This is a genomic window from Pandoraea iniqua (assembly GCF_902459685.1).
Lineage (GTDB): Bacteria > Pseudomonadota > Gammaproteobacteria > Burkholderiales > Burkholderiaceae > Pandoraea > Pandoraea iniqua.
This window is the reverse complement of the sequence record NZ_CABPSF010000002.1, coordinates 970,216-1,085,558: the sequence shown is the minus strand read 5'-3', so window position 1 is coordinate 1,085,558 and position 115,343 is coordinate 970,216. Positions and strand designations below refer to the sequence as shown.

Genomic DNA, 115,343 nt, shown 5'->3' with positions numbered 1-115,343 from the left:
GGAGCGAACGGGCGTTCGATCACGAGACGTTCTTCGCGCTCGATGCGGCAATGCTGGCGCTGGTGGGCCGCGTTTGTGCGTTTGCCTCGGCACAGGCCGATGACAGCCATGCGCTGAGCGCCGACGACCCCGGCGTGCGCGAGATGCTGGCGATGCTCACCGCGAAGCTGGCCCCGGCACGGCCGGCCCTGCGCACTGCGAAGCTCGATCTGGCAACGGTCGACGCAAGGCTTCAGGCGGATCTGGCGGCGCCGCTCGACACCGCGACACTCGCGTTCGAGGCGGGCATGAGCGTACGCCATTTCCACGATTGCTTCGTTGCGATGACGGGGGAAACGCCCCACCGGCACTTGATGCGTTTGCGGCTGGCGCGCGCCGCCGCGCTGCTGACGGCGCACGACGCCCCGCTTGCCGAGATCGCCCTCGATGTGGGTTTCAACGATCAGAGCGCCCTCACCCACGCCTTCCGCCAGCACTACGGCCAGACACCCGCCGTGTGGCGACGGGAACGCGCCGGTACACGCTGAACGTCTGCGCCGACGTTGCACCGGCGACACGCCGACGAGGTGCCGACAAAATACCGACGAAGCGCCAACGTTATCCCCAAGCAAAGTCAAAGCCGCCGCCTGCCGTTTTTCACAATCCCCCCGCACCCTTCGCGCGCTAGGCTTCTCTTTTTCTATTCGTTTCGTGCGGCCCCGGCCGCACGTCAGCACAGGAAGCAAGACATGGCCGAGACCATCGAGTGGCAGGATTTCGAAAAGATCGAATTGCGCGTAGGCACCGTCGTCGCCGCGCGCGTGAACGAGAAGGCAAAGAAGCCGGCGTACGTGCTTGAGGTCGATCTGGGTGAACTAGGTGTGAAGACGTCGAGCGCACAAATCACCGTGCACTACACGCCCGAGTCGCTTATCGGCAGGCAGGTACTGTGTGTATGCAACTTCGCGCCGAAGCGCATCGCAGGCGTGGCGTCGGAAGTGCTGGTCACCGGCTTTGCCGACGAAAGCGGTGCCATCGTGCTCGCCGGTGTGGAACGCGGTGTGCCTAACGGCGCGCGCCTTCACTAGTCCCGATGCGTCCCGATGAGTTCTGGGCAGTCCCGGATCAGGGCTGCGGGCAATAATCGACTTGCCGCGCAAACGCCGCGCGATCGGCGTCGAACACATCGCGTTGCACGATGGCGTGCTCACCCACGGCCCGGTCAAACGACAGCTTCCCGTCGAGATGGTCGATCTCGTGCTGCAACAGTTCGGCCTCGGCCAGCGGCAGTTGCGCCTTCAGGCGCACCTCGCCCGACAGGTCGACGCAACGCACAGAGATCGACGCGTAGCGTGACACCCGCACCAGCGTGTCCGGGAAACACATACAGTCGTCCCAGAGCGTGACGCGTTCGTCGCTCGTCCATACGATTTCAGGATTGACGATCACGTCGGGCCACCCCGGCACGGCGAGCGCAATCATGCGCCGGTCGATAGCGATTTGCGGCGCGGCGATGGCGCGCCCGAAACCATGCGCCGCGCGAAAAGCCGCCAACGCCTCTCGCAGATCGGCGGCATCGCGGCGCACCGCCGGATCGGTGACGTCCACCACCTCCGCCGCCACCCGGCTCAGCGACGGCGCACCCACACGAAGAATTTCGCGCGTCATGACGCCTCCCCAGTTGCAGGCATCGGTTCCGCCACGGCGGCAGGCAACGAGCGCCCGCCGAGTCGTTGCACGGGGCATCTGAACGAGTTACACGTCATGTCTGGCAACATCGGAATCCACGCCTGTTGGTTGAGCGATTGCCACGATTGTAGAGGGCAGCCGCGAAATGCAATTTCGTTGAAGTGCGCTTTACGTCAATAAACTTCCATACGCCAACGGATGTCAGGGCGCCTGCCGATGGTCGGACGAGAGACGTCGAAAACGCCTTTTCCCACGTAATTGCATGGGAATTCACTTCAACAGGCCAATACCGATCCTCATTCGCCTAAAAAAGTCGCACAACGCCGACACTTTCCCGAGTCTTGGCAGTCGAAACGCCCGATTCGGCAGCCTGCCCGGCGCCGGGCGGGAACTCTGATCCCGCAACGACACGCGCCCACAGCACGCAGTGTTCCAAAAAAATAGGTCGGCGGAGACAGCGATTGAAACCCTTATTACATCGGCTATACCTCGGACTCGGCGGACTGGCCGCGTTCTGGGCGCTCGGCATGATCAGCGCCAACGAATACGGCAAGAGCGCCGCCCTCATGGCGACCGCCCTGCCCGGCCTTGCCGGCCTTTGCCTGCTATTGCGCGCGCGGCCGGTGTGGTTGAGCGTCACCACCCTCAGCGTCTTCGCCGTGTTCCTTCTCGATGCGGCGACCAAGGGCTTCCTGCGCGACTACTTCGGCATGCGCCCCAATCACTTGCTGGTGCTGCACGCGGTGTTCAACACCAATCCGTCGGAAACCAGCGAGTTCTTCCGCCATAACTGGCGCGACGTCTTCGAAGCCAGTGCCGCCTTCGTGGTGCTGATGGGCGCGGTCGTTTTCGGTGAGCGCCGCTTCACACGCAACGAGGCCCGGCAAACGCCCGCACCGATGCGGCGCACCGGCAAATCTGCCGTCGTGGCGCTGCTGGCCGTCTTCCTTGCGCTGCACTTCAACCCGACCATGGCCAAGGAGAATCCGCTACTCTACTGGCCGATGCGCTATCTCGATTACAAAGGGCAAGCCGATCATGCCGCCCAGTTGCAACGCGACCTCGACCGCAACATGGCGCAGCGTGCCGATTGGCGCGTGCAGTACCGCGGGCCGGACAAGAACACCGTCGTCTGGGTGATCGGCGAGAGTTTGAATCGCAACAACATGTCGCTCTACGGCTACGCGCGCAACACGACGCCGATGCTCGATTCCCTGCGCGGCGATCTCACGGTGTTCCGCGACGTGGTGTCGTCGGAACCGGCGACGATGTCGTCGCTCATGAAGATGCTCACGCCCGCCAGCCTCGACGACCCGGAGGCGTGGACGCGCCAGCCCGATGTCGTGATGCTCGCGCGGGAAGCCGGTTATCGCACGTACTGGATCTCGAATCAGGTGCCCAACGACGGTTGGCTCGGTTTAGTGGCCAAGCGCGCCGACGAGCAGGTGTTCATCAACAAGGGTTACGGGCGCGGCGAGAACAACGTCGACGGCAACCTGCTGCCGGCATTCGATGCGGCGCTGGCCAGCGATGCCCCGAAGAAGCTGATCATCGTGCATCTGCTGGGGGCGCACCCGACCTACGACATGCGCTATCCCGAGGAATTCGCGCGCTTCGACAATACCGACGATGCCGTGATGGCCTCGCTCGCGGCACAAGGCCGGTCGACGTGGGTGCGGCACCTGCGCAACGAGTACGACAATGCCATCGCGTACAACGATTTCGTCGTCTCCAATCTGATTCGCAAAACGATGGCGACGGGTGCGCAGACCGACGCCAGCCTGTTGTTCAGTTCCGACCATGCGCAGGAAGTGGGGCATACGCGCAATCATGCCGGGCAGTCGGTGACCGATGCGTCCGGTTATGAAATTCCGATGGTCGTGTGGTCACGCGACGGCGCGCAGCAACCCGGCGCGCCCAACCAATTGACACAGGCCGTGCTGGAAGCGCGCCCGTACCAGACCGACCGCCTCGAACACACGCTGCTGGGCATGCTCGACATCGACACGCGTTACTACAGTGCCTCGGACGATCTACTCAGCCCGGCTTTCACGCCGCGCGAGCGTCGCATCAACGGGCAGGCGTACACGTGGCAGCAGCCAAATAGCTAGGCAACGCACCGCCCGAATTCATTCGCAATTCCATCAAACTTCGACCGGAATTCAATCGCAAGAAACGGAGCGTCTCTCCGCCCCGCTCGGCCTAGACTCCCCCTCGTCTGACCAATTTCGAGGGGATCGGTATGGCAGAGGAGTGGGCGCAAAGCCCGAAGGCACCGCCCGTCACGTCGCGCGTGACATCGCTCGTGACATCGCTTTCGCATGCGAATCTCGCCGCGCAGTTCAGTGAACAGATGACGCTCGCCGTCATTCCCATCGTCGCCGTCATCGCGCTCGGGGCCTCGGCTGAACAATCCGCCTCGTTGCAGGCGGCCACCACCCTCCCCTTTCTGCTGCTCTCGCTGCCCGCCGGCGTGCTGGCCGATCGCTACCGGCGCAAGCCGCTCATGATCGCGACGGAGTTGCTGCGCGCGGTCGCCCTGCTCGGCTTGTTCGCGCTGTTTCGTGCGCATCTGCTGACACTTCCCGCCCTCGGAATACTCGGTTTCGCGATGGCCACCGGCACGGTCGTGTTCGGTGCGGCGGCGCCGTCGCTGGTGGCAGCGCTCATCGATCCGGCAGACCTGCTCACGGCCAACCGGCGGCTTGAGATTGCGCGCAGTATTGCGTTCACGGCGGGCCCGGCGCTGGGCGGCCTATTGGCGGGATGGGCGTCGGGCACGCTCGCCTTTGCCGCTGCGTTCGTGCTCTCGCTCGCCAGCGTCTATTGCCTGACGCGCTTGCCGGCCGAAGCCCCGCGTGTGGCATCTCACCGCCATTTCGTGCATGAACTGGCCGAGGGGGTGCGCTTCATTGCGCACAGCCCTTACCTGCGGCCTATCGTGGCGACGGCGTTCGTCTTCAATACCTCGTGGTATCTGTTGCTCGCCATCTTCGCGTACTACGCCATTCACTCGCTGGCCTTCTCGGCGCAGGCGGTCGGCATCGCGCTGGGCGTTTATGGCTTCGGGATGGTGTGTGGTGCGTTCGGCTACCGGCGCGTAGCAAAGCGGCTGTCGTTCGGCCGACAGATCGTGCTGGGCCCCGCCTGTGCCGCCATCGCGTCGTTGCTGATGGTGGCGACGTGGCAGATGTCGGGCGGCGTGGCGGCCTATGCCGTGGTATTCGCCGCGTTCTTCCTGTTCGGCTTCGGCCCGATCGTGTGGACCATCTCCACGACATCGCTGCGTCAGGTCGTGACGCCGGGCGGGCTGATCGCCCGCGTGTCGGCGGTGACGATGACGGCCACGGCCGGGGCGCGTCCGTTCGGGGCGTTTCTCGGCGCATGGCTGGCCGCGACCCTCGGCACGCGGTATTGTCTGGCCACCATGGCGGCCGGCTTCGCGGTGCAACTCGGCATCATCGTGTTTTCGCCGGCCTCGCGACTGTCCGCCATCGAAGCGGCGTCGCTGGATGCCGCTGCACCGGCCTGAAGCATCCCGCGCGTTGACGCTGCATTGACGCCGAAATGAAAAAAGCCGACGCAGTCGCCTGCGTCGGCTTTTTTTGCTACCGGGTATTCGATATCACACCATCAGAGGATCTGATGCTCAGACGTCGAGACGCGTGACGAACTTCGGTTGCAGGTAAGCTTCGAGGGCTTCCGGTCCGCCTTCCGAACCGTAGCCGCTGTCCTTCACGCCGCCGAACGGCACTTCCGGCAGGGCGAGGCCCGAATGGTTGATCGTCAGCATGCCGCTTTCCACGCGCGTGGACAGACGCTGCGCCGTGCCCGCCGACGTGGTGTAGGCATACGCGGCCAGACCATACGGCAGACGGTTGGCTTCGGCGATGGCTTCTTCTTCCGTATCGAACGGGTTGATGATCGCCACCGGACCGAACGGCTCTTCGTGCATGATCTTCGCCGTGAGCGGCACGTTGCACAGCACCGTCGGTGCGTAGAAATGACCACCGTCGGCGGCACGCTTGCCACCGGTTTTCAGTTCGGCACCGTGAGCCACGGCGTCATCGACGATGGCGCTGATGGCTTCGAAGCGCTTGCCGTTCACGAGCGGGCCCATCGTCGTTTCCGGGTCCAGACCGTTACCCACGCGCACGGCTTCGGCCGCCTTCACGAAGGCCGCGACGAACTGGTCGTACACGCCGCGTTGCACGATGAAACGCGTCGGTGCGATACAGACTTGACCCGCGTTGCGGAACTTGCCGCCGGCGAGGTTGCGCACGGCAGCAGCGATGTCGGCATCGTTGAAGATCAGCGCCGGCGCATGGCCGCCGAGTTCCATCGTCACGCGTTTCATGTGCAGACCGGCCATGGCGGCCAGTTGCTTGCCCACCGGCGTGGAGCCCGTGAACGAGACCTTGCGGATGGTCGGGTGCGGAATCAGGTACGACGAGATTTCGGCCGGTACGCCATACACGAGGTTCAGCACACCATCGGGCAGACCGGCGTCGGCGAAAGCGCGAATCAGCGCTGCGGGCGATGCCGGGGTTTCTTCCGGTGCCTTGACGATTACCGAGCAACCGGCGGCCAGCGCAGCGGAGACTTTGCGCACGACCTGATTGACCGGGAAGTTCCACGGCGTGAAGGCAGCGACGGCGCCGACCGGCGTCGGGATCACCAACTGGGTGACGTTCGGCACGCGCGACGGGACGAGGCGGCCATAGGCGCGTTTGCCTTCTTCTGCGAAGAATTCAATGATGTCGGCGGCGGAGAGCACTTCGCCCTTGGCTTCACCGACGGGCTTGCCCTGCTCCAGCGTCATCTGGCGGGCGATATCGCCCACGCGCTCGCGCAGCAGGCCAGCGGCCTTGCGCATGAGCTTGGCGCGCTCGAAGGGGGCGACTTCGCGCCACTTGGCGAAACCGGCTTCGGCGGCGGCAAGGGCGGCGTCCAGATCCGGCTGCGTGGCGCGGGCCACGGTGCCGATGGTCTCACCGGTGGCCGGGTTTTCGATCGGCAGCGTCAGGCCTTCTGCGCCTGCTTTCCACTGCCCATTGATAAAGAGTTCTACGTTGTGCGACATGCTCAAGTCTCCGGTTGGCAATACGTGCGACAGCATAACGCAGCCTATCGATTCTCGCCGGGACCGCATTCGGGCGGTGCTCGCGCCCGGTTTTTTATTTTTCCGGTGTTATTTGACGGAGCGGCGCGTCGCGGGCGCTGCCGAGTCATCACGGAACCCGACTTCCCGGACGCTCAGCAAGCAATCCACCGCCCATAGCGTCAGAAACATGCCGAACTGCGCGCCAAGCGCACTTCGTGCGAGCAGGCCTGCGACCGTACCAATCAGCCCCAGCACGATCGCACCGCGCCAAAAGTGCAGGGTTTTGATCCCGAACGTCGTACGCGGCTGTCGGCGCGAGCCGTAGAACCAACTCGGGAACACCACCATGAAGATCGAACAGGCGAAATAACTGAATAGCGCCGGGAAATAGCTTCCCATCACCCTCGACCAGTCAACCAGCCAGAACATCCCGGCAAGGAGCAGTAACGCAACGTACCAAACGGCGCGTGGTAGGTATGTCGTCTTCATGGGCATCTCTCTGATCGAATTCCCGCCATCGTAACGGCGTACATGTCGCCCTGCCAGACCCCAAAGCAAAAAGGGCCGGTACCCAGTGCAACGCGTGATGCGCCACCGAATACCGGCCCTGCGAGCGCGGACGTTTCCGTCCACACTCTCTGGCGAATCAGCCCGCCAGAATTTCCTTCAATGCGTCCGTGAAGGTCTCGCACTCGGCGTCGGTGCCCACCGTAATGCGCAGGAACTGCGCCACGCGCGCGTTCTTGAAGTGACGCACGATGATCGCGCGCTCACGCAGCGCAGCCGCCAGTTGCGCGGCATCGTGCGCCGGATGACGCGCGAACACGAAGTTCGCCTTCGACGGCAGCACTTCAAAACCCAGCGCCGTCATGCGTTCAACCAGCGCCTCACGGCTCGCGATCACCGCCTGACGCGTCTGTTCGAAATACACCTCATCTTCGATCGCCGCCACACCGGCCGCTTGTGCCAGCCGGTCGAGCGGATACGAGTTGAAGCTGTTCTTCACGCGCTCCAGCGCTTCGATCAGATCCGGGTGACCGATGGCGAAACCCAGCCGCAATCCCGCCAATGAGCGCGACTTCGACAGCGTCTGCACCACTAGCAGATTCGGATACTTCGCAATCAACCCCGCTGCCGTCTCGCCGCCAAAGTCGATATACGCCTCATCGATCACGACCACCGAGCCCGCGTTATCCGTCAGCACTCGCTCGATCTCGCCCAAGGCGATCGCACGCCCCGTCGGTGCGTTCGGATTCGGGAAGATGATGCCGCCGTTCGGCTTGCGGTAATCCTCTGCGCGAATCTCGAACGTGTCGGACAGCGGCACGGTCTCGAACGCCACGCCATACAGTCCGCAATACACCGGATAGAAGCTGTACGTGATGTCCGGGTAGAGAATTGGCTTGTCGTGCTTGAGCAGCCCCTGAAACACGTTGGCCAGCACTTCGTCCGAACCGTTGCCCACGTGAACGTTGGCAACCTCCAGACCGAAACGCGTCGCGATGGCCTGCTTGAAGCGGCGCGCATCCGGGTCCGGATACAGCTTCAGCGCTTCGGCATCGCTGCCGAGGGCGTCGCGAATCGCGGCGAGCACGCGCGGCGACGGGCCGTACGGGTTCTCGTTGGTGTTGAGCTTGATGAGCCGCTGCATTTGCGGCTGCTCACCGGGCACATAGGGCGTCAGATCGGCAACGCCCGCGCTCCAGAATCGACTCATGTCCGCTGCGCTCCGCTTATTGCGCGTTCGGCGCAAAGCCGCGCGACAGATCGGCCTGAATGTCGGCGGGCGACTCAAGCCCCACCGCCAGACGAATCAACCCTTCCGTAATCCCCGCAGCAGCGCGCGCTTCCGGCGTGATACGGCCGTGCGTGGTGCTGGCCGGGTGCGTGATGGTCGTACGCGTATCGCCCAAGTTGCCGGTAATCGACAGCACGCGCGTGTTGTCGATCACGCGCCACGCGTTTTCGCGTTGCTCGGCCGGCGTGGCGCCCTTCAGTTCGAACGCGACGATGGCACCGCCCGCCTTCTGCTGACGCTGCGCGAGTTCGTATTGCGGGTGCGACGGCAGGCCCGGGTAGAACACGCGTGCCACTTGCGGTTGCTGCTCCAGCCATTGCGCCACGGTCAGTGCGCTGGCCGATTGCCGCTCCATGCGCAGCGACAGCGTTTCCATGCCCTTCAGAATCACCCACGCGTTAAACGCCGAGAGCGTCGGGCCGGCACTGCGCACGAACGGGAAGACCTTGCCCATGATGAAATCTTTCGTGCCCACGATAGCGCCGCCCAACACGCGGCCCTGACCGTCGAGATACTTGGTGGCCGAGTGCACGACCACATCTGCACCGTATTCGATCGGACGCTGCAACGCCGGCGTACAGAAACAGTTGTCGACGACGAACAAGGCGTTCGCTTCCTTCGCAATCTTGCCGATGGCGGCGATGTCCGCGATGTCGGTGAGCGGGTTCGACGGGGTTTCGAGGAAGAACATCTTCGTGTTCGGCTTGATCGCGGCGCGCCACGCGTCGAGATCGGTCGGATCGACGAAGGTCGTCTCCACGCCGAAACGACTGAAGATCGTCGAGAACACGTTCAGCGTGGAGCCGAAGATGCTTTGCGAGCTGACGAGGTGATCGCCGGCCGACAGGGCCGTCATCACGACCGAGACAATCGCGGCCATGCCCGAGGCGGTGGCCATGCAGGCCTCGCCGCCTTCCAGTGCTGCCAGACGGTCCTGGAACATCGACACCGTCGGGTTGGTGAAGCGCGAATAGGTGAAGCCCTCTTCCGAGTGCGCGAAGCGCTCGGCAGCCTCGGCCGCGCTCTTGAAGACGAAGCTCGAGGTCAGGTACAGCGCCTCGGAATGCTCACCGAACTCGGAGCGCTGCGTGCCCGCGCGCACCGCCAGGGTATCGAAATCGAAGGAGTCCATCGTGTATCTCGTTTCAAAAAGAAAAAGCCCGTTTCGCTTGTCAGCAAAACGGGCTCGAAATCCATCTGTCTAGGCCTCGCTTTAGCTGTTTCGGGGATGTTCCCCCACGTCCGCAAGCTGAAATCAAATCGACGTGAAAAGCAGTGTAGCACGTTGCAGGCATGGAAGGAAAATCCCTCCTTGCGCTGCTGGACGGCCTCTGGCGCCATAGCGCGCCCGCCGTCCGGTCTGAGCGGCGCGCTCAGCCATTGGCCTTACAGGCCGAGCTGAGCCCCGCGGGGCTCGTTTTCGTCACCCTCGCCACCATCACCATTGTCGCCGGCATCGCGCTCGACCGACGCCTTCGGCGCCTTGCGTTGCTGCTCCAGACGGTTCAGGTATTCGACGGTGATGTCGCCCGTGATGTAGTTGCCATCGAAGCACGAGGCATCAAAGTCGGTCAGCGCCGGGTTGATGTCGCGCACGGCGGCCTTCATGTCCTCGACGTCCTGATAAATCAGTTCGTCGGCACCGATGATGCGCGCCACTTCTTCGTCGCTGCGATCGTGGGCCACCAGTTCGCTGCGCGTCGGCATGTCGATGCCGTACACGTTCGGGAATTTCACGGGCGGTGCCGCCGACGCGAAGATCACCTTACGGGCACCGGCGTCGCGCGCCATCTGCACGATTTCCTGACTGGTCGTACCGCGCACGATCGAGTCGTCGACGATCAGCACGTTCTTGTCTTTGAACTCGACGCGCATGGCGTTGAGCTTCTGGCGCACCGACTTCTTGCGCATCGCCTGACCGGGCATGATGAAGGTACGGCCAACGTAGCGGTTCTTGAAAAAGCCTTCGCGATAATTCAGGCCCAGACGCTTGGCAACCTGCATGGCTGCCGGGCGGCTCGAGTCCGGAATCGGCATCACGACGTCGATGTCCTTGTAATCGATCTCGCGGCGAATCTTCTCGGCGAGATAGTCGCCCATGCGCAGACGCGCGTCGTAGACCGCCACGCCATCGAGCACCGAGTCAGGACGGGCCAGATACACGAGTTCGAAAATGCAGGGATGCAGCGACGTGGCTTCCGCGCATTGCTGCGAGGTCAGTTCGCCGTCGTTGCTGATGAAGATCGCCTCGCCCGGCTTGACGTCGCGCTCGAACGCGAAGCCCATGCCTTCGAGTGCCACCGACTCCGACGCCACCATCCACTCCGTGCCGTTCGGGCCTTCGAAGCGGCCGATGCACAGCGGACGGATACCGTTCGGATCGCGGAACGCGAGCAGACCGAAACCGGAGATGATCGAGACAATCGCGTACGAGCCACGCAGGCGGCGATGCACACCGCGCACGGCTTCGAACAGCGACGGCACGCTCAGGCCTTCGAGCGAGCTTTGCTGCAACTCGTGCGCGAGCACGTTGAGCAGCACTTCAGAGTCGGAGGTCGTGTTGATGTGACGGCGGTCGATGCGGAACATCTCGTCTTTGAGCTGTTCCCAGTTCGTCAGATTGCCGTTGTGCGCGAGCACGATGCCGTACGGGGCATTCACGTAGAACGGCTGAGCCTGCGCGGCGCTCGACGAACCGGCCGTCGGGTAGCGCACCTGACCGATACCCACCTGGCCCGGCAGGTCGCGCATGTTGCGCGTGCGGAACACGTCGCGCACCATGCCGTTGCCCTTGTGCATGTAGAACGACTGGCCATCCGTCGTCGCAATGCCGGCGGCGTCTTGGCCGCGGTGCTGCAACAGCAGCAGGCTATCGTAAATGAACTGATTGACAGGGGACTTGGAAACTACACCGACGATGCCACACATGGCATGAATCCTTCAAAAAACTTCGAAATCTGCGTCAAACGAACGGACCGTATTATCCGTCATTCGGAAACCTTGTGCAGGCCGGCGGACGGCGCGGCCGATCCGCCGCTGCGCATGCCCCACCCCTGCTGTATGCCATCGCTCGCACCGGGGCTCGCCAAACCGGCGCCCGGCGCTTGGCCGGATTCACTACCGGCGCTCCCAGCGCTACCACCGCCGCCGAGGCCCGCGTTCGTTCCGGCGCCATTCGCAACTCCACCGGCACCGTTCGTCTGCCCCGCCGCTGCGGCACCGCCGCTGAGGTTGTCGCGAATCCCGACCATCTCGCCACGGCTCTTCAAGCCGCCCTGCCCGCCGAGCATTTCCTGCATCCGGCGACTCGGTTCCCCATTAGGTTCCAATCGTGGCAAGGGGATCGGCGTGCCCAGCGAATTCACGCTCGGCACGGCCTCTTCGGGCTTGTGAAGGTAATGCTGCACCGGCTCGGGCAGATAGGGCATCAGGCGTTCCAGCCCGGCTTCGACCCACGGGCGCACCATCGATTGCTGCCACGCCGGTTGCTGCGGCAATGCTGTCAATCTGGCGGCGACCAGCAACAACATCAAGAGCAACATGCCGCGCACGATACCGAACAACATGCCTAAACCGCGATCGGCCGGACGCAGCCCGATCATGTCGGTCATGCGCCCCACCAGCGCGCTCACGATACCGGCACCGAACACGACGGCCACCAGCACCAGCAGGAAACCGAGCGCACCCTGCGTCATCTCGCCGCCCGGCAGGTCGGCCGGCAGCCAGTGCGCCACCGTCGGGCCAAAGGCGCGCGCCACGAAGAACGCCACCACCCAGCCCACCAGATTGAACAGCTCGCGTACCAGACCGCGCAACATGCCCAGCACCATCGAGCCGAGCAAAATGGCGATCGCCGCGTAATCCACTACGGTCATCAGACCGCCCTGCGCAAAATTACCCAACTCAGCCCGCCTCGGCGACCATCGCCGTCAGACCGGCATCACGAATCTTCTTGCTGGCGGCTTCGGCGCTGTTGCGGTCCGGGAACGGACCGGCACGCAGCAAGTACAGTTCGCGGCCGTCGACGTTGCCCTTCACCATGTAGCTCGGCACGTTCACGAGCTTGAGCTTGACGAGCCACGCCTGCGCACGGTCCTGCGTCGAGAAGGCGCCGATGCGCACCAGATACTTGCCATTGCCGGCGGGTGCCGCCGCTTTGGCTTGTGCATTGTCGTGATTGGCCGCCGGCTTGGCGTTGTTGTTCTGCGCGAACTGAGCGATCGGGTCGGCAGCGTTCAGGTCGGGCTTGTTGGCCGCCTTGGGCGTGTCGTGCGAATCGCTGGGCTTGGCCGCAGGCTTCGCCTCGGCGTGCTGCTCGGGCTTCTTCACCTCGGGCTTGCTGTCCGGCTTCGATTCCGGCTTGGCCTGCGCGACAGGCGGCGTGACCGGTGTAAGGGGCACCACGGGGGCGACCGCCGCGGACGGCGGCACACCCGTCGGCGCAGGCGGCACGGCCGCCGCTTGTGACTGGGACGAACCCGGCTTGTTGGTGCTACCACCGCTGCTATTGCCGCTATTCGCGAGCGAGTTGCCGTCGACGGCTTCTTCGCCCTTATCGAGCGACGCATCGGTCGACGGCGCCGCCGCTTGCGGTTTCACGCGCACGGGCGGCGAATTGGCATCTTTACCGGGAATCTGAATCGCGATGTCGTCGGCCGCCGGCTTGGGTTCGGGGGCCAGCACCATCGGCAGGATGATGACGGCCGCGAGCACCAACGCCAGCGCGCCTACCAGACGGCGGCGCGCGCGTTGCTTCTCGGGCAGCAGCGGGTCGAGTTGCTCGTGCTCGCTGTATTCGCCCCCTCCCGCCGTACGGCTGCCGGTGCGGCCGCTCTTGCGGCTACCGCGCTTCGGGGAAACGGCTTCGGCGTCTTTCTTGCGGAAGGAAAACAATCCCATAGGCCCTTGGCTCAGGTCGTAACTTGCGTCGTTGGACTGATCATCGCGCATCTGGTGCATCCTGCGCATGACATTTCTCGTAAGAAAATGTCACCACGATGACACCGTCAGGCGTTAGTGGCGCTGCAATTTGCGGTGCGACATCACACCCGCCACCGTAAAGAACGATCCAAAAACCACAATTCTATCATTCTCCCCGCACTGCTCGAGCGCGGCGGCATAGGCTTTCTCAGGGGATTCGAAGGTTTCGACCGAATGATCGGCGTCATCGACAAAGCCGACTGCGCGAAGCTTCTCTTCCAGCACTTCCGGACTCGCTGCGCGCGGGGTCGGCAAACCGCACACGCGCCAGTGATCGACCTTGTCGACCATGTGCCGCAGTACGCCTTCGATGTCCTTGTCGGCCATCGCCCCGAACACCGCGTAGGTGTAAGGGAAGAACCCCATGCCGTCGAGGTTGTGGCCCAGCGCGGCGGCCGCGTGCGGGTTGTGCGCCACGTCGAGCACCACGGCCGGACGCCCCGGCAGCACCTGAAAACGTCCCGGCAATTCGACGGACGCCAGCCCCAGACGGATGTCCTGCGCCGACACCGGCAGCTCGGAGCGCATCGATTCCAGCGCCGCCAGTGCGGCAGAGGCATTCAGCAACTGGTTGGCACCGCGCAGCGCCGGATACGCCAGCGCCGGGCGTCGCATGTTGCGCCCTGCGTAGCTCCACTGCTGCTTGTCGCCCTGATAGTTGAAGTCACGCCCGAATTGCCAGAAGTCGGCACCGATGCGTTCGGCTTCGGCAGCCAGCGTGGCGGGCGGCATCGGGTCACCGCAGACCGCCGGCTTGCCCGCGCGGAAGATGCCCGCCTTCTCGATGGCGATCGCTTCGCGCGTGTTGCCCAGATACTCGGCGTGATCGATGTCGATGCTGGTGATGACCGCGCAGTCGGCGTCGATGATGTTGACCGCGTCGAGACGCCCGCCCAGCCCGACTTCGAGAATCACGGCGTCGAGGCCCGCAGTGGCGAACATCTGCATGATCGCCAGCGTGGTGAATTCGAAATAGGTGAGCGAGACGGGTTCATCAAAGCTCGTGCGGGCACGCTCGACGGCCTCGAAATGCGGCAGCAGCGTCGCATCGTCGACGATCTCGCCATTGATGCGGGCGCGCTCGTTGAACGTGAGCAGGTGCGGCGAGGTGTGGCAGCCGACGCGATAGCCGGCCGAGAGCAGAATCGCCTCGATAATCGCGCAGGTCGAGCCTTTGCCGTTGGTACCGCCGACGGTGAAGACAGGACAAGGGAAATGCAGGCCGAGGGCCTCTTTCACGCGCCCGATGCGCGTAAGCCCCATGTCGATGCCCACAGGGTGAGCGGTTTCAAGATGGGCGAGCCAGGCGTCGAGAGTGGAGTATGTCGGCATGAATGTGCGGGCAGAAAAACAAAGCGCGGACGAACGTCCGCGCTTGAGATGCTGCTAAGTAATGCAATGACTTGGGTGACACGTACGTGGCACTGCGTGGCGTGGCGCCATTTTACGCCGATGCACGCGCCTTGGGGGCGGCATACCGAACGTTGCAACGCCATGCCGCAGTGTTTCGCCGTGGTGCTTCACCGCAACGCTTCACCGGAGTGCAGCGGTGCGGCGCGCCCCCCATCAGGCCACCGCGTCAGCCGGCTGGCACTGCATCAGTGCGATCAGACGTGCGATTTCTTCGCGCATCTTGCGGCGGTCGACGATCATGTCGATCGCGCCCTTTTGCAGCAGGAACTCCGAACGCTGGAAACCTTCCGGCAGCTTTTCACGCACGGTCTGTTCGATCACGCGCGGACCGGCAAACCCGATCAGCGCCTTCGGCTCGGCCATCACCACGTCGCCCAAGAAGGCGAAGCTTGCCGACACGCCACCCATCGTCGGGTCGGTCAGCACCGAGATGAACGGCAGCTTGGCATCGGCCAGCTTGGTCAGCATGGCCGTGGTCTTGGCCATCTGCATCAGCGAAAGCAGGCTTTCCTGCATACGCGCACCGCCCGAAGCGGTCACGCAGATGAACGGCACGCCCTGCTCCAGCGCATTCTGCGCACCGCGCACGAAGCGCTCGCCGACCACCGAACCCATCGAACCGGCCATGAACGCGAACTCGAAGCACGCCACCACCACCGGCAGCGTGTGGATCGCCCCGCCCATCACGACCATGGCGTCGGTTTCACCCGTGTCGTCCATGGCTTCTTTGATGCGGTCCGGGTACTTGCGGCTGTCCTTGAACTTGAGCGCGTCGACCGGCACGATTTCCTGACCCAGCTCGTAGCGGCCTTCCGGATCGAGCAACGCGTCCAGACGGGCGCGCGCACCGATGCGCATGTGATGGTCGCACTTCGGGCAGACATGCAGATTGGCTTCCACGTCGTTGCGATACAGCACGGCTTCGCACGACGGGCACTTGATCCACAGCCCTTCCGGGATGCTCTTGTTGCGCTGCGTCGGATCGGTTTGCTTGATCTTCGGGGGCAGCAGCTTATCGAGCCAGCTCATAGTTTCTCCTTGGCAAACGCCCGCCCCCGGGCGGGGACGGGCGTCTTAGCGGCCTGACGGCCGTTTCAATTCAGCGTTTCATCGGCGGGATGATACCCCACCCGGCCGCGCGTGTTACCGCGCTGGCAGGCCCTCGTCGAGCGCCTGACGGATTTCGCCGATGAATTCAGCCAGCGATTTTACCGCGTTCTGGCCTTCCAGATCACGCGGCGTGTTTTCAAGCCGTTGCACGATGGCACTGCCGATCACCACGGCATCGGCCACGCCCGAGATGGCACGGGCCGTTTCGGCATCGCGAATACCGAAGCCCACACCCACCGGCAACGGTGCCACCGCCTTGATCTGGGGGATTTTCGCGGCCACGCTGTCCAGATCGAGGCTCGCCGCACCGGTCACACCCTTGAGCGAGACGTAGTACAGATAGCCGCTCGCCTGCTTAGCCACGGCGGCAATGCGCGCGTCGGTCGAGGTCGGCGCCAGCAGGAAGATCGGATCGATACCGCGGGCGCGCATGGCACCGGCGTATTCCTCGGCTTCCTCAGGCGGGTAGTCGACCACCAGCACGCCGTCCACCCCGGCCGCCGCTGCCCGTTCGGCAAAGGCGTCGAGCCCCATCGCCTCGATGGGATTGGCGTAGCCCATCAGCACGATCGGGGTGCGGTCGTTGGTCTGGCGGAATGCAGCCACGTAGCCGAGCACCTCGGCGAGGCTCACGCCACGTGCCAACGCGCGCTCGGACGCGCGCTGAATCACCGGACCGTCGGCCATCGGGTCGGAAAACGGCACGCCGAGTTCGATGACGTCGGCGCCGTTATCGGCCAGTGCATGCATCAGTTTGACCGTCCAGCCCGGCTCGGGGTCACCGGCGGTAATGAACGGAATGAGGCCCTTCTTACCCTGCGCTTGCAAGGCTTGGAACGTCGCTTGAATGCGGGACATGATCGGAAAGTCTCTGAAGTCGTTGGTTGGCGAGCGCGTGGTAGTGCGCGTTCAGCTCGAAGCCGACGAAACGCCGGCCGTGCAGCGCGCAGGCCACGGCAGTCGTGCCACTGCCCATAAACGGGTCAAGCACGAGGCCGCCGGGCGGGCAGCTCGACAGCACCATGCGCTCGATGATATGCAGCGGTTTCTGCGTCGGATGATCGACGCGTTCGGGGTCTTGCCGGTGCAATCGCGAGATGGACCACAGATCCTTGGGGTTGTAACCGAGTTCCAGCCACTTGCTGCCCTCGAAGATGCGACGCGAGCGCGCCTTCTTCGTCGCGGCGTCGTAAGGCACGCGCACGGCGTCGAGATCGAAGTAATAGTCTTTCGAAATCGCGAAGAAGCCGATGTTGTCGTGCACCGACGAAAAGCGTCGCGTGCTGCCGCCCATGCTCGGTACGCGGCGATCCCAGATGATCTCGTTGATCATCAGCATGCGCTGCTTGAGGAACACGAACAGCTCGGGGGCGTATTGCCACGTGCAGAACAGATACAGCGAGCCGCGCGGCGCGAGTTTCGGAATCGCCGCCTCGAGCCAGCCGTACGTCCAGCCGAGAAAGTCCTCGCCCGAACGCTTGTCGGAGTCGTTGCCGTAATCCTTGCCCAGCCCATACGGCGGGTCGGCAAGAATCAGGTCGACGGACCCGTCCGGCAGTTCATGCACGTGTTGCAGGAAGTCGGCATGACGTAGGGCAATGTCGCCCGGCGCCCAGCGCGCGCGAAGCTCGCCGGCCGCCTCCATGGCTTCGAGACGCGCAGCCGCGGCTTCGGTGGCATCAACAGGACGAGCGGGACGCGCAGTCCCGAGGACGTCATTTTGTGCCTCGCCCTGAGCGATGGTCTCTTGCGGCGGCGCGTTGCGGTCGGTCATGCTGGTTCTGGTTACCTGTCGAATCGGTGGAGTCTCGCGGCGCCGCTCAGGCGTCGCTGGCCGGCTTGGCCAACGCCATCACGGTATGCATGTCCTTGTCGCCCCGTCCCGAGAGGTTGACCAGAACGATCTGGTCACGGCTCAGTGTGGGCGCAAGCTTGCACGCATAAGCGAGCGCGTGGCTCGACTCCAGTGCGGGAATGATGCCCTCGATCCGGCAGCAGTCATGGAATGCCCTGAGGGCTTCGGTATCGGTGATACCCACGTATTCAGCGCGATGGATGTCGTGCAACCACGCATGCTCGGGGCCGACACCCGGATAGTCGAGACCGGCCGAGATCGAATGCGTCTCGGTGATCTGACCATTGGCGTCTTGCAGCAGATACGTGCGGTTGCCGTGCAGCACGCCGGGCGTACCACCGATGATCGACGCCGCGTGACGGCCGGTTTCGATGCCGTCGCCCGCCGCTTCCACGCCCACGAGCTTCACTTCGGGCAGATCGATATACGGATAGAAGATGCCCATGGCATTGGAGCCACCGCCCACGCAGGCGAGCACGTAATCCGGCTGACGGCCGGCGAGCTCAGGCATCTGCACCTTGCATTCGTCGCCGATCACGCGCTGGAAGTCGCGCACGAGCATCGGGTACGGGTGCGGACCGGCCACGGTGCCGATGATGTAGAACGTGCTTTCGACGTTCGTCACCCAGTCGCGCATGGCTTCGTTGAGCGCATCTTTGAGCGTCTTCGAACCCGATTCGACGGGCACGACGGTCGCACCGAGCAACTGCATGCGATAGACGTTGGCGGCCTGACGCTTAACGTCTTCCGCGCCCATGTAGACGACGCATTCCATACCGAAACGCGCCGCGATGGTTGCGGTGGCCACGCCGTGCTGACCAGCACCGGTCTCGGCAATGACGCGGCGCTTGCCCATACGGCGGGCGAGCAGCGCCTGCCCGATCACGTTGTTCACCTTGTGCGCGCCGGTGTGGTTCAGGTCTTCGCGCTTCAGATAGACCTGTGCACCGCCCAGTTCGCTGCTCCAGCGCTTGGCGTGATAAATCGGCGACGGACGGCCGACGTAGTGCTTCAGTTCGTAATTGAATTCTTCGAGAAAGGCGGGATCGTGCTGGTATTTGGCGTAAGCCTCACGCAGCTCGTCGAGCGCGTGAATCAGCGTCTCGGCAACAAAAACACCGCCATATTGGCCAAAGTGGCCACGGGCATCGGGCAAATCGTACATGGTCGTCACTCTTCGCAGTAACCGGGTGTGCAGCCCCTTGCGGGCGCCCCGGCAGGTTGCTATTCGGCGTCGGCAGCGCGCACTGCGCGCACGAACGCCGTCATTCGGGCGGGATCTTTCACGCCCCGTGACGCCTCAACACCGCTCGACACGTCGACGGCGTACGGCGTCACTTGGCGGATTGCCTCAGCAACGTTGTGTGCGTTCAAGCCACCACTCAAAACGGCCCGACGCGCGATGTCTTTTGGAATAAGTGACCAATCGAAAACCTTTCCCCCGCCCCCGTAGCCCTCAACGAGGGCATCCAGCAAAATACCTTGCGCGGCGGCGTATGCGTTTGCGAATTGTAGCAAATCGCTACTGTCTTTCGTCTCCGGGCCAATACGCATGGCACGCGTGTACGGACGGTGCCCTGCGGCAGCCGCCAACGCGGCGCAGACTTCGGGCGTTTCGTCGCCGTGGAACTGCAACGTGGTCAGCGGCACGGCCTCGACGGTACGCGCGATGTCATCGGCCGTAGCGTTGACGAACAACCCCACCACGCTGACATACGGCGGTACCCGGCGGGCCAGTTCGGCAGCGCGCGCGAGATCGACGTAGCGCGGGCTGGGCGGGTAAAACACGAGGCCAATGGCATCGACGCCGAGCGCGACCGCGTGGTCGACGTCCGTCGGCTGCGAGAGGCCGCAAATCTTGATTCGGGTGCGAGTCGTCATGAAGGGGTTCCGTCTTGTGCCCACGGCATCGGGAACGGCCACGCCGCCCAGTTGGGCTCGGGCACTGCGAAGCGCTCAGGATACCCCACGCGTGCGAGATACAAGCCATCGGGCATGAAGGTCGGCGCGGCCTGACGGCGGTCGCGGCTCTCCAGCACGGCAGCCATCCAGTCCGCCGACTGCCGCCCCCGGCCGATCGCGACCAGACAGCCCATGATGTTGCGCACCATGTGATGCAGGAACGCGCTCGCGCGGAAGCGGAACACGAAGAAGTTGCCCTGCTGTTCGATATCGATCGCGTACAGATGCTTCACTGGCGTCTTGGCCTGACATTCGGACGAGCGAAACGCCGAGAAATCGTGTTCGCCGACCAGCGCCTGACCGGCGGTGCGCATGGCATCGAGATCGAGCGGCGTGTGCAGCCACCCGCAACGGCCTTCGAGCAACGGCGAGCGCACCGGATGCACGTAGAGCACGTAAAAATACGTGCGCTCGAACGCGATGAAGCGCGCGTGAAAGTCGTCGGGCATCGCCTGGGCCCATTGCACGGCCACGGTCTTCGGCAGAAACGCGTTCACGCCGCGCACCCACGAGAACATCGCCCGGTCGAGTTCGGTGTCGAAATGCACCACCTGTCCGATGCCGTGCACGCCCGTATCGGTGCGTCCGGCCACGGTGGTCGGCAGCGCGACGCCGCCGAATTCGCGCAACGCGGATTCAAGCGCCTGCTGCACGGTGTTGCCGTGCGGCTGCGATTGCCAGCCGGAAAACGCCGTGCCGTCGTAGTGGATGCCCAGTGCGATTCGCATATCTGATGCGCGCCCAACGGCACGCCTGCGGTAAAAGAAAAACGGGCGCCCAACCTACGAGCGCCCGAAACTACGGTCAACCTGTGGTGTGTTCGCCGCTCGCTGTCGGCGTCACTGTGTTGCTATGTCTTTGCGGACGATCAGGAGATTCGGCGGTGTTCAGCCTCGCGCCTGACGTCGATTTTCACGCCGTTTTCGTCACTTTCCGAGTTCTGCCAGACGGCTGCGTGCCACCGACTGTTGTGCCTCGTCGCCACCCGCGATGACTTCTTCGAGCAACTCGCGTGCGCCGTCGTCGTCGCCAATCGTCTGATACGCCGCCGCCAGTTCGAGCTTGGTGTGGAACTCGTCAGGCACCGCCAGATCGGCCAGTTGCGGCGCGATGGGGCTGGACGCTGCGGGTGCAGGCTCGGCCGGGGCCGGCGCAGGTGCCGCTGGCTCCGGAGGCGGCGCAACGGCAGGCACGGCCGGCGACTGCGACGGGGCCGCCGCTTCTGCCACGTCTTCCGCGACCGCGTGTGCCCAAGTCTGAGCGGACGGCGTCGCGTGCGGCGCATAGCCCGTCGACGGGGCCGGTTGGGCGAAAGCGTCGTGCTCGACCAGCGCCTCGTCGCCCGTGGCTGCCGGCAACGTCGGCGCGCTCACGAAGGCAGGTGCGATGGTCGTGGCGGAGGCGTCGTCACCCTTCAAGTCCAGACTGAAGTCCGACAGATCGAACGACATCGGCTTGAGCGACGGCGCTTCGTGCGCACTGTCGGTATAGCTGCGCGGCGATTCGGCGGCGGCCTTGAGGGCTGCGTCGAAATCGGCGTCGCTCAGTTCCCCGTCATCGGAATCGAAATCGCCCTGATCGCCGGACGGCGCGTGGATATGGGCTTCACCCGCCTGCGGCGCCATCGTGAACTGCACGGAACTGCCGTTGGAGAGCGACGGCAATGCTCCGCTGGCAATCGTGCCAACGTGTGCCGGCTGCCCCGGCAAGCCGAGATCGAGATCGCCCAGCATGCCTGCCACGCCGTTTTGCGGCTCGACGACCGGCTCGGCGGTATGGGCCGAGGCTGCGGCAACGCCACCGACAGCGGCGGCAGCACCGAGGGCTTCCAGCGCCGACAGACTCGCTGCGGCCGGATCGTCGTGCGGCGTCTGCGCCACCGGCACCTCGCCTGCTTGCTCGGCGAAAGCGTCGTCCCAGTTGATTTCCGGCTCGCTGGCGGCGTCCGCGACGGGTTCCTCGGCAACGTCATGTGCCGGGGCTGCCAGCGGCGTAGCGAAGGCCTCAGGGGTGTCGGCGAGTGTCTCGTGCGCCTGATCGGCCAGTTCGTCCGTCAGGTGTTCCTGTTCGGCGTCCCATTCGCCCGGCAGCGCTGCGCCGGCGGCCGTCGCATCTGGATGTTCCGCTTCCAGCGCGGCAATACCTTCGCCTTCCGTCGGCTCGGCCGGTTCAGTCGGCTCGGCGGGTTCCGCCCAAGTGTCGTCGGCGCTCGGATGCAGATGCTCGTCGGCTTCGGCCTGATGGGCGGCGTACATGGCGGCGGCGCCAGCAGCACCTGTGGCCACCGCTGCGCCCGTCACCACGCCTGCCACCGTCGAACCGCCTTGCGACAGTTGCGGCTCGACGCCCTGCGGGCCGTCATGAGGCGCGCGGCCATCGCTACCGTCACGGCCGTCGCGGCCATCGTCGTACGGACCGTCCTGTCCCACCGGCGGCTCGGCGCGACGGCGGCGCATCAGCCACCAAAGGCCCATCAGCACCACCAAAACGCCTGCGCCCGGCAGTACGTATGGATTGTCGCGCACGGCGCGCCAGTTCATCGAAGCGTTCGGCGCCGGCTTGGTTTCCGCAGTCGCCGCGCTGGCCGCCTGCGTCGCGGAGGCGGCCGCCTCGCTCGCCACCACGGCTTGCGCCGCAGCATCCGAAGCACTGGCTGCCGCAGTCGCGGCCGAGGCACCCTCCGCCGCAGCGCCCGACGCGTTGGCGTCATTGGCCGCCGTCGCCGTGGCATTGCCAGCATTGGCCGCACTGGCCGCATTAGCGGCATTAGCGGCATTAGCGGCGTTAGCGGCGTTCGCAGCATTCGCTGCGGGCTTTGCGTCCTTGGCGGTCGCGTTGGCGGCGTCCTTACCCTTGACGGTATTCGCTGACTTGTCTTGTGCAGTCGCCCCGGAAGCGGCGGCGGCCTGCTCCTCCAGATTGGCGACAGCCTGATTCTTCATCGCCAACAGCTTCTGGAGATCTGCTACGTTCTTCTGCAACTCATTCACCCTGCCCTGAGCCTCGGTCTGCGCCTTGCCCTGAGCGATTTGTTCTTCCTCGCCGTTGCCGGTCTTGCCGGCTCCGCGCCCCTTACCGGGTCGCGACAGCTTCAATTCATCACGCGCGGCGGGGGCGGCGGCTTCCGGCGCCTTGCCCGCTTCAATCGCACCCTGCGCACTGCGGCCATTGGCCGGTGCTGCCTGCTGTGCCGTCGATTCGGCCAGCCGCGCGCGATACGCATCAAACTGTTCCCGCGCCGCCGACACGAACTTGCGTGCCTGCGTGGGCGGGACTTCCTGCACTTGTGCATCGGACGGGCGCGCAAGCGTCGCCCCCTGACGCAAACGGTTCGGGTCGTTGCCGATGAACGCCGAACGATTCGATTCGAACAGCGCCGTCATCATCTGCGCGAGCGTGGTACCGCCCTCACCGCCCGTGAATTCGCGGGCAATCGACGACAGCGAGTCGCCCCGCTCCACCGTGCGCGCGCCATCAGCCGACGGGTTCGAGGCAGCCGCCGCCGGTCGGGCGTTGGTTGCATTGCCCGGGCGAGTGGCTTGGTTCGGTGGGGTCGATGCGTTCGATGCGTTCGATTCGTTCGATTGACCTGACGCGCTCCCCTGCGCCGGCAAACTCGCGGCGGCATTCGGCGCTGCACTGGCAGCCGCAGCCGCCGGCACAACGGCCTGCGGTTGCGCAGCACTGGCTTCGGGAATGGCCGAGAGCGTCACGGCATTGGACTGTCGTCCGGTGCGCCACTCGAGCACGAGCAACAAATCGAGGAACGACGTGCTGATCGGCTCGGCCGAATCGACATGGACGAGATACGTGCCGCTATAGCCCGCCTCGCGACCGCCCGTCGGAGAGACGGAGACGGAGATCTTCTCGAGCGTCGGGTCGTAGCGCAGTCCGGCTTGCCGGAACGCGTCGCGCCCGGCGAGCTTGACGGACAGCCCGTCGGCCTCGGCCTGCGAAACATTGCCCAGCACGATCACCGCACGCAGCGGTTGCCCGGCAGCGGAGCGCACTTGTTGCGGGCCGAACTCGGCCGCACCGGCATTGAGAAGCCCGAGGCTCCACAAGACGGCCGCCGCCGCAGTCAGTCGAAACGAGTTGCGGGACGAGTTCCGGGACGAGTTTGCGCGCTTGCCGATCGAGTATTTCCGCACTGTGTCTTGTCAAGCCTGTCAGTCGATTGTTCTCACTGGCCGCCCCGCGAGTTGCAGGGGGCGCCTCCCAAAGCGCGGACGGCGGCCACGCGGGCCGCCGTTCTTCACGCCTTACCGATGCACTGTAACGCTCAAGCGTCCAGCAGGATCCGCAGCATACGACGCAGCGGTTCTGCCGCACCCCACAGGAGCTGATCGCCCACCGTGAACGCCGACAGATACTCCGGACCCATCGACATCTTGCGCAGGCGGCCCACCGGAATCGACATCGTGCCGGTCACAGCAGCAGGCGTCAAATCCTTCATCGACGCCTCGCGCGTGTTCGGCACAACCTTCACCCAGTCGTTCGCCTGACCGATGATGTCGGTCAGTTCATCTAACGGCACATCCTTCGTAAGCTTGATGGTCAGTGCCTGACTATGGCAACGCATCGCACCGATACGCACGCACAGCCCGTCCACCGGAATGGCACGCGTGCCCGGGAAACCGTCACCCAGACCCAGAATCTTGTTGGTCTCGGCACCGCCCTTCCATTCTTCCTTCGACTGGCCGTTGCCCAGATCCTTGTCGATCCACGGAATCAGGTTGCCGCCCAGCGGCACGCCGAATTGCTTGGTCTCGTCAGCCGTCAGTGCGTGCTGCTTGGCCAGCACCTTGCGGTCGATTTCGAGAATCGCCGAGTGCGGGTCGTCGAGCAGCGCCTTGACTTCGGCGTTGATCGTGCCGAACTGCGTCAGCAGCTCGCGCATGTGTTGCGCACCGCCGCCCGAGGCTGCCTGATACGTCATCGACGTCAGCCAGTCGACCAGACCGTGCTGGAACAGACCACCCAAGCCCATCAGCATGCAGCTGACCGTACAGTTGCCGCCGACGAAGTTCTTGGTGCCCTTGGTCAGCGCATTCTTGATCACGTCGAGATTGACCGGATCGAGCACGATGATGGCATCGTCCTTCATACGCAGCGTCGAAGCCGCGTCGATCCAGTAGCCGTTCCAGCCCGCTGCGCGCAGCTTCGGGAAAATCTCTGTTGTGTAGTCACCGCCCTGGCAGGTAATGATGATGTCGCATTTTTTCAGCTCGTTGACATCATTGGCGTCTTTCAGCGAAGTCTCATTCTTCGCCATCGACGGGGCTTTGCCGCCCGCGTTGCTGGTGCTGAAAAACACCGGCTCGATCAAGGCGAAGTCGTTCTCCTGCTGCATGCGCTGCATCAGCACCGAACCGACCATGCCCCGCCAACCTACCAGACCTACGGTTTTCATTTATCCACTCTCTTATCGTTGCAATTGCGCTGAGGGGCGTCTCCCGACGCCCCGTCAACGTTACAGCGCGGCAACCACCGCCGCACCCATTTCGCGCGTACCGACCTTGGTCGCGCCTTCCTGCCAGATATCGGGCGTGCGCAACCCCTGCGCCAGCACCTTCTTCACTGCGCTCTCCACGCGATCGGCCTGTTCGGCGCGACCCAGCGTGTAACGCAGCATCATGGCCGCCGACAGAATCGTTGCCAACGGATTGGCCACGCCCTTGCCGGCGATGTCGGGTGCCGAACCGTGCGACGGCTCGTACAACCCCTTGTTATTGGCATCCAGCGACGCCGACGGCAGCATGCCGATCGAACCCGTGAGCATCGCGGCCTCGTCCGACAGGATATCGCCGAACATGTTACCCGTCACCACCACGTCGAAGTTCTTCGGCGCTTTCACGAGTTGCATCGCGGCGTTGTCGACGTACATGTGCGACAACTCGACGTCCGGATACTGCTTGGCCACCTCGATCATCGTGTCGCGCCACAGCTGCGACGTCTCGAGCACATTGGCCTTGTCGACCGAGCACAGACGCTTGTCGCGCTTGGCCGCTGCCTGAAACGCCACGTGGGCGATGCGCTCCACTTCGGGCACGCTATAGCGCATGGTATCAAAACCTTCGCGCGCGCCTTCGAAAGCGCCATCCGGCGACTGGCGGAAGCCCTTCGGCTGACCGAAGTAGATGTCGCCGTTCAGCTCGCGGATGATCAGGATATCGAGGCCTGCCACGATTTCCGGCTTCAGGCTCGATGCGTCGGCCAGTTCCTTATACAGAATGGCCGGACGGAAGTTGGCGAACAGCTGCAAATGCTTGCGCAGGCCCAGAATCGCCTGCTCGGGGCGCAGCGCGCGCTCCAACGAATCATACTTCCAGTCGCCCACGGCGCCAAACAGGATGGCATCCGCTTCCTTGGCCAGCTTGAGCGTGGCGTCGGGCAGCGGGTGTCCCGATGCCTCGTAACCGGCGCCGCCGACGGGTGCCTCTTCGAGTTCGAACGTCTCGCCAAGCGCATTGAGCACCTTGACGGCTTCTTTCACGATTTCCGGACCAATGCCGTCACCCGGCAACACTGCGATTTTCATGCGTTTCTCCTATGGGGTACGCGGGGCTCAGCCCGGCAGACGCGTCGAGAGCCACGGCTGCTTGGCAAGCCGCTCCGCTTCATACGCGCGAATCTTGTCGGCGTGACGCAGCGTCAGACCGATATCGTCGAAACCGTTCAGCAGGCAGTACTTGCGGAACGGCGCGATGTCGAACTCGTACGCGCGGCCGTCGGCCGTGATCACCGCCTGCTTTTCGAGGTCGATCGTCAACTGATAGCCCGGGAACGCAGCGGTCTCGTTGAACAGATGGTCGACCTGCAACTCGGACAACGCGATCGGCAGCAGCCCGTTCTTGTAGCAGTTATTGAAGAAGATGTCGGCGAAGCTCGGGGCAATCACGGCGCGAAAACCGTATTGCTGCAACGCCCACGGCGCGTGCTCGCGCGAGCTGCCGCAACCGAAATTCTTACGGGAAAGCAGCACCGTCGAATTTTGGAAGCGCGGCTGGTTCAGCACGAAATTCGGGTTGAGCGGACGCGTGCTGCAATCCTGCCCGGGCTGACCCACGTCGAGATAGCGCCATTCGTCGAACAGGTTCGGGCCGAAACCCGTGCGCTTGATCGACTTCAGGAATTGCTTGGGGATGATCGCGTCGGTGTCGACGTTCTCACGATCGAGCGGTGCCACCAACCCCGTATGGACGGTAAATTTTTCCATCACAAACCACCTGATCAAAACAGTTCGGCTGTGGTGTGATCCTTCGCCCTCTGGCGCAGGCCACCCCAACCGGGAATCTCAAAGGCGCATGTCGTGAGACCGGTGAGACCGGCTTCGTCACGACACCCGCCGTCGCATCACTTCTTCGCCGCGTTTTCGAGCGCCGAGCCGGCAGCCTGCGTATCTTTGCCGAGGCCGGCCATCGTATTGCAGCCCGTCACGCCCAGTAGCAGCACCGCACCGATCAGCATCCACAGTTTCTTCATGGTTTTGTCTCTTTAAAAGAAATTGTCAAACGACGGATAAATCGATGCTTGGCGCTCAAACCAAGCGGCGCACGTCGACGAAATGACCTTCGATGGCAGCGGCTGCCGCCATGGCCGGGCTCACGAGGTGCGTACGGCCACCTGCGCCCTGACGGCCTTCGAAGTTGCGGTTCGAGGTCGAGGCACAGCGCTCACCCGGCTCCAGACGGTCGGCATTCATCGCCAGACACATCGAGCAACCCGGCTCGCGCCATTCGAAGCCGGCGGCCTTGAAGACCTGATCCAGCCCTTCCTGCTCGGCTTGATGCTTCACCAGACCCGAGCCCGGCACGACCATCGCCAGACGCACGTTCGAGGCCACACGGCGGCCCAGCTTCTTGACCACATAGGCGGCAGCGCGAATATCTTCGATGCGCGAGTTGGTGCACGAACCGATGAACACCTTGTCGACGTTGATGCTCGACATCGGCGTATCCGGCGTGAGCGCCATGTACTCGAGCGCGCGCTCCATGGCGCTGCGCTTGACCGGGTCTTTTTCCTTCTCGGGATCCGGCACGCGATCGTCGATGCTGACCACCATTTCCGGCGACGTGCCCCAGCTCACTTGCGGGCGCAGGTCGGCGGCGTTGATCTCGACGACGTGGTCGAACTTCGCGCCCGCGTCGGTGTGGAACGTGCGCCAGTAGGCTTCGGCCTGCTGGAATTCCACGCCGCTCGGCGAGAACGGACGGCCCTTCACGTAGTTGATCGTGGTGTCGTCCACGGCGACCAGACCGGCGCGCGCGCCCGCTTCGATCGCCATGTTGCACACGGTCATGCGGCCTTCCATCGTCAGCGAGCGAATGGCCGAACCGGCGAATTCGATCGTGTAGCCGGTGCCGCCTGCGGTACCGATCTTGCCGATGACGGCCAGCACGATGTCCTTGGCCGAGCAGCCGCGCGGCAGCGCGCCTTCGACCTTCACGAGCATGTTCTTGCTCTTCTTCATGAGCAGCGTCTGCGTGGCGAGCGTGTGCTCGACTTCCGACGTGCCGATGCCGAAGGCCAGCGCGCCGAACGCGCCGTGCGTCGACGTGTGCGAGTCGCCGCACACGACCGTCATGCCGGGCAGCGTGGCGCCCTGCTCAGGGCCGATCACGTGCACGATTCCCTGACGGAGATCGTTCATCTTGAATTGGGTGATGCCGAAGCTGTCGCAGTTGGTGTCGAGCGTATCGACTTGCAGACGCGAAATCGGGTCGGCAATGCCTTGCGTGCGGTCCGTGGTCGGCACGTTGTGGTCCGACACCGCGAGGTTCGCGGACAGACGCCAGACCGGACGCTGCGCGAGTTTTAGCCCCTCGAACGCCTGCGGACTGGTCACCTCGTGCAGCAGGTGACGGTCGATGTAGAGCACCGTAGTGCCATCGTCCTCGGTATGCACGACATGTGCATCCCACAATTTGTCATACAGCGTCTGGGCCATGATAAAAACGCGGGGCTAAATATTGTTCTGGGAACAGATTTCGTTCTGGGAACTTTTGATTATGCCATAGCGCTTTCGCGCCGGCGGAATACAAAATCCCCGGGAAACCGGGCGGTAAACGCACGATCAACCGGGGATTTGTGCGAATCACGGCAGCGTGTGCCGTGGATTCGAATATAGCGCAACGAGGGCTCGTTGCGGGCCGCACCGCCTTGCCGTTTCGGCAAGGTTGCGGTGCCGGCACGGCAAGCGGGGGCCGTGCCGGAGGCCTCGACGCGCTTAGCGCTTGTCGATGGCCACGACTTCGCGCGGCGTGTGGCCGATGAACAGCTGACGCGGACGGCCGATCTTCTGATCCGGCTCGCCGATCATCTCGTTCCACTGCGCGATCCAGCCCACGGTACGGGCCAGCGCGAAGATGCAGGTGAACATCGACGTCGGGATACCCAGTGCGCGTTGAACGATGCCCGAGTAGAAGTCGACGTTCGGGTACAGCTTGCGCGACACGAAGTATTCGTCTTCCAGAGCAATCTTCTCGAGCTGCATGGCCAGCTTGAACAGCGGATCGTCGTGCAGGCCCAGTTCGTTGAGCACTTCGTAGCACGTTTCGCGCATCAGCTTGGCACGCGGATCGTAGTTCTTGTACACGCGGTGACCGAAGCCCATCAGCTTCACGCCCGAGTTCTTGTCCTTCACTTGCTTGATGAACTCAGGAATCTTTTCCGGCGAACCGATCTGCTCGAGCATGTTCAGCGCGGCTTCGTTCGCACCACCGTGCGCCGGGCCCCACAGACAGGCGATACCCGCAGCGATACAGGCGAACGGGTTGGCGCCCGACGAACCGGCCAGACGCACGGTCGAGGTCGAAGCGTTCTGTTCGTGATCGGCGTGCAGAATCAGGATACGGTCGAGGGCGCGCACCAGCACGTCGTTGACCTTGTACTCTTCGCACGGGTTGGCGAACATCATGCGCATGAAGTTCGCGCTGTACGACAGGTCGTTGCTCGGGTACACGAACGGCTGACCGATGCTGTACTTGTACGCCATGGCGACGAGCGTCGGCAGCTTGGCGATCAGACGAATCGCCGAGACTTCACGGTGATTCGGATTATTGATGTCCAGCGAGTCGTGGTAGAACGCCGACAGGGCGCCGACCGAGCCGGTCAGCACAGCCATCGGGTGTGCGTCGCGACGGAAGCCACGGAAGAAGAAATTCATCTGCTCGTGAACCATCGTGTGACGGGTCACGGTGTCGACGAACTCGGCCTTTTGCTGCGCGTTCGGCAGTTCGCCCTTGAGCAGCAGGTACGAGGTCTCGAGGAAGTCGCAGTTGGTGGCCAACTGTTCGATCGGGTAGCCGCGGTACAGCAGCTCGCCCTTGTCGCCATCGATGTAAGTGATGGCGGAATTGCACGACGCCGTCGACATGAAGCCCGGGTCATACGTGAATTTGCCGGTCTGGCCGTACAGCTTGCGGATGTCGATCACATCCGGACCCATCGTACCCTTGTAAATCGGCAGCTCTACGCTGGGCGATTCATCAGAGAAAGATAGGGTGGCTTTAACATCAGACGGAGTCATATCGCTTCCTCAAAAAAATACTTAAACCCCTACACGGCACGCAAAAGCGCCAGCAGGCGCTGCACGTCCGGCCCGTCCAGATCCGCCTCGGGCTCTTTACGCGCTAGCAGCAGATCCATCAAATCGTTGTCGCTCAAATCGAGCAGCCTGGTCAGGGCGCCGACGTCCTCATCGGTCATCGAGGCTTCGTACTTGGCGAAGAACCGCTCGAGGATGAGGTCGTTTTCCAGCAAGCCGCGACGTGCCCGCCAACGCAGGCGGGCACGCTTGACCGGATCAGACTGGTGAGTAGTGTCCGGCATGATCTGTGATTAGACGGCGCGACGCACCATCAACTCCTTGATCTTGCCAATGGCCTTCGTCGGGTTCAGACCCTTCGGGCACACGTCCACGCAGTTCATGATGGTGTGGCAGCGGAACAGTCGGTACGGATCTTCCAGGTTGTCCAGACGCTCGCTCGTCGCCGTATCGCGGCTGTCCGCGATGAAGCGATAGGCTTGCAGCAGGCCAGCCGGGCCGACGAACTTATCCGGGTTCCACCAGAAGCTCGGGCACGAGGTCGAGCACGATGCGCAAAGAATACACTCGTACAGACCATCCAGCTCATCACGCTGTTCGGGCGACTGAAGGCGCTCCTTCTCCGGTGCCGGCTCGGGATTGATCAGGTACGGCTTGATCGAGTGGTACTGGTTGAAGAAGTGCGTCATGTCGACGATCAGGTCGCGAATGACGGGCAGGCCCGGCAGCGGCTTCAGCACGATCTTGTTCGGCAGATCCTTCATGTTGGTCAGGCAGGCCAGACCATTCTTGCCGTTGATGTTCATCGCGTCCGAACCGCACACGCCTTCACGGCACGAGCGGCGGAAGGCGATGCCTTCATCGATCTTCTTGAGCTTGACCAGCGCGTCCAGCAGCATGCGTTCATGACCGTCGAGTTCGACCTCGTAGGTCTGCATGTACGGTGCGGCGTCCTTGTCCGGATCGTAACGGTAGACTTCAAAAATACGTTTCATGATCTTGCGAATCCCTTAGAACGTCCGCGCCTTGGGCGGAACCGAGTCGACGGTCAGCGGCTTGAGTTGCACCGGCTTGTAATCCAGACGATTACCTTCGCTGAAGAACAGCGAGTGGCGCATCCAGTTGGCGTCGTCGCGCTCCGGATAATCGCTGTGCGCGTGTGCGCCACGGCTTTCCTTGCGGGCTTCGGCTGCGATCATGGTGGCCTTGGCCACTTCGATCAGGTTGTCGACTTCCAGCGCTTCCATACGCGCCGTGTTGAACACCTTCGACTTGTCCTTCAGGTGGACGTGCGACACGCGCTCGGCCACTTGCAGAATCTCGCCCACACCTTCCTTGAGCAGGTCGGCGGTACGGAACACGCCAGCGTGCTTTTGCATGGTGGCGCGGATGTCGTTGGCGACGTCCTGGGCATACTCGCCCGAGCTCGACCCTTCGAGGCGGCCCAGACGTGCCAGCGCGTTCTCGCCGGCGTCGGCGGGCAGCGGCTTGTGGTCGCCGTGGTTCTTCACGAAGTCGACGATGTGGTTACCGGCCGCACGGCCGAACACCACGAGGTCGAGCAGCGAGTTCGTGCCCAGACGGTTCGCACCGTGGACCGACACGCACGAGCACTCGCCCACGGCGTAGAAGCCGTTGACCGGCACCGAGGCGCCTTCTTGCTGCACCACGACCTGACCGTGATAGTTCGTCGGGATACCACCCATCTGATAGTGGATGGTCGGCACGACCGGAATCGGTTCCTTGATCGCGTCGACGTTGGCGAACTTCAATGCGATTTCGCGAATCGACGGCAGGCGCTTCATGATCGTCTCGGCACCGATGTGCGAGAGATCGAGCAGCACGTAGTCGCCGTTCGGGCCGCAACCGCGACCTTCCTTGATTTCCTGGTCCATCGAACGCGACACGAAGTCACGCGGCGCCAGATCCTTCAGCGTCGGCGCGTAACGTTCCATGAAACGCTCGCCGTTCGAATTGCGCAGAATACCGCCTTCGCCACGCACACCTTCGGTAATCAGCACACCCGCGCCGGCCACGCCGGTCGGGTGGAATTGCCAGAATTCCATGTCTTCGAGCGGAATGCCGGCACGTGCCGCCATACCCAGACCGTCACCGGTGTTGATGAACGCGTTCGTCGAGGCAGCGTACACACGGCCGGCACCGCCGGTCGCGAACAACGTGCACTTGGCTTCGAGCAGGTAGACTTCGCCGGTTTCGAGTTCCAGCGCCGACACACCGAGGACATCGCCTTCGGAGTTACGGATCAGGTCGAGCGCCATCCACTCCACGAAGAAGTGGGTCTTGGCGGCGACGTTTTGCTGATACAGCGTGTGCAGCAGGGCGTGACCGGTACGGTCGGCGGCCGCGCAAGCGCGCTGGACCGGCTTCTCACCGTAGTTGGCCGTGTGACCGCCGAACGGGCGCTGATAAATCGTGCCATCGGCGTTACGGTCGAACGGCATGCCGAAGTGTTCGAGCTCGTACACGGCGTTCGGTGCCTGACGGCACATGAACTCGATCGCATCTTGGTCGCCGAGCCAGTCGGAGCCCTTGATGGTGTCGTAGAAGTGGTAATGCCAGTTGTCTTCGCTCATGTTGCCGAGCGAAGCGCCAATGCCGCCTTGGGCAGCAACGGTATGCGAACGGGTGGGGAACACCTTGGACAGCACGGCCACCGACAGACCGGCCTTGGCCAGTTGCAGCGACGCACGCATGCCCGAACCACCTGCGCCCACGATGACAACGTCAAAGCGGCGGCGCGGCAGCGAATTTTTAATTGCAGCCATTCTTTACACTCTCCACAGAATCTGCGCGGCGTAACCGGCACAAGCCAGCAGCCAGACGATCGTCAGCGCGTACAGCGCCAGTCGCAAACCGACCGGCTTGACGTAGTCCATCCAGACGTCGCGCACACCGACCCACGCGTGATAGAACAGCGCGAGCAGCGTGACCAGCGTGGCCAGCTTCATCCACTGATGCGCGAAAATGCCGGCCCAGCCTTCGTAGGAGAAATCCTTGGCGGTGAAGAACCACACCAGCAGGATCACGGTGTACACGGCCATGATGACCGCGGTCATGCGCTGCGCAATCCAGTCGCGCAGCCCGTAGTGGGCGCCGACGACCAGGCGCTTGGAACCAATATTGTTCTGTGCCATCTTAGAACGCTCCGAACAGCTTGAGGGCCACGGCCAGCGTCAGCACGAGCGACACGACCACGACGACCACTGCCGAGTTCTTACCGCCTTCCTTGCTCACGGCGTCGTGATTGAAGTCCATGCGCAGGTGGCGCAGGCCAGCACAGAAGTGCTGCAGGAAACCCCACGACAGCGCAAGGATGACGAGCTTGGCAAACCAGTTGGAGGCGATGCTTCGCAGAACGTCGAAGCTGAGTTCCGACGTGAGGCTCTGTTCGAACAAATACAGCGCGAACGGCAACAGAAGGAACAAGATCACACCGCTAATACGGTGCAGGATAGACACGATACCAGCCAGCGGGAGACGGTACGTGACAATCTGTCCGATACCGATATTCCTGTAGACTGGCCGCTCTTTTTTTACCACTTCAGCCATGCTAGACCCCATGTAGTTACATCAGCCCCGGATTTTAGCGCCGTTTCTAGTGCGATGCACCATCACGGTTCCCAATGACCCGGAAATTCCTGCCAACGGCGCACGACACGCCGCCCCTCATGCCTCCAGCCATCAGGTATCTGCCGGCCACGACGCCAACCGATACCCTCGACCGCCCTACCCTCTCAACTTAATTCGTTCTGGTAATGATGTTCCGTGGTGACATACCAGCCCCGGCGCACTTCTACCGGTTTATCCCCGTAAGTGTAGGAGACACGCTCCACACTCAACAGCGGGAAGCCCTTCGGCACCTTCAGCAGATCCGCCGTCGCGTCGTCCGCGGCCACCGCGCGAACTTTTTCCACGGCGCGAATCATGCGCGTGCCGAATTCGGCTTCGAAGAGACCGTACATCGGCCCCTTGTATTCATTGAGTTTTTCTGCCGTGAGGCCACGAAACAGCGTGCCCGGCAGCCAGATTTCGTCGAGCACCGTCGGACGGTCCGAGAAATCCATCATGCGGCGGATCAGAATCACCCCGTCGCCGGCGCGCAGGTCGAGTTGACGCGCAATTTCGGCCGGTGCGCGCATACGGCGGCACTCGATCAGACGGCTGGGCGGATGGTGTTGTTCGCCCGAATCGGGCGCGAGACGCAAAAACCGGAACTGGACACGGTCTTCGTGGTGAGTCGCGACAAACGTGCCCCGCCCCTGACGGCGCACGAGCAGGTTTTCGGCCGCAAGCTCATCGATGGCTTTGCGCACCGTCCCCTGACTGACCTTGTAGCGGCCAGCCAGATCGACTTCACTTGGAATGATTTCGCCGGGCTTCCATTCGCCGGCCTGAAGGCTCTGTGTAATGAGCCCCTTGATCTGCTGGTACAGCGGGCTGAACGTCGGCGACGCACCTGCCGCAGCCACGCCCGACGGGGCTTGGGGTGCCGGTGCGGCGTCACGCGCGCTGTCCGGCCGCTGCTGGGCATCGACAGGCGGCGTGGTGTTGGATGTGTCGCGAACGTTCGCATTCATGGCGGGGATTTGACCACAAATCAAGACCTTCGTCCATCGAATAACAGCAATAATCCTATGTCTTATATAAGACATAAGATAGAGTTGACATTCAGTGTGGCCACTCCTACACTGACGCGGGCTAACAGGGGCCTGCGCAGCCGCAACATGGCTATCTTATAAGAGAGTCCGGCGCTTCGCACGCGTCGATGGCAGCACACCCCGCAGCCCGCAAGCTTCCGTAGGTCAAGGAATTTTAGAAGCTTCATGTGACGCGGCGCTGTCAGCCTGGCAAAAAGCCACCCGGACGGCGAGCTTATCTTGAGCTTCGCAGGAATTTGTACACGTCTGGAGAGATTCTCATGGCAAAACCCGCAATGCGTGTCGCCGTCACCGGCGCCGCTGGTCAAATCGGCTACTCCCTGCTGTTCCGCATCGCCAATGGCGACATGCTCGGCAAGGATCAGCCCGTCATCCTGCAACTGCTCGACCTCCCGCAAGCTCAAGCCGCCGTCAAGGGCGTCGTGATGGAGCTCGAAGACTGCGCGTTCCCGCTGCTCGCCGGCGTGGTGGTGACCGACGACCCGAAGGTCGCGTTCAAGGATGCTGACGTCGCGCTGCTGGTCGGTGCCCGTCCGCGCTCGAAGGGCATGGAACGCAAGGACCTGCTCGAAGCCAACGGCGCCATCTTCACGGTGCAGGGCAAGGCCCTGGACGAAGTCGCCAAGCGCGACGTGAAGGTGCTCGTGGTCGGTAACCCGGCCAACACGAACGCCTACATCGCCATGAAGTCGGCCCCGAACCTGCCGAAGGAAAACTTCACCGCGATGCTGCGTCTGGACCACAACCGTGCCCTGTCGCAAATCGCCGCCAAGACCGGCAAGCCGGTCGCCAGCATCGAAAAGCTGGCCGTGTGGGGCAACCACTCGCCGACGATGTACGCCGACTACCGCTTCGCCACGATCGACGGCCAGAACGTGAAGGCCCTGATCAACGACGACGTGTGGAACAACGACGTGTTCCTGCCGACCGTCGGCAAACGCGGTGCAGCCATCATCGAAGCCCGTGGTCTGTCGTCGGCGGCTTCGGCTGCCAACGCTGCCATCGACCACATCCATGACTGGGTGCTCGGCACGAACGGCAAGTGGGTCACGATGGGTATCCCGTCGGACGGCTCGTACGGTATTCCGGAAGACGTCATCTACGGCGTGCCGGTCACCTGCGAAAACGGCAAGTACAAGCGTGTGGAAGGCCTCGAGATCGATGCCTACTCGCGCGAAAAGATGAACTTCACGCTCAAGGAACTCGAAGAAGAGCGTGCAGGCGTCGCACATCTGCTGGGCTAATCCCCTCGGAGACCTCGGCCCCCGGCGATGCCACAAGCATCGCGAGGGGCCGAAACAGCGCCGGCGGCTTACCCCCATGCCGGTGCTGCCCCCTCTGGTCAAGGGATTGTCTTGAACCGACAAGAAAAACCGCAGTCACAAAGTTTCGCGCGTCTGCACGCACCCTCGATTGGCGCATAAGATAGCGACTCTGAGAGCGAATTTTTGGCCAAGCGAATGCAAATCCTCAATGCCGCCGCAAGCCTGCCGCACCCAACCCCGGGCGCCGGCATGCCGATGACAGCAACGGATTCACCGGCTTTACCGGACGATTTATCGCCTTCCACGTCCGCCCTGCCTGCCCCGCGTTCGTTTCGCCAAACATCCTCTTCCCCACCTCTGTCCGCCGCGACCGGGCACCACGCAACAGCGATCCCCGCACTGCAACATAGTCATCAGCGACGCCGGTCCGTACCGCCGCCGCCCGCTGCGCTTGCCCGTCCGGAAATGAAAAAATTTGTATGGTGACGACGAACTACGCGAACTTCGTACGATAATCTGCGCTTTCGTTTTCTTACCGACTGGAGACTCACCATGAAGAAGCTTTGCCTGACCGCGCTGGTCGCCCTGTGTTCCGCTGCCATGGTGCCGGCTGCGTTTGCCGCCGATGCCTCCACCACGACGACCAAGAAGGCTGCGCCCAAGAAGAAGGCGCCGGCGAAGAAGAAAGCCGCCGTGGCGGCGGCCCCGGCACAACCGGACGAAGGCTCGGAGCTCTGGAGCTGCAAAGAGAACAACAAGCTGTACATCAAGGGCGACATGAAGCGCGACCAGATTCTGACGATGTTCTGGGAAGGCCGGAATTACCGGCTGCCGCGTCAGGCCACGACGACGGGCGCTGACCGCTTCTTCGACGCCGCCAGCGGTCTCGATCTGATCGTGATCCCGACCAAGGCAATGCTCTTCACGCACCGCGAAGGCGGCAGCCGTCTGGCCGACGAGTGCGTGACGCAAGCGATGTCCGAGCAGAACAAGCTGGCCCCGACGCAGTCGGTGGAACTGCTGAAGTAAGACGTCTCCCGCCATCAGAGACGCATGCAGCACCAGCCACTTTCCTGTCACACCGTAATCACGCTGTACCGGCGTGTCTGCGGGCACACTCCCCTGTGCCCGCACTACGCCGGCCCCCACTAAAAAGCATCAACACCGCTTCGTTTTTCTGTATCACTCAAGGAAAGATCATGGCCCACAACCTCCACAAAACGCTTAAAGAGTTCAAACTCGGCGGCGACAAGAAAGGCAAGTTCTACTCGCTGCCCCAACTGGGCAAAGCCCTGGGAGTGAATGTCGAACGCCTGCCGGTGTCGATCCGTATCGTGCTCGAGTCCGTGCTGCGCAATTGCGACGGCAAGAAAGTGACGGAAGAGCACGTCAAGCAGCTCGCCAACTGGAAGCCGAATGCCGATCGCACCGACGAAATCCCGTTCGTCGTGGCGCGCGTCGTGCTGCAAGACTTTACCGGCGTGCCGCTGCTGGCCGATCTGGCCGCCATGCGTAACGTCGCCGAGCGTCAGGGCAAGAACCCGAAGCGCATCGAGCCGCTGGTGCCGGTGGATCTGGTGGTCGATCACTCGGTGCAGATCGATCACTTCCGCGAGAAGAAAGCGCTCGACCTGAACATGAAACTGGAATTCCAGCGCAACAACGAGCGCTACCAGTTCATGAAGTGGGGCATGCAGGCGTTCGACACGTTCGGCGTCGTGCAACCGGGCTACGGCATCGTGCACCAGGTGAACCTGGAGTATCTGGCACGTGGCGTGCACAAGAAAGACAACGTGTTCTATCCGGATACCCTGGTCGGTACCGATAGCCACACGACCATGATCAACGGCATTGGCGTGGTGGGCTGGGGCGTGGGCGGTATCGAAGCCGAAGCCGGCATGCTCGGCCAGCCGGTGTACTTCCTGACGCCGGACGTCGTCGGTGTGGAACTGACGGGCCGCCTGCGCGAAGGCGTGACGGCGACCGACCTGGTGCTCACGATCACTGAAATGCTGCGTCGCGAGAAGGTCGTCGGCAAGTTCGTCGAATTCTTCGGCGAAGGCACGGCCAGTCTGGCGCTGCCGGACCGCGCAACGATCGCCAACATGGCCCCGGAATACGGCGCCACGATGGGCTTCTTCCCGGTCGACGAAAAGACCATCGACTACTTCGAAGGCACGGGCCGCACGAAGGCCGAGATCGATGCGTTCGCGTCGTACTTCAAGGCCCAGAAGCTGTTCGGTATTCCGAAGTCGAACGAGATCGACTACACGAAGACGGTCAAGCTGGATCTGGGCTCGGTGGCCCCGTCGCTGGCTGGCCCGAAGCGTCCGCAAGACCGTATCGAAATCGGTCACGTGAAGTCGACGTTCGCCGATCTGTTCACGAAGCCGACCGCAGAAAACGGCTTCAACAAGACGACGGAACAACTCGAAACGACGTACCAGACGGCCAGCGGCATCGACGTGAAGAACGGCGATGTGCTGATCGCGGCCATCACGTCATGCACGAACACGTCGAACCCGAGCGTGCTGCTCGCCGCCGGCCTGCTGGCCAAGAAGGCGGTGGAAGCCGGCCTGAAGGTCGCCCCGCACATCAAGACGTCGCTCGCCCCGGGAAGCCGTGTGGTGACCGAGTACCTCGAAGCCGCCGGCCTGCTGCCGTACCTCGAGAAGCTGGGCTTCGGCGTGACGGCTTACGGCTGCACGACCTGTATCGGTAACGCCGGCGATCTGACGGCGGAACTGAACGAAACGATCACGAAGAACGACATGGTCGCCTCGGCCGTGCTGTCGGGCAACCGTAACTTCGAAGCGCGTATTCACCCGAACATCCGTGCCAACTTCCTGGCCTCGCCGCCGCTGGTCGTCGCTTACGCGATCGCCGGCAACGTGACGCGCGACCTGATGACCGAGCCGGTCGGCAAGGGCAAGGGCGGCAAGGAGATCTTCCTGGGCGACATCTGGCCGACCAGCGACGAAATCCACAAGCTGATGAAGTTCGCGATGAACGCGAAGGTGTTCAAGACGAACTACGACTCGGTGAAGACGCCGAGCCCGCTGTGGGCCAAGATCAAGGGTTCGAAGGGCGAGGTCTACAACTGGCCGACCTCGACGTACATCGCCGAACCGCCGTTCTTCGACGGTTTCGCCATGGACCCGAACACCGACATCAAGCCGGTGAGCGGTGCCCGCGCGCTGGGCGTGTTCGGTGACTCGGTCACGACGGACCACATCAGCCCGGCTGGGTCGATCAAGGAAACGTCGCCGGCCGGCAAGTGGCTGCTGGAGAACGGCGTGCTGAAGGCCGACTTCAACAGCTACGGTTCGCGCCGCGGTAACCACGAAGTGATGATGCGCGGCACGTTCGCCAACGTGCGTATCAAGAACCTGATGATTCCGGCCAAGGAAGACGGTTCGCGCGTTGAAGGCGGCCTGACGATTCACCAGCCGAGCGGCGAACAACTGTCGATTTACGACGCCGCGATGAAGTATGTCGGCGAAGGCACCCCGACGGTCGTGTTCGGCGGCGAAGAGTACGGCACGGGCTCGTCGCGTGACTGGGCAGCCAAGGGCACGCAACTGCTCGGCGTGAAGGCTGTGATCACGCGCTCGTTCGAACGTATCCACCGCTCGAATCTGGTCGGCATGGGCGTTCTGCCCCTGCAATTCAAGGGCTCGGACAGCGTGCAATCGCTCGGCATCACGGGCGAAGAGACGTACGATATCGAAGGTCTGACGGCCGATATCAAGCCGCAACAGGACGTCACGCTGGTGATCCATCGCAAGAACGGCGAAACGCAAAAGGTGCAAGTTCTGCTGCGTATCGACACGCCGATCGAAGTGGATTACTACAAGCACGGCGGTATCCTGCCGTTCGTGCTGCGTCAGTTGCTCGCAGCGGCTTAAGTGGCTGCATAAGCGACTACGGCAACCTGCAACACGTGGGCTGACGGGTGACGCTTCGGCGTTTCCCGTCTTCCGATGAAACCCGGCTTCGGCCGGGTTTTGTCGTTTACGGGCTCGGTGCACGCGCCCCTTGTCATGTCCGAAAATGACTAGCACCGCCCCCGCCTCGCGCGTAGAGTGACACCCATACTCTCGTACCCCGCTGGGGCACCTTCACCATGACGCTTGATCCCGAAGTCTGCTACAAAGCCGTCTCCGCCCGCGATCGCCGCTTCGACGGCTGGTTTTTTGTCGGCGTGTCCTCAACCGGCATTTACTGCCGTCCGGTGTGCAACGTGCGCACGCCGCGCTTCGAGAACTGTTCGTTCTACGGCAGCGCCGCCGGTGCGGAAAAAGCCGGCTTCCGGCCGTGCCTGAAGTGCCGCCCGGAACTCGCGCCCGGTGTCGCCCGCTTCGATGCCACCCGTGAACTGGCCGATGCGGCCGCCGCCATGATCGACGAAGGTTTCCTCAATCGTGCCGACCTGCCGGCCCTCGCCGCCCGCATCGGCATCACGGAACGCCACTTACGCCGCATCTTTGCCGACGAGTTCGGGGTCTCGCCGGTCGAATACGCGCAGACGCAGCGCCTGCTGCTCGCCAAGCGGCTGCTGACCGATACCGCACTCCCGGTGACGGAAGTGGCCCTCGCGTCCGGCTTCGGCAGCGTGAGGCGCTTTAACGGCCTGTTCAAGACGCGTTACGGCTTCGCGCCCGGGCGCCTGCGCCAGACCGCCCGTCACGCGGCGATACCCGAGGGCGACCTCGTCTTTCAGCTCGCCTACCGCCCGCCCTTCGCGTGGGACGCCCTGCTCGACTTTCTCGGCAACCGTGCCATCGAAGGCGTGGAACAAACCGATGGCAATACCTACACGCGCACGCTGCGCATCGAACGCGAAGACGGTCAGACACTCGTCGGCTGGTGTCAGATCACCCCGCTGCCCGATCGCCACGCCCTTCAGGTGACGTTGCCCCCGTCCCTCGCCGGGTGCGTGCCGCAAGTGCTCGGCAAGCTCCGCCATCTCTTCGATCTCGGCGCCCGCCCCGACATCATCGACGCGCATCTCGGCGCCCTCGCGCTTGCGACGCCCGGGCTTCGGGTGCCCGGTGCGGTCGATGGCTTCGAGATCGCAGTACGCGCCATCGTCGGCCAGCAGATCACCGTCAAAGGGGCACGGCGCCTGCTGGGACGGCTGGCGCCGCGCTTCGGCACGCCGCTGACCACGCCCGTCGACGGTTTGACGCACACGTTTCCGAGCGCCGCGCAAATGCTAGCGGTCCCCGTCGACTCGCTCGGCGAAGCCGGTATCATTCGGAGTCGTATCGCCGCAATTCACGGGGTCGCGCAGGCCATCGTCGATGGCGGGCTTCGTCTGGATCCGCTGGCGCCGCTCGAGGCCACGGTGAAGGCGCTGCTGGCCATCAAGGGCATCGGGCCTTGGACAGCGCAGTACATCGCGATGCGTGCCCTCGGCTCGCCCGACGCCATCCCGGTCGACGATCTGGTGCTGCGTCAGGCACTGGGTGTCCCCGACGGGCGAGCGGTCGCCGAACGCACGGCGCAGTGGGCGCCGTGGCGGGCTTACGCGGCGCTGCATGTCTGGCGTGCAGCGGCGCAAGGACCGGCAGGGCTGCCGGTCATCACATTGCAGGAGATTTGTGTATGACGCGCATGAACACCGTTAAAAGCCTCTACGAAGCCCTTTACGACAGCCCGCTCGGCGAGATGCTGCTGGTCTCGAACGGCGACGCCCTCACCGGGGTCTATTTCTCCCGCCAGAAGTACTGCCCGGACGACGACGCGCAGCGCCGCGACGGTGCCGACGTTGCCGTGCTGAACGACACCAAGCGCCAGCTCGACGAGTACTTTCACGAAGGACGTCACACGTTCACACTGCCGCTGGCGCCCGAAGGCACGCCGTTTCAGCAACAGGTCTGGGCGGAGTTATGCCGCATTCCCTTCGGTGAGACCCGCAGCTATGGCGATCTCGCCCACGCCCTCGGCGACGTGAACAAATCGCGCGCGGTGGGCGCTGCCAATGGCCGGAATCCGATAACGATCATCGTGCCGTGCCATCGGGTGATCGGCGCGGACGGCACGCTCACGGGCTACGCCAGTGGCGTGGAGCGCAAGCTCGCGCTGCTCTCGCTGGAAGGTGCCGCGCTGGCCGCGGTCGACACCGCCGCCGATGCGAAACGCAGCGCCGCCACGGCCCGCACGCGACTTTCCGCCCCGGCCAATCTCGCTTTCGACTTCTGACGACGGACGTCGGCGGGTGCGTCAGGCGCGCCCTCACCCGCCGAAGTTGTCACCGGCGGGTACCACCGGGTGCCCCGTATTCACGCGAATACCTTGCCTTGCGGGCAACCGTCCCCTCAATCGCGTTGCCGCATGCCGTACAATCGTGAGTTCATGTGTTTCTGCCTTGCACGACTATGCGCCCACGCACCGCCAAAAGACTGACCCCCGACGCTGAAAAGCTGGTCGGCCACGCGCTTGCGCTGGCTGCCTCAGGCAGCCGTATCGAAGACCGTTTTTGGGAAGCCCAGCTCGACACGCTGCTCACGCGCGTGCTGCGCACCGGCAACCAACCCGCCATCGACGCCGCACTCGACCACCTGCAAGCCAATCACAGCGAGGCCTATGGTGCCCTCGCCGACCTGATCGAATCGCAAAGCGAATCGGCCGAACCGGAAGCCGATGGCAAGGATTGGGACGGCCTGCTGATCGCCATCCCGATTCTCGCGTGGACGCGTTACGCGATTCCGTCGGGCCCGGTCAAGGACGACGCCCTGATGCCGATTCGCGCGCATCTGCACGCCCACGTGCTGGCCGACGCGGCGCGCGTGTCGATCTCGCCCTATCTCTACAGCATCGACCAACTGCCGCGCACGCACTGCGAGTCGTGGAAGGTCACGCAGCAACTCGTGCGTGCCGCCGTCGACAACGCGGAAGTGAAGCATCCGGGCAACGACCTGCCGGAGACCGCCCCGATTCTCGCCGACCCGCGTTTCCTGCTCGCCGCCGTCGTGGTGGCCAAGGGCGCGCCGATGTTCCGCTGGCAGGAAGAGGACGCCCGCCATGCCGAACGCGGTCAATGTCAGGAAGCGTGGACCGCACAAGGCGGCCCGAATCTGAACGCGCTGCTGCCGGGCTGCGAGATCGAATGCCTGCTGCCGGACGCGTACTACGCCAGTTGCCGCGAAGCCGACGAACGCATTCGTCCGCACACCATTCGCACGGCCCTGCGCTATCTCGAAGACGTGCTCACGCTCACGCCGACCGAGTTGCGTGCCGTGGTTGCGGGCTTCGGTGAACAGAACATCGACGAGTACCGCATTGGCTTCACGCAACGCGGCAGCAACGACGTGATTTATGGCGTCGTGTGGCCGTTGTACGGCCGCGAAAACGGCGAGGTCGAAGGCGGCACGCTCGACGAAGTGACCGACCTGCTGAAAGCCTGCGGCGTGACGGAGATTCGCAAGCATCCGGGACGCTTCGACCCCGAGTATTGCGACGATTGCGGCGTGCCGCTGTATCCGGACCCGGTCGGCGAAGTCGTTCACGCCGAAATGCCGGAAGACGCCGAACCGAGCCGCCCGCACTTCCACTAAAGCCGACGTGCACCGCGCGCGCACCACGCCAGTGGCAAAACAAAGGCCATGCGCTCATCGCGCATGGCCTTTGTCATTGCGGCGGCCCACTCATGCGGCCGCTGTGTTCGTAACGTCTCACTGCCCTGTCGGTGACGCACCCGGCAACGTCGCCACGCAGCGATGCAACGCATGCCCGGATGCCAGATATTTGCGTTCGAACGGGGTGACGGGTGTCTCGGGATTCCACACTTCCACCGCAGGCTTCACGCCCGAGAGCCACTCGACGGCCAGCGCAAACTCTTCGACGTACACATCCCAGTTGCTGCGGCACTCCAGCACACCGCCGAGTGCGACGATCGCCGGAAACACCGCATGGCCCTGCCAGCGACGCGCGAGCTGTCCGATCTTCGGCCACGGGTTGGGATACAGGATGTAATGACGCGCCGGCCGAATATCGGCGGCCAGCAACTGACGCCAGAAGTCGACGAGATCGGCGCGCACCCACACGAAATTCTCGGGCCAGACATCGCCCCACCAATCTTTGCCGCGCACGATGCGGCTCTCCGACTGATCGATACCGATGACGAAGTGATCGGGAAATTGTGTCGCGAGGTGCAGCGTACTCTCTCCCACCCCACAGCCCGCATCGATGATGAGCGGCGGCGAACCTGCCGAGCGCCAGACGGCAATCGCCTTGTCGAAGGCGGCTGCGCTATAGGCCGCGAGCGGCTTGCGAAAGGTGGCGTCACGGTGTCGCGCGACCAACTCGGCGAGCTTGTCATGCGGGCCGGGCTGCGCGCTGGCGACGGTGCGGGAATTAGCAAACATGCGGCGAAGAGCAGAAAGAAAACGGGCGGAAAGCAGGGGCGTGGAACGAAACGAGCCCAGAAGCGAGCCCAAAAACGAGCCCAGAAACGAGCCCAGAAACGATCATGGGACAACGATGTCCCTTCACAGCGTCAAATGCGAAATACACGCGGAAAAACCGCCGGTATTCAAGCGATTGCGCGGCGTACATCGATGCCACAATCGCGGTCCTTTGCGAAAAACCATCGCCGGCATTTGTCGGCATGACCGCAGCACTCACGCAGCATTGGCAGCGCGTGCAATCGCGCGAAACACGCACAAGATGGCGAGCATTGTAGCGCGCCGTAACTTTCAAACGTCGGCAAAACACGCGGGCGCGCCCCGGCTGAAGGGCGTCGGCGACTTTTTTTCGGTTAAGATTGAACTCGCTTTCGCCGTTGTCTTTCAAATAGCGGCTAAGCCCTTTCACGAGCGTCGCGCGTGCAGAACTCACTGAATGAGTCATCGCGCAGTCGCATTGCTCCGCAGCGTTGTGCGTCCATGTGCCGGTGAGTGGCATGTCGTCAGGTTCCGCCCAAACGCCCCCGAGAATACATCTAGCAATGTCGAATCGATTTCTTCAACGCGCCGCAGGCGTGGTCATGCGAGCCGTGCGCCAAGTCGCCGGTCTCGCAGCCATCGCTGCGCCGCTGTGTCTGTCGGCCCTGCCGGCACCGGCACAAGCCTTTACGCTCGAACAGCATCGCGCGCTGGTCGAGCAATTCGTCAACACCCGTCATGCCGACCCGCTGGTGGCCGATTGCGCCGCCCATGCGAGTTTTGTCGTCGCGACGTTGCCCGGTTACGAGAGTGTCGACTATGGCGACACGGCACTCGATCCCGAGCATGCGAAAGTCGAGCCGTGGAACGGCCCGTTCGACGATCGCAAGCAACGCGTGGATGTGACGCAGATGGTGCAGCTCGATGGCGTGGGCAAGCGCACGAACGGGCAGACGGACAACATCCACATCCGTTGCGGTTACGCCGATGGCCGCATGATGGGCTTCGACTACACGTCGCCGCTGCCGCAGGTCGAACAACCGGTCAAACGCGCCGCCCGCAATACGCGCGGCACGCGAGGCAATGCGGCACACGCCACCGGCAAGTCGAGCGGCAAGAAGAGTACCGCGACGAAGTCGTCGGGCACCAAATCGACGGCGAAGTCGACGGCAAAGCCGAGCACCGCCAAGAAGAGCACGACGACGGCCAAGAAGAAGACGAACTGATGGCAACCGGTGCCGTCACGCCATACGGTGTGACGGCACCGTCGTCAGATCAGACCGTCCGGGCCTTGTCGGCCTGCATCTGCGACTCGATAGCCGCAAGCATCGACGCGCCCAGTGCCGCGCTGCGCGCGCCGCTCCAGCCCACGTTGGCATCGGGGCGGTTGGCGTTGTCCTTGAACGGCATCTCCAGCGTCAGCGACAGGCAGTCGAAACGGCGTGCGATCCACTTCGAAGCCAGCTTGAGCGACTCCGCCGCGTGCTTGCCCGGCGGATAGCCGAACTTGTCCTGAAAATCGAGACTCGCGGCCTTGAAGCGTTCGATGTACGCCCGCTCGCGGGCCAGCATCGCGTCGCTCGCGCCTTCCACGCCCTCGTTGCCGGCGACGAACACGTACGGCAGCGCTTCGTCGCCGTGAATGTCGAAGAACATGTCGCAGCCCGTCGCCTCGATCGCGGCGCGCACGTGATACACCTCCGGGCTGCGCGTCAGATCGGGTTCGAGCCATTCGCGATTCAGGTTCGCCCCGGCGGCATTGGTGCGCAGATTGCCGCGCGCCGACCCATCGGGATTCATGTTCGGCACGATATGGAAGACGGCCTCCGCCAGCAGCGCCTTAGCGAGCGGATCGCCCGCCCAGTCGCCTGCGCCCAGCAAACGGCGCATCAGCCCTTCCACGAACCACTCGGCCATCGTCTCGCCCGGATGCTGACGCGCGATGATCCAGATATGGCGCTTGCCGTCGCCGGGTTCGCCCACCGTCAGCAACGTCATGTCGCGGCCGTCGATGGTGGCCCCCAGCGAGCGCGAACGCACGAGCGGCGAGTTCTGCGCCGTGCCCAGCAACGCCAGATGGCGCTCCTCGGCGTACGGCTCGAAGTACGCCAGATAGACGCTGTCGTGTGCCGGCGTGAACGACACGGTCATCGCCCGGCCGTCATACGTGGTCGGCACGCGAAACCACGTCACGCGGTCATACGACGCCACCGCGCGATAGTCCTGCCAGCCGCGCGGATACGACGTTTCGCTCGCGTTGTCGAAGACGATCCGGCACGGCGTACCCGCCACCCCTTGCACGCGAAAATGAAACCACTGCGAGAACTCGGCCGCGTTGTCCTGCGGAATGCGCACGTGAATGTCGTCGGCGCGTTCGGCGCTCACCACGTGGATGGCACCGCTATCGAACGTGCTGCTGATGAATACGGTCATGACTCGCCTCGCTGGCTGCAATGAAAAACCCCGGGACGCGGCCCGGGGCTAAAGGTAAGTGCGGGTCAGGCCACGCGACGGCGGAACACCCACAGCGCGTCGTTCGACACGCTGTCGTCGAAGGCATAACCCTCGCTGTCGAAGGCCTTGAGTTGCTGCACATCGGTCACGCCTTGCTCGATGGCATAACGCGCCATCAAACCGCGAGCCCGCTTGGCGTAGAAACTGATGATCTTGTACTTGCCGCCCTTCCAGTCTTCGAACACCGGCGTGATGACCGGCGCGGCGACCAGCCGGCGCTTGATCACGCGGAAGTACTCTTCCGAAGCCAGATTGACCAGCACGCGGCGCGTTTCAGGGTGCTCGACGAGCGAGGTGTTGATCGTGTCCGTCACGCGCTCGCCCCAGAAGGCATACAGATCGCGGCCGCGCTTGTTGGCAAAGCGCGTGCCCATCTCGAGCCGGTACGGTTGCAGCAGATCGAGCGGGCGCAGCACACCGTACAGCCCCGAGAGAATGCGCAGATGGCGTTGTGCAAATTCGAGTTGCGGTGCGCTCAACGTGCGGGCGGACAGCCCTTCGTAGACGTCGCCGTTAAAGGCGAGCACGGCCTGCTTGGCATTCGAGGTATCGAAACGGGGCGTCCAGTCGGCGTAGCGCGTGGCGTTCAGCGCGGCGAGCTGGTCGGAGATGCTCATCAACGAGCCGACCTGTGCCGGGCTCAGGGCGCGCAGGCCTTCGATCAGTTCGGCGGCCTCGTCGACGAATTGCGGCACGGTGTGCGTGCTCACGTGCGGGGGTGTTTCGTAGTCGAGCGATTTGGCCGGCGAGAGAACAATTATCATAGAGGGTGCAGCGTTCCTGCGAAAACGAAAACCGTCATTCTATCCAATGCTTCAAAACGCTGTTGCCTCGCCCGCCGAACGGGCCTTCGCCGAACATCTCGATACGCTCGCTACGCCGCCACGCGTGGTGTTCGACACCAATGTCTGGATCGACCTGCTCGTTTTCGACGATCCGGTGGCGCGCCCCGTGCGCGACGCCCTCCTCGATCACAAGCTGACCGCCCTCATGGCACAACGCTGCCGCGATGAGCTGGCCGTCGTGCTCACTTATCCGCAATTCGTCTCGCGCGCCGTGGATAACGACGCCGCGCTGGCGTGGGTCGACAGCCACACGCAACGCATCGTCGTGCCCGAGGACGCGCCGGTGCCCGCCCAATTGCCGCTGTGCCGCGACCGCGACGACCAGAAGTTTCTCGAAGCCGCCCGCGACGGTCAGGCGCACTGGCTGGTGAGCAAGGACAAAGCCGTGCTGAAACTGCGCAGCCGCGTGGCCCGCCAGTTCGGCTTCCGGATCGTGACGGCCAGCGCGTTCGTCTCGCTGCTCATGGCCGGGCGTTGATTCCGCCTGAACCTCCCACCACCGGCACGCGGCGCGTGTCGGCGGTAAAATGAGCGCCATCGTCCAACCCGACCCGCATTTCGCCCTGCCTCAATGAACGCGCCCCACACCGCTTCTGCTGCCCCGGCCCCGCTGGCCGCACCGGCCCTCGTCTCCCGTCTGCCGAACGTCGGCACCACCATCTTCACCGTGATGTCGGCACTGGCTGCCGAGAAGCAGGCGGTGAACCTCGGTCAGGGCTTCCCCGATTTCGAGTGCGATCCGAAGATCGTCGACGCGGTCTCGCGCGCCATGCGCGACGGTCACAACCAGTACCCGCCGATGGCCGGTGTGCCCGCGCTGCGTCAGGCCATCGCCGTGAAGATTGGCCAGTTGTACGGCCAGCATTACGACTGGAATACCGAGATCACCGTGACGGCGGGCGCCACGCAGGCACTGCTCACGACGATTCTGGCGACGGTGCATCCCGGCGATGAAGTCATTGTGTTCGAGCCGACGTACGACAGCTATGTGCCGTCCATCGAACTGGCGGGCGGCAAGCCGGTGTTCATTACGCTCGAAGCGCCCGAATTCCGCATCCCGTTCGACAAGCTCGCCGCCGCCATCACGCCGCGCACGCGCCTGATCCTGTTCAACACGCCGCACAACCCGAGCGGCACGGTGTGGCATGAACAAGATCTGGTGAAGCTCGCCGAGATCGTGGCCGGCACCGACGTGCTGCTGCTCTCGGACGAGGTCTATGAACACATGGTGTACGACGGCAAGCGCCACGAGAGCGTGGCACGGCATCCGGAACTGGCCCGCCGCAGCTTCATCGTGTCGAGCTTCGGCAAGACGTACCACGTCACGGGCTGGAAGGTCGGCTTCGTCGCCGCGCCCGCGCCGCTCATGGCCGAATTCCGCAAGGTGCACCAGTTCAACGTGTTCACGGTGAACACGCCCATGCAGGTCGGCCTTGCCGACTACATGCGCGATCCGTCGCCGTACCTCGAACTCGCGGGCTTCTATCAGAAGAAGCGCGATCTGTTCCGCGACGGCCTCGCCAACACGCGCTTCAAGCTGCTGCCGTGCGAAGGGACGTACTTCCAGTGCGTGGACTACAGCGCGATCAGCGACATGAGCGAAGCCGACTTCGCGCTGTGGCTTACGGGCGAAATCGGCGTCGCTGCCATTCCTGTCTCGGCGTTCTATCACGCGCCGCATGAGTCGGGCGTGGTGCGCTTCTGCTTCGCCAAACGCGACGACACGCTACGTGAAGCGCTCGCACGTCTGGCGAAGATCTGAGCCCGCTGAGCCCGGGCGGTCTTGCACCGCCCCACCGACTTACGCTTCCGACTTCTTGGCTTGCTGCGCCTGCTGATAGGCCTTCATCTCAGCGCGCGTGCGCTGGAACGATTCACGCTCGGCGAGCACTTTGCCGTAGGCCTTCCAGTCCACACCCGCAGCTTGCAGGAAGTCTTCACCGAACACCGCCTGCGTCGCCATGCCGATGATCGGCAGGTGAATACCGGCGGCGACGTCGGCCATCGTGAACTGCTCGCCGGCGACGTACGGCGCAAACTTCGCAAGCCGCTTGAACGCGACGATATTGCGGCGGAGCAGCTTCTCGGTGCGTGTGCGCGTGCCTTCCGACGCGGTACCTCCAAAGAACGCCTGCCCGTAGACCTCACGCGCCACCAACTCGAGATGCAGCTCAAGCATCGTGATCAGCTCGCGCTCCTTGGCTTGCTGCCAAACATCCTTGGAAAACAGCGCGGGCGTGGGGTGCGTGACTTCGAGGTAATCGCAGATCACCTGCGACTCGGCGAGATAGCCGCGCTCGGTTTGCAGATACGGCACCTTGCCCAGCGGTGAGCATTGCAGCAACGGCTCGTCCTGACTCGGGATGGATTCTGACTCCTCGAAGGCCACTCCCTTCTCGTACAGCACGACCTTGACCTTGTTGTAGTAATTGCTGATCGGAAATCCGTACAACTTCAACATGATGTCTCCCATGGTGTTTTCTCCGTAGGGCAGTGTAAGGCCTGCCCCGGGCGTTGACGACGAATTCGCGGCCGCGATCACTGGAAGAACGTCTCGAAAATCGCGGCGATGGCGTCAGGGTGCCTGTTCCGGAAAGACCCGCTCGCGCATGAAGTCGATGAACACACGCAGCTTCGCGGGCACCTGCCCGCCCGACGGCCACATGATGTGAAACGGGATGCCGGTCTCCGTGCAGTGCGGCAGCACCTGTACCAACTGGCCGGTGCGCAGATAGCCGCGAATCGAGAAATCCGGCAAATACGCGATCCCCACGCCTTGCAACGCAAAAGCGATGCGCGCTTCGAGGTTGTTGCACACGACGGACGTCGATAACGGGAAGCCTGCTGCCTCGCCACGCTCACCATCCGCCTCCGCCTTGCGGTCCTCGCCGAGCGGCCAGACCTGAAGCTTGCCCGTATTCGGGTAGCGAAACTGAATGCACGCGTGCTGCGCGAGATCGCCGGCCGTGCGCGGTGTGCCGCGTCGTGCGAGATAGTCCGGCGCACCCACCAGCAGCATATTCAGGGCACCGAAGCGTCGCGCCGTCAGCCGTGAATCCGGGGCGTCGCCACTGCGAATCACCGCGTCGAAGCCTTCTTCGATGATGTCGACGCGGCGATCGGTGAATTCGAGTTCGAGATCGACGTCGGGATACGCCAGCTTGAACTGCCCCATTACGCTCAGAAACGGCTCGCCCACTAGCGGCACACTCAGCCGCAGCCGGCCACGCGGATTCAGATTGACCTGCGACAACTCGGCCTGCGCGGCTTCGAGTTCGGCCAGAATGCGCCGCCCCCGCGCGAGAAACATCCCGCCTTCTGCCGTCAGCGTCAGGCTGCGCGTGCTGCGATGGAACAACCGCACGCCAAGCTGATCCTCCAGCGCACTGACCCGCTTGCCGACCGCCGACGCCGAAATGCCCAGCAGCCGCCCGGCCGCCACAAAGCTGCCCGTCTCGGCCACCTGCACGAACACATTCACCGCAGTGCTTTCCATCCAATCCCTCGTGCCACCGGTATCTACTTTTTCTCGAATTACGGAGCATTTACTCCGTATAGACACGCACTCTACCCCACTTACTCTTTAATTCGGCCGTCCCTACGATCGAGGCTCTTCTCTTTCACGAATGCCAGACATTCGCAGGTGCCTCATGAATCGCACGTTCCAACGCTGGGAAATCCCGTCACTGGGCCTCGACAAGCTCGCTTTGCAAGACATCGCGATGCCCTCGCCCCTTCCGGGGGAAATCGTCATCGAAGTCGAAGCCGTCATGAACCTGCGCCCGAGCTTCATCGCCCCCACGGCAACGCCCCGCACCGGAGCACGCGCATGACGGCCCTCGTCAGATCGGCTGCGGCAATGCCCGCAATCATGCTTGGCCTGTTCGGCCTCTACACCCTCGAATTCGGCGTGGTCGGCATTCTGCCGATGATCGTCGACCGCTTCGGCATCACCGTCTCGCAAGCGGGCTGGCTGATGGCCGTGTTCGCCCTCGTGGTCGCCACGCTCGGCCCGGTGCTGGTGCTGATCTCCTCGCGTTACGACCGCAAGAAGGTACTGGTCGTCTCGCTATTCGGCTTCGCGGTATGCAGCGCGCTGGCGGCCTATGCGCCGAACTTCCCGAGCCTGATGGCGTTGCGTGTGGTGCCGGCCCTGCTGCATCCGGTCTTTCTGTCGGCCGCTTTCACGGCGGCCGCTTCCCTGTACCCGAAGGAACAGCGCGCCCATGCGCTGGCGTTGGCGTTCGTGGGCACCTCGATGGGGCTCGTGCTCGGCGTGCCCGCCACCACGTGGGTGGCCGATCACGTCTCGTATGAGGCCTCGTTCCTGTTCTGCACCGCGCTTACGGGGCTGTCCGGCGTGGGGCTGTGGGTGATGCTGCCGTCGCAGGGCAAGCCGGTGGCGATGAGCTTCGGCCATCAACTCTCGGTCCTGCGCAAACCGGCACTCTGGCTGACGATGGCAGCGACCGTGACGATCTTCACCGCCATGTTCTCCGTGTATAGCTACGCCGCCGAATACCTGAAACGCGAAACCGGCATGGACGCCACGACGATCAGCCTGATTCTCGTGATCTTCGGCGTCGGCGGCGTGCTCGGGAATTTGTTCGCCGGGCGCCTGCTGGCGAAGCATCTGGTGAAAACAACGCTCCTTCACCCGGTGGCGCTGGGCGCCGCGTATCTGGTGCTTTACTTCGGCGGCAGCGCCAACGTGCTCAGCATGTCGGTTATCGCCGTGCTGTGGGGCGCCGCGCACACGAGCGGGTTACTCGTCTCGCAGATGTGGCTGACGTCGGAAACCGCAGAGGCGCCCGAATTCGGCACCAGCCTGTTCGTCTCGGCGGCGAACGGCGGCGTGGTGCTGGGCTCGGCGCTCGGCGGCGTGTTCATCGATCATCTCGGCATCGCGGGCGTCATCGGCTGCGGCCTGATCTTCTGCGCGTTGTCAGTGGCGGTGATCGCGGCCAAGGCGTGGCGCTATCGCGAGACGCAACCCCGGGTCGGCCCGGTCAGCGCTGCCCATTGATGGCTTGACTGGCGCGCGCCCAACGGTCACAACCGCCCCACCGGCGGTCGACCGCTGGGCGGAACAAGCGCTGGCAGTCAACGCGAGATAGGCGACAATAGCGGCAACGCGATAAGGGCATCGGTTTGCATCGTCGGGCCATTCGGCAGGAAATTCATTTCCCGACCGACCGGTCGGACGATAGAATGACGAGCGATGTCCGTGCGACGGGTTTCCTCCCCCGGTGGGGTGCCCCACCGATCCGCCGCGCCCTGACAACAACACCTATCTCGAGACATTCCGAATGACTGCATCCTCCTCCCCGGACACGGTGAACGCGCTCGCCAAGTCCATCGACACGCTGGGTATCGTCGGTGCCGGCGCCATGGGCCGTGGCATCGCCCAGATCGCCGCGCAGGCCGGTTTGCGCGTCAAGCTGTACGACACCAACGCGAAGGCCGTACAGGCCGCGCTGGACACCCTGCGCGAGACGCTGGACAAGCTGGCGTCCAAGGGGAAGATCGACGCTGCCGCCGTCGACGCAACGATGGGCCGTTTGCAGGCCTGCGCCGCGCTGGAGGATCTGGCCGATTGCGACCTCGTCGTCGAAGCCATCATCGAGAAGCTGGACATCAAGCGCGACCTGTTCCGCGCGCTGGAAGGCATCGTGGCCGCCGACGCGATTCTGGCGTCCAACACGTCGTCGCTGTCGATCACCGCTATCGCCGCCGCGTGCGAGCGCCCCGAGCGCGTGGCCGGTTATCACTTCTTCAACCCGGTGCCGCTGATGAAGGTGGTCGAAGTCATCGACGGCCTGCGCACCGCCCCCGAAGTGGGCGATGCCCTGCTTGCACTGGGCCAGCGCATGGGCCACACGGCCGTGCGTTGCAAAGACATGCCGGGCTTCATCGTGAACCACGCGGGCCGGGGCATGAACACCGAAGGCCTGCGCGTGGCCAGCGAGGGCATCGCGAGCTTTGCCGACATCGACCGCATCCTGCGCGAGCAGGCGGGCTTCCGTCTCGGCACGTTCGAATTGCTCGACCTCACCGCGCTCGACGTCTCGCACCCGGTGATGGAATCGATCTATCACCAGTTCTACGAAGAGGCCCGCTTCCGTCCGTCGCCGATCACCGCCGTGCGCTTCGCCGGCGGCCTGCTCGGCCGCAAGGTCGGCGAAGGCTTCTATCGCTACGTCGACGGCAAGCAGCAAGTGCCGGCCGAAGCCCCGGCCCCGACGGCACTGCCCGCCAGCGTGTGGATCAGCCGCGCCGACACGCGCGGTTTCGCCGCTGTCGCGGAGTTGCTGGGCGCCACCGGCGTGACCATCGAAAGCGACGACAAGCCGTCGGACAACGCGCTGATCATCGTCACGCCGCTCGGTCTGGATGCAACGACCTGTGCCGTCGAGCAAGGGCTCGATGCCACGCGCACGGTCGCCGTCGATACGCTGCTGCCGCTGGCCGGCGCCAAGCGTCACACGCTGATGACCACGCCGGTGACCTCGCCCGAGGCGCGCGACGCCGCCCATGCGTTGTTCGCGCAAGGCGGCACGCCGGTGACCGTGATCCGCGACTCGGCGGGCTTTGTCGCCCAGCGCGTGATCGCAACCATCGTCAATATCGGTGCCGACATCGCCCAGCAACGCATCGCTGCGCCGGGCGACATCGACCGCGCAGTCACGCTCGGCCTCGGCTACGCCAAGGGACCGCTGGCCCTCGGCGACGCCGTCGGCGCACGTCAGTTGCTCACCGTGCTGCGCAACCTGCAATCGTTCTACGGCGACCCGCGTTATCGTCCGTCGCCGTGGCTCACGCGTCGCGCGCAGCTCGGCGTGTCGCTGCTCACCGAAGAACAGTGATCCGGAGGCCTTGCCCATGAGCGCCGAACTGCTTGCCGAACGCGTCGACCAGACGCTGGTTCTTACGTTATCCAACCCGGGCGCGCGCAATGCGCTGCACCCGGATATGTATGCTGCGGGCGTCGAAGCCCTCACCACCGCCGAGCGCGATCCGTCGATTCGCGCGGTCGTGCTCACCGGTGCCGACAACTTTTTCTGTGCCGGCGGCAATCTCAACCGCCTGCTGGAAAATCGTCAGAAAGACCCCTCGGTGCAAGCCGCGAGCATCGACGCGCTGGCCGAATGGATCGAGGCCCTGCGCTCGTGCCCCAAGCCGATCATTGCGGCCGTCGAAGGTGCGGCAGCCGGTGCCGGCTTCTCGCTGGCGCTGGCTTGCGATCTGCTGGTGGCTGCCGACAATGCCAAGTTCGTGATGGCGTACGTCAAGGTCGGACTCACGCCGGACGGCGGCGGCTCGTGGTTCCTCTCGCAAGCCCTGCCCCGCCCGCTGGCCACTGAGATTCTGCTCGAAGGCAAGCCCGTCGCCGCGTCGCGACTGGCCGCCGCCGGGCTGGTGAATCGCGTGGTCGCGCCGGGTCAGGCGCGTGCCGAAGCGCTCAACTGGGCGACGGATCTGGCCCAGCTTTCGCCCAATGCCGTGGGCCGCATCAAGTCGCTCATCGACAGCGGCGCGAGCGAGACGCTCACCTCGCAGTTGGGCGCCGAGCGCGATAACTTCGTCGCGTCGCTGCACCATGCCGACGGGCTGGAAGGCATCACGTCGTTTCTCGAGAAGCGCCCTGCAACTTACCGATAGACTGTCGGTCACTGTCTAGCAGAGCGCTTCGGAGAGATCACGCATGAGTACGATTGGACGTCTGGGGCCCGACACAGGTCCGCTGGAATTCACCCCGCCGCAACGCCGGCGCATCTATCTGATGCGCCATGGCGATGTGACGTATTTCGACGATAGCGGCAAGCCCATCGACGCCGACACCGTGCCGCTCAACGAGAACGGCCGTGCACAAGCGAGCGCCGCGGGACGCGCGTTCGCGGCGGAGAACATCCGCTTCGATCGCGTGATCGTCAGCGGTCTGCCCCGCACGCGTGAGACCGCGCAACGTGTGCTGGCCGAAACAGGACAGCAAGTCGAGATCGAGACGTGGACGTGCTGGCAAGAGATTCGCTCGGGCAGCTTGTCCGACCTGCCGCCGAGCGAGATCGCACAAGCCTTCCTCGGGGCATTCGATGGTCTGGTGGCCGAAGACACGCGCTTCATGAATGGCGAATCGGTACGCGAACTGCTCGACCGCGTGGTGCCGCCGTTGGCGGAGTTGCGTGACGACAAGTCGTGGGACACCGTGCTGCTCGTGCTGCACGGCGGCGTGAACCGCGCGATTCTCTCGCATGCCATGCATCCGCTGGGCCGCCTGTTCATCGGCCAACTGGCGCAGACACCGGCATGCATCAACGCGCTCGACGTCGGCGACAAGCCCGAAGACTGGGTCGTGCGTCTGATGAATTTCGCGCCGCCGCAGCCGCTGCATCGCGACAACCGGCTGACCGTCATGGAGAAGATTTTCGCGTCGTTCATCCGCTCGCGTCAGCCAAAATAATCACCGCAGAAAAAGCGGCACGCGCCGGCACCACGAGGCCCAAGACCTCACGGCACGCGCAGCCGCCCGTCGTCCCAACCGTTGCACCGGAAATGCAGGAGACAGCATGGCCGAGGAGCTTCCGCAGGACTTTTCCGCTTTTGCCGGCGAGCGTTCGCTCGGCGAGCATCTTCCCTTCGATGCCACTGCCCTGTCGCAATGGCTCACCACCCACGTCGACGGCTACGCCGGGCCGTTGCGCATCGCGCAGTTCAACGGCGGCCAATCCAACCCCACCTATCGCCTGAGTACGCCCGGCGCCGAGTACGTGCTTCGCACCAAGCCCGCACCGGCCGCAAAGCTGCTGCCGTCGGCCCACGCCATCGAGCGCGAGTACCGCGTCATGCATGCGCTGGCCGGCACCGATGTCCCCGTCGCCCGCATGCTCGGTTTGTGCGAGGACGAAACCGTCATCGGTCTGGCGTTCTATGTGATGGCGTACGTGCCCGGGCGCGTGCTGTGGGACCCGTCGCTGCCGGGCCTGTCGCCGTCCGAGCGCGGGGCGATCTACGACGAGATGAACCGCGTGATCTCGGCGCTGCATCGCGTCGATTACCGTGCGATCGGTCTGGAAACCTACGGCAAACCCGGTGATTACATCGCACGGCAAATCGCGCGCTGGAGCAAGCAGTACCGGGCGTCGGAGACCGAGCCGATCGAAGCGATGGACCGGCTCATCGAATGGCTGCCCGCACATCTGCCCGCAGGCGAACCGGAGCGCACGACCATCGTGCACGGCGACTTCCGGCTCGACAATCTGATCTTCCATCCGAGCGAGCCGCGTGTACTCGCCGTGCTCGACTGGGAGCTGTCGACGCTGGGCGACCCGCTCGCCGACTTCAGCTATCACTGCATGGCGTGGCATGTCAGCCCGGGCGTGTTTCGCGGCATCGCGGGGCTCGACTGGGCCGCGCTGGGCATCCCCGATGAGCAAGACTACGTGGCGCGCTACAGCGAGCGCACGGGCGTTGCCCGCCCGCCGCAGTGGCACTTCTATCTCGCGTACAACATGTTCCGTATCGCGGCGATTCTGCAAGGGATCATGAAACGCGTCGCGGATGGCACCGCAGCGAGCCAGCAAGCGCTCGACGCAGGCAAACGTGCGCGGCCGATGGCCGAACTCGCATGGCAATACGCGCAGCTTCGCGACTGACAAGACAACTGGAGCACGGCAACCCTCATGGATTTCAGCTATAGCCCGAAAGTCGAAGCGCTGCGTGCGCGCCTGAGCGCCTTTTTCGACGAACACATTTTCCCCAACGAACGCCGTTATCTCGAAGAGATCGAGATCGCCCGCCGCCACGGCGACGCGTGGCAGCCGTCGCAAGTCATCGAGCGACTCAAACCGCTCGCGCAACAGGCCAGGTTGTGGAACCTGTTCCTGCCCGATTCCGGACGGGGCGCGGGTCTCACCAACGTGGAATACGCACCGCTGTGCGAGATCATGGGCCAAGTGCCGTGGGCACCGGAAGTCTTCAACTGCAACGCGCCGGACACCGGCAACATGGAGACGCTGGAGCGCTACGCCACCGACGCGCAAAAGGCGCAATGGCTCGAACCGCTGCTGCGCGGCGAGATTCGCTCGGCGTTTCTGATGACGGAGCCCGACGTGGCCTCGTCCGACGCCACCAACGTGCAATGCAGCATCCGGCGCGACGGCGGCGACTACGTGATCAATGGCCGCAAGTGGTGGTCGACAGGCGCGGGCGACCCACGGTGTGCGCTCTACATCGTGATGGGCAAGACCGACCCCGACGCGCCGAAGCACGCGCAGCAGTCGATGATTCTCGTGCCGGCCGACACACCGGGCATCTCGCGGGTGCGCCCGCTGACCGTCTTCGGCTACGACGACGCGCCGCACGGCCACATGGACATCGTGCTCGACGACGTGCGTGTGCCCGCAAGCAGCATCTTGCTGGGCGAAGGACGTGGCTTCGAGATTGCGCAGGGCCGCCTCGGCCCGGGCCGCATCCACCACTGCATGCGGCTGATCGGTCTGGCCGAGCGCGCACTTGCCCAGATGTGCCAGCGCACGCTCTCGCGGGTGGCGTTCGGCAAGCCGATTGCGGCGCAGGGCGTCACACGCGAGCGCATTGCCGAAGCCCGTTGCCTGATCGAACAGGCCCGCCTGCTCACGCTCAAGGCGGCGTACATGATGGACACCGTCGGCAACAAGGCCGCGCGGGCGGAAATCGCGATGATCAAGGTGGTGGCGCCCAATATGGCGTGTCAGGTGATCGACTGGGCGATACAGGCTCACGGCGCAGCGGGCCTCTCTGGGGACTTCCCGCTGGCGTATGCCTACGCGAGCGCCCGCACGCTGCGCTTTGCCGACGGCCCCGACGAGGTGCACCGCAACGCCATCGCCAAGCTCGAACTGGCCCGGCACATGCCGCAGGACTGACGCTCAAGGCCGGGCGCGGCTCCCGGGGCGCCCGGCCCCGCTTGGCACCGCTTGGCACCGCTTGGCCCTGTCGACGGCAAGGCTAAGCGTTCTGTGGTGTAATTTCCGGGTTTTGTCACCCATTTTCGCCACTGTGCCGAGCGCATGTGCTGTGTCAATGCGCTTCCGACGCCCATCGATTTCGAGGAGCTGCAATTGATTCAGGTCTATTCCTGGGCCACGCCCAACGGTCATAAAGTCCACATCATGCTGGAGGAGTGCGGACTGCCGTACCACGCCCACGCGGTCGATATCGGCGCGGGCGACCAGTTCAAAGAAGCGTTTCTCGCCATTTCCCCGAACAACAAGATTCCCGCGATCGTCGATGAAGACGGCCCGGACGGCAAGCCGATCTCGCTGTTCGAGTCGGGCGCCATCCTGACGTATCTCGCGGGCAAGACCGGCCGTTTCCTGCCCGCCGACGTGCGTGGCAAGTACGAAACCCTCGAATGGCTGATGTTCCAGATGGGCGGCGTGGGCCCGATGCTGGGGCAGGCGCATCACTTCCGCATCTATGCGCCCGAGAAGATCGACTACGCCATCAAGCGCTATACCAATGAAGCCCGCCGTCTGTACGGCGTGCTCGACAAGCGCCTGAGCAATCACCCCTACGTGGCGGCCGACGAGTACACCATCGCCGACATCGCCATCTGGCCGTGGCTGCGCTCGTGGAAGAATCAGGGCGTGGAGTTGTCGGACTTCCCGAACGTGCAGCGCTGGTTCGAGGCCATCGAGGCGCGTCCGGCAGTGCAGCGCGGCATCAAGGTGCTCGCCGACGCACGCAAGCCGTTGCAGGACGACAAGGCCCGCGAGATGCTGTTCGGGGCCACGCAATACGCACGCCGTTGACGCGCTGACGCCCGGCGCGGGGCCGTCTCCCGCGCCAAGTCATTTACACTTCGAAACAACGTGCACGAATCGCGAGGTATCGCCAAGGCGTCGGCGGTGCTAATCTAGCGAAAATTTCCCGGTGTTACCGCACGGCGAATGACACCGGGTGCTGTCTCCGACACGGCCGGCTGCCGTCATCATCTTGTAGTTTGCAGTTCGCAATTCGTATTTCGCAGTGCACTTCGCGCATTGCCCGCCGCTGGCTTTTGGAAGATCCGGGAGATCCACATATGTCAGGCAAATTCGAACTCAAGCGCAGTCCCAACGGTGAATTTCACTTTCACCTGCTGGCCGACAGCGGCCACATCATCCTGTCTTCCGAAACCTACAAGGCGCGTGCGTCGGCGCAGAACGGCATCGAGTCCGTGCGCAAAAACGCCGGGGAAGACCATCGCTTCGAGCGCAAGACGTCCACTTCGGGGCGTCCCTACTTCGTGCTGAAGGCGCGCAACGGCGAGATCATCGGGCAAAGCCAGATGTTCTCGTCGTCCGAGCAGATGGAAGACGGCATCACGCAGGTCAAGCGCGATGCCCCGGCGGCGTCGGTGAGCGATCTGTCGCACTGACGAACGCTGGGCTGGTCGCCGCTGCCCCGAAGCCATGTCTGCGGGGCGCGGCGAATCACTTTTCCTGCGCCTTGGCGGTCGGCTCCATATTCCACTGATCAAATACGGCGTACGAGCAGTTGGTCACGACCGCAGTCCCATCGTTGAAGGATTCGGGGAAGATGCAGAACCCACCCGACTCCAGAACTTTGGTGGCGGTGTTGTAGTGGAAGTAGGGCGGCGGTATGTCTGTTAGCGCGATAGAAACGTTGTGTCGCCCGATGCTGGGATTAGAGATGTGGCGCATTACGGGGGCGTACGTCGAGCTGCGCGGTCGCCATGCGGCATACGGCCAACGTTCTGCCACGTTCATCTCGAAGAACATCTGTTTGCCATCGCCCTGCGCACAAGTTGTGACGCGCATCGGCACCTCATCGGTAAGCCCGCCCGTCAGACACTTGTCCGGGTACATGACAGACCGAAAGCGATAGGGTCCGTCCGGCAGCAGCTTATGCACGCTCACGCACGACACCTTGCCCCCGAGCGTGCCACTTTTGAATCCGTTGGCAATCAACACATCCTTACCGTCACCATCGTTCAGGCGCGTACCGACTGACTTGTCCTGACTCAGCCCGACACCGGTTTTGGCCACACTCCCGGTCAATTCGCCACCCGTCCTGAACGACACCACATACTTGGCAAACGGCTGCGAGCCCGTGCACGACGGCTCGTCATGGAACTCGATCTCCATGCCCTCATGGGCGCCGGAAATCGAAAACGAGTAATACTCGTCGTTTTTACACAGGCTCGACTGAGTGAAATCGAGACTCCCCCCGTCATACAGGGCGAAGCTGCACGTTTTGTCGACGTCGCTCTCGTACATCGTGATGTTGGGTAACGCGTAGTTATGCGGTGTCACGGTCTGGCACGCACCCAGCGCCGCGACGCTGAGAATGAGCAGACCGCGCAGCGCGGTCCAGAGCCGACTTCGAAGAGTATTGCGCATGATTCACCTCACCTGACACCGTCACCGACAACTTCCTCGCTCGGGTTGAGCACTTCAAACGACAGACGCCGGGAACTCTGCCGCCCTCCCTCGTGAAACCCCACCTGATATTCGATGAGCAGCCGTGAGCCATGCGCCAATGGCGCGAGCCACGCCGCCGGCACCGTCGTAAAGATGCCTTGCGCCGCTTCGGTCGACGTGACGCGGTGCGCCGTGCGCATGTAGTGCTGGTAAGCCCCCGGTTGCTGCGAACTCAGACCGTCGCACCACAGCCAGATTTGCTGGCCTTCGAAGGCCAGATGCCAGCGCGGCACATTGACGCGCAGTCCGTTGGGCAATTTGTCGGGTTCGATCCGGTCGCTGCCGGCCAGATCCGGCAACTGCGGCATCGGCATGTCTTGCGGATTGAACGCCGTCACGACCAACGACAAGCGCGTCGAGTCCGCTGTGTCGCCGTCGCGATCGACCGAGTAGCTCACGTCGACCGTGGCATCCACATTCGCCGCGACGAGGTACGGCTCGATCCCGAACGGGAGAAAATCGGGCACGGCAGCCGGTACCGTCTGCCAAGCCGTGTCGATGCTGCCCGCGTCGCTGACGCCGTGCCAATGCACCTGCACGCGCTGCCCGGCGAGCATGCCGCCATAGCGCACATGAACCGTTGTGCCTTGCAGTGCGGAAATCGGATTCAGACGTCCACCCGGCGCATCGGAAACAATCGGCGGCACCAAGTCCAACGGCGGCACGAGCAAAACGAGAATCGTCTTCTCCAGCGCAACGCCGATCACCGTGCCATCGGCTTTCTCGCATCGGTACGTGATGCTGTGATCCCCTTCGGCCAACACGCGCAGGGCATTGCCCGGATACCGCACGACGATCGGATTGACGATCTTGTCGTCATCGGTCAGCGCACGCGTCATCGACGGCACATCCGCGCCATCGATCATGCAGAACAATCCGTCCCCCGGCGACGCGCCCGGGGGAAACATCGGCACATCGGCCGGCAGGGTGTCGTCGTTGGCGGCTAGATACGCCGCGCTCACCCCGTTGGCGTCGACCTCCGGCGCCACCTTCATCGCGAAATACGGAAACTGTTTCATACGGCGCTCTCTTCGTTGGATTCATCTGCCGCCGTGCCCGACTGCTTTCGTCGAATCTCCGACGACGCTTGTGACGGCGCCGAATGATAAGAACCCGATGACGCGGAGCCCGACGCCATGCCGGAAATATTGGTGAACGATTGGTAGACACTGTTCGCCAGCAAGCCTGTCAGGCCCACCGACGAGACGGTGCTCGCTGTGCGCGACGGCGGCAGCGATGCAAAAGTGCCCCCCGAGGACACGGGACTGCCGCCCGATGCCCGTGGGGTCCCACTCGCCAATCGCGCCACCGCCGTGCGCGCCATTTGACGAAAACTCGGCAATTCGCCGGAGATGCCCCTCACGGACGGTTGCATCCGGTCCACGACACTGCGCATCGTGCTTCGCACCGCCTGGTGCGCCGCGCGCGCCGGTGCGATCGCAAGCCCGATGCCGATCATGCCGACCACGCCGCTCGCCACCGTGAAGGCCTGCGCCACCTCGCCCGACCCGGCCGAACTCAGCGCGATATCCGCCGTCGAGAGCATGCCGGCGACACTGCTCGTGATGATCGATGCCGCGATCGCCATCTGCCCCGAGGTCACACTCACCACGGCGCCGGTGGTCGTGAGGGCGGCCGCCACGCCAAGCTTGCCCAGCGCCGCCGCGCCGGTGACGGCGAGCGCCGCCCCCGCAGCACTCAGCCCGCCTGCCGAGACGACCGTCAGGGCAATGCCGGCCATCACGCCCAGCACACCGATCACGCCGCCGAGCCAACTGGGCAGATGCCCGCTCGGATCGATGGCGTTGATCGGGTCGATGCGCGCATAAGCATTCAGGCCACCGCCGCCGAACGGCGAAAACGCATCGGGCACCATGAAGCGACCGAGCACCGGTGAGTACATGCGAGCATTGCCGAGCCACAACCATTGCGTCAGCGGGTCGACGAGCTCGCCATCGTGACCGGGCACGCCATCGAGCGTGGCCGTGTCGGCGCGATAGCCGGTCGGGCCATAGACCACGCGCTGCGTCGCGCCCGCAGGACCGTGCGTTGCTACGACACTGGCTTGCCAGTCGGTGGCGTACACCCGCAGCGCCCCCGTCTCATCGATGTCGCCGAGTGTCTGCGCATCGACGCCGCCATCGCCCAAATAAGCCCGCGACAGGGTGCCGCGAATCTCCGTGACAAGCCGGTTCTCGCGAAACACGCGCTCGCGCACGGGCTGGCCCGCCTGCACCACGCGGTACTGCTCGTCCAGCGCGTTGTACTGATACTCGACGTGAGCGCCATCCGCCCGCCCGATGGCCGTCACCTGATCCAACGCGTTGTACGTGATCGTGTGGCCCCGTTCTGCCTCGACCATGCGGCCTGCGCCGTCATAGCGGAATGTCTCGCGCCCATCCGCACTGCCGTAGCCGGTGCGAACCAGCGAGGTCAACTGGGTCGGATCGAGCGCGTTGTCGTAGTGATAGACAACCTGTGCCGACGGATCGTCGGTCGGCGTCCAAGAGATGATTTGCCGGACGTTATCGAGCGCGTCGAAGCTCCATTGCTGCATCATGATGCGGCGCGTCGGGAGCTGCGGGTCGCGCGGCGCGTCTTCGCCGATGGCGTAGTACAAATCGATGCGGCCGCGCGTGTCGTAGGAAAAATTCTCGGTGAGCATGACCTGACCACCCACGACGCGCTGACGTTTGGACAGTGCATCGGTCGCGTCATATTCCTGTGCGATCGACATGCCGGGCTGACCGGGCGCGTCGTAGTCGCGCTGCACTTCGCGGCCCACGTCGTCATAGGTGAATGTCGTCGTCAGCCGCAGTTGCCCGGCCTCACGAACCTGCTGCTGCCGTACGCGGCCCAGCGCATCGTAGTCAAAGCTCACCGCCACGCCCGCACAATCGATCTGCGTGAGACGGCCGATCCCGGGCGCATAGTGATAGCGATAGACCTTGCCGGTGACGTCGTCATAGGTGACCGGCAGCCCCAAGAGCGACCACGTGTGGCCGCAGACCCGCTCACCATCGACGCCGGCGTACGCGACTTCCCGAAGGTTGCCGTTGGCATAGCGCTGGCAGCGGTATTCCGAGGGCAATGCCCCGTCGCTTTCGTGCCGTGCGTGGGTCAACAGGCCAGAGTGCGGATCGTAGTCGAAGCCGGTCGTCACGCCGTCGGCACGACGTTGCTTCACGTGGTCCGTGAGCGACGGATCGATGTCGTACACGGTGCGCTCGCCCGCCGCGTTCTGTATAGCACTCGGTTGACGGCGATCCGCGTGGTACTCCCACAGCATCACGCGGTCTCCCACGGTCTGTGACGTCATCCGCAGCAGTCCGTCGAGATCGCGACGGCCAACCTCGACGCCGTTCATCCGCAGCGTGGCGACCTCGCTTTCGTCCGTGTGAGCGACGTAGGTGCGTTCAATGACATCGCCACGCGCGCCATTCGGCAATGTGGTGCGTACCACCCGGTCGGCGAAGTCGTACGCGTAGGTCACGACGCGCCCCTTCGGGTCGGTGACGGCGGCACAACGTCCCAGCCCGTCGTACTCGTAGCTTTGCCGGCTGATCAAACGGTTGTTGTTGTCGTAGCGCTCTTCCCATTCGGCTTCCTCGAACGCATTGACCTGACGCACCACCCGGCCCGTGCGCTGCGCGATAGTGTCCAGCCAGATCGTCTCCTCCTGCGTGATGGGATTCCACTCGACATGTTCGGTCACGCCGTCCGGGCGAATCACGGCCGAGCGCCGCTCCCAGCCGTCGTACCCATATCGTGTGGTCGCCGTCAGCGGCGTGCCGTCGTGAAGATCGGTGGTCGTCTCCGACACCAACCGGCCGAGGGTGTCGTAGACGCAGCGCCGCACCTCGAAGGCTTCGCCCTGCGCGACGTCGGGTTCGCGGCGTGTGGCGCTCACATCGAGCCCGGTGCCGTCGAATACGCGGGTGTCTTCCACCCCGAACTCGTTGGTCGTTACCTGCCGCACGCTGCCGCCGCCCTGCCCGGCCAGAAAATACGCATGCCGCACCGACGCGGTGTACGCGCTGTCGCCCGACATCGGCGTCGTCGTCGATTCGACGATGCGGCCCAGCGCATCATGGACGAACGTCACACGCGCGTCCGCGCCGTCGCGCTGGGTCTCTAGCCCTGTGCGTACCGACACGTGAATGGCCGTCGTGCTGCGCGTCGCGTCGAAATCGGTGTGGTGTGTCTGCGTCGTCACCAACGCGCCGCCGCTCAACTGATAGGTGTAATCGACGATCGTCTGCCACGCCCACATCGTCCGTGCTCGTCGCTTCACCCGGCCATGCCGCAACAACGACGCGGGTTCGTCGTAATACTCGGTCGTCACGGTGGTATGAATCTCGCCGGGTGTTTCTAGTGTTTCCCCGATGCATTCGAGAAACCCTGCGGCCCCTGCCGCCAACGAGGGCAGCACCGCGTAGCGATACCTGAGCGTTCGCGTTGGCGCCAGTCGTGCAGAACCGCCACGCCCCCGCGCTGCCGGCGACGGCACGGCGGTCTTCGACTTCATCGTTCGCGGTGTCGGCCAGACGGGGTCCCGCGGACATCCGGTCTCGCCCGCCGGATCGTAGTAGATGACCTGCTCCCGAATGCCATCGGGCGTGAGCGTCTCGACGGGATTGCCGTAGTCGTCGTAGCGGAACGTGGTCACATCGTCGCGAAAGACACTGTCGCGACGAAACCGCTCGATGCGCTGCGCGGGCAACTGCACGATGGCCAGCTGATCGGCAAAAGGCTTACCGGGTTGATCGTGATACGTCTCCAGCGTCTCGTGCTCACAGCCGTCTTCGATGCGTCGCTCGATGCGCCGTAAGTGGAAACGATCGAACTCGCGGTAGATCGTCACGAGCGGCTCGCCCTGCGGCCCGAGTTGCGTCTGCGTGCTGGAATAACGGTAGTCGACGAGCACTTTGTAAAGCGCGTCGGTGGCATCCTCCCAATCGACCCCCGCCTCAAAGCCGAGGAAGTTTTTCGTCGAGTACTGGTACGTCGAGATGCGGGGCGGCAGTCCTTCGCCCGGGTCCATCACATGGCGCACGACATACGGCAGCCGTTCGGGAGGCTTGTCGGCCGGATCACCGGTGCGGCGGGGAAAGGCATGCCCCTCTCTCTCGTAGACGATAGTCTCGACGCTGCCGGTCGGCGAGATCACTTGCGTGAGGAACGCCAACTCAGCCTCGGTGTATCGCTCGTAGCGCAGTTGCCACGCCGCCTGTTCGGGCACCGGCAACTGGATTGCCGAAACGAGATCGCCATTGAGCGTCATGACGTAGTCGACCGAAGTGGCGCCGGGACCGGGCAGCGTGAGGGTCACGCTCTGTTCGGTGCGCGTCGCCCGCAGCAGCGGTTGCCGGTCATGATCGTCGATGCCGACAAGCGACGGATGCCCTTGGAAGTGCTGCCATTGCAGAAATATCGAGCGCCCCTGCGCCGAGATGATTTCCACCGGCACGTAGGGTGACAGCGGCTCGTTTTCGTCGAACATCACAAGACGCTCACGCCGCCCCGACTTGTACGTGACGATGACCGTCTTGTCCTGCTTCTCCACGGCAAACGTCGGCAACTTCCGGTCGGGGAATTCGATGCGATCGGGATACACCACGGCCAGATGCGTTTCACCGTCGGACAGCGTCAGGCGCTGTGTCGCCGGCAGCAGCCGCGTCATGGCCCACGACCAGCCGCATCCCAGCCCGGCGTCGACGTTCTGCAAGGGATCGAAGGCGAGCGACAGCGACAGATCAGGACCGGCCAGCGCGTTCATCGCGATCTTCGGCAATGCCACGCGAATGGAATACGTGCCGGTACGCGGGTCGACCCCTTTCTCGAGGAAACTCAGGAAGCTCTGCGCACCGGAATACAACGCGCCACTATCGGCCTGAGCTCGTTCTTGCGGAACATCCTGCATGGCATCCTCCCCTCGCCTGACGGCGGGCGCTGCGGAATCATTCACTTCCCCGTCACTCACGCCAAGCTCTCGGACCGCTCCCGGTTCTGACCCTGTCTGCGAATGAATTGCGACCCGCCGGGCACGCTCTGACGGGCAGGACCCGCGCCGCGAAGCGCCATCACGCGCAGGGCCCGTGGCGTGCCATTCAGATTCGGCGACATGCCTTGCGGGGGCGATCCGATGTCGCTGAACGATCCCCTCGGAGTCCCGTACACGGACGACGCCCGGCTGATCGTCGGCGACTGCTTGGCGACGAGTTCCAGCCAGTTGGCGTCGCTTGTACCGGATTGCGCCGATGGCGTGAGGGACGGCCGGCGATCACCTTGCGTCATTTGGCGCTCGAGTCTGGCCTGTCGATTCTCTGCCGCCCGCTTGCGGGTTGCGGCTATCCATGCCGTCCTGCGATTGTTCACCACCGATCGATAAGTCCTGAGCGTCCCCGGGGCACCGGCAATAACCCCGGCCGTCGACAAGGTCCCGCCCACAGCGCCCAGTATCCCCGCCAGTTCCAAATGATCCATGATGCGTGTCGCGGACGAGCTAACCATGGTGAGCGACCCCATCGACCCCAGGACAACTTTGGCCGACGTCAGCACGGCCGCAGAAACAGCGACCCCTTTGGCGGCCGCCAGTGTCGCGGCGCTACCGGCTGCGACCAACCCCACTTTGCCTAGTGCGGCTTGCGCCGTCACATTAAGCGAGATCGCTATACCCTTGAGCCCGCCCGTGAGCGCCAGAGCGTTAGTGATCGACGCGACAGCAAGCAACGCGGGGATCGTTACGGCCAGCCATTTCGGGACATGGCCAGAGGGGTCGGTCGCATTGACCGGATCGATGCGCGCGTACGCGTTGATGCCGCCGCCATCGAATGGCGCAAACGTATCGGGCACCATGAAGCGCGCGAGCACCGGGGAGTACATCCGTGCATTGCCTAACCAGAGCCATTGCGTGGCCGGATCGGACGTTTCGCCGTCGTACCCGGGCACCCCGTCAAGCACGGCGCTCGTCTCGCGAAAACCTGACGGCGAGTACACCACCGCATGCGTCGTCTGCGCATCGTAGGTCTGCATGATGCTGCCCTTGGCATCGCGCGCGTAGACCTGTAACGCACCGGTCTGATCGATCGCGCCCGCGCCCCCATTGAGATAGACGCGCGACAGCGTGCCCCGCACTTCGGTGACGAGCACGTTCTCACGGAAGATTCGTGCGCGGGCCGGTTGTCCAGCCAAGGTAACCGTGCATTGCTCGTCAAGCCCGTTGTATCGATACGCCGCGAGCTCCGCGCCGCTGCGCGACACCGAGAGCATCTGATCGAGCGCGTTATACGCGATGCGATAGCCGCTTTCCGCGTCGATCATTCGCCCGGCGGCGTCATACGCAAACGTTTGCGTGCCGTCGCTGGCGCCGTAGCCTTCGTAGACGAGCGACGTGAGTTGCGTCGGGTCGTCTGCGTTCTCGTAGCGATAGTCCGCGATGCCGGGGTCCGCTGCCGGCCCTTGATGCCACGTGGTCACCCGGGTGATGTTGTCGAGCACATCGTGCTCCCACTGCTGGAGATAGATGCGCCGCGACGGATCGTGCGGATCGTGCGGTGCCTGATCGCCGGTGGCGGCATACAGCGCCAGCCGGCTACGCTCGTCGTAGTCGAAGTTCTCGGTGAGCACGGGCGCGCCGCCCAATGTGCGCACACGCAGCGTCAGCAGGTCGAGACCGTCGTATTCCTGTTCAATGGAGAATGCCGGGCGGCCGGGGGCCACATATTCGCGCAGAATTTCGCGGCCCGCGTCGTCGTACGAGAACGTTGTCGTGAGCATGGCCTGACCAGCCTGCGTCACGCGTTGCTCTCGCACACGGCTCAAGGCGTCGTAGGTCAAAGCCACCGTCACGTTGCCGCATTGCACGTCCATCAGACGCCCCGTGTCCGTCTCGAAGCGGTAGCGATGCTCAAGTCCGGTGACATCGGTGTAGCTGACGGGCAAGCCCTGCAACGACCAGACGTGGGCCGTCGTACGCCGGGTGTCGCCGTCGAGCCACGTCTCGCCGGACAGGTTTCCCGAAGCGTCACGTTCGCACCGGTAATCGCTGGCGGGCTGGCCGGTCGTCTGCACGTTGGCATGCATCAACAACCCGGTCTTTTGGTCGTAGTCGTAGTCGATGCTGACAGCACCGCTGGTGCAGCGCGTCAGGCTCGACGGCAGCGACGGATTGACGTCGTAAGCCACGATCTCACCGCCGGGGCCGCGTACCTCGCGCGGCAGCGTGCGATCGGCATCGAAGGTCCACGTCGACGTGCGTCCGCCGATGGTCTGGCCGCTCATACGCATCAGGCCGTCGAATTCGCGCCGGCCGATATCGATGCCGTTCAACCGGAGCGCGGCAACCTCGTCGCTATCGGCGTGCGGCACGTAGTCGCTCTCGATCACGTCCTCGGTCGGCAACGTGGTTCGCACGACGCGATCGGCAAAGTCGTATTCGTACTGCGTACGGCGCAGACGCGGGTCGGTCTTAGTGTCGAGCCGCCCCAGCCCGTCATAGGTGTACGCCAGCCGGCTGATCAAGGTCCCGGCGACGCTCCGGCGCTCTGCCCAGTCGGCGGCGTCGAAAGGGTTCATCTGACGGACCGTGCTTGCACTGCGCACCGCCCCCGCGCTCGCCGATGTCCAGCTTGTCTCGATCTGCGTGAGCGGATCGTACTCCGTATGCTCGGTAACACCGTCGGCACGCACGACACTCGCCTGCTGGCCCCAGCCGTCGTAGAGCAGCTGCTTCGCGACGGTGAGGGTTTGACCGTCGTGCCAGTCCAGTGTCACGTCCTGCGCCACACGGCCGAAGGCGTCGTAGTCGACACGGTGAACGTCGTGCGGCTGCCCCTGTGCCACGTCCGGCGCCATGCGCGTCTCGCGCACGAGCAGACCCGTGCCTTCGAAGGCTGTCGTGGTCACGACACCGGACGCCGTCGTGGTGATCTGACTTGCCTCGCCTCCCGCCAGACCGATAAGCGTAAAGGCGTGTCTGAGCGTCACCGTGTAGGCGCCCACGCCGGTCTTCGGCGAGGTGGTTTCTTCGTGCACCCGCCCCAAGGCGTCGTACTCGTACGTCACGATCTCGTCCGCGTTCTCGCGGCGCGTTTCCAGCCCCGAGATGACCGACGTGTGGCGGCTCGTCACGCTGACGGTGTCGTCGAAATCGGTATGGGTCGACTCCTCGGTCACGAGCGCGCCGTCGGCCAGCGCATAAGTGAACCCGGTCGTGATGCTGCGTCCGCCCATCGTCTCGACCTGCTGTTTCAACCGGCCGTGCAGCAGCAGCGAAAGCGGGTCGTTCTCGAAGTCGAACGTGTTCGTCTGATGGATGCCTGCGGGGGTTTCCAGCGTCTGCTGGACGCATTCGAGATAACCCGGCGCACCCGGTGCCATCGAAGGCAACAAGGCGTAACGATGGCGCGTGGTAACGGTGGCCGCGACCCTCGAGCCCGGGACCGCCGTCGCAGGCACCATCGCCGTCGTCTTTACCGTATGCGGCGTGTCCCAGACAGGGTCCTGCGGACATCCGTCTTCCCCTGCGGGCAAGTAGTACGTCGTGCGCTCCGCCGTGCCGTCCGGACCGGTTTCCTCGGTCGTATTACCCCACGCATCGTAGGCGTAAGCCGTGACGTCGTCGCGCGACACCCCGCCGCGCCGGAACCGTGTGGTGTGCGTGCGGATCAGGTTGATGGTGACCGGCTGGTCATGCCACGGCTTGCCCGGTTCCTCGTGATACTCGGTCAGCTGACTCTGTTCGCAATCGGCTTCGGTGCGGCGCTCGATGCGTATGCCGTGAAAGCGGTCGTACTCACGGTAGATCGTGACTTGTGCGGTGCCTGCCGTGTCGAGTTGCGATTCGATACTCGAATAGCGATAGTCGTGGGTGACTTTGTACAGCCCATCGGTTGCGTCTTCCCAGTCGACACCGGCGCCGAACCCGAGAAAGTTTTCGGTCGAGTAGGTGTAAGTCGTCACACGCTGCGGTTGCCCCTGCCCCGGGTCGAGCGCATAGCGCGCGACGTAAGGCAGCCGCGCGGGCTCGGTGCCCACCGGATCGCCCGCACGCAGTGGGAATGCGTGTCCGCGCGCTTCGTAAGCGATGGTTTCGACACTGCCCGTCGGGGACCGCACTTCCGTCAGCATGGCGAGATCGGCGGCGGTGTAGCGGCTATAGCGCAGGTGCCAGGCCACTTGTCCGGGAAGCGGGAGTTCGATGGACGAGACGAGGTCGCCCGAGAGCACCAGCCGGAACGTGATCGCGTTGCCGTCGGTGCCGGTCAATGCGATGGTTGCGGCCTGCGCCGTGCGGCTGGCGCGCAGTAATTCGCGCCGTTCGTGATCGGCGATCGAGGACAGCATCGGCTGCCCCTGGAAATGCACCCAAGTCAGGTGAAGCGAGCGCCCCTGCGCCGAGATGATTTCGACCGGGACATACGGCGAGAGTGGGTCGCTGTCGTCGAACTTTGTCAGCCGCTCGCGACGGCCTGACCGATAGGTGATGGTGAGTGTGTCGCCCGCTTTTTCCGCGATAAACGTCGGCAGTTTCTTGTCGGGAAACTCGATGCGATTTTCATACACGATCGCCAACTGGGTCTCGCCATCCGCCAGCGACAACCGTTTGGCACCGGGGCTCAGACGGCTCATGCCCCACGACCAGCCGCGCCCCAAGCCGACGTCGGCATTCTGCAAGGCATCGAAACCGAGCGACAACGCCAGATCCGGCCCGGCCAGCGCATTCATTGCCAGCTTGGGCAGCGCTACCCGGATGGAGTACGTGCCGGTGCGTGGATCGACACCCTTCTCGAGAAAACTCAGAAAGCTTTGTGCGCCCGAGTACAACGTGCTGCTATCGGCCTGCGCCGGTCCTTGATGAGTGCCTGTCATGGCGCGCCCCTGTCATTGTTGGTCGGACCGGGACGGTCAGGCTTGGCTGAGTGTCAATGCATCGCAGGCGGGCGTAATGTTCACGCGCACGCGGTAGGGCGTGCCGTATTGATCGCGCAATGTGTAGGTGCAGCCCTGCGCGTTTGCCGCGCCCTGATAGGGCCCTAGACTGTCGTTGGCGACGAACGCGATGGCGCCACAGGCGAAACGTGGCCAATCGTTCTTCGCCACGCGGAACGCCCCGGTGTATTGCACTTGCGAATAAACAAATTCGGGGGTCGGCTGCTGGTCGGTCGGTGGCTCGGCGTAGCCGCAAAAAGCGCCACTCTGAGAGTTCGGGCTCAACCACTTGTAGCTACTGGCGAAACTCGCCGGGGCCACGTCCATCGTGCGCATGGCCTGACGTGCGCCCGTGGCCAGCACGAGGCCGAGGTAGTAGATGGTGACCTTGATGTTCGAGCCGACGGTGTATTTGTGCGTCTGCTCCCAGTCCTGATTCCACGCCGAGAATGGCGGGCTGACCGGGGCGACGGGAATGAGATCGACCGTGCCGTCCGAATGGCTGATGTTTTTTGAAAAGATCTCCTCCTTGTTCTCCAGCGTGATGCGCATGCCGATCGTCTTCCTCGCATTCGCGAAGTCCGCCGTCTGCACGTAGTAGTGAAGGAACTCCCTGTTTTCGACCGCGATATCAGCGCCGCCGGGATGGAACTCATACACGTTCTTCGCGAGCGATGACCCCCATGTCCCGATCGGCACCGGCATTGACGAATCGACGAGGGGCACCTCCTGCTCCGAGTTGCCGTCGACCACACGAAGCGTCGCGGTTTCCGCAGGAGACAAGTTCTTGTCGGCTATGAGTTCGATTTCCAGCCGGACCTGACAAAGCCCGTTGTTGTAAGTCCGTTCGCCGCCGGAGCTGACGGTGACCTTGAACGTGTGAATGATCGTTGCACGCTCGTCCGATTTCGTATCCATGAGTCACCTCGCCGCAGTGGCAGTATGCGACCCATGTTACGAGCGCCGATATGCCACACAACTGTCAACGTTGACAGGTCGGCGAGGATGCCGGGGATGCGCGCCTCAGGAACTGCGTTTCAGACTGCTTTCAGGCGCTGCGTTTCAGGTAGAGGCCGGTGCCGCGAAACCGGCACACTTCTTCGCCGTGCTGGTTGGTCGCCGTCCATAGCTGGCGCACGATGCCGCGATCAGGGCGGCTTTTGGACGGCCGCACTTCGAGCGTGCTGCTGGTCACGTTGATCGTATCGCCCGGACGCACGGGAGCGAGCCATTCGATTTGCTCGACGCCGGGGGAGCCCATGCTCGACGAGCGCACGAGCAGTTTGTCGACGTTGAGCCGCATCATGATGCTGCACGTATGCCAGCCGCTGGCGACGAGCCCGCCGAAATGGGACGCACGCCCGGCCGCTTCATCCACGTGAAACGGCTGCGGGTCGAACTGGCGGGCGAAGTGCACGATCTCGTCGGCAGTGAAGGTGTACGTCCCGAGATCGAACGTATCGCCAACGGAAAAGTCCTCAAAGTAGTACTCAAGCGTTGCCATGACAGCCTCCTGTGACCGAATGAAAGAGTCGGGAATGCCCGGATAATGCCGCGCCTTAATCCGTCACTTTACACCCAAGATGAACGGTTTCTGATAGCGGCACAGCCTTCGTCGCACCCACCATGATTCGCTTCATCCTCAAGATTTCGTGCCGCGATATTGAAAATATGATTAGCACTACGAATATTTTTTCAACAGCGTTCCCGATCCATCCGTCAAACGCCGGCGCAGCACCTCCCGACGCGGCACTCACCGGTCATCCATCTAATTCGGCGGATCACACGATCTTCCAGACGCTGCTTGTCGACCTGCACGTACCCGACGCTGGCCAATGGGCGCAACGCATGGCGCAGGCCTGTGCGCGACACCCGGGGCTTCGCACCAGTCTGATACTCGCGCTCACGCAGACACCGCTTGGCGACATCGCGAGATGGCTCGATGCGGACAATGATCCGCTGGTTCAGACACTCAACGACCACGCGGATCTGGCCGACGGCATCCTCGCCTCGCTGGAGCGGGCATTGTCGACGCGGCGCCCGTACGAATCGCTGGAAGAGATCGTCGCCCGCGTCACATCGCGAGACAACCTGCGCGACATCCGGCGCTCGTTTGACCGGGATGACGTTCGCCGCCAACGCGAGTTCGACGCCCGGGACGGCCCCTTCGACGTCGGTCATCGCTGGAAGCAAGACCTGTGCAACACGTTTATAGGGTTGCGGATGGCGGGCACCGGCCACGATCCGTGGCAACAGGATCGGGATTACGAAGCCATCGCCCGTGCGCTGGCGGCCGAAATGCCCGCCGGACCCGATCACCCTGCGTGGCACAAGCATGGCGCCATCGGCGTATTGACAGGGCTGCTCTATGCGCTCGGCGGCGCGAAAACGACGTTCGACGCGATCGGCGACTGCCTCATGCGCGTCGTCGACAGCGTGGGCACGGCGGTGAACGCCCCGCTGCCCGCCGATCCGCTGGTGTTTGCCACCGCACAAGGCGCCGTGATCGAGCGAAGCACTGCCCTGCCCCAGCCGCTGCGGCATGCCCTGCATCATCCACTTCGTCACCATCATCATCACCATCGGAAACACGACGTCCACACGCACTCGCAGGGATCGCACGCCGACGGAGTGTCTGCCGCCAACCCCCATCACGTGCACGGCCATCGCCGCCATCAACGGCGGCATCTGAACGAGACGCACACCGCCGAGCACTCACCGCTGGCGCCTTCCACGACGATTCAGCGGCTGATCACCCTCGCGACGACCCAGATTGCCCGGCATGAGGCGCAGTTCGATTTCACGGCACGGGTCGCGAACATCACGGACTGGTCGCAGTTGATCCGGAAAAACCTCGCCGCGGCCGCCACGCCCGGCCGGACCCCGTTCGACTCGGACCAGTGGTTTCTGAATCGCTTCCGGTTCTTCTACCCTTCCAAGGAAAACGGGGCACGGGCCGGGCAAATGGATCGTGGCGGCCTTGAGGAATCGACGAAATTGACGCAGGCTGCCCTGCAATATTTCGGGTCGGGGGAAGCCCTCGGAGGCGCCGATGTGGAGTTCGGCATCTATGCGCACGGCGCGCCTCGGCTCGGCCATTATCAGCCGTCCGACGAGTCGACCCGACTGAGCGTGAGGCGGCTCATGCAAACCATTCACGCCAGCCGGTCAGTTCCGCTGCGGACGCTCGACGCCATGCGCTCGCACAACACCAGCGCGCCGCTCGATGCGCCGCTGTATCGCCACCGGGTCACGATGCTCGCCTACGATGCCGAGCTGGAGTACGCCGCCGGACAACTCTCGCAGACGGGGCTGATTCTTGCCCAGCTCGTCGCCTACGCCCCGAGTGCGGCGCAGCGCATCGCGTCGGATTCGAATCTCGCCGAGCTTCAGGGGTACACCCTCGATGTCCAGATTCCCGGGCGCAACGGTCTGTCACGCCCCGGCGGCATGTTCGCGGTCTCGCAGTCTGCGAGGACGGCAACGGACAACGGCGGGCGGGTCATTCTGTACGCGGCCGGCAGCACAGCGCCGCTCAGGGAGTACGCCTCGATCGGGCATCTGGTGCAGGACTTCGCGCGTGGCAAGGTGTCGGGCGCCTACGGCGACATGATGCAGCGACTGCCCCTGTCGATTGCGCGGGACGTCATGAACGGCACAGTGTGCACGATCTCGCTGACGGCAACGGACGGCGATCTGGTGCACCTGTCGCTGGCGTCGAGCGCTGAAGTCATCGGCAACGACATGCGACGCGCCGGCAGACAACTCGTCTCAGGCGAACGGCGCACGGCATGGACTCACTGGCTGGCAGGGGTGCCGTCAACCGACTTCGAAGCCGAACTCGAACGACCGGCGCCGCAGGTCACCGGATTCAAAGACCCGCTGCCGCCACCACAGCAGCTTCACATTCGTCTGGAGACCATGCAGCAGGTGCGGGCAATGACCGACCTGCGCGCCAGCGTCTCGGCGGCACTGCCCGACCTGCGGCGAGGTGCCGTGCAGTATGCCGCGCAGTTGGTCGAGGATATGTCGGGGGCCAGCATCGACGCGGCAAAGGTGTACATGCACGTCTACGCGACGCACATCGGGCAGGGACCGATCGCCAACCCGCCATGGAAAACGGTGCAGGCGTCGGGCACCGCCACGCTGGACCAGATCGTTCTCGACATTGCTCAGGGGGAGCGCGAGACGACGTTGTCGGCCAATACGGAAGCCATCTTCTCGCTCGACAGCGAACCCCACGGCGCGCGCGCGCTGTTGTTGGGATCACTCACGCCGGTGCAGTTGCTTGCCCGCATCGATGCCGGTCAATTCGTCACGCAGCAAGGCCGCCGGCTCGATACCTTCTGGAATACGCACGAGGGGCAGGTGCGCAGCGCGCTGAAAAGTGCCTTCGTTATGGATGCCTTTCTGCAAGGACACGACCACAGCCTTGGCGCAGAGGGAGTCGACATCGCGCGACGCATCGCCCGCTGCGAACGCATGGATTTGCTCGATCTCGACCACTTGCCGGAACACTTCGCCGTTGCGGGCTCGCACCTGCAAACGGCATGGCTGCGCATCGGCGGGGCGATCTCCGATATTCAGGAATTCACGGACCTGCGCAACGGCTGGATTCTGATTTACACGCCGCGCCTGTTGGCGAACAGCGTGAAGGAATTCCCCGACCGCCGGCAGCTCAGCGACTGGGTGCGAGCACAAGCGCGAGACCCGAACGCCTGTGCCCGGCTGCTCAGTTGCTTCTCGCAGGCAGACCGCCGCGACGAAAAGGCCCCGGGCGTCGACGCCGTGCTTGCCGCCATCGACATCGGGGCATCCACGCCACGCAAGATTTTTCCAAGCGAAACGTTTGTGGGTGACCCGTTCTCGGAATTCGTGCACGTGTTCCGCCAGCGCACACGAGACGAGATCATCAACCCGCGCGTGGCGCTGCCGGACAACCCGCAAGCGGTCATTGTCTCGCGCATTCTGCAAACGCTCGCGATGCTGAACTGGATGACCGGGTTCGGCATCGTCGTTGACGCGCCCGTCCCCGGCCTGCTCGAAGCCAACGTTATTCTGTCCTTCAACAACATCGCCATGGGCGGGACCACCGCCGTGCTCGGTGACGACCAGACCCGTCCGGCGGGCTGGGCGTCGTTGATGGCCGGCATTGCCGGCGGCATTCCCATCGGCTACCACTACAAGGCCAGCCTTACCTTTCAGGACGAAGTGCAGTTGTTTATCAACCGCACGCCGTTCGCGCAGCTCAAGCGGCTGATGCCCAATTTGTACCGAAGCGAGGCGGGATTTGTGGCGACCTCGGGAGACGCCCGCTTCGACGTGGAGTACTACCCCACGCAGGGAACCTGGCGATTAACGGACCCTACCGGACTGAACGGACCGGGGCCGGCGATTTCACAGACGTCCACCTACGAGTGGGTGCTCGACGCGGAAACGCCGGCGGCCGAGAGCCCGGCACCCGTTGCGTCGTCGGTGTTTCATGACGACATCAGCCGCAATTTTGTGGATGTGGAATTCAGGGCGAAAAGCGCAGCACTGGCCAACGCGGTCGTCGACGCCGACCGCGAGGCCTTCCTCGCCGGCAAGATCGAGGCCGGGGCCAGCCCGCTGCAATGGGACGCGTCGTACCGTCCCGCCGATCTGCTCAAACTCGACTTCACCGATCCGGCACAGAAAGACCCGCGATTGCTGGGCATTCTGGCGCGCCGGATCAACGATGCCCTTCGCTTCGAATCGACGCAGCGGGCGATCGCCAACGCCCGAATCGTGGCCGAGGACGTTCGCGCGGCAGGGGGAATCTTCGAGGCGTTCACGCAGACGGCCTACGTCAACAGCAATGCCGACGGTCACACCGGCTTCTGCCTGCCATTGACGCGTGCGATGGCGGCCGCGCTCCATATCGGCCGCGACGGTGCCTTCATCGGCAATCTGCGGCGCGCCATCGCGAGTCCGCAATCGGAGGCCGCGATCCGGCTGCGCGACAACCTCGTCGCGCTGCATTCGAATGTTCAGGCAAACCGGTTGGAGTTACCTCTGCACGGCATGCGCAGCGGGGAGAATGCGCTGAACATGGAGCAGCTCTTCCGCCTGTTCACGGCGGGGCACCTCGACATGCGCACGTACGTCATCAAGACGCGGGCGCACGCCATGTCCGTCACGGTGGGGACCCGTGCTTCGTGGTTCTACGATGCGAATTTCGGGCTGGCCCGGTTCAGTACCCCGCAGCAGCTTGCGGTGGCTTTCGCGACACACCTGACCGAGCGAGGACTTGGCCGCCTCTACCGGTCGTATGGCACCGCCGACAACCTGCTCTTTCTCGTCGACACGCTACAGACACAGTTGCTGCGGCACGTCGAACTGCGCCCGGGTGTGACCGTCAACGATATCCTGAAGCCGATGCTGTGAGGGCGCCCTATTTATTGCAGTGTTTCTTTCGCGCCTTCGGGGATCGGCAAAGCCATCACGTCGATGCCCTCGTCGGCAAGCGCCTCGGACTCTTCGCGGGAGACGGTGCCGCGGATATTGCGCTCCGGGGCTTCCTGATAGTGGATTTTGCGGGCCTCTTCGGCAAAGTTCTTGCCGACGTCTTCCGTGTTGGCAATCACATGCCGCACGGCCTTCATCCACAGCGCCTGAATTTCGCGTTGGGCTTGGGCGACTTCGGGCGGCAGTGACGGGGCAGACGACGGACCCGATTTTGCAGCGCTTCCCTTCGCGCCCGGGGAGCCGCCTGCGGAGGCGGTCGACGCCGAATCACGCCCCGTTGCGCCCGAGAGATTCAGACGCGGGGCCGACGGCACGCGCACGATGCCCGTGTCACCGCAGACGGGGCAAGCGACCAGCCCGCGAGACTGCTGCGACAGGTAATCGTCCTCCGAGCCGAACCAGCCCTCGAAGGTGTGCTCGTGCGCACAACGCAAATCAAAAACCTTCATGACGCAATGAGTGTGTCCCTGCCCGGCCATGGACCGGGACTGGAATCAATAGTGAGGCGCCCGCTGCGGCGGGCACCGTGGCTTCAGCGCAGCGGCGAACGCTCGTTCGGCTGCCAGACTCCGGATAATATCTTTTCCAGCCAAAACGCGCCGATAACCGATTTGACGTCCGTGATACGGCCATCGCGCACCCATTGCAGCAACTCGGTGGCCGGCATCTTGAACACGTCGAGAAACTCGCCGTCATCGAGCTTCTGCTCGCCCAGCGTGAGGTCGCGCGCCAGCCAGATGTCGATGAACTCGGTCGAGTACGAAATCACCGGGTGGATACGCGTCAGGTAGTCCCAACGCTCGGCGTGATAACCGGTCTCTTCGAGCAGTTCGCGCTTGCCGCAGGCCAGACCGCCCTCGGCTTCATCGAGCTTACCGGCAGGCAGTTCGGTCATCACGCGGCGCAGCGGATAGCGGTACTGGCGCTCCATGAGCACCTGCCCGTCTTCGAACAACGGAATCACCATCACCGCGCCCGGGTGCGTGGTGTATTCGCGCGTGGCTGTCTTGCCGTCCGGCAGGCGGACGCTGTCGCGCTTGATGGTCAGGAATGCGCCGTCGTAGACGGTATCGGTCGTGATCTGCGTCTCTACGAGGTGCTGATCGTCAGTTTGACGTTGTGTCATGAAACCTCCATGGCGGCACAAAGCGTGCACGAAACCGGTTCAAAACCATACAAAACCATACAAAACAAAACGCCGCCCAGTGGGCGGCGTCTCATGAAGCCAACATCTTACGCGGCAGCCGCCGGTCGATGACGCCACAAGTACCGGTAGACGAACCCCGGAAACGCGAACACGACAAACAGGCTCGCCGTCACCGCGTAGAACTCCCAGCCCTGCGCGAACACGTTGCCGATGCTCTTCTCGATCAGATAGCCGAGTGCACCGACCACAAAGTACGCCACCACCATCTCAAGCAACCGCAGCCACAACGACTTGACCGGTTGCTTGCGGGGGATGAAGCCGAACAGGCGTTGGTTCACGAACGGCAGGTTCGCGCCCAGCAGCGCCAGCAGAATCACAAGCGTACCACCTGCCGTCATACCCATCGTTCGTGTCTCCGGTCGTTCGTCTTGTTGGCTCGCTTTAGCTCGCCAAGGTCAGCTTGATCGTGCGCAGGCACCAGTCCATCAGCGGCCCCGGCATCAGGCCGAGGTACACCAGCACCAGACCGTTGAGCGAGAGCACCAGACGCATCGTGCCGCTGCCTTCCAGCGCGTTGCTGTCTTCAGGCTTGTCGAAGTACATCAGCTTCACGACACGCAGGTAGTAGAACGCACCGATCAGCGAGGCGATCACAGCCACGACGGCCAGCCACACCATACCGGCATTGATCACCGCCTGAAGCACCGCCAGCTTGGCGTAGAAGCCTGCCAGCGGCGGAATACCGGCCAGCGAGAACATCAACATCAGCATGACGAAGGCAAACCACGGGCTGCGTTGGTTCAGGCCCTTCAGATCCGACAGGTTTTCGGCTTCGAAACCCTTGCGCGAGAGCAGCAGCACGATACCGAACGTGCCCAGCGTCGTCAGCAGGTAGATCACGCTGTAGAACAGCGACGAACCGTACGCGTCGGCGATACCGTCGATCTTGCCGCCCACCACACCCGAGAGCATGCCCAGCAGCACGAAGCCCATGTGCGAGATCGTCGAGTACGCCAGCAGACGCTTGACGTTGGTCTGCACGATGGCCGTCAGGTTACCGATCACCAGCGAGAGCACCGCCATGATGATCAGCATCTGTTGCCAGTCGATCGCCAGCGGCAGCATGCCTTCGACGAGCAAGCGCAGCAGCAGTGCGAATGCACCCAGCTTCGGCGCGCCACCGATCAGCAGCGTGACCGGGGTCGGTGCGCCTTGATAGACGTCCGGCACCCACATGTGGAACGGGGCAGCGCCGAGCTTGAACGCCAGACCGGCCACGATGAACACCACGCCGAACACCAGCACGATCTTGTTGACCGCGCCCGAGGCGATGACTTCGAAGACCTTGGCCAGTTCGAGCGAACCCGTCGCGCCGTACATCATCGACATGCCGTACAGCAGGAAGCCCGAAGCGAGCGCACCCAGCACGTAGTACTTCATGGCCGACTCGGTCGCGTTCGACGAATCGCGCCACACGGCAGCGAGTGCGTACAGCGACAGCGACATCAGTTCCAGACCCAGATACAGCGTCAGGAAGTTGTTGCCCGAAATCATCACCGACAGCCCCAGCAGCGAGAACAAGCTGAGGATGTAGAAGTCGCCACGGGCCAGACCGCGGGCTTCCAGATACTTCTGGCCGTAGACGAACGTCATGAACGTTGCCAGACCACCGAAGGCCTTGAGCAGGTTCGACATCGGATCGGCGACGAACACGTTGCCGAACAGGTAGTGCGACGCCGGGTCGCTGGCGTTGCACGCCCACAGCACCGACACGACCGCAGTCGTGATGAGTGCCAGCACGTAGTTCAGCTTGCGCGTCTGGCCGAGGAACGCGTCGCACATCATGATCACGAGGATCATGAGCAGCAGGATGGCCTCCGGCAACGCAGGCAGCAGATTAATGTTTTGCATGATCTAGATTTCCTCCCCGATTACGGCAGCTTGGTCTGCGCCACGTGGGCGAGGAGGTTAACCACGGAGGTGTGCATCAGGTCCGTGAAAGGCTTCGGATAGATACCCATGAACAGCGTGAGTGCAGCCAACACGGCCAGCATGAAGAACTCCCGCTTGTTGATATCGATCAGCTCGCGCACGTGGTCGTTGGCAATCGCACCGAAGATCACGCGCTTGTACATCCACAGCGAATACGCGGCACCGGTGATCAGCGAAGTGGCTGCGAGCAGACCCACCCAGAAGTTCAGCTTCACGGCACCCAGAATCACCAGGAACTCACCCACGAAGCCCGACGTTGCCGGCAGGCCGCTGTTGGCCATCGCGAACAGCATGAAGAACGCGGCAAACTTCGGCATCGTGTTCACCACACCGCCGTAGTCGGCGATGTTGCGCGAGTGCATGCGGTCATACAGCACGCCGATACACAGGAACATCGCGCCCGACACGAAGCCGTGCGAGATCATCTGCACCAGCGCACCCTGCATGCCGATTTCGCTGAACATGAAGAAGCCCAGAATCGCGAAGCCCATGTGAGCGATCGACGAGTAAGCCACCAGTTTCTTCATGTCGGTCTGCACCAGCGCCACGAGGCCGATGTAGACCACGGCGATCAGCGCGAGCGTCACCATGAAGCCCGACAGATAGTGGCTGGCGTCCGGTGCGATCGGCAGCGAGAAGCGCAGGAAACCGTACGCGCCCAGCTTCAGCATGATCGCAGCCAGCACAACCGAGCCGCCGGTCGGGGCTTCCACGTGGGCGTCCGGCAGCCAGGTATGCACCGGCCACATCGGCACCTTCACCGCGAATGCCATGAAGAACGCCACGAACAGCAGTATCTGCACGTTCATCGGGATCTTCGCTGCGTACCAGTCGGTCAGCGTGAACGAACCCGTTGCGTTGTACAGATAGATCAGCGCGACCAGCATCAGCAGCGAGCCGAGCAGCGTGTACAGGAAGAACTTGAACGCGGCATACACCCGGTTCGGACCGCCCCACACACCGATGATCAGGTACATCGGGATCAGCGTAGCTTCGAAGAAGACGTAGAACAGCAGGCCGTCTTGCGCCGAGAACACGCCGATCATCAGACCCGAGAGGATCAGGAACGCGGCCATGTACTGCGCCACGCGTTCGGTGATCACTTCCCAGCCCGCGATCACCACGATCACCGTGATCAGCGCGGTGAGCACCACCAGCCACAGCGAGATGCCGTCGATGCCCAGGAAGTAGTTGATATGAAAGCGTGCAATCCAGCTCGTCTTTTCGACGTATTGGAAGGCCGACGTGTTGGCGTCGAAGTTCGAGATCAGCGGCAGCGTGACCAGGAAGCTCACCAGCGAACCGATGAGCGCCAAGACACGGGCGCCCGTCGGGTTACGGTCATTCCCCACCGCGAGGACAACGATCCCCGACAAGATGGGCAGCCAGATGGCCAGACTCAGAAGCGGTAGCGATTGCATTTTTTTGTGGCTCCCCCTTTTACTTGCCGTTCAACGTCACAAACAGCGTCAGGAGCCCGAGCATGCCGATGATCATGGCGAACGCGTAGTGATAGATGTAACCCGATTGCATGAAGCGGATGACGCCGGCGAGCCAGCCCACCAGACGTGCGCTGCCGTTGACGACGGCGCCGTCGATCAGACCCTGATCGCCTGCCTTCCACAGACCGCGGCCGATTTTCAGCGCGCCCTTGGCGAAGACCACTTCATTGATCTTGTCCATGTAGTACTTGTTATCGAGCAGGTTGTAGATGCCCGAGAAGCGGTTCTTCAGCGCTTCCGGAATGTCCGGACGCTTGAGGTAGAAGAACGCGGCCAGCAGGATACCCAGTGCCGACAGTGCGATCGGCAGCGTGCCGAACGAGTGCACCGCCATGGCCACCCAGCCGTGGAATTCGTGGCTCAGTTCTTCCATCGCCGGGTGATTCTCGCCGATGAAGATGACGTCCTTGAACGCCACGCCTTGCTTGAAGAACGAGCTGAACAGCATCGGCGCGATCGCGATGGCACCGATGATCACCGACGGAATCGCCAGCAGGATCAGCGGAATCGTCACAACGGCCGGCGATTCGTGCGGCTTCTGACCCGGGGCCAGACCGTGGTGTTCGCCGTGATCGTCCTCTTCTTCTGCATGGTGGGCGTCGTGGTGGTCATGATGTGCCTGACCGAAACGCTCCTTGCCGTGGAAGACGAGGAAGTACATACGGAACGAGTAGAACGCGGTCACGAAGACGCTGGCGACCACTGCGAAGTACGCGAAGCCCGAACCCGGCAGATGCGAGGCGGCCACGGCTTCGATGATCGAGTCCTTCGAGTAGAAACCGGCGAAGAACGGCGTACCGATCAACGCGAGCGAACCGAGCAGCGACGTGATCCAGGTAATCGGCATGTACTTCCACAGGCCGCCCATGTTGCGCATGTCCTGATCGTGGTGCATGCCCATGATCACCGAACCGGCACCGAGGAACAGCAGCGCCTTGAAGAACGCGTGCGTCATCAGGTGGAAGATGGCGACCGGGTAGGCCGACACGCCGAGCGCGACCGTCATGTAACCGAGCTGCGAAAGCGTCGAGTAGGCCACGACACGCTTGATGTCGTTCTGGATCATGCCCAGGAAGCCCATGAACAGCGCCGTGATCGCACCGATGATCGTGATGAACGACAGCGCGGTGTCCGAGAGTTCGAACAGCGGCGACATGCGGCTCACCATGAAGATACCGGCGGTCACCATGGTGGCCGCGTGGATCAGTGCCGAGATCGGGGTCGGGCCTTCCATCGAGTCCGGCAGCCAGACGTGCAGCGGGAACTGTGCCGACTTACCCATGGCGCCGATGAACAGGCAGATACAGGCCACGGTAATCAGGCGCCAGTCGGTGCCCGGGAACGACAGGGCCGCGACATCGTTGGCCTTGGCGAACACTTCGCCGTAGTTCAGCGTGCCCGTGAAGGCCAGCAGCAGACCGATACCGAGCAGGAAACCGAAGTCACCCACGCGGTTGACCAGGAACGCCTTCATGTTGGCGTAGATGGCCGTCGGACGCGTGTACCAGAAACCGATCAGCAGGTACGAGACCAGACCCACCGCTTCCCAGCCGAAGAACAGTTGCAGGAAGTTGTTGCTCATGACGAGCATCAACATCGAGAACGTGAACAGCGAGATGTACGAGAAGAAGCGCTGGTAGCCAGGATCTTCCGCCATGTAGCCGATGGTGTAGATGTGCACCATCAGCGAGACGGACGTGACCACGCACATCATCGTGACGGTGAGGGTGTCGATCAGGAAGCCGATCTCGAGCTTCAGGTCGCCGATGCGTGCCCATTCGTAGACGGTGGCGTTGAAGCTCGCCCCGTTCATGACGTCGAGGAACGTCATGACCGAAAGGATAAACGCGACCAGCACGCCAAGGATCGTGACCGTGTGCGCGCCCGCGCGTCCGACTTGCTTGCCGAACAAACCGGCGATCACGGACCCGGCCAGCGGCGCCAGCGGGATCGCGAGCAACAGTGTGGGATTCAGTGTGGATGCCATAACAGCGTTCGCTTTATTAACCCTTGAGGCGGTCGAGATCTTCGACGTTGACCGTTTCGAGCTTACGGAACAACGTGACCAGAATGGCCAGGCCAATCGCAGCTTCTGCGGCGGCCACCGTAAGGATGAAGAACACGAATACCTGACCGGCAATGTCGCCCAGGTAATGCGAGAACGCGACGAAGTTCAGATTGACCGCGAGCAACATCAGCTCGATGGCCATCAGCAGCACGATCACATTTCTGCGGTTGAGGAAAATACCGGTAATGCTGATCGCGAAGAGAATCGCGCCCAACACCAGGTAATGCGCTAGCGACAACGACATCATGCTGGCTCCTTATTCCGCCGCCGGCGTGTCGGCGCCGGTGGACTGCTGCCGGGCTTCGGCGGGCATCGACACCAGACGCACGCGCTCGTGTTTCTTCACGCGCACCTGCTTGCTCGGGTCGGTCTGTTTGTGGTCCTTACGGGTACGCATGGTCAGCGCAATCGCTGCAACCACCGCCACCAGCAGGATCAGACCTGCCACTTCGAAGGCAAAGATATAGTCGGTGTAAAGCGCAATGCCGAGCGCCTTGGTGTTCGGCACGTCGGGGGCCGACACGGCCTTGACCGGCGCACGCGTGGCACCGTAGCCGCGCATCAGCACAAGCGCTGCTTCGACGATCATGATCGCGCCGACGGTACTCGCCAGCGGAATGAACTTGCCGAAACCGCGTCGCAGTTCGTCGAGATTGATGTCGATCATCATCACCACGAACAGGAACAGCACCATCACCGCGCCGACGTACACGAGCACCAGCATGATCGCGAGGAACTCAGCCTCGAGAAGCATCCAGATCGCAGCAGCGTTGAAGAAGGCCAGCACCAGGAACAGTGCCGACTGCACGGGGTTGCGCGAGGTCACGACCTTCAGACCCGAGACCACGAGGATCAGCGCAAACACGTAGAAAAGTAAGGTTGTGAATTCCATAATCACCGAAGTGTCGCCAAATTAGCCAACGTCAAGCCGTACCGGGCGCGCCGACCAGCGTCGCGCCCTGCCCTGCATTAACGGTACGGCGCATCGGCCGCCTTGGCCGCCGCGATTTCGTTTTCGTAACGATCGCCCACCGCGAGCAACATCTCTTTGGTGAAGTACAGATCGCCACGCTTCTCGCCGTGATACTCGAGGATGTGCGTTTCGACGATCGAGTCCACCGGGCAGCTTTCTTCGCAGAAGCCACAGAAGATGCACTTGGTCAGATCGATGTCGTAGCGCGTGGTGCGACGGGTATTGTCTTCACGCACATCCGATTCGATCGTGATGGCCATTGCCGGGCACACCGCTTCGCACAACTTGCATGCGATGCAACGCTCTTCACCGTTCGGATAGCGGCGCAGCGCATGCAGACCGCGAAAACGCGGCGACAGCGGCGTCTTCTCTTCCGGAAACTGCACGGTCACTTTGCGTGCGAACGTGTAGCGCCCTGTGAGCGCCATGCCCTTGAGCAGTTCCAACAACAGGAAACTGCCGAAAAAGTCTTTGATTGCCCTTACCATGGGATTCCTCTACTCCGTTCGCCTCAGCCCCAGATGTTCCAGGGGGACATGATCCAGACACCCACCACGATCACCCAGACAATCGTCAGCGGCAGGAAAACTTTCCAGCCCAGACGCATGATCTGGTCGTAGCGGTAGCGCGGGAACGTCGCACGTACCCAAATGAACACCGACAGCAGCAGGAACACCTTAAACGCCAGCCAGAACACACCCGGGATGAACGACAGGAAGCCGAACGGCGCACTCCAGCCACCCAGGAACAGCACCGAGGCCAACGCCGAGATGATGATCATGTTGATGTACTCGGCCAGGAAGAAGAGCGCGAAGCCCATGCCCGAGTACTCGATCATGTGACCGGCCACGATTTCCGATTCGCCTTCCACCACGTCGAACGGGTGGCGGTTCGTTTCCGCGATACCCGAGACGAAGTACACGACGAACATCGGCAGCAGCGGCAGCCAGTTCCACGACAACAGATTCACGCCCATGCTGGCGAACATGCCGTGCTCTTGCGAGCGCACGATGTCCGACAGATTCAGCGAGCCGGCCGTCATCAGCACACACACCAGTGCGAAGCCCATCGCGATTTCATACGAAATCATCTGGGCCGACGCGCGCATGGCGCCGAGGAAAGCGTATTTCGAGTTCGATGCCCAACCGGCCAGAATCACGCCGTACACACCGATCGACGAAATCGCCATCGCGTAGAGCAGACCGGCGTTCACGTCGGCGAGCACTGCGCCCGGCTGGAACGGGATCACCGCCCAGATCGCGAAGGCCGGCAGCACTGCCATCACCGGGGCGATGGCGTAAATGCCCTTGCTGACCTGCGTCGGCGTGATCACTTCCTTGAGCAGAAGCTTCAACACGTCGGCGATCGGCTGCAACAGACCGGCGGGACCCACGCGGTTCGGACCGAGACGCACGTGCATCCAGCCGATGAGCTTGCGCTCCCACAGAATCAGGTACGCCACGCACAGCAGCAGGATCACGGCCACGACGAGGATGCGGACCAGCGCCCACACCGTCGGCCAGGCCACGCCCAGCAGCTGCGTGCCGTATTGATTGATGACTTCGTTCAGGCTCATTTACGCCTTCTCCACCGAAATTTCACCGAACATCGCGCCAAGCGCGGCGGATGCCGGCGTGGCTGCCGGGACGCGCACCACATTGGCAGGCAACGTTTCCGAGCGAGCGGCCGGCAGCGTGACCACCGCGTCGCCTTGGCGCACGCGCACGGCGTCGCCGGCAGCGAGGCCCAGGCTGTCGAACAGCGCAGCCGGCAGCGTGGCACGCAGCGAGGCCTTCGCATCGTTGGTCAGTTGCAGCGACGGAGCGCGACGCACCAGCGCGTCGGCAGCGTAGATCGGCACGTCGGCCAGACGCTGAAGACCCTGTGCAGCAGCCTTCGGTGCGGCCAGCGTTGCCGTGGCACGGTTGTCGAGCGCAGCCGCCGAGAAACCGGCGAGCGCTTCGGCGCGCACTTGTTCCACGGTGTCCTGTTCGAAACCTTGCAGCTTGAGCAGATTGCCCAGCACGCGCAGCACCTTCCAGCCCGGACGCGTCTCACCCAGCGCACGCACCACACCGTTGAAGTGTTGCGGCAGACCTTCGGCGTTGACGAACGTACCGGCCGTTTCCGTGAACGGGGCGATCGGCAGCAGCACGTCGGCGTACTCGAGGCCGTGCTTGAACGGCGAGAGCGAGACCACCATCTTCGCGGCGCTGAGAGCCGTGAGTGCTTGCTTCGCGTCGGCCGAGTCGAACTCGGGTTCGGCGTTGAGCAGCACGTAGGCCTGACGCGGCTGTGCGAACAGTGCCGCAGCGCCCTTCGCGTTGGTGGCCTTCACTGCGTAGCCGCCGACCGTGTTGGCGCCTTCGGTCAGGAAGCCCAGCGTGGCGCCCGTGATGTCAGCGATCACTTGCGCGATCGCATGCAGTTGTGCGAATTCCGGATGCTGAACGGCAGCATTGCCGAGCAGGATCGCGCGACGCTCGCCGTTGATCAGCGAAGCGGCGATGGCCTTGGCAGCGTCGCTGGCGGTCACACCGGCCAGTTCTGCCGGGGCAGCAACACCCTTGGCAGCGGCGGCAGCCACAGCGATACCGGCCAGTTCGCTGACCCAGGCACCCGGTGCGGCGATGATCTTGTTCGCGAGCTTCACGAGCAGATCGTCGTCCGAGCCGTGCAGCAGGTTCAGCTGACCGCCCGTCTTCACGGCGGTGCGCAGACGCGACGCGAACAGCGGATGATCCTTGCGCAGGAACGAACCGACGACCAGTGCGCTTTGCAGCTTGTCGAGTTCCGTGATCGGCAGGCCGAGCCACGGAGCACCCTTCGTACCGCCCGACACATCCGTCTGACGCAGGCGGAAGTCGACGTTGTCGCTGCCCAGTGCGCGCACGAACTTTTGCAGCAGGTGCAGTTCTTCGACCGTGGCGTGCGGCGAGGCCAGACCGGCAACGGCATCGGCGCCGAAGTCGCGGATGATGTCCGTCAGGCCGTGGCCGACGTACTCAAGCGCCGTCTGCCAGTCGACTTCGTGCCACTCGCCGCCTTGCTTGAGCATCGGCTTGGTGAGGCGCTCGTCGCTGTTCAGACCTTCGTACGAGAAACGGTCCTTGTCCGAGATCCAGCACTCGTTGACCGCTTCGTTTTCGAGCGGCACCACGCGCATGACCTTGTTGTTCTTCACTTGCACCACGAGGTTCGCACCCACGCCGTCGTGAGGGCTCACCGACTTGCGGCGCGACAGTTCCCAAGTACGGGCGCTGTAACGGAACGGCTTCGACGTCAGTGCGCCAACCGGACACAGATCGATCATGTTGCCGGACAGTTCGGAGTCGACCGTCTTGCCGACGAACGACGTGATTTCCGAGTGCTCACCGCGGCCCAGCATGCCGAACTCCATCACCCCGGCCACTTCCTGACCGAAGCGCACGCAACGCGTGCAGTGGATGCAGCGCGACATTTCTTCCATCGAGATCAGCGGGCCCACATTCTTGTGGAACACCACACGCTTCTCTTCCTGGTAGCGCGATGCCGACTTGCCGTAACCGACCGCCAAGTCCTGAAGTTGGCACTCACCGCCCTGATCGCAGATCGGGCAGTCGAGCGGGTGGTTGATCAGCAGGAACTCCATCACCGACTGCTGTGCTTTCACAGCCTTGTCGGAGTTGGTGCGCACGATCATGCCGTTGGCAACGGGCGTGGCGCAGGCCGGCACAGCCTTCGGGGCCTTCTCGACCTCGACCAGACACATGCGGCAGTTCGCTGCGATCGACAATTTCTTGTGATAGCAGAAGTGGGGAATGTAGGTGCCGTTCTTCTTGGCAGCCTGGATCACCATGCTGCCTTCGGGCACCTCGACCTTTTGGCCGTCAATTTCGATTTCAACCATAGCGGTTCAATGCCAAGCGTCAAAAGGGATTAGTGAGCGCCGACCAAGCAATGCTTGTGCTCGACGTGGTAGGCGAACTCGTCCCAGAAGTGTTTGAGCATGCCGCGCACCGGCATCGCTGCGGCATCGCCGAGCGCGCAAATGGTACGGCCCATGATGTTCTCGGCCACCGAGTTCAGCAGGTCGAGATCTTCCTTGCGGCCCTCACCATGCTCGATACGGTTGACCACGCGCCACAGCCAGCCAGTACCTTCACGGCACGGCGTGCACTGACCGCACGATTCTTCGTAGTAGAAGTACGACAGACGCAACAGCGAGCGCACCATGCAGCGCGTCTCGTCCATGACGATCACCGCCCCCGAACCCAGCATCGAGCCAGCCTTGGCGATGCTGTCGTAGTCCATGGTGGTTTCCATCATGAGACCCGCCGGCACGACCGGTGCGGACGAGCCGCCCGGAATCACTGCCTTCAGCTTCTTACCGCCGCGCATACCACCGGCCAGCTCGAGCAGTTCGCCGAACGGCGTGCCCAGCGGCACTTCGTAGTTGCCCGGCAGCTCGACGTCGCCCGATACCGAGAAAATCTTGGTGCCGCCGTTGTTCGGCTTGCCCATTTCCAGGTATTGCTGCGGACCGGTCGCGAGCAGGAACGGCACAGCTGCGAACGTTTCGGTGTTGTTAATCGTCGTCGGCTTGCCATACAAGCCGAAGCTCGCCGGGAACGGCGGCTTGAAGCGCGGTTGGCCCTTCTTGCCTTCGAGCGATTCGAGCAATGCAGTCTCTTCGCCGCAGATGTACGCACCGTAACCATGGTGACCGTGCAACTCGAACGAGAAGTCCGTGCCCAGAATGTTGTTGCCCAGATACCCGGCGGCGCGCGCTTCTTCCAGCGCCTCTTCGAAGCGTTCGTACACTTCGTAGATTTCACCGTGGATATAGTTGTAGCCGACCGTGATGCCCATGGCGAAACCGCCGATGGCCATGCCTTCGATCAGGGCGTGCGGGTTGTAGCGCAGGATGTCGCGATCCTTGAACGTACCCGGTTCGCCTTCGTCCGAATTGCAGACGAGATACTTTTGGCCCGGGAACGCACGCGGCATGAAGCTCCACTTCAGACCCGTCGGGAAGCCAGCGCCTCCACGACCACGCAGGCCCGAAGCCTTCACGTCGGCGATCACCTGCTCGGGCGTGAGGCCTTCTTTCAGAATACGGGCGAGCTGCTGGTAACCACCGCGCTTGACGTAATCTTCCAGATGCCAGTTATCGCCATTAAGGCCCGCGAGAATCAGCGGCTTGATGTGACGGTTGTGCAGCGACGTCATGCTTTCTCTCCGGCAGCGGCCTTGGCCTTGAGCTCATCGAGGAGCGCATCGACCTTCTCTTCGCTCATGAAGCCGCACATGCGGTGATTGTTCACCAGCATGACCGGGGCATCGCCGCAAGCGCCCATGCACTCGCCTTCCTTGACCGTGAAGAGGCCATCGGGCGTGATGTCGTTGTATTCGACGCCCAATTTTTCCTTCAGGTACTTCGCCATCTCTTCACCACGCGTGAGTTGGCAAGGCAGGTTCGTGCACACGGTCAACTTGAACTTGCCCACCGGGCTCGTGTTGAACATGGTGTAGAAGGTTGCGACCTCTTGCACCGCGACTGCGGGCATTTCGAGGTAGTCCGCCACGAATTGCATGACTTCGGGCGACAACCAACCTTTCTCGACCTGCGCTACGGCAAGTGCGTGCATCACCGCCGACTGTTTCTGGTCGGCAGGGTATTTGGCAACGGCACGGTCGATTTTCTTCAGGGCTTCGGGAGAAAGCATTTCCGATCCGACTGTTCTCTAAAACGTTATCCCCGCTCGTGCCAGCACGGGCAACCGATCATCTCGGTCGCCTGCGACTCACAGGCACGGCAACTAGGAACGGCAACGGTATCGACCTGCGAAACCCTGCCGAATTAAAACCGGTGGGCGCCCGGGGGCGCCCACTGCGCGTTTAGCGATCGATCTCGCCGAACACGATGTCCTGGGTACCGATGATTGCGACAGCATCGGCAATCATGTGACCCTTGGCCATCTCGTCGAGCGCAGAAAGATGGGCGAAGCCCGGCGCACGAATCTTCAAGCGGTACGGCTTGTTAGCGCCGTCCGACACCAGATAGATGCCGAACTCGCCCTTCGGGTGCTCGATCGCGGCATACGTCTCGCCGGCCGGCACGTGGAAGCCTTCGGTGAAGAGCTTGAAATGGTGAATCAGCTCTTCCATGTTCGACTTCATTTCAACGCGCGACGGCGGTGCCACCTTGTGGTTATCCGTGATCACCGGACCCGGATTCTCACGCAGCCACTTCACGCATTGACGCACCAGACTCGCCGACTGGCGCATTTCTTCCACGCGCACCAGATAACGGTCGTAGCAATCGCCTTCCTTGCCCACCGGGATATCGAACTCGAGGCGGTCGTACACTTCGTACGGCTGCTTCTTGCGCAAGTCCCAGGCAATGCCCGAACCGCGCAGCATCGCGCCCGAGAAGCCGAGCTGCAACGCGCGTTCCGGCGACACCACACCGATACCGACCAGACGTTGTTTCCAGATCCGGTTGTCGGTGAGCAGCGTTTCGTACTCGTCGACGCACTTCGGGAAGCGAATCGCGAAGTCTTCGATGAAGTCGAGCAGCGAGCCTTCGCGGGCTTCGTTCATCCGCTTGATGGCGCGCTCGTTGTGGAACTTCGATGCGCGGTACTTCGGCATCGCATCCGGCAGGTCGCGATACACGCCGCCCGGACGGTAGTAAGCCGCGTGCATGCGGGCACCTGAGACGGCCTCGTACACGTCGAACAGGTCTTCGCGCTCACGGAAGGCGTACAGGAACACCGCCATCGCGCCCACGTCGAGTGCGTGGGAACCAATCCACATCAGGTGATTCAGAATCCGCGTGATTTCGTCGAACATCACGCGGATGTATTGTGCGCGAATCGGCACATCGACGCCGATCAGCTTTTCGATCGCCATCACGTAGGCGTGCTCGTTGCACATCATCGAGACGTAGTCCAGACGATCCATGTACGGCACGGATTGCAGGAACGTCTTCGATTCAGCGAGCTTTTCGGTCGCGCGGTGCAGCAGGCCGATGTGCGGATCGGCGCGCTGGATCACTTCGCCATCCAGCTCGAGCACCAGGCGCAGCACGCCGTGCGCTGCCGGGTGCTGCGGACCGAAGTTCAGAGTGTAGTTCTTGATGTCTGCCACAAGGCCACCTTAATGTTTCAGACCGGCGTAATGCTCTTCGCGGATGATGCGCGGCGTAATTTCGCGCGGCTCGATCGTCACCGGTTGATAGATCACCCGCTTCTGCTCGGGGTCGTAACGCATCTCGACATAACCCGACGTCGGGAAGTCCTTGCGGAACGGGTGACCGATGAAGCCGTAGTCCGTCAGAATGCGGCGCAGATCCGGATGGCCTTCGAACACGATACCCACCAGATCGAAAGCTTCGCGCTCGAACCAGTTGGCCGAGCTCCAGACGTCGATCAACGAGGCCACGACCGGCAGGTCGTCATCCGGCGCGAACACACGAACGCGCAGACGCCAGTTGTACGAAATCGAGAGGAGATGCGAGACGGCGGCGTAACGCGGGCCGTCATGGGCACCGTCGCCGTAGGCCGAGTAATCCAGGCCTGCTACGTCCATCAGCTGTTCGAACTTAAGCTCGGGGTGATCGCGCAGCGTGTGCGCCACTTCGAGATAGTCGCTCGCCTTGACCGTCAACGTGAGTTCGTCAAGGGCTTCCACCAACAGCTCGGCGCGGGGGCCAAGCACGTTTTGCAGGGTGGTCTTGAGTTTTTCTAGTGTAGACATGGGCGGTAGCGTTATTTGCGAGCGATCGTCGCAGTCCGCTTGATCTTTGACTGCAACTGAATGATGCCGTAGACAAGCGCTTCGGCCGTCGGCGGACAGCCTGGCACGTAGACATCTACGGGCACGATGCGGTCGCAACCGCGCACCACCGAATACGAATAGTGATAGTAGCCGCCGCCATTGGCGCACGACCCCATCGAGATCACCCAGCGCGGCTCGGCCATCTGGTCGTAGACCTTACGCAGCGCAGGCGCCATCTTGTTGCACAGCGTGCCGGCGACGATCATCACGTCCGACTGACGCGGGCTCGGGCGGAACACCACGCCAAACCGGTCAAGATCGTAACGCGCTGCGCCGGCGTGCATCATTTCGACTGCACAACAAGCGAGACCGAACGTCATCGGCCACAGCGAACCCGTGCGCGTCCAATTGATGAGTTTGTCAGCCGTGGTGGTGACGAACCCTTCGCGCAAAACCCCTTCGATGCTCATATGCTTACCCTGAATCCTTCTGCAATGCTGCTGTCAAACGCCGGCCTTATTCCCAGTCAAGCGCACCGCGCTTCCACAGGAATACGAAACCGATCAGCAACTCAAGCAGGAAACCCATCATGGAGATAAAGCCCACCCAGCCGATATCGCGCAGAGCTACGCCCCACGGAAACAGGAATGCCGTTTCGAGATCGAACAGGATGAAAAGGATGGCGACGAGATAGTAGCGCACATCGAACTTCATGCGCGCGTCTTCGAATGCCTCGAAGCCACACTCGTACGGAGAGAGTTTTTCGCTGTCGGGTTTGTTGGGGCCGAGGAATTTACCGACGCCAATCAGTACCGCCCCAAGACCGCCACCTACCAGAAGAAACAGCAGGACGGGATAATAGGTTCCGAGGTTCAACTCTACCCTCTTTCGGTTAGTTCAAAGAACCGCTCTCGTCGATGGTGTGGGGACCGGAAAGCGGATGAACGGTGAGCACAAAATAAAATGCCAGCCAAAGCATAAACGCAAGGCTGGCATCGTAGAACTGTGGTGCCGACGGCGAGACTCGAACTCGCACAGCTTTCGCCACTACCCCCTCAAGATAGCGTGTCTACCAATTTCACCACGTCGGCATTCATAGTCTGCAATCCGCTGTCACTTACGAATCGCTTCAAGACCGCTATAGTAGCGCTCTTCGGCATTTTGTTCAATGCACAAATCGAATTTTTTTCGATTTTCTTTACCGCTTATTACACGTCAAAAACAGCTTGCCAATTACTTGGGCACGTCTTGCGGATTCGCCACCGAAGCCGGTGCCGGAACGCTCGATGCGCCTGCTGCCGAAGCGGCAACCGGTGCCGTCGCTGCGGGCAAATTACCAAGGACACCGATGCTTGCCTTCGGCTTGTACGAACCCATGTACGTGAGGCCCAGCGTGGTCACGAAGAACACGGCAGCCAATGCCGCCGTCGTGCGCGAAAGGAAGTTGGCGGAGCCCGAAGCACCGAACAAGCTACCCGACGAACCGCTACCGAATGCAGCGCCCATGTCGGCGCCCTTACCATGCTGCAACAACACCAGGCCGATGATGCCCAGCGCCGAAAGCACCTGCACCACGACCAAAAACGTTTTGAACAACCCCATCTCATCACCCGTATAGAAGAATCTGATTTGCGCCGCATTTGCTGCGACGCATCATGACTATTTCGTGCCATTACAAGAATGGCACCGGCATTAGCGCGGCAGACCCGCCTCGCAAATTGCCAGAAAATCGGCTGCCTTCAATGCCGCACCGCCGATCAGACCACCATCGACGTCGGGCATCGCAAACAGTTCGGCCGCATTGTCCGGCTTCACACTGCCGCCGTACAACACCGCCACATCTTCCACGGCCGCGCCCTTTGCGCGCAGCAATGCGCGCAGGTCCGCATGCACTGCCTGCGCCTCGGCCGACGTTGCCGTCTTGCCGGTGCCGATCGCCCAGACCGGCTCGTAGGCAACGACAATCTGCGTGGCTTGTTCTGCGCTCAGCGCCGCCAGCACCGTTTCGAGCTGACGGGTCACCACGGCCTTCGTGTCACCGGCCTCGCGCTCGGCGAGCGTTTCGCCCACGCAGACGATCGGCGTCATGCCCGCGTCGAGCACGCGCAGCGTCTTGGCAGCGACACTCGCATCGGTCTCGCCATGGTACTGGCGACGCTCCGAGTGCCCCACGATGACGAACTGTGCGCCGAACTCGGCAATCATCGGCGCAGCCACTTCGCCCGTGAATGCGCCATTCACTTGCGCCGACACATCCTGCGCGCCATAGCCCAGCGCCTGCCCCGAGAGACGCGCCTGACATTGCGCAAGATAGGGGAACGGCACGCACACCGCGGCGCTCACGCCCGATGCGCTCAATACCGGCGATGCCAGCAGACTGCCCAACAGGGTCTCGTTGCCGGCCAGACTGCCGTGCAGTTTCCAGTTGCCCACGACGAGCTTGCCAGCCTTGCGGCTGATGGTGCGAGCCGAAGCTGCGATAGCAGATGTCACGCCTTCTCCCCCATGCTTATAGACGAAAAACCTCTCATTCTAGTGCGTCTGGGCTATGGGGGTCAATTTCGCCGGACATCGGGCGAGAAAAACCGCATGAATCGGTGCTTTCACGCGAGTTTTACCCGCCCTTCCCCTCCGGCTTACCAAGTCAGCACGATCTTGCCGACGTGGGTGCTGGTTTCCATCAGGGCATGGGCTTTGTCGGCCTGTTCTGCCGGGAATGTCTGGTAAATGACCGGGCGAATCTTGCCAGCGGCGAACAGCGGCCAGACCTTCTCGTGCAACTTTTGGGCAATCGCGGCTTTGAAGGCCACCGAGCGCGGGCGCAGCGTCGAGCCCGTCACCGTCAGGCGGCGGCGCAGCAGCGCGCCCATGTCCAGCGTCGCCTTACTGCCGCCGAGCAGCGCGATGATCGCAATGCGGCCATCGAACGCGAGGGCCTGCACTTCACGCGGCAGATAATCGCCGCCCACCATGTCGAGCACCACGTCCACGCCACGGTCTTGCGTGAGTTCTTTCGCGATGGCGACGAAGTCTTCCGTCTTGTAGTTGATACCGCGCTCGGCGCCGAGCGCTTCGCAGGCACGCGCCTTCTCATCGGAACCGGCCGTTGCGAACACGCGGTGACCGAGCGCCACGGCCAACTGGATCGCCGTCACGCCGATGCCGCTGGTGCCGCCCTGCACGAGCAACGTTTCCTTTTCGCCCGCTTCGGTGTTGCCGAGGTGTGCACGGTCGAACACGTTGCTCCACACAGTGAAGAACGTTTCCGGCAGCGATGCCGCTTCCACGTCGGAGAGGCCATCGGGTACCGGCAAACACTGCGCGAGCGGCGCCGTGCAGTACTCGGCGTAACCGCCGCCCTGCACAAGTGCGCACACGCGCGAGCCGATCTTCAGGCCCCAGCGATTGTCGGCGCCGTCCAGCGAGCCCTCGACAATTTCGCCGGCCACTTCGAGCCCCGGCAGGTCCGACGCGCCCGGCGGCACCGGGTACTGGCCAATGCGTTGCAGCACGTCGGGGCGATTCACACCCGACGCCTTCACCTTGATGAGCACTTCGCCCGGCTTGAGCTCGGGCTTGGCGCGCTCGGTCAGCTTGAGCACTTCGGGTGCGCCGTATTGCGTGATCTCGATCGCTTTCATGTGTCTGTCCTTCTTAGGTACCGGGCGCGTCCCTTGCGGAACGGTCAAATAGGTTCGAGCCGGTACCTTATCACCGACCGCGAATTCGCGTCGGCTCGCACGGTACACGCAGCAGTAATCGAGACGAGAGACGAGAGGCGGGAAAGAGAAAGGCGACACCGGGCAATCGCTGTGTGACTGGCGCGTCGCGACGCCATCACGAAGATCGCGTCCGACGCGCCGGGTTAGGTCCGAATGGCACACTCGCGCACCGACATTGCATCGGCACACCGGCGCACTCCTTTTTAGTTCGACAGGCGCTCAGGTAACACCCTCAGACAGCGCCCTCAGTACCCTCATCGACCAGCCCGTACCGCACGGCGTAGCCGATCAATTCCGCACAGTCCCCGAGCGCGAGCTTGTGCAGAATTTGCATGACATGCGACGTTACCGTTCGCTCACTCAGATGCAGCGCGTGAGCGACCTCATTGACGGCGAGGCCGTCGACCAACATGTGGAACACTTCGTTTTCACGAACGGACAGGCTCTCGTGTCTTGTCTCGTTCCCGGTGGCATCGGTATCGAGCCGCGCACGCGGCCTCCGATGCGATGTCCGCGGCGGCTCACGGCGCGACCCCGCTTCGCGCCACCCTGCGTCAGAAGCCGCCCGCGTGACTACCCGGCTTCGTCCGCCCTCGAGTTTCATGCTTGCCTCCTGGTCGATCACTTCCCCACGCCCGGACCGTCTGTCGCAGTCCGCTACAAACGGATGGCGTCACGTATTGTGCGTCAGACAATTTGTGTTCGTAACTACACGGAAGCTGATCGCCGGAGCGCTATCGATTGGCCGCGACTAATGCGCGATAAGGCAAGACACAGAGATGACAAGGACAACTCGCGCGGACACTGGCACCCCCGGTGAGCGCTGACTCACCGTGAATGTTTTGCATCGCACTCAGTGACAGCGCACCGACCTACAACGATCGTGCCGATGCACCAACACTGAACACGAAGCGGCCGCGGCCGCCGTGCTTCGCGTCGTACAGCGCGCGGTCGGCGTCCTGAAACAGCATGTCCGCTGTCTTGTCTTCGCCGCAGGCCACCATCGCCACGCCGATGCAAGCACCCACTCCCACATCGCCGACCGAGAGTGCCATCGGACGCGACGCGACTTCGAGAATCGCCTTTGCAGCCCGTTCGACATCCTTCACATCGTGGATGTCACGCATGATGAGCGCAAACTCGTCGCCCCCGAAACGGGCGATGTCGTCGCTCTCGCGCACGCAAGCCACGAGGCGCTTGGCCAGACGCCGCAGCAGTTCGTCACCCAGCGCGTGCCCCCAAGTGTCGTTGACCAGCTTGAAGCGATCGAGATCGACGAACAGCAGCGCTTGCGCCCCTGCCCCCTCACGCGCCCGGCGCACGGCGGCGGCCAGCGCCTGATCGAAGCCCTTTCGATTGAGCAGCCCGGTCAGGTGATCGGTATGCGACTCGCGCCGCCAGCGTCGCTCATTGGAGCGCTCGATCGTGATGTCGCGTACGAACACGTGCACCCCGACCAGCGCATTGTTCGCCGCCCATTCCGGCTGATAACTCACTTCGAAGCAGCGATACTCGTTGTTCTCGCCGAAATCCCAGACGAACGTGGCGGCTTCCCCCGCATACGCGCGCGCAAGGTACGGCGCGAACTCGCGATAGAGCAACGCGCCGAGCAAATCCTGCGCTGTCGATCCGAGAATTTGTTCGCGGGAACGGCGCAGACGCACCTCACAGGCCCGGTTCACAAATGCGAAACGCTCCTCGCCGTCGAGAAACGCCACCAGAAACGGCACCCGGTCGGCGATTTCCTGCATACGCCGCACATTGGCGCGCGCCGCTTCGCGCGACGACTCCAGCGCCTCCGTGCGGTCGCCCAGACGCTCCATCATGTCGCGAAACGCATTCGCCAACGCACCGATCTCGTCGGCACGCTGCACCGGTAACGACTGGATGGCACGCAGATCGCTCGCGCTGCGCGTCACCAGATCGCGCAACGTGTCGATCGGACGCAGCATGCGGCGCGCCACCCACCACATCACGAATGCCGCAATGGCGATGGCCGCGATGGCGAGCATCACCACGCGACGCCGCACACGAGCGAGCGGGTCGAAGGCTTCCGCCCCCGGCAACACCGCGACCAGCGACCACCCGGCCGTCGACATCGACGCGCGCGCTACCAGCGGATGCATGTGCACGAGATCATGGGAACCGGCGTCGCGCACACCGCACAGCGTCTGCTCGGGGCCGACGGCGGTGAGTATCTTCGTCACGTCGGCCTGAATGACGTAGCGGGCCGGCGTTTCGTTCGTGATCAGGCAATAGCGGCCCGTGTCGCCGACCGCGTTGCTCGCCAGATCGACGATGAAGTTCTGCCGCAGTAAATTGACCGCCCCGCCCACCACAGCTGTGAGCCGCCCGTCGGCATCGCGCACGGGCACGGCCAGCACAACGCCGGGCGAGCGCGTGATCTTGCCGGCAATCAAACCGGAGATCGCCTGCGGCGCACCACCGAGCAGTGCCTTGAAATAGTCGCGGTCTGCAACGTTGATGGGCGTGGCGGGGAAAGTCGAGTCGTAGATCACACGGCCATCGGGGGCCGCGACGAACAAGGTATTGAAGGTCTCGGGCATCGACACCGACGCGTTGGCAAACGCATCGAGCTGTGCGGGGGTCATCGCATACGGATTGCCGAGGTGACGCGAAATGCGATGCAACGCGAGATACTTCGCGCGCACCTTGTCGTCGAGCTGATCGGCGACGAGCTTGACCTGATTGTCGAGTTGGGCCTGCAACGAGCTGCGCAACTCTCCGTAGACGAAAAACTCAATACCGACGGCGACGCCGACGATCAATATCATCGAGACGAGCGCCGTCGTGGCCGCAACCCGTCCCTTCAACGTCTTCACCATACCGACCCGTGCGAGAGTAGCTAGTCTTGCTTCTTGTTTATTTTTGCGAGAGCTTACCACCCGAAACGGCACAGTTTTGGGAAACTTGAGCAAAATTCGCCGCGTTCGTGTAACAGTCTCATCGGCACCTAAAGTGGGCATCGAGACATCGTCCGTCACGAGCGAGACCGAACCCGTCGTAAAATTGCGCATCCAACGCGCCAGATGGGTGCGAAATGAGGTGTGCCGAGGTGTGCTGAAGTCAACGGAACCCGGCCCGGCGCGCCCCATGACCGCACCCACTTGGCCACGCTAACCAGCCTCACCCCGAATTCAGTCGCTTCGACCCGATTTTTCTTTCATGACGAGCACCCAAGTCCAAGCCACCCCCGCCCCCGCCGCAGCGCCAATGACGCCGATGATGCAGCAGTACAGCCGCATCAAAGCCGATCACCCGAACATGCTCGTCTTCTATCGCATGGGCGATTTCTACGAGCTGTTTCACGACGATGCGGTGAAGGCGGCGCGCCTGCTCGATCTGACGCTGACCGCGCGCGGCCAGTCGGGCGGCCAGCCGATTCGCATGGCCGGCGTGCCGCACCATGCCGTGGAGCAGTATCTCGGCAAGCTGGTCAAGCTCGGCGAGTCCGTGGCCATCTGCGAGCAGATCGGCGACCCTGCGACCTCCAAGGGCCCGGTGGAGCGCAAGGTCGTGCGCATTGTCACGCCCGGCACGCTCACCGATGCGGCCCTGCTCAGCGACAAGCTCGATCAGTACCTGCTGGCCGTGCAACTGCCCCCGGCCGTCTCATCGACCTCAGCGGCCGCCGCACGGCGCGCGGGCGAACGCCTCGCCGGTCTGGCATGGCTGTCGCTCGCGAGTGGCGAACTGCGTCTGATGGAAGTGGCCACCGACAAGCTCGCACGCGAGCTAGAACGCATTCGGCCGGCCGAGACGCTCGTGCCCGATAGCGCGTTGGAGGCCCTCGAAGGTCTCTCGCTCGGCACCACCACGCGCGTGCCCGACTGGCATTTCGACACCGCTGCCGGTACGCAGCGACTGCGCGATCAACTAGGCGTGGCGAGCCTGACGGCCTTCGGCTGCGACGGCCTGAACCCGGCGCTTGGCGCCGCGGGTGCATTGCTGCAATACGCAGCCGCGACACAGGGTCAGTCGCTGCGCCATGTGCAAAATCTGAACGTGGAGCGAGAAGCCGCCTATATTGGGCTGGACGCCGCCACCCGCCGCAATCTTGAACTGACCGAGACGCTGCGCGGCACCGAATCGCCCACGCTGCTCTCGCTGCTCGACACCTGCGGCACCACGATGGGCAGCCGTCTGATGCGTCACTGGCTGCATCACCCGATGCGCGATCAGCAAGTACCGCAGGCCCGCCATGAGGCCATCGCGACGCTGCTCGAAGGCCCCGGCGCATGGCGCGCGCTGAGCGGCGAACTGCGTCATGTGGCCGACGTGGAACGCATTACGGCACGCCTCGCGCTGCTCACGGCCCGCCCGCGCGATCTGTCGAGCCTGCGCGACGCGCTGCGCCGTCTGCCCGAACTGCACGTGACGCTGCGCGCTGTCGAAGAGCGCTCGCCGCTGCTGGCCATGCTGCATGAAGACCTCGCCATTCCCGAGGCATCGCTCGCCTTGCTGACCGGCGCCATCGCGGAAGAACCGGCAGTCATGCTGCGCGACGGTGGCGTGATTGCGCGCGGTTACGACGCCGATCTCGACGAATTGCGCGACATCTCGGAGAACTGCGGTCAGTTTCTGGTCGATCTCGAAGTGCGCGAGCGTGCCCGTACCGGCATCAACAACCTGCGCGTCGAGTTCAACAAGGTGCATGGCTTCTATATCGAAGTCACGCGCGGCCAGACCGACAAGGTGCCCGACGACTACCGTCGCCGCCAGACGCTCAAGAATGCCGAGCGCTACATCACGCCGGAACTCAAGACGTTCGAAGACAAGGCCCTCTCCGCGCAAGAGCGCTCGCTCGCCCGCGAGAAGGTGCTTTACGAAGCGCTGTTGCAGGAATTGCTGCCGCATATCGCCGAATTCAAACGCATTGCGCAGGCACTCGCGCAACTCGACGTACTTGCCGCCCTCGCCGAGCGCGCGGAAACGCTGGGCTGGGTCAAGCCCGATCTGATCGCCGAGCGCGTGGTGGATATCCGTCAGGGCCGCCACCCGGTGGTCGAGCAGCAGGTCGAGCGCTTCATCGCGAACGACTGCTCGCTGGGCGACGCGCGCCGCCTGCTGTTGATCACCGGCCCGAACATGGGCGGTAAATCGACGTTCATGCGCCAGACCGCGCTCATCGCGCTGCTCGCGTATGTGGGCTGCTACGTGCCGGCGGAATCCGTGCGGCTTGGGCCGCTCGACGCGATCTTCACGCGTATCGGCGCGTCGGACGACCTCGCGGGCGGACGCTCTACGTTCATGGTGGAGATGACCGAATCGGCGGCGATTCTGCACACGGCCACCGATCAGAGTCTCGTGTTGATGGACGAAATCGGGCGCGGCACGTCGACCTTCGACGGTCTCGCACTCGCGTGGGCTATCGCACGTCATCTGCTCGGGCACAACCGCTCGTACACCTTGTTCGCCACGCACTATTTCGAATTGACGCAACTGCCCGACGAGTTCCCGCAATGCGCCAACGTGCACTTGTCGGCCGTGGAACACGGCGAAGGCATCGTGTTCCTGCACGCCGTGCAGGATGGCCCGGCCAGCCAGAGCTACGGGCTTCAGGTTGCGCAACTCGCGGGGGTGCCGATGCCGGTGATTCGTGCGGCGCGCAAACATCTGGCGCTGCTTGAACAGCAGGCACTCGATCCGTCGGCACCGCAGCTCGACTTGTTCGCACCGCGTGCCGTGGTCGATCACGACAGCGATGAAGACGATGCGCGCAACGACGTCGATGCGATCGACGGGGTTACCGCCGATGGGCGTCATGCGGCACAGCACACGTTGGCGCCTGCGCTCGATCCGGCCGCCGAGGCCACGCTGGCACGACTGGCCGGCATCGATCCGGACGATCTGCGTCCGCGTGAAGCGCTGGATCTGCTGTACGAGCTGCGCGGCCTGTTGGCCGGCCGCCCGTCGAACTGACCGCGAACCGACCAGTCACTGAGGCAACCAAGCCACTTCATGTCGAGCCCTCGTCACTTGCACCTCCTTCGCATCGCACGCTTCGGCAGCACCGGCCGGGCTTGCGTTGCGCTGGTCATGCTCGCGCTCGTGACAGGGCCGGCGCCGACGACGGCAGCAACGACAGCCACAGCGACAGCCGCGCAGAGTGGCCGCTCGCACGCGGTCGCGAAAACGTCCGCCAAGGCCGCCCCAAAGCTGCCGCCGTTCGAATTCGCGGTGCTGGGCAATACGCCGTTCGGCAACACGGAAGTGCCGGTCGTGCGCAGCGTGCTGGCCACCATCGGCGATGGCCCGGCGGCATTCGTCGTGCATGCGGGCAACTTCAAGGGACCGACGGAGTCCTGCCGCGACGAACTCATCACGGAGCGGATCAACCTGCTCTCCAGTTCGCCCAAGCCACTCATCTACGTACCGGGCGCGAACGACTGGGCCGACTGTCAGCGTGCGGCCGACGGTAGCTATAACCCGATTGAACGGCTCGACTTCCTGCGCGATCGGGCCTTCGGCAACGACGACGTGCTGGGGCCGGGGCCCGTCGGACACGCGCAATTCGATCTCACGCGTCAGAGCGATATGGCGCGCTTTCGGCAGTATCACGAGAACGTGCGTTGGTTCTATCGCGGCATCGTGTTCGTCGGCCTGAATCTGCCCGGGAACAACAATAATTACCGCTCGGCCGGCGGGCGCAACGGCGAGTTCGAAGACCGCGTGATTGCGACGCGCGTCTGGTTACAGCACGCCCTCGTGTATGCGCAGCAGAAGGACGCGCTTGGCATGGTCATCGTCGTGCAGGCCGATCCGGAATTCGAACCGGCGCGCGGCGGCGGCCTGCGCGGGATGTTCTCGGAGCGCAACGAGCGGCGAGGCGTCGATGGGTACAAGGACTTTCGCGTGCAGTTGCAGAAGCTCGCAAGCCGGTTCAAGGCGCCGATGCTGCTCATCGACAGCGGCAAGACCCTGCACCTGACGCAGCCGCTGCGAGACGTGCACGGCGCGGTGGTCAAATCGTTCACACAGGTGAGTACGTACGGCACGCCAACCGTGAACCGCTGGGTGCGCGTGCGGGTGGATCCGGGCACTGCGCAGGTGTTCAGCGTCGATAGCGTGCTGCTGCCCGCCAACAGCGCGGCGGCAAGTGTGCAGAAGAGCAATGGCCCGGCGGCATCGCGCGGGATTAACCCGTCCCCAGAGACGGGCCTCGGCGGCGACGGATCAGGGCCTTACGGCCCGTATGGCGCGCCCTATTCCACGCTGTATCCGGCGTCCGGCGCTGCAATCAATAGCTCGGACCCGAATCAGGGCGTCACGCCGCTGGGGCCGTCGCTAATGCCGGGCTTAATACCGGGAACAGCGCCGGGCTTAACGCCGAGCGATAAGCCCGTCACCCGCGCCCCCGCACGCGACGACTGACCGGCAACGGGCGGCAAATCACTTTTCACGAATCGAAACGGAAAACGCCGGACCCGGCGCACTGCATCCGCAGTGCACCGGTCCGGCGAATTCGTTCTGGCGACTCGCGCTCGCCGTCGCCCGACACCCGTTAGCGGGGCGCGTGCGACGCAGCCAGCTTAGTGAATCGTGGGGGCGTCGTCTTCGTCTTCGTCGACGATCTCGAGACCCGTTGCGCCGTGCGCATGCTGGTGCTCGATTTCTTCTTCCGTCGCGGGACGCACGTCCGTCACCTTCAGGTCGAAGCGCAGCGCCATGCCGGCCAGCGGGTGGTTCCCGTCGAGCACGACCTTGTCGTCGGCCACATCGGTCACCGTGTAGATGAACGTGTCGCCTTCTTCGTCGCCATCTTCCGGCGTGCCTTCGAACTGCATGCCGACTTCGAGCGGATCCGGGAAACGGCTACGCTCTTCGACCTTGATCATCTCGGGATCGTAGTCGCCGAATGCATCGGCCGGTTCCAGTTGCAGTTGCGTGGCGTAGCCGACGTCCTGACCATCGAGCGCTTCCTCGATTTTGGGGAACGTGCCATCATAGCCGCCGTGCAGGTAGACCATCGGCTCGGCGCCGCTTTCTTCAATCAGGTTGCCCTGAGCGTCCGACAACGAGTACGTCACCGACACGACAGTATTCTTTTCGATCTTCATCAAACTCTCCGAAAAACAGCCCGCATTATACGCGGACCTGCGTGAGCGCAACCTGACGGCGAGCCAATGACCGATCGACAAGGGTTTTGCGCCCCGCCAGCGCGGCTATACAGCGGCTAAACGGCAACTAAACAGCTGATTTGCCCGCACCGCTCGAACACCGCACATTGCGCCGACAGCTCCCGACCCGACGCACCAACGACCTACGCATGACGACATCCAAGCCCACATCGACGCTGCTCGGCGGCCTCACGCCAGACGCTTTCATGAAGCGTTACTGGCACAAGCGCCCGCTGCTCATCCGCCAGGCCATTCCCGGCTTCACCGCCCCGCTATCGCGCGAAGCGCTGTTTGCGCTCGCCGCGCAGGACGATGTCGAGTCGCGTCTCGTGAGCCTCTCCCGCAAGCGCTGGCAACTCGATCACGGCCCGTTCGACGCCGACGATCTGCCGCCGCTCACGCGCAAGCAGTGGACGCTGCTGGTGCAGGGCGTCAACCTGCACGCTGGCGCCGTCGACGCGCTCATGCAACAGTTTCGCTTCATTCCCGATGCTCGTCTCGACGACGTGATGATCAGCTACGCCACCGACGGCGGCGGCGTTGGCCCGCATCTCGATTCGTACGACGTGTTCCTGCTGCAAGCGCACGGCAAACGCCGCTGGCGCATCGGGCCGCAACGCGACACCACGTGGCAGGAAGGCGTGCCGCTGCGCATTCTCAAACACTTCGAAGCCGAAGAAGAATGGGTACTCGAACCCGGCGACATGCTGTACCTGCCGCCCGGCTACGCCCACGACGGTGTGGCCGAAGGCGAATGCATGACGTACTCGATCGGCTTTCGCGCGCCGCTCGAGCAAGAGATGCTTCAGAACTTTCTATATCACCTCGCGGAAAACGCGCCGGAACTCTCATTTTCCCGGCATTTCGCTGGCCGATACGCCGACCCGCATCAACCCGCCGTCAAACACCCCGCTGCACTGCCGGATGCCATGATCGACACGCTGGTCTCACAGCTCGAGAAAGTGCGCTGGGGGCAAAAGGAAGTGGAAGATTTTCTTGGACGCTGGCTCAGCGAGCCGAAGTCGCATGTGTTTTTCGACGCGCCCGATGCGCCGTTAACACCGGCACGCTTTGCGCGTGCGGCCGCGACACGAGGTGTAGCACTCTCTGCGAAGACGCAATTGTTGTATCGACGCAACCGATACTACGTTAACGGCGAACCGCTCGAAGTGCCCGTCAATGCGCGATCGACGTTACGGCGACTTGCCGATCATCGAACGCTGGACGCGAGTGAATGTGCGAATTTCGAGCAAAATGACCAAGAAATCGCCGAAATTCTGTACGATTGGTACGCCTCGGGCTGGTTACTTCTTGGGCCGGATACACCGATCGTGCGAAAGTTGCGCACGGTAAGGAAAAAAGCGGGGTAAATGCGCGAGATAGACGTGACGCCTTGGGGAAAACCCAATATAATTTCTCGCCAAGCAGCTTGCATGACCAAGGGTAATCCTCAATTGCCAATGTCTCGCAATCGGCTTTGCGCTGGCAAGAGCGTATTACCGTAACTAATTATTCATTCGCTTGTCTTCTACCATAAAAGGACGTGATCATGAAGAAGTCTCTCCTCGTCGCTTCGTTGTTGGCTGCTATGGCTCTGACCGCCTGCGGCAAGAAGGAAGAAGCCGCTGCTCCGGCCGCTGACGCTGCCGCTTCGGCTGCTACGGCTGCTTCGGACGCTGCTTCGGCTGCTGGCGCTGCTGCTGACTCGGCTGCTTCGGCTGCCGGTGCTGCTGCTGACACGGCCGCTTCGGCTGCTGGTGCTGCTGCTGACGCCGTTGCTTCGGCTGCTGACGCTGCTGCCAGCAAGTAAGCTCTCGCTGCCGCAAGGCAGTTGAGTAAAAAAAGCCGGTCTTTCGACCGGCTTTTTTATTGCCCCGCGCATTTGTCGATCAATGACCTCCCGGTCAAGACGACGCGCACACGTCACACGGCTAACACGTCAGCCAGTCGAATCCGCCCGCTTGCGTCGCCACCAAAATCTCCGTGGCCGCCGCACCGATGACCGCCGACATCGCCGCCATCGCCAGCTCAGGCGTATTGTTCTGCTCGCTCAGGTGAGCGCAAATCACCCGCTGCAATTTCTCACGATCGATCGCCGCCAGAATCTCTGCCGCCGTGTCGTTGGCCAGATGCCCGTACGTGCCGCCGATTCGCGCTTTGAGCGATGCCGGATACTTGCTGTTCGCCAGCATCTCTCGATCGTGATTGCATTCGAGCACCAACGCATCGCAGCCGCCGAGCGTCGCGATCAGATGTGCCGTCGCGCAGCCGGCGTCCGTGAGCACACCCAAACGGCGCGCGCCATCGGAGAAGACAAATTGCAGGGGCTCACGCGCGTCGTGAGGCACCGTGTAGGGCGCCAGTTCGATGCCGCCTACGGCGACCCGCTCATCGGAGCGGCACCAGCGCACGAGCGCCAGACCATCGTCACTATCGCCTTTGCGCGCGGCATGTGCCTTGACGGCTTGCCCCGTGCCCCAGCTCATGATGAGCGGGATGCGATGTTTGCGAGAGAGGGAGAGTGCACTGCCGATGTGATCGGCGTGTTCATGCGTGATGACGATGGCATCGAGTGAAGCCACGTCGACCGAGCGTGCCAGCAGGCGCCGCTCGATCTCTCGCATCGAGAATCCGCAATCGAGGAGGATACGTGTGGTGGAGGCGCCTTCCGACGCCTCCACCAGCAGGGCATTACCTTCGCTGCCGCTGCCCAGACTGGCGAACCGCACGCCCCGCCTTAACGGAGCTGGTTGCCGATCACGCTGATGATCGTCTGCGCGATCTGCGAGTTGTCGACGTTACCCTTCTCGTCGAGCACCTGCACGCGGGTCTGGCTGTCGCCGCGGCCTTGCACGTTCACGCTGTACTTCTTCGCCTTCTTGCTGTCCTGCACTTCCTTCGCATGGAACAGGCTGTAGAAGAAGCCGTTGTCCTTCGCCAGCGATGCCGGATCGACATAGCTCACGAAATACAGGCCCTTGGCGCGATCGCGATCGTCCACGGTGAAGTTACCGCGGTCGAGCGCAACGCCCACGCGACGCCATGCGCGATCGAACGGCTCGTTGATGTCGAGGTAAGCCGAGTCGGCCGTCTTCACGACCTGGCTGGCCGGCGCACCCGACTTGGCGTTGTCGACTTGCGCCTTCGCCTGTTCGGTCTGCGCGCCGAAGCGCTGCATCATCTTCGTCAGGAAGATCGCCTCGAGACCCGGATCGTTCGGTGCCGGTTCCCACTTGGTCGTGTCCTTCTGCGAGTTCGTGAACACTTCCACCATGCGGCGGTGCGTGATGTACACGTCCGTGCCGCCGTTCGGATCACGTTCCACACGGGTGCGGAAGCGATCGCGTTCGCCGGTCGAATACAGGCCGTCGAGCACCTTGCCGAGCAGGTCGCGGATGATGTCCTGATTGAGCTTGGCGCGGTTTTCGGCCCAGTCCGTTTCCATCACGCCGGTATCCGGCGAATCGATGGTCAGCACGAAGCCGTTTTCTTGCCAGAATTCACGCAGCGTCGGCCACAGATCGGCCGGGGCCTTCTGAATGACCAACCAGCGCTGGTTGCCGTCGCGCACGACCTTCATGCCCGGCACGTCAGGCAGCACGGTGTCGTTCGCATTCGGATTGGCGGCAACGACCTTCTGTTGCGTTTCGTAGTTCGACAGCGTAGCGGTACCGGCCGGCGACACATACTTGCGGTCGTTGGCCTGAACATTCGTCAGATCCGGCGGAACGTCGAGCGAGGGGCCGACCTTGGAGCTCTTGTAATCCACCTTATCCGAGGACAGGGCGCTGGAGAGCGAACTGCAACCGGCAACGAGGGCCAACGAGGCGATAGCGGCCCATGCCAGCACGGGACGAGCTACGGAAATACTGACGATTCGTTTCATGAGTCGCAAAAAAAGGGGTGGGCAATCGATCCCGGGAGCCACAACGAAAAACTTAAACGACAGCGATGTTCGCCGCCTTCAGGGCACTCAGCACCGTTTCCTGATACGCCTGCGCGAGCGGCGTGAGCGGCAGGCGAATGCCCGACGCGATCATGCCCATCTTTTGCAGCGCCCATTTCACGGGGATTGGATTGGCTTCGACGAACATTGCACGGTGCAGTTCGAACAATCCGAATTGCAGTTCTCGTGCCTTGGCCACGTTGCCGGCCAGCGCAGCGACGCACAGCTCGTGCATTGCACGCGGTGCCACGTTGGCGGTGACCGAGATATTACCCTGACCGCCCATGAGCATGAGCGCTACGGCCGTCAGGTCGTCGCCGCTGTACACGGCGAAGCTCTTCGGAGCGCGCCGGATCAGGTCGATGCCGCGATCCAGGTTGCCCGTGGCGTCTTTCACGCCAACGATGCCGGGCACTTGCGCCAGACGCAGCAACGTGTCGTTGCTGGCATCTGCCACGGTACGGCCGGGCACATTATAGAGGATGACCGGCAGGTCAACGGCTTCAGCGATGGCCTTGAAATGCTGGTACTGGCCTTCCTGCGTCGGCTTGTTGTAGTACGGCACGACTTGCAGCGAGGCATCGGCACCCACCGACTTCGCATGCTTGGTCAGTTCGATGGCTTCGGCCGTCGAGTTGCCGCCCGTGCCGGCGATCACCGGCACTTTACGGCCGCGCGACTGGCCGGCTTCGGCCGTTTGCTGCACGGCGATTTCAATCAGTTCGCAATGCTCTTCGACGTTGACCGTCGGCGATTCGCCCGACGTGCCGACGATGACGATACCGTCGGTACCTTCGTCGACATGCCAGTTAATCAGGTTGCGCAGCGCTTCGCGGTCAAGGCTGCCGTCTTCGGCCATCGGCGTGACGATCGCGACGATACTGCCTTGAATCGGTGTTTGGGTAGTCATGGTTTATCGAACAATTCAGCGATAAGGGTGGATTGTAGCGGATTACGCCGCCGCCTCGTACAGCGCGGCAGTCCCGGGGTTTTCCCCGGGGGTCGCGCGCGTCGCGCACAAACGCTGCACGCAGGCCGCACGAGGTGCTGCGAGCGTGACATCTTCGTAGGCCGCCACGCGCAGATTCGCCGCGCGAGCCGTGTCGAGCAGCTCGCCGGGCGCCAATAAAAACAGGGGGTTGGACGGCTTCCCGTACCTTTCGTTTCCCTGCGCAAACGTTTCGTACAACAGCACCCCGCCCGGCGCCACACACGCGGCAATCCGGGCAAGCAACGGACGGTACAGATAATTCGTAACGACAACGACGTCGAATACGGCCGCGGCCGGCAACGGCCACGCCGCGCCTTCGAGATCGGCCTGCAACGGGGTAACGCCTTGCAAGGTTGCCAATGTAGCAAGCGCATCGGCATCGCGATCGATGGCGGTCACCTGCGCACCGAGCCCGGCCAGCCAGCGCGTGTGACGCCCATATCCGCAAGCGAGATCGAGTGCACGTGCGCCGGGCCGGACAAGATGCGCCCAACGCGCAAGCCATGCCGACGGTGCGCCAGTGCCGTGCGTCGCGACCTCAGCGCCGCTGCCGATGCCGGAGACTGGCGTCGCCGTCATGAATATTGCAGCCCCATCGCTTCACGCACATCGCGCATGACTTCCTGCGCAGAACGGCGGGCCTTCTCGCAGCCGTCGGCGACGATGGCGCGCAGCAGCGACGGATCGTCCATGTACTTCTGTGCGCGCTCCAGCATCGGCTGCTGTTCGCGCAAAATGCCTTCGATGACCGGCTGCTTGCACTCGATACAGCCGATGCCGGCACTGCGGCACCCTTTCTGCACCCAATCGCGCGTGTCGTCATCGGTGTAGACCTGATGCAGTTGCCACACCGGGCATTTGTCCGGGTCACCCGGGTCGGTGCGCCGCACGCGTGCCGGATCGGTCGGCATGGTGCGCACCTTCTTCGTGATCGATTCCGCGTCTTCGCGCAGGCCGATCGTGTTGTTGTACGACTTGGACATCTTCTGGCCGTCGAGTCCCGGCATGCGCGAGGCCGGCGTGAGCAGCGCCTGCGGCTCGACCAGAATCAGCTTGCGGGCCCCTTCGAGATAGCCGAAGAGCCGTTCACGGTCGCCCATCGACAGCGACTGCGATTCGGAGAGCATCGCGCGCGCCTGCTCCAGCGCCTCGTCGTCGCCCTGCTCCTGATACGCCGTACGCAGTTCGAGATACAACTTCGCGCGCTTGCCGCCGAGCTTGCGCGCGGCCGACAGCGCCTTCTCTTCGAAACCGGTTTCGCGGCCATACAGATAGTTGAAGCGCCGCGCGATTTCGCGCGTCATCTCGACGTGCGGCACCTGATCTTCCCCTACCGGCACATGCAGCGCGCGGTAGAGCAGAATGTCGGCCGCCATCAGCACCGGATAGCCGAGAAAGCCATACGTCGACAGGTCCTTCTCGCGCAGCTTTTCGATCTGTTCCTTGTACGTCGGCACGCGTTCGAGCCAGCCCAGCGGCGTGCTCATGCCGATCAGCAGCGCGAGTTCCGCGTGCTCGGGCACCTTGCTCTGAATGAACAGCGTGGCCTGATTCGGATCGATACCGGCGGCGAGCCAGTCGATCAGCACGTCCCACACGTTCTGCTCGATGACTTCGGGTGTTTCGTAATGCGTGGTGAGCGCGTGCCAGTCGACCACACAGAAATAGCACGGGTACTCGGACTGAAGCTGAATCCAGTTCTTGAGCACACCGTGATAGTGGCCGAGGTGCAGGCGACCGGTCGGTCGCATGCCGGAGAAAACGCGTTCGGGGTACATAGGGTCCGGTGTTGTTTTGTGGTGCTTTTTGTGGGTGAATCTGTGTCTTTCGGAATCGTCAGCCAATCAGCGACAGCAACGGCGTCAGCATCCACACGATGACGTCGCGGCCCCACTGAATGAGCGGCCAGAGCCACACACGGCCCAGCACACCGCTCACCACGAGCGCCATCACGATGAAGAAGCCGTACGGCTCGAGGCGCGAGAGCGTGTAAGCCGCACGCGCCGGCAGCAGCGAGACGAGCACGCGGCCGCCATCGAGCGGCGGAATCGGGAACAGATTGAACATGCACATGACGAGGTTCACCAGCAAACCGGCCTGCGCCATCATCATGAAGAACGGTTCGTGCACGCCGGCAATCTGCAAGCCCACGCCGAACAACGCCCACAAAATCGCCTGAGCGAAGTTGCACAACGGGCCAGCCAGCGCCACCCAGATCGTATCGACACGCGGGTTGCGCAAACTGCTGAACGCCACCGGTACCGGTTTGGCGTATCCGAACAGGAACGCACCGCTTGTCATGAAGTAAAGCGCGAGCGGCACGAGAATGGTGCCGATCGGGTCGATGTGCTTGATGGGATTGAGCGTGACGCGCCCCATCAGGAAAGCTGTCGGGTCGCCGAAATACTTCGCGACATAGCCATGGGCCGCCTCATGCAAGGTAATCGCAAAGAGGACGGGGAGCGCGTAGACCGCAATGGTCTGGATCAGGTCTGCATTCATAGCCGGCTATTGTAGCAAGCCGGCCCGCGCGCCAGTATTACGGGATATTGCGCAATCGCGGCAACCGGGGGCGTCCGGCCCGATCAGGACAGCCCGAACGGCGCCAGCGAGCCACGGCCGCGGCGGATGACCTCGGGCGGCGTCACCGTCAGGTCGACCACCGTCGACGGTTCTTTCGGACAAGCCCCGCCGTCGATCACGAGATCGAGCTGCTTTTCCAGCCGCTCGCGGATCTCCTCGGGGTCGTTCAGCGGCTCGGTTTCATCCGGCAGGATCAGGGTGGTAGCGAGCAGCGGCTGACCGAGCTCTTCGAGCAATGCGAGCGTGATGGCGTGATCGGGCACGCGCAAGCCGATCGTCTTTCGCGACGGATGCGACAACCGGCGCGGCACCTCTTTCGTCGCTTCGAGAATGAACACGTAAGGCCCCGGCGTCGTGGCCTTGATCAACCGGAACTGACGGTTGTCGACCATCGCAAACTCGGCCAGTTCAGACAGGTCACGCACGAGCAGCGAGAGCATCTGCTTCTCGTCGAGCCCGCGAATGCGGCGCAGGCGATCGACCGCACTCTTGTCGTCGATGTGACAGGCAATCGCGTAACTCGAATCGGTGGGCAACGCCACAATGCCGCCCTTGTCGATGATTTGGACGGCCTGCTTGATGAGACGTGACTGCGGGTTTTCCGGATGGATCTGGAAGAATTGCGACATAGCGTCGTAAATTTACTGCCAGCGGCTCCAGACGGGAACGAGATCGTCCGGCAACGGTGGCAGCTTGCCGAGAAGCGCACGGCTCTCGGTCGGTCCATGGAAATCCGAGCCGCGCGAGGCCAGAAAGCCGTACTGCCGCGCAACCTCGGCATACTCGCGATACTGATCCGGCGTGTGGCTGCCGGTGACGACTTCAATACCTTCCCCGCCCAATTCGCGGAACTGATCGAACAATGCGCCAAATTCGAGCGGCGTGAATTTGTAGCGCCCCGGGTGCGCAACGACGGCAACGCCCCCTGCCCCGAGAATCCACTTCACCGAGTCCTGCAAGGTGGCCCAGCGGTGCGGCACGTATCCCGGCCGGCCCTCGGCGAGATAACGCGAGAAGACGTCGGACACCGACGCACACTTGCCGATTTCCACCAGATACCGCGCGAAGTGCGTGCGCGAAATCAGGTCGGGATTTCCGACGAAGCGCAGCGCACCTTCATATGCATTGGGAATACCGGCAGCGGCCAGTTGTTCGCTCATCAGTTGCGCGCGATCGGCGCGGCCGCCACGCGTCGCGGCCAACCCGGCCACCAGCGCGGCATTTTCGGGATCGATGTTCAGACCGACGATATGAACGGTGCGGTTCGCCCACGTAATCGAAATTTCCACGCCACTGACGTAACGCATGCCCAGCGCCTCGGCAGCGGCCCTCGCCTCGCGCTGACCGCCGATTTCATCGTGATCCGTGAGCGCCCACAGGTCGACACCGGCGTCGGCCGCAACTTGCGCCACTTCAGACGGCGAAAGCGTGCCGTCCGACACTTTGGAATGACAATGAAGATCTGCGTTGAACATGATGTGCCGCCAGGCGATGA

98 protein-coding genes and 1 tRNA gene (1 of these 99 running past the window's edge) are annotated in these 115,343 nt (G+C 63.3%); 27 read left to right on the top strand and 72 right to left on the bottom strand.

The window, feature by feature from the left end; all coding sequences use genetic code 11:
- Both PIN31009_RS10610 and PIN31009_RS10605 read left to right on the top strand, forming a co-directional pair.
- Positions 1–527: the 3' portion of a helix-turn-helix domain-containing protein gene (locus PIN31009_RS10610; protein WP_174997086.1), read on the top strand. It extends 253 nt beyond the left edge of the window; 527 of the gene's 780 nt are visible here — the last part of the coding sequence; its start codon lies off the left edge, out of view; it ends in the stop codon at positions 525–527.
- Between the two features lie 201 nt (positions 528–728).
- Entirely contained in the window at positions 729–1,067 is a 339-nt protein-coding gene (locus tag PIN31009_RS10605; protein WP_150790170.1) for a tRNA-binding protein, read from the top strand.
- Between the two features lie 37 nt (positions 1,068–1,104).
- On the opposite strand, the gene PIN31009_RS10600 is transcribed toward PIN31009_RS10605, so the two are convergent.
- The gene (locus PIN31009_RS10600; protein ID WP_150790169.1) at positions 1,105–1,647 is read right to left on the bottom strand and encodes a peptide deformylase; all 543 of its coding nucleotides are present in this window, start codon (positions 1,645–1,647) and stop codon (positions 1,105–1,107) included.
- Positions 1,648–2,129: 482 nt separating this feature from the next.
- Here PIN31009_RS10600 and PIN31009_RS10595 point away from each other — a divergent pair, with 482 nt between their 5' ends.
- The gene (locus tag PIN31009_RS10595) at positions 2,130–3,779 is read left to right on the top strand and encodes a phosphoethanolamine transferase (protein WP_150790168.1); all 1,650 of its coding nucleotides are present in this window, start codon (positions 2,130–2,132) and stop codon (positions 3,777–3,779) included.
- A 131-nt stretch (positions 3,780–3,910) separates the two neighbouring features.
- On the top strand, positions 3,911–5,200 hold the full coding sequence (locus PIN31009_RS10590; RefSeq protein ID WP_150790167.1) for an MFS transporter: 1,290 nt from the start codon (positions 3,911–3,913) through the stop codon (positions 5,198–5,200).
- A 117-nt stretch (positions 5,201–5,317) separates the two neighbouring features.
- Here PIN31009_RS10590 and PIN31009_RS10585 read toward each other — a convergent pair whose 3' ends face one another.
- From PIN31009_RS10585 to PIN31009_RS10455, 27 genes are all read right to left on the bottom strand, one after another.
- Positions 5,318–6,751: an NAD-dependent succinate-semialdehyde dehydrogenase gene (locus PIN31009_RS10585; RefSeq protein ID WP_058379306.1), complete on the bottom strand. Its 1,434-nt coding sequence runs from the start codon at positions 6,749–6,751 to the stop codon at positions 5,318–5,320.
- Positions 6,752–6,859: 108 nt separating this feature from the next.
- Complete coding sequence (locus PIN31009_RS10580; protein ID WP_150790166.1) at positions 6,860–7,261, bottom strand: hypothetical protein; 402 nt, start codon at positions 7,259–7,261, stop codon at positions 6,860–6,862.
- A 157-nt stretch (positions 7,262–7,418) separates the two neighbouring features.
- On the bottom strand, positions 7,419–8,489 hold the full coding sequence (gene hisC / locus PIN31009_RS10575; RefSeq protein ID WP_150790165.1) for a histidinol-phosphate transaminase: 1,071 nt from the start codon (positions 8,487–8,489) through the stop codon (positions 7,419–7,421).
- Between the two features lie 16 nt (positions 8,490–8,505).
- Positions 8,506–9,702 carry an O-succinylhomoserine sulfhydrylase gene (locus tag PIN31009_RS10570; protein ID WP_058379309.1) on the bottom strand — a complete coding sequence of 399 codons (1,197 nt, stop codon included), beginning with the start codon at positions 9,700–9,702 and terminating at the stop codon, positions 8,506–8,508.
- 254 nt (positions 9,703–9,956) lie between these two features.
- Complete coding sequence (purF, locus tag PIN31009_RS10565; protein WP_087722864.1) at positions 9,957–11,498, bottom strand: amidophosphoribosyltransferase; 1,542 nt, start codon at positions 11,496–11,498, stop codon at positions 9,957–9,959.
- Between the two features lie 59 nt (positions 11,499–11,557).
- Positions 11,558–12,445: a CvpA family protein gene (locus PIN31009_RS28085; protein ID WP_150790164.1), complete on the bottom strand. Its 888-nt coding sequence runs from the start codon at positions 12,443–12,445 to the stop codon at positions 11,558–11,560.
- A gap of 28 nt (positions 12,446–12,473) precedes the next feature.
- Positions 12,474–13,469 (bottom strand): SPOR domain-containing protein, encoded by a 996-nt coding sequence (locus PIN31009_RS10555; protein WP_150790163.1) that lies wholly within the window; start codon positions 13,467–13,469, stop codon positions 12,474–12,476.
- Between the two features lie 114 nt (positions 13,470–13,583).
- Positions 13,584–14,882, bottom strand: a complete 1,299-nt coding sequence (gene folC, locus PIN31009_RS10550; RefSeq protein ID WP_150684115.1) for a bifunctional tetrahydrofolate synthase/dihydrofolate synthase — start codon at positions 14,880–14,882, stop codon at positions 13,584–13,586.
- Between the two features lie 234 nt (positions 14,883–15,116).
- Positions 15,117–15,992: an acetyl-CoA carboxylase, carboxyltransferase subunit beta gene (gene accD / locus PIN31009_RS10545; RefSeq protein ID WP_058379314.1), complete on the bottom strand. Its 876-nt coding sequence runs from the start codon at positions 15,990–15,992 to the stop codon at positions 15,117–15,119.
- A gap of 114 nt (positions 15,993–16,106) precedes the next feature.
- Positions 16,107–16,931 (bottom strand): tryptophan synthase subunit alpha, encoded by an 825-nt coding sequence (trpA, locus tag PIN31009_RS10540; protein WP_087688157.1) that lies wholly within the window; start codon positions 16,929–16,931, stop codon positions 16,107–16,109.
- On the bottom strand, positions 16,885–17,718 hold the full coding sequence (locus PIN31009_RS10535) for a DNA-methyltransferase (RefSeq protein WP_087688726.1): 834 nt from the start codon (positions 17,716–17,718) through the stop codon (positions 16,885–16,887). The genes trpA and PIN31009_RS10535 overlap by 47 nt, the downstream gene beginning before the upstream one ends.
- Before the next feature lie 175 nt (positions 17,719–17,893).
- On the bottom strand, positions 17,894–19,093 hold the full coding sequence (trpB, locus tag PIN31009_RS10530; RefSeq protein WP_150790162.1) for a tryptophan synthase subunit beta: 1,200 nt from the start codon (positions 19,091–19,093) through the stop codon (positions 17,894–17,896).
- Positions 19,094–19,152: 59 nt separating this feature from the next.
- Positions 19,153–19,809 (bottom strand): phosphoribosylanthranilate isomerase, encoded by a 657-nt coding sequence (locus tag PIN31009_RS10525; protein ID WP_150790161.1) that lies wholly within the window; start codon positions 19,807–19,809, stop codon positions 19,153–19,155.
- Positions 19,806–20,618 carry a tRNA pseudouridine(38-40) synthase TruA gene (truA, locus tag PIN31009_RS10520; RefSeq protein WP_150684111.1) on the bottom strand — a complete coding sequence of 271 codons (813 nt, stop codon included), beginning with the start codon at positions 20,616–20,618 and terminating at the stop codon, positions 19,806–19,808. The genes PIN31009_RS10525 and truA overlap by 4 nt, the downstream gene beginning before the upstream one ends.
- 198 nt (positions 20,619–20,816) lie before the next feature.
- Complete coding sequence (locus tag PIN31009_RS10515; RefSeq protein WP_174997084.1) at positions 20,817–23,954, bottom strand: motility hub landmark protein FimV; 3,138 nt, start codon at positions 23,952–23,954, stop codon at positions 20,817–20,819.
- A gap of 218 nt (positions 23,955–24,172) precedes the next feature.
- Positions 24,173–25,303: an aspartate-semialdehyde dehydrogenase gene (gene asd, locus PIN31009_RS10510; RefSeq protein WP_084656274.1), complete on the bottom strand. Its 1,131-nt coding sequence runs from the start codon at positions 25,301–25,303 to the stop codon at positions 24,173–24,175.
- A 60-nt stretch (positions 25,304–25,363) separates the two neighbouring features.
- Positions 25,364–26,431 carry a 3-isopropylmalate dehydrogenase gene (gene leuB, locus PIN31009_RS10505; RefSeq protein WP_150790159.1) on the bottom strand — a complete coding sequence of 356 codons (1,068 nt, stop codon included), beginning with the start codon at positions 26,429–26,431 and terminating at the stop codon, positions 25,364–25,366.
- Between the two features lie 27 nt (positions 26,432–26,458).
- Entirely contained in the window at positions 26,459–27,109 is a 651-nt protein-coding gene (leuD, locus tag PIN31009_RS10500; RefSeq protein ID WP_150790158.1) for a 3-isopropylmalate dehydratase small subunit, read from the bottom strand.
- Positions 27,110–27,246: 137 nt separating this feature from the next.
- Entirely contained in the window at positions 27,247–27,375 is a 129-nt protein-coding gene (locus tag PIN31009_RS10495; RefSeq protein WP_058379323.1) for an entericidin A/B family lipoprotein, read from the bottom strand.
- Between the two features lie 55 nt (positions 27,376–27,430).
- Positions 27,431–28,840 carry a 3-isopropylmalate dehydratase large subunit gene (leuC, locus tag PIN31009_RS10490; RefSeq protein WP_150790157.1) on the bottom strand — a complete coding sequence of 470 codons (1,410 nt, stop codon included), beginning with the start codon at positions 28,838–28,840 and terminating at the stop codon, positions 27,431–27,433.
- A gap of 279 nt (positions 28,841–29,119) precedes the next feature.
- Positions 29,120–30,421, bottom strand: coding sequence for a citrate synthase (gene gltA, locus PIN31009_RS10485; RefSeq protein ID WP_150684106.1), 1,302 nt, complete (start codon positions 30,419–30,421; stop codon positions 29,120–29,122).
- A gap of 29 nt (positions 30,422–30,450) precedes the next feature.
- Complete coding sequence (locus PIN31009_RS10480; protein ID WP_058379326.1) at positions 30,451–30,723, bottom strand: FAD assembly factor SdhE; 273 nt, start codon at positions 30,721–30,723, stop codon at positions 30,451–30,453.
- A gap of 9 nt (positions 30,724–30,732) precedes the next feature.
- Positions 30,733–31,437 carry a succinate dehydrogenase iron-sulfur subunit gene (locus tag PIN31009_RS10475; protein ID WP_064675097.1) on the bottom strand — a complete coding sequence of 235 codons (705 nt, stop codon included), beginning with the start codon at positions 31,435–31,437 and terminating at the stop codon, positions 30,733–30,735.
- A 12-nt stretch (positions 31,438–31,449) separates the two neighbouring features.
- The gene (sdhA, locus tag PIN31009_RS10470) at positions 31,450–33,225 is read right to left on the bottom strand and encodes a succinate dehydrogenase flavoprotein subunit (RefSeq protein ID WP_150684105.1); all 1,776 of its coding nucleotides are present in this window, start codon (positions 33,223–33,225) and stop codon (positions 31,450–31,452) included.
- A 3-nt stretch (positions 33,226–33,228) separates the two neighbouring features.
- Positions 33,229–33,594, bottom strand: coding sequence for a succinate dehydrogenase, hydrophobic membrane anchor protein (gene sdhD, locus PIN31009_RS10465; protein WP_058379329.1), 366 nt, complete (start codon positions 33,592–33,594; stop codon positions 33,229–33,231).
- A 1-nt stretch (position 33,595) separates the two neighbouring features.
- A complete protein-coding gene (sdhC, locus tag PIN31009_RS10460) occupies positions 33,596–34,009 on the bottom strand; it encodes a succinate dehydrogenase, cytochrome b556 subunit (protein WP_150684104.1) in 414 nt (137 codons plus the stop codon).
- A gap of 185 nt (positions 34,010–34,194) precedes the next feature.
- Positions 34,195–35,046 (bottom strand): GntR family transcriptional regulator, encoded by an 852-nt coding sequence (locus PIN31009_RS10455; protein ID WP_407668851.1) that lies wholly within the window; start codon positions 35,044–35,046, stop codon positions 34,195–34,197.
- Between the two features lie 332 nt (positions 35,047–35,378).
- On the opposite strand from PIN31009_RS10455, the gene PIN31009_RS10450 reads away from it, so the two are divergent.
- The 6 genes from PIN31009_RS10450 (at position 35,379) to PIN31009_RS10425 (ending at position 43,945) form a co-directional block, all read left to right on the top strand.
- The gene (locus tag PIN31009_RS10450; protein WP_058379332.1) at positions 35,379–36,362 is read left to right on the top strand and encodes a malate dehydrogenase; all 984 of its coding nucleotides are present in this window, start codon (positions 35,379–35,381) and stop codon (positions 36,360–36,362) included.
- 573 nt (positions 36,363–36,935) lie between these two features.
- A complete protein-coding gene (locus PIN31009_RS10445; RefSeq protein ID WP_150684103.1) occupies positions 36,936–37,412 on the top strand; it encodes a hypothetical protein in 477 nt (158 codons plus the stop codon).
- 170 nt (positions 37,413–37,582) lie between these two features.
- Positions 37,583–40,291 (top strand): aconitate hydratase AcnA, encoded by a 2,709-nt coding sequence (gene acnA, locus PIN31009_RS10440; RefSeq protein WP_150684102.1) that lies wholly within the window; start codon positions 37,583–37,585, stop codon positions 40,289–40,291.
- Between the two features lie 218 nt (positions 40,292–40,509).
- On the top strand, positions 40,510–41,997 hold the full coding sequence (locus PIN31009_RS10435) for a DNA-3-methyladenine glycosylase 2 family protein (RefSeq protein ID WP_150790156.1): 1,488 nt from the start codon (positions 40,510–40,512) through the stop codon (positions 41,995–41,997).
- The gene (locus PIN31009_RS10430) at positions 41,994–42,590 is read left to right on the top strand and encodes a methylated-DNA--[protein]-cysteine S-methyltransferase (protein WP_246185589.1); all 597 of its coding nucleotides are present in this window, start codon (positions 41,994–41,996) and stop codon (positions 42,588–42,590) included. Before PIN31009_RS10435 ends, PIN31009_RS10430 begins: the two co-directional genes overlap by 4 nt.
- Positions 42,591–42,766: 176 nt before the next feature.
- Positions 42,767–43,945, top strand: a complete 1,179-nt coding sequence (locus tag PIN31009_RS10425; protein WP_058379337.1) for a DUF2863 family protein — start codon at positions 42,767–42,769, stop codon at positions 43,943–43,945.
- A gap of 117 nt (positions 43,946–44,062) precedes the next feature.
- On the opposite strand, the gene trmB is transcribed toward PIN31009_RS10425, so the two are convergent.
- Both trmB and PIN31009_RS10415 read right to left on the bottom strand, forming a co-directional pair.
- Positions 44,063–44,755: a tRNA (guanine(46)-N(7))-methyltransferase TrmB gene (gene trmB / locus PIN31009_RS10420; RefSeq protein ID WP_150790155.1), complete on the bottom strand. Its 693-nt coding sequence runs from the start codon at positions 44,753–44,755 to the stop codon at positions 44,063–44,065.
- Positions 44,745–45,293 (bottom strand): hypothetical protein, encoded by a 549-nt coding sequence (locus tag PIN31009_RS10415; RefSeq protein ID WP_150790154.1) that lies wholly within the window; start codon positions 45,291–45,293, stop codon positions 44,745–44,747. The genes trmB and PIN31009_RS10415 overlap by 11 nt, the downstream gene beginning before the upstream one ends.
- A gap of 43 nt (positions 45,294–45,336) precedes the next feature.
- Here PIN31009_RS10415 and PIN31009_RS10410 point away from each other — a divergent pair, with 43 nt between their 5' ends.
- Positions 45,337–45,999, top strand: coding sequence for a BspC domain-containing protein (locus tag PIN31009_RS10410; protein WP_150790153.1), 663 nt, complete (start codon positions 45,337–45,339; stop codon positions 45,997–45,999).
- Positions 46,000–46,048: 49 nt separating this feature from the next.
- On the opposite strand, the gene PIN31009_RS10405 is transcribed toward PIN31009_RS10410, so the two are convergent.
- Together PIN31009_RS10405 and yaaA are read right to left on the bottom strand one after the other, a co-directional pair.
- On the bottom strand, positions 46,049–47,206 hold the full coding sequence (locus tag PIN31009_RS10405) for a M14 family metallopeptidase (protein WP_150790152.1): 1,158 nt from the start codon (positions 47,204–47,206) through the stop codon (positions 46,049–46,051).
- Between the two features lie 65 nt (positions 47,207–47,271).
- A complete protein-coding gene (gene yaaA, locus PIN31009_RS10400; protein ID WP_150684097.1) occupies positions 47,272–48,051 on the bottom strand; it encodes a peroxide stress protein YaaA in 780 nt (259 codons plus the stop codon).
- A gap of 46 nt (positions 48,052–48,097) precedes the next feature.
- Here yaaA and PIN31009_RS10395 point away from each other — a divergent pair, with 46 nt between their 5' ends.
- On the top strand, positions 48,098–48,610 hold the full coding sequence (locus PIN31009_RS10395) for a putative toxin-antitoxin system toxin component, PIN family (RefSeq protein WP_150790151.1): 513 nt from the start codon (positions 48,098–48,100) through the stop codon (positions 48,608–48,610).
- 93 nt (positions 48,611–48,703) lie between these two features.
- Complete coding sequence (locus tag PIN31009_RS10390) at positions 48,704–49,894, top strand: pyridoxal phosphate-dependent aminotransferase (RefSeq protein WP_150790150.1); 1,191 nt, start codon at positions 48,704–48,706, stop codon at positions 49,892–49,894.
- 39 nt (positions 49,895–49,933) lie between these two features.
- On the opposite strand, the gene PIN31009_RS10385 is transcribed toward PIN31009_RS10390, so the two are convergent.
- Positions 49,934–50,593: a glutathione S-transferase family protein gene (locus PIN31009_RS10385; RefSeq protein WP_150684094.1), complete on the bottom strand. Its 660-nt coding sequence runs from the start codon at positions 50,591–50,593 to the stop codon at positions 49,934–49,936.
- 114 nt (positions 50,594–50,707) lie between these two features.
- On the bottom strand, positions 50,708–51,628 hold the full coding sequence (locus PIN31009_RS10380) for a LysR family transcriptional regulator (RefSeq protein WP_150790149.1): 921 nt from the start codon (positions 51,626–51,628) through the stop codon (positions 50,708–50,710).
- Between the two features lie 154 nt (positions 51,629–51,782).
- Between PIN31009_RS10380 and PIN31009_RS10375 the strand changes: the two genes are divergently transcribed.
- The 9 genes from PIN31009_RS10375 (at position 51,783) to PIN31009_RS10335 (ending at position 60,532) form a co-directional block, all read left to right on the top strand.
- A complete protein-coding gene (locus tag PIN31009_RS10375) occupies positions 51,783–51,965 on the top strand; it encodes a hypothetical protein (RefSeq protein WP_150790148.1) in 183 nt (60 codons plus the stop codon).
- Positions 51,962–53,158: an MFS transporter gene (locus tag PIN31009_RS10370; RefSeq protein WP_217426778.1), complete on the top strand. Its 1,197-nt coding sequence runs from the start codon at positions 51,962–51,964 to the stop codon at positions 53,156–53,158. The genes PIN31009_RS10375 and PIN31009_RS10370 overlap by 4 nt, the downstream gene beginning before the upstream one ends.
- 283 nt (positions 53,159–53,441) lie before the next feature.
- Positions 53,442–54,998: a 3-hydroxyacyl-CoA dehydrogenase gene (locus PIN31009_RS10365; RefSeq protein WP_150790147.1), complete on the top strand. Its 1,557-nt coding sequence runs from the start codon at positions 53,442–53,444 to the stop codon at positions 54,996–54,998.
- A 16-nt stretch (positions 54,999–55,014) separates the two neighbouring features.
- On the top strand, positions 55,015–55,794 hold the full coding sequence (locus tag PIN31009_RS10360; RefSeq protein WP_087688179.1) for an oxepin-CoA hydrolase, alternative type: 780 nt from the start codon (positions 55,015–55,017) through the stop codon (positions 55,792–55,794).
- 82 nt (positions 55,795–55,876) lie between these two features.
- The gene (locus PIN31009_RS10355; protein WP_174997110.1) at positions 55,877–56,593 is read left to right on the top strand and encodes a histidine phosphatase family protein; all 717 of its coding nucleotides are present in this window, start codon (positions 55,877–55,879) and stop codon (positions 56,591–56,593) included.
- A gap of 106 nt (positions 56,594–56,699) precedes the next feature.
- Positions 56,700–57,785, top strand: coding sequence for a phosphotransferase (locus tag PIN31009_RS10350; RefSeq protein ID WP_150790145.1), 1,086 nt, complete (start codon positions 56,700–56,702; stop codon positions 57,783–57,785).
- Positions 57,786–57,812: 27 nt separating this feature from the next.
- Positions 57,813–59,036 (top strand): acyl-CoA dehydrogenase family protein, encoded by a 1,224-nt coding sequence (locus tag PIN31009_RS10345; protein ID WP_150790144.1) that lies wholly within the window; start codon positions 57,813–57,815, stop codon positions 59,034–59,036.
- A 195-nt stretch (positions 59,037–59,231) separates the two neighbouring features.
- The gene (locus PIN31009_RS10340; protein ID WP_150790294.1) at positions 59,232–59,924 is read left to right on the top strand and encodes a glutathione binding-like protein; all 693 of its coding nucleotides are present in this window, start codon (positions 59,232–59,234) and stop codon (positions 59,922–59,924) included.
- Between the two features lie 272 nt (positions 59,925–60,196).
- Positions 60,197–60,532 carry a YegP family protein gene (locus PIN31009_RS10335; RefSeq protein WP_058379351.1) on the top strand — a complete coding sequence of 112 codons (336 nt, stop codon included), beginning with the start codon at positions 60,197–60,199 and terminating at the stop codon, positions 60,530–60,532.
- A gap of 55 nt (positions 60,533–60,587) precedes the next feature.
- On the opposite strand, the gene PIN31009_RS10330 is transcribed toward PIN31009_RS10335, so the two are convergent.
- The 6 genes from PIN31009_RS10330 to PIN31009_RS10305 all read right to left on the bottom strand — a co-directional run bounded on the left by PIN31009_RS10330 (position 60,588) and on the right by PIN31009_RS10305 (position 74,034).
- The gene (locus tag PIN31009_RS10330) at positions 60,588–61,517 is read right to left on the bottom strand and encodes a hypothetical protein (protein ID WP_150790143.1); all 930 of its coding nucleotides are present in this window, start codon (positions 61,515–61,517) and stop codon (positions 60,588–60,590) included.
- 8 nt (positions 61,518–61,525) lie between these two features.
- Positions 61,526–62,617 carry a hypothetical protein gene (locus tag PIN31009_RS10325; protein ID WP_150790142.1) on the bottom strand — a complete coding sequence of 364 codons (1,092 nt, stop codon included), beginning with the start codon at positions 62,615–62,617 and terminating at the stop codon, positions 61,526–61,528.
- Entirely contained in the window at positions 62,614–67,521 is a 4,908-nt protein-coding gene (locus tag PIN31009_RS10320; protein ID WP_150790141.1) for an RHS repeat domain-containing protein, read from the bottom strand. Before PIN31009_RS10320 ends, PIN31009_RS10325 begins: the two co-directional genes overlap by 4 nt.
- Before the next feature lie 56 nt (positions 67,522–67,577).
- Positions 67,578–72,470, bottom strand: a complete 4,893-nt coding sequence (locus PIN31009_RS10315; RefSeq protein ID WP_150790140.1) for an RHS repeat domain-containing protein — start codon at positions 72,468–72,470, stop codon at positions 67,578–67,580.
- A gap of 36 nt (positions 72,471–72,506) precedes the next feature.
- Positions 72,507–73,448: a hypothetical protein gene (locus PIN31009_RS10310; RefSeq protein WP_150790139.1), complete on the bottom strand. Its 942-nt coding sequence runs from the start codon at positions 73,446–73,448 to the stop codon at positions 72,507–72,509.
- A 130-nt stretch (positions 73,449–73,578) separates the two neighbouring features.
- On the bottom strand, positions 73,579–74,034 hold the full coding sequence (locus PIN31009_RS10305; protein WP_150790138.1) for a MaoC family dehydratase: 456 nt from the start codon (positions 74,032–74,034) through the stop codon (positions 73,579–73,581).
- Between the two features lie 167 nt (positions 74,035–74,201).
- Here PIN31009_RS10305 and PIN31009_RS10300 point away from each other — a divergent pair, with 167 nt between their 5' ends.
- Positions 74,202–78,938, top strand: coding sequence for a dermonecrotic toxin domain-containing protein (locus PIN31009_RS10300; RefSeq protein ID WP_150790137.1), 4,737 nt, complete (start codon positions 74,202–74,204; stop codon positions 78,936–78,938).
- Positions 78,939–78,949: 11 nt separating this feature from the next.
- On the opposite strand, the gene PIN31009_RS10295 is transcribed toward PIN31009_RS10300, so the two are convergent.
- The 23 genes from PIN31009_RS10295 to PIN31009_RS10185 all read right to left on the bottom strand — a co-directional run bounded on the left by PIN31009_RS10295 (position 78,950) and on the right by PIN31009_RS10185 (position 101,033).
- Positions 78,950–79,468: a DUF1178 family protein gene (locus PIN31009_RS10295; protein ID WP_150790136.1), complete on the bottom strand. Its 519-nt coding sequence runs from the start codon at positions 79,466–79,468 to the stop codon at positions 78,950–78,952.
- 83 nt (positions 79,469–79,551) lie between these two features.
- A complete protein-coding gene (locus PIN31009_RS10290; protein WP_058379360.1) occupies positions 79,552–80,145 on the bottom strand; it encodes an NUDIX domain-containing protein in 594 nt (197 codons plus the stop codon).
- 107 nt (positions 80,146–80,252) lie between these two features.
- On the bottom strand, positions 80,253–80,564 hold the full coding sequence (locus tag PIN31009_RS10285; RefSeq protein WP_150684288.1) for a DUF2818 family protein: 312 nt from the start codon (positions 80,562–80,564) through the stop codon (positions 80,253–80,255).
- A 43-nt stretch (positions 80,565–80,607) separates the two neighbouring features.
- The gene (gene nuoN / locus PIN31009_RS10280) at positions 80,608–82,077 is read right to left on the bottom strand and encodes an NADH-quinone oxidoreductase subunit NuoN (RefSeq protein ID WP_058379361.1); all 1,470 of its coding nucleotides are present in this window, start codon (positions 82,075–82,077) and stop codon (positions 80,608–80,610) included.
- Between the two features lie 20 nt (positions 82,078–82,097).
- Positions 82,098–83,579, bottom strand: coding sequence for an NADH-quinone oxidoreductase subunit M (locus PIN31009_RS10275; RefSeq protein WP_058379362.1), 1,482 nt, complete (start codon positions 83,577–83,579; stop codon positions 82,098–82,100).
- A gap of 19 nt (positions 83,580–83,598) precedes the next feature.
- Entirely contained in the window at positions 83,599–85,647 is a 2,049-nt protein-coding gene (gene nuoL, locus PIN31009_RS10270) for an NADH-quinone oxidoreductase subunit L (protein WP_058379363.1), read from the bottom strand.
- A 16-nt stretch (positions 85,648–85,663) separates the two neighbouring features.
- Positions 85,664–85,975: an NADH-quinone oxidoreductase subunit NuoK gene (nuoK, locus tag PIN31009_RS10265; protein WP_023596640.1), complete on the bottom strand. Its 312-nt coding sequence runs from the start codon at positions 85,973–85,975 to the stop codon at positions 85,664–85,666.
- A 9-nt stretch (positions 85,976–85,984) separates the two neighbouring features.
- A complete protein-coding gene (locus tag PIN31009_RS10260; RefSeq protein ID WP_058379364.1) occupies positions 85,985–86,620 on the bottom strand; it encodes an NADH-quinone oxidoreductase subunit J in 636 nt (211 codons plus the stop codon).
- A 77-nt stretch (positions 86,621–86,697) separates the two neighbouring features.
- Positions 86,698–87,189, bottom strand: a complete 492-nt coding sequence (nuoI, locus tag PIN31009_RS10255) for an NADH-quinone oxidoreductase subunit NuoI (protein ID WP_039399235.1) — start codon at positions 87,187–87,189, stop codon at positions 86,698–86,700.
- A gap of 23 nt (positions 87,190–87,212) precedes the next feature.
- Positions 87,213–88,277, bottom strand: coding sequence for an NADH-quinone oxidoreductase subunit NuoH (gene nuoH / locus PIN31009_RS10250; RefSeq protein ID WP_058379365.1), 1,065 nt, complete (start codon positions 88,275–88,277; stop codon positions 87,213–87,215).
- Positions 88,278–90,590, bottom strand: a complete 2,313-nt coding sequence (gene nuoG / locus PIN31009_RS10245) for an NADH-quinone oxidoreductase subunit NuoG (protein ID WP_150684078.1) — start codon at positions 90,588–90,590, stop codon at positions 88,278–88,280.
- Positions 90,591–90,619: 29 nt separating this feature from the next.
- Positions 90,620–91,912 carry an NADH-quinone oxidoreductase subunit NuoF gene (nuoF, locus tag PIN31009_RS10240; RefSeq protein ID WP_058379367.1) on the bottom strand — a complete coding sequence of 431 codons (1,293 nt, stop codon included), beginning with the start codon at positions 91,910–91,912 and terminating at the stop codon, positions 90,620–90,622.
- Positions 91,909–92,409, bottom strand: coding sequence for an NADH-quinone oxidoreductase subunit NuoE (gene nuoE, locus PIN31009_RS10235; protein WP_058379368.1), 501 nt, complete (start codon positions 92,407–92,409; stop codon positions 91,909–91,911). Before nuoE ends, nuoF begins: the two co-directional genes overlap by 4 nt.
- Before the next feature lie 172 nt (positions 92,410–92,581).
- Positions 92,582–93,835 (bottom strand): NADH-quinone oxidoreductase subunit D, encoded by a 1,254-nt coding sequence (locus tag PIN31009_RS10230; protein WP_150684077.1) that lies wholly within the window; start codon positions 93,833–93,835, stop codon positions 92,582–92,584.
- 9 nt (positions 93,836–93,844) lie between these two features.
- Positions 93,845–94,444 (bottom strand): NADH-quinone oxidoreductase subunit C, encoded by a 600-nt coding sequence (locus PIN31009_RS10225; protein ID WP_058379370.1) that lies wholly within the window; start codon positions 94,442–94,444, stop codon positions 93,845–93,847.
- A gap of 11 nt (positions 94,445–94,455) precedes the next feature.
- Complete coding sequence (locus PIN31009_RS10220) at positions 94,456–94,935, bottom strand: NuoB/complex I 20 kDa subunit family protein (RefSeq protein WP_010807413.1); 480 nt, start codon at positions 94,933–94,935, stop codon at positions 94,456–94,458.
- Between the two features lie 46 nt (positions 94,936–94,981).
- Positions 94,982–95,341, bottom strand: a complete 360-nt coding sequence (locus tag PIN31009_RS10215) for an NADH-quinone oxidoreductase subunit A (protein WP_058379371.1) — start codon at positions 95,339–95,341, stop codon at positions 94,982–94,984.
- Positions 95,342–95,471: 130 nt separating this feature from the next.
- Positions 95,472–95,556, bottom strand: a tRNA-Leu gene (locus PIN31009_RS10210).
- Positions 95,557–95,698: 142 nt separating this feature from the next.
- On the bottom strand, positions 95,699–96,067 hold the full coding sequence (secG, locus tag PIN31009_RS10205; RefSeq protein ID WP_087688196.1) for a preprotein translocase subunit SecG: 369 nt from the start codon (positions 96,065–96,067) through the stop codon (positions 95,699–95,701).
- Between the two features lie 90 nt (positions 96,068–96,157).
- Entirely contained in the window at positions 96,158–96,925 is a 768-nt protein-coding gene (tpiA, locus tag PIN31009_RS10200) for a triose-phosphate isomerase (RefSeq protein ID WP_150790293.1), read from the bottom strand.
- Between the two features lie 176 nt (positions 96,926–97,101).
- Entirely contained in the window at positions 97,102–98,106 is a 1,005-nt protein-coding gene (locus PIN31009_RS10195; protein ID WP_150684076.1) for an NAD(P)H-quinone oxidoreductase, read from the bottom strand.
- Between the two features lie 313 nt (positions 98,107–98,419).
- A complete protein-coding gene (locus PIN31009_RS10190) occupies positions 98,420–98,791 on the bottom strand; it encodes a LuxR C-terminal-related transcriptional regulator (protein ID WP_150684075.1) in 372 nt (123 codons plus the stop codon).
- Between the two features lie 268 nt (positions 98,792–99,059).
- Positions 99,060–101,033 (bottom strand): sensor domain-containing diguanylate cyclase, encoded by a 1,974-nt coding sequence (locus PIN31009_RS10185; RefSeq protein ID WP_174997082.1) that lies wholly within the window; start codon positions 101,031–101,033, stop codon positions 99,060–99,062.
- Positions 101,034–101,373: 340 nt separating this feature from the next.
- Between PIN31009_RS10185 and mutS the strand changes: the two genes are divergently transcribed.
- Both mutS and PIN31009_RS10175 read left to right on the top strand, forming a co-directional pair.
- Positions 101,374–104,130 carry a DNA mismatch repair protein MutS gene (mutS, locus tag PIN31009_RS10180; RefSeq protein ID WP_150790134.1) on the top strand — a complete coding sequence of 919 codons (2,757 nt, stop codon included), beginning with the start codon at positions 101,374–101,376 and terminating at the stop codon, positions 104,128–104,130.
- 39 nt (positions 104,131–104,169) lie between these two features.
- On the top strand, positions 104,170–105,582 hold the full coding sequence (locus tag PIN31009_RS10175) for a hypothetical protein (protein WP_150790133.1): 1,413 nt from the start codon (positions 104,170–104,172) through the stop codon (positions 105,580–105,582).
- A 158-nt stretch (positions 105,583–105,740) separates the two neighbouring features.
- Here PIN31009_RS10175 and PIN31009_RS10170 read toward each other — a convergent pair whose 3' ends face one another.
- Positions 105,741–106,268: an FKBP-type peptidyl-prolyl cis-trans isomerase gene (locus PIN31009_RS10170; protein WP_058379378.1), complete on the bottom strand. Its 528-nt coding sequence runs from the start codon at positions 106,266–106,268 to the stop codon at positions 105,741–105,743.
- A 209-nt stretch (positions 106,269–106,477) separates the two neighbouring features.
- Between PIN31009_RS10170 and PIN31009_RS10165 the strand changes: the two genes are divergently transcribed.
- Positions 106,478–107,698 (top strand): cupin domain-containing protein, encoded by a 1,221-nt coding sequence (locus PIN31009_RS10165; RefSeq protein WP_150790132.1) that lies wholly within the window; start codon positions 106,478–106,480, stop codon positions 107,696–107,698.
- Between the two features lie 179 nt (positions 107,699–107,877).
- Positions 107,878–108,138, top strand: coding sequence for a hypothetical protein (locus PIN31009_RS27885; RefSeq protein ID WP_170935958.1), 261 nt, complete (start codon positions 107,878–107,880; stop codon positions 108,136–108,138).
- Between the two features lie 121 nt (positions 108,139–108,259).
- On the opposite strand, the gene PIN31009_RS10155 is transcribed toward PIN31009_RS27885, so the two are convergent.
- The 8 genes from PIN31009_RS10155 to PIN31009_RS10120 all read right to left on the bottom strand — a co-directional run bounded on the left by PIN31009_RS10155 (position 108,260) and on the right by PIN31009_RS10120 (position 115,323).
- Positions 108,260–109,057, bottom strand: coding sequence for an MBL fold metallo-hydrolase (locus tag PIN31009_RS10155; protein ID WP_087688205.1), 798 nt, complete (start codon positions 109,055–109,057; stop codon positions 108,260–108,262).
- 8 nt (positions 109,058–109,065) lie between these two features.
- Positions 109,066–110,214: an outer membrane protein assembly factor BamC gene (gene bamC, locus PIN31009_RS10150; RefSeq protein ID WP_087688206.1), complete on the bottom strand. Its 1,149-nt coding sequence runs from the start codon at positions 110,212–110,214 to the stop codon at positions 109,066–109,068.
- A 52-nt stretch (positions 110,215–110,266) separates the two neighbouring features.
- Positions 110,267–111,184: a 4-hydroxy-tetrahydrodipicolinate synthase gene (dapA, locus tag PIN31009_RS10145; RefSeq protein ID WP_150684070.1), complete on the bottom strand. Its 918-nt coding sequence runs from the start codon at positions 111,182–111,184 to the stop codon at positions 110,267–110,269.
- A 42-nt stretch (positions 111,185–111,226) separates the two neighbouring features.
- Positions 111,227–111,844 carry a class I SAM-dependent methyltransferase gene (locus PIN31009_RS10140; protein ID WP_150790131.1) on the bottom strand — a complete coding sequence of 206 codons (618 nt, stop codon included), beginning with the start codon at positions 111,842–111,844 and terminating at the stop codon, positions 111,227–111,229.
- Entirely contained in the window at positions 111,841–113,043 is a 1,203-nt protein-coding gene (locus tag PIN31009_RS10135; protein ID WP_150684068.1) for a tryptophan--tRNA ligase, read from the bottom strand. Before PIN31009_RS10135 ends, PIN31009_RS10140 begins: the two co-directional genes overlap by 4 nt.
- A 58-nt stretch (positions 113,044–113,101) precedes the next feature.
- The gene (locus PIN31009_RS10130; protein ID WP_150684067.1) at positions 113,102–113,767 is read right to left on the bottom strand and encodes a site-2 protease family protein; all 666 of its coding nucleotides are present in this window, start codon (positions 113,765–113,767) and stop codon (positions 113,102–113,104) included.
- A gap of 83 nt (positions 113,768–113,850) precedes the next feature.
- A complete protein-coding gene (locus tag PIN31009_RS10125; protein ID WP_087722927.1) occupies positions 113,851–114,477 on the bottom strand; it encodes an L-threonylcarbamoyladenylate synthase in 627 nt (208 codons plus the stop codon).
- A gap of 12 nt (positions 114,478–114,489) precedes the next feature.
- Positions 114,490–115,323, bottom strand: a complete 834-nt coding sequence (locus tag PIN31009_RS10120) for a 3',5'-nucleoside bisphosphate phosphatase (RefSeq protein WP_150684066.1) — start codon at positions 115,321–115,323, stop codon at positions 114,490–114,492.
- Positions 115,324–115,343: the final 20 nt, after the last annotated feature.

Coding starts and splice junctions, on each gene's coding strand:
- PIN31009_RS10495 (WP_058379323.1), bottom strand. CDS start 27,375: ATGAAGAAACTGTGGATGCTGATCGGTGCGGTGCTGCTACTGGGCGTG.
- trpA (WP_087688157.1), bottom strand. CDS start 16,931: ATGTCCCGCATTCAAGCGACGTTCCAAGCCTTGCAAGCGCAGGGTAAG.
- truA (WP_150684111.1), bottom strand. CDS start 20,618: ATGCGAATCGCACTGGGCATCCACTACGACGGCACGGCGTTTTCCGGC.
- purF (WP_087722864.1), bottom strand. CDS start 11,498: ATGTGTGGCATCGTCGGTGTAGTTTCCAAGTCCCCTGTCAATCAGTTC.
- PIN31009_RS10300 (WP_150790137.1), top strand. CDS start 74,202: ATGATTAGCACTACGAATATTTTTTCAACAGCGTTCCCGATCCATCCG.
- PIN31009_RS10525 (WP_150790161.1), bottom strand. CDS start 19,809: ATGACGACTCGCACCCGAATCAAGATTTGCGGCCTCTCGCAGCCGACG.
- PIN31009_RS10590 (WP_150790167.1), top strand. CDS start 3,911: ATGGCAGAGGAGTGGGCGCAAAGCCCGAAGGCACCGCCCGTCACGTCG.
- leuB (WP_150790159.1), bottom strand. CDS start 26,431: ATGAAAATCGCAGTGTTGCCGGGTGACGGCATTGGTCCGGAAATCGTG.
- sdhA (WP_150684105.1), bottom strand. CDS start 33,225: ATGGCTGCAATTAAAAATTCGCTGCCGCGCCGCCGCTTTGACGTTGTC.
- hisC (WP_150790165.1), bottom strand. CDS start 8,489: ATGAGTCGATTCTGGAGCGCGGGCGTTGCCGATCTGACGCCCTATGTG.
- trmB (WP_150790155.1), bottom strand. CDS start 44,755: ATGTTTGCTAATTCCCGCACCGTCGCCAGCGCGCAGCCCGGCCCGCAT.
- PIN31009_RS10130 (WP_150684067.1), bottom strand. CDS start 113,767: ATGAATGCAGACCTGATCCAGACCATTGCGGTCTACGCGCTCCCCGTC.
- PIN31009_RS10365 (WP_150790147.1), top strand. CDS start 53,442: ATGACTGCATCCTCCTCCCCGGACACGGTGAACGCGCTCGCCAAGTCC.
- yaaA (WP_150684097.1), bottom strand. CDS start 48,051: ATGATAATTGTTCTCTCGCCGGCCAAATCGCTCGACTACGAAACACCC.
- PIN31009_RS10375 (WP_150790148.1), top strand. CDS start 51,783: ATGAATCGCACGTTCCAACGCTGGGAAATCCCGTCACTGGGCCTCGAC.
- folC (WP_150684115.1), bottom strand. CDS start 14,882: ATGCCGACATACTCCACTCTCGACGCCTGGCTCGCCCATCTTGAAACC.
- PIN31009_RS10580 (WP_150790166.1), bottom strand. CDS start 7,261: ATGAAGACGACATACCTACCACGCGCCGTTTGGTACGTTGCGTTACTG.
- PIN31009_RS10135 (WP_150684068.1), bottom strand. CDS start 113,043: ATGTACCCCGAACGCGTTTTCTCCGGCATGCGACCGACCGGTCGCCTG.
- PIN31009_RS10185 (WP_174997082.1), bottom strand. CDS start 101,033: ATGGTGAAGACGTTGAAGGGACGGGTTGCGGCCACGACGGCGCTCGTC.
- gltA (WP_150684106.1), bottom strand. CDS start 30,421: ATGACTCCGTCTGATGTTAAAGCCACCCTATCTTTCTCTGATGAATCG.
- nuoI (WP_039399235.1), bottom strand. CDS start 87,189: ATGGTAAGGGCAATCAAAGACTTTTTCGGCAGTTTCCTGTTGTTGGAA.
- PIN31009_RS10120 (WP_150684066.1), bottom strand. CDS start 115,323: ATGTTCAACGCAGATCTTCATTGTCATTCCAAAGTGTCGGACGGCACG.
- PIN31009_RS10415 (WP_150790154.1), bottom strand. CDS start 45,293: ATGCCACTCACCGGCACATGGACGCACAACGCTGCGGAGCAATGCGAC.
- PIN31009_RS10125 (WP_087722927.1), bottom strand. CDS start 114,477: ATGTCGCAATTCTTCCAGATCCATCCGGAAAACCCGCAGTCACGTCTC.
- PIN31009_RS10385 (WP_150684094.1), bottom strand. CDS start 50,593: ATGTTGAAGTTGTACGGATTTCCGATCAGCAATTACTACAACAAGGTC.
- nuoG (WP_150684078.1), bottom strand. CDS start 90,590: ATGGTTGAAATCGAAATTGACGGCCAAAAGGTCGAGGTGCCCGAAGGC.
- PIN31009_RS10605 (WP_150790170.1), top strand. CDS start 729: ATGGCCGAGACCATCGAGTGGCAGGATTTCGAAAAGATCGAATTGCGC.
- nuoE (WP_058379368.1), bottom strand. CDS start 92,409: ATGCTTTCTCCCGAAGCCCTGAAGAAAATCGACCGTGCCGTTGCCAAA.
- nuoL (WP_058379363.1), bottom strand. CDS start 85,647: ATGGCATCCACACTGAATCCCACACTGTTGCTCGCGATCCCGCTGGCG.
- PIN31009_RS10360 (WP_087688179.1), top strand. CDS start 55,015: ATGAGCGCCGAACTGCTTGCCGAACGCGTCGACCAGACGCTGGTTCTT.
- PIN31009_RS10305 (WP_150790138.1), bottom strand. CDS start 74,034: ATGGCAACGCTTGAGTACTACTTTGAGGACTTTTCCGTTGGCGATACG.
- PIN31009_RS10450 (WP_058379332.1), top strand. CDS start 35,379: ATGGCAAAACCCGCAATGCGTGTCGCCGTCACCGGCGCCGCTGGTCAA.
- PIN31009_RS10170 (WP_058379378.1), bottom strand. CDS start 106,268: ATGAAGATCGAAAAGAATACTGTCGTGTCGGTGACGTACTCGTTGTCG.
- PIN31009_RS10380 (WP_150790149.1), bottom strand. CDS start 51,628: ATGGAAAGCACTGCGGTGAATGTGTTCGTGCAGGTGGCCGAGACGGGC.
- accD (WP_058379314.1), bottom strand. CDS start 15,992: ATGAGCTGGCTCGATAAGCTGCTGCCCCCGAAGATCAAGCAAACCGAT.
- PIN31009_RS10410 (WP_150790153.1), top strand. CDS start 45,337: ATGTCGAATCGATTTCTTCAACGCGCCGCAGGCGTGGTCATGCGAGCC.
- PIN31009_RS27885 (WP_170935958.1), top strand. CDS start 107,878: ATGAAGAAGTCTCTCCTCGTCGCTTCGTTGTTGGCTGCTATGGCTCTG.
- PIN31009_RS10555 (WP_150790163.1), bottom strand. CDS start 13,469: ATGGGATTGTTTTCCTTCCGCAAGAAAGACGCCGAAGCCGTTTCCCCG.
- PIN31009_RS10165 (WP_150790132.1), top strand. CDS start 106,478: ATGACGACATCCAAGCCCACATCGACGCTGCTCGGCGGCCTCACGCCA.
- acnA (WP_150684102.1), top strand. CDS start 37,583: ATGGCCCACAACCTCCACAAAACGCTTAAAGAGTTCAAACTCGGCGGC.
- PIN31009_RS10345 (WP_150790144.1), top strand. CDS start 57,813: ATGGATTTCAGCTATAGCCCGAAAGTCGAAGCGCTGCGTGCGCGCCTG.
- PIN31009_RS10195 (WP_150684076.1), bottom strand. CDS start 98,106: ATGAAAGCGATCGAGATCACGCAATACGGCGCACCCGAAGTGCTCAAG.
- nuoF (WP_058379367.1), bottom strand. CDS start 91,912: ATGACGTCGCTGCACAACCGTCACATCAAGCCGCTGATTCTCGCGGGC.
- leuD (WP_150790158.1), bottom strand. CDS start 27,109: ATGGAAAAATTTACCGTCCATACGGGGTTGGTGGCACCGCTCGATCGT.
- PIN31009_RS10190 (WP_150684075.1), bottom strand. CDS start 98,791: ATGAAACTCGAGGGCGGACGAAGCCGGGTAGTCACGCGGGCGGCTTCT.
- nuoN (WP_058379361.1), bottom strand. CDS start 82,077: ATGCAAAACATTAATCTGCTGCCTGCGTTGCCGGAGGCCATCCTGCTG.
- PIN31009_RS10290 (WP_058379360.1), bottom strand. CDS start 80,145: ATGACACAACGTCAAACTGACGATCAGCACCTCGTAGAGACGCAGATC.
- PIN31009_RS10140 (WP_150790131.1), bottom strand. CDS start 111,844: ATGACGGCGACGCCAGTCTCCGGCATCGGCAGCGGCGCTGAGGTCGCG.
- bamC (WP_087688206.1), bottom strand. CDS start 110,214: ATGAAACGAATCGTCAGTATTTCCGTAGCTCGTCCCGTGCTGGCATGG.
- secG (WP_087688196.1), bottom strand. CDS start 96,067: ATGGGGTTGTTCAAAACGTTTTTGGTCGTGGTGCAGGTGCTTTCGGCG.
- PIN31009_RS10600 (WP_150790169.1), bottom strand. CDS start 1,647: ATGACGCGCGAAATTCTTCGTGTGGGTGCGCCGTCGCTGAGCCGGGTG.
- PIN31009_RS10285 (WP_150684288.1), bottom strand. CDS start 80,564: ATGACGGCAGGTGGTACGCTTGTGATTCTGCTGGCGCTGCTGGGCGCG.
- PIN31009_RS10370 (WP_217426778.1), top strand. CDS start 51,962: ATGACGGCCCTCGTCAGATCGGCTGCGGCAATGCCCGCAATCATGCTT.
- PIN31009_RS10220 (WP_010807413.1), bottom strand. CDS start 94,935: ATGAGCATCGAAGGGGTTTTGCGCGAAGGGTTCGTCACCACCACGGCT.
- PIN31009_RS10435 (WP_150790156.1), top strand. CDS start 40,510: ATGACGCTTGATCCCGAAGTCTGCTACAAAGCCGTCTCCGCCCGCGAT.
- trpB (WP_150790162.1), bottom strand. CDS start 19,093: ATGTACGATTTGCCCGATGCCCGTGGCCACTTTGGCCAATATGGCGGT.
- nuoH (WP_058379365.1), bottom strand. CDS start 88,277: ATGAGCCTGAACGAAGTCATCAATCAATACGGCACGCAGCTGCTGGGC.
- sdhD (WP_058379329.1), bottom strand. CDS start 33,594: ATGGCACAGAACAATATTGGTTCCAAGCGCCTGGTCGTCGGCGCCCAC.
- PIN31009_RS10320 (WP_150790141.1), bottom strand. CDS start 67,521: ATGCAGGATGTTCCGCAAGAACGAGCTCAGGCCGATAGTGGCGCGTTG.
- PIN31009_RS10335 (WP_058379351.1), top strand. CDS start 60,197: ATGTCAGGCAAATTCGAACTCAAGCGCAGTCCCAACGGTGAATTTCAC.
- PIN31009_RS10310 (WP_150790139.1), bottom strand. CDS start 73,448: ATGGATACGAAATCGGACGAGCGTGCAACGATCATTCACACGTTCAAG.
- PIN31009_RS10585 (WP_058379306.1), bottom strand. CDS start 6,751: ATGTCGCACAACGTAGAACTCTTTATCAATGGGCAGTGGAAAGCAGGC.
- PIN31009_RS10275 (WP_058379362.1), bottom strand. CDS start 83,579: ATGCAATCGCTACCGCTTCTGAGTCTGGCCATCTGGCTGCCCATCTTG.
- PIN31009_RS10325 (WP_150790142.1), bottom strand. CDS start 62,617: ATGAAACAGTTTCCGTATTTCGCGATGAAGGTGGCGCCGGAGGTCGAC.
- PIN31009_RS10225 (WP_058379370.1), bottom strand. CDS start 94,444: ATGTCTACACTAGAAAAACTCAAGACCACCCTGCAAAACGTGCTTGGC.
- sdhC (WP_150684104.1), bottom strand. CDS start 34,009: ATGGCTGAAGTGGTAAAAAAAGAGCGGCCAGTCTACAGGAATATCGGT.
- PIN31009_RS10425 (WP_058379337.1), top strand. CDS start 42,767: ATGCGCCCACGCACCGCCAAAAGACTGACCCCCGACGCTGAAAAGCTG.
- PIN31009_RS10260 (WP_058379364.1), bottom strand. CDS start 86,620: ATGGAATTCACAACCTTACTTTTCTACGTGTTTGCGCTGATCCTCGTG.
- PIN31009_RS10175 (WP_150790133.1), top strand. CDS start 104,170: ATGTCGAGCCCTCGTCACTTGCACCTCCTTCGCATCGCACGCTTCGGC.
- PIN31009_RS10295 (WP_150790136.1), bottom strand. CDS start 79,468: ATGAAGGTTTTTGATTTGCGTTGTGCGCACGAGCACACCTTCGAGGGC.
- PIN31009_RS10330 (WP_150790143.1), bottom strand. CDS start 61,517: ATGCGCAATACTCTTCGAAGTCGGCTCTGGACCGCGCTGCGCGGTCTG.
- PIN31009_RS10445 (WP_150684103.1), top strand. CDS start 36,936: ATGAAGAAGCTTTGCCTGACCGCGCTGGTCGCCCTGTGTTCCGCTGCC.
- PIN31009_RS10405 (WP_150790152.1), bottom strand. CDS start 47,206: ATGACCGTATTCATCAGCAGCACGTTCGATAGCGGTGCCATCCACGTG.
- PIN31009_RS10350 (WP_150790145.1), top strand. CDS start 56,700: ATGGCCGAGGAGCTTCCGCAGGACTTTTCCGCTTTTGCCGGCGAGCGT.
- PIN31009_RS10315 (WP_150790140.1), bottom strand. CDS start 72,470: ATGACAGGCACTCATCAAGGACCGGCGCAGGCCGATAGCAGCACGTTG.
- asd (WP_084656274.1), bottom strand. CDS start 25,303: ATGAAAACCGTAGGTCTGGTAGGTTGGCGGGGCATGGTCGGTTCGGTG.
- PIN31009_RS10395 (WP_150790151.1), top strand. CDS start 48,098: ATGCTTCAAAACGCTGTTGCCTCGCCCGCCGAACGGGCCTTCGCCGAA.
- PIN31009_RS10480 (WP_058379326.1), bottom strand. CDS start 30,723: ATGCCGGACACTACTCACCAGTCTGATCCGGTCAAGCGTGCCCGCCTG.
- PIN31009_RS28085 (WP_150790164.1), bottom strand. CDS start 12,445: ATGACCGTAGTGGATTACGCGGCGATCGCCATTTTGCTCGGCTCGATG.
- PIN31009_RS10390 (WP_150790150.1), top strand. CDS start 48,704: ATGAACGCGCCCCACACCGCTTCTGCTGCCCCGGCCCCGCTGGCCGCA.
- PIN31009_RS10570 (WP_058379309.1), bottom strand. CDS start 9,702: ATGGACTCCTTCGATTTCGATACCCTGGCGGTGCGCGCGGGCACGCAG.
- leuC (WP_150790157.1), bottom strand. CDS start 28,840: ATGGCCCAGACGCTGTATGACAAATTGTGGGATGCACATGTCGTGCAT.
- PIN31009_RS10430 (WP_246185589.1), top strand. CDS start 41,994: ATGACGCGCATGAACACCGTTAAAAGCCTCTACGAAGCCCTTTACGAC.
- PIN31009_RS10535 (WP_087688726.1), bottom strand. CDS start 17,718: ATGGAGGCGGCCGGCGAGCTTCGCGCGCGCTGGGCGCCGGGCGACATT.
- dapA (WP_150684070.1), bottom strand. CDS start 111,184: ATGACTACCCAAACACCGATTCAAGGCAGTATCGTCGCGATCGTCACG.
- mutS (WP_150790134.1), top strand. CDS start 101,374: ATGACGAGCACCCAAGTCCAAGCCACCCCCGCCCCCGCCGCAGCGCCA.
- nuoK (WP_023596640.1), bottom strand. CDS start 85,975: ATGATGTCGTTGTCGCTAGCGCATTACCTGGTGTTGGGCGCGATTCTC.